General features: G+C 37.5%; 61 protein-coding genes, 4 tRNA genes, 1 pseudogene and 1 riboswitch. Of the genes and pseudogenes, 25 read left to right on the top strand and 41 right to left on the bottom strand.

Annotated features, from left to right (window positions below; genetic code table 11):
* The 10 genes from Q0X59_RS03270 to eno all read right to left on the bottom strand — a co-directional run.
* Window positions 1-596, bottom strand: a 596-nt coding sequence (locus Q0X59_RS03270; RefSeq protein WP_297643153.1) for a type I-E CRISPR-associated protein Cas7/Cse4/CasC, incomplete at its 3' end; no start/stop codon positions are given.
* A 94-nt stretch (window positions 597-690) separates the two neighbouring features.
* A complete protein-coding gene (casB, locus tag Q0X59_RS03265; RefSeq protein ID WP_297643150.1) occupies window positions 691-1,305 on the bottom strand; it encodes a type I-E CRISPR-associated protein Cse2/CasB in 615 nt (204 codons plus the stop codon).
* A 21-nt stretch (window positions 1,306-1,326) separates the two neighbouring features.
* Window positions 1,327-2,997 carry a type I-E CRISPR-associated protein Cse1/CasA gene (gene casA / locus Q0X59_RS03260; protein ID WP_297643148.1) on the bottom strand — a complete coding sequence of 557 codons (1,671 nt, stop codon included), beginning with the start codon at window positions 2,995-2,997 and terminating at the stop codon, window positions 1,327-1,329.
* Window positions 2,994-5,840, bottom strand: coding sequence for a CRISPR-associated helicase Cas3' (gene cas3 / locus Q0X59_RS03255; protein WP_297643145.1), 2,847 nt, complete (start codon window positions 5,838-5,840; stop codon window positions 2,994-2,996). The genes casA and cas3 overlap by 4 nt, the downstream gene beginning before the upstream one ends.
* A gap of 466 nt (window positions 5,841-6,306) precedes the next feature.
* Window positions 6,307-6,390, bottom strand: a tRNA-Leu gene (locus Q0X59_RS03250).
* Window positions 6,391-6,431: 41 nt separating this feature from the next.
* On the bottom strand, window positions 6,432-8,102 hold the full coding sequence (locus Q0X59_RS03245) for a DUF501 domain-containing protein (RefSeq protein ID WP_297643143.1): 1,671 nt from the start codon (window positions 8,100-8,102) through the stop codon (window positions 6,432-6,434).
* 233 nt (window positions 8,103-8,335) lie between these two features.
* Complete coding sequence (locus Q0X59_RS03240; protein WP_103043111.1) at window positions 8,336-8,857, bottom strand: septum formation initiator family protein; 522 nt, start codon at window positions 8,855-8,857, stop codon at window positions 8,336-8,338.
* A gap of 62 nt (window positions 8,858-8,919) precedes the next feature.
* On the bottom strand, window positions 8,920-10,053 hold the full coding sequence (folP, locus tag Q0X59_RS03235; protein WP_297643140.1) for a dihydropteroate synthase: 1,134 nt from the start codon (window positions 10,051-10,053) through the stop codon (window positions 8,920-8,922).
* 14 nt (window positions 10,054-10,067) lie between these two features.
* Window positions 10,068-10,568 (bottom strand): 2-amino-4-hydroxy-6-hydroxymethyldihydropteridine diphosphokinase, encoded by a 501-nt coding sequence (gene folK, locus Q0X59_RS03230; RefSeq protein ID WP_075523400.1) that lies wholly within the window; start codon window positions 10,566-10,568, stop codon window positions 10,068-10,070.
* Window positions 10,569-10,903: 335 nt separating this feature from the next.
* The gene (gene eno / locus Q0X59_RS03225; RefSeq protein ID WP_075523401.1) at window positions 10,904-12,199 is read right to left on the bottom strand and encodes a phosphopyruvate hydratase; all 1,296 of its coding nucleotides are present in this window, start codon (window positions 12,197-12,199) and stop codon (window positions 10,904-10,906) included.
* 432 nt (window positions 12,200-12,631) lie between these two features.
* Window positions 12,632-12,757: riboswitch (TPP riboswitch) on the top strand.
* On the opposite strand from eno, the gene Q0X59_RS03220 reads away from it, so the two are divergent.
* From Q0X59_RS03220 to Q0X59_RS03210, 3 genes are all read left to right on the top strand, one after another.
* Window positions 12,747-13,580, top strand: a complete 834-nt coding sequence (locus tag Q0X59_RS03220; protein ID WP_082266240.1) for an ABC transporter permease — start codon at window positions 12,747-12,749, stop codon at window positions 13,578-13,580. It overlaps the preceding riboswitch by 11 nt.
* 49 nt (window positions 13,581-13,629) lie before the next feature.
* The gene (locus Q0X59_RS03215) at window positions 13,630-14,622 is read left to right on the top strand and encodes an NrtA/SsuA/CpmA family ABC transporter substrate-binding protein (protein WP_297643137.1); all 993 of its coding nucleotides are present in this window, start codon (window positions 13,630-13,632) and stop codon (window positions 14,620-14,622) included.
* Between the two features lie 92 nt (window positions 14,623-14,714).
* Window positions 14,715-15,449, top strand: coding sequence for an ABC transporter ATP-binding protein (locus Q0X59_RS03210; protein WP_075523467.1), 735 nt, complete (start codon window positions 14,715-14,717; stop codon window positions 15,447-15,449).
* 12 nt (window positions 15,450-15,461) lie between these two features.
* On the opposite strand, the gene mfd is transcribed toward Q0X59_RS03210, so the two are convergent.
* From mfd to Q0X59_RS03195, 3 genes are all read right to left on the bottom strand, one after another.
* The gene (gene mfd, locus Q0X59_RS03205; RefSeq protein ID WP_297643135.1) at window positions 15,462-19,118 is read right to left on the bottom strand and encodes a transcription-repair coupling factor; all 3,657 of its coding nucleotides are present in this window, start codon (window positions 19,116-19,118) and stop codon (window positions 15,462-15,464) included.
* Window positions 19,108-19,707 (bottom strand): aminoacyl-tRNA hydrolase, encoded by a 600-nt coding sequence (gene pth / locus Q0X59_RS03200; RefSeq protein ID WP_297643133.1) that lies wholly within the window; start codon window positions 19,705-19,707, stop codon window positions 19,108-19,110. Before pth ends, mfd begins: the two co-directional genes overlap by 11 nt.
* Before the next feature lie 253 nt (window positions 19,708-19,960).
* Window positions 19,961-21,013 carry an ABC transporter substrate-binding protein gene (locus Q0X59_RS03195; protein WP_075523405.1) on the bottom strand — a complete coding sequence of 351 codons (1,053 nt, stop codon included), beginning with the start codon at window positions 21,011-21,013 and terminating at the stop codon, window positions 19,961-19,963.
* A gap of 318 nt (window positions 21,014-21,331) precedes the next feature.
* Here Q0X59_RS03195 and Q0X59_RS03190 point away from each other — a divergent pair, with 318 nt between their 5' ends.
* Entirely contained in the window at window positions 21,332-22,123 is a 792-nt protein-coding gene (locus Q0X59_RS03190; protein WP_075523406.1) for an ABC transporter permease, read from the top strand.
* A gap of 155 nt (window positions 22,124-22,278) precedes the next feature.
* Here the strand turns inward: Q0X59_RS03190 and Q0X59_RS03185 are convergent, their stop codons facing one another.
* The 4 genes from Q0X59_RS03185 to Q0X59_RS03170 all read right to left on the bottom strand — a co-directional run bounded on the left by Q0X59_RS03185 (window position 22,279) and on the right by Q0X59_RS03170 (window position 28,204).
* The gene (locus tag Q0X59_RS03185) at window positions 22,279-25,299 is read right to left on the bottom strand and encodes a UPF0182 family protein (RefSeq protein ID WP_297643161.1); all 3,021 of its coding nucleotides are present in this window, start codon (window positions 25,297-25,299) and stop codon (window positions 22,279-22,281) included.
* A gap of 306 nt (window positions 25,300-25,605) precedes the next feature.
* Window positions 25,606-25,941 carry an AzlD domain-containing protein gene (locus Q0X59_RS03180; RefSeq protein WP_297643130.1) on the bottom strand — a complete coding sequence of 112 codons (336 nt, stop codon included), beginning with the start codon at window positions 25,939-25,941 and terminating at the stop codon, window positions 25,606-25,608.
* Window positions 25,942-25,946: 5 nt separating this feature from the next.
* Window positions 25,947-26,741: an AzlC family ABC transporter permease gene (locus Q0X59_RS03175; RefSeq protein ID WP_297643128.1), complete on the bottom strand. Its 795-nt coding sequence runs from the start codon at window positions 26,739-26,741 to the stop codon at window positions 25,947-25,949.
* 173 nt (window positions 26,742-26,914) lie between these two features.
* Complete coding sequence (locus Q0X59_RS03170) at window positions 26,915-28,204, bottom strand: solute carrier family 23 protein (protein ID WP_075523408.1); 1,290 nt, start codon at window positions 28,202-28,204, stop codon at window positions 26,915-26,917.
* A gap of 592 nt (window positions 28,205-28,796) precedes the next feature.
* On the opposite strand from Q0X59_RS03170, the gene Q0X59_RS03165 reads away from it, so the two are divergent.
* Complete coding sequence (locus Q0X59_RS03165; RefSeq protein WP_075523409.1) at window positions 28,797-29,894, top strand: putative sulfate exporter family transporter; 1,098 nt, start codon at window positions 28,797-28,799, stop codon at window positions 29,892-29,894.
* A gap of 85 nt (window positions 29,895-29,979) precedes the next feature.
* On the opposite strand, the gene Q0X59_RS03160 is transcribed toward Q0X59_RS03165, so the two are convergent.
* The 5 genes from Q0X59_RS03160 to Q0X59_RS03140 form a co-directional block, all read right to left on the bottom strand.
* Window positions 29,980-30,378, bottom strand: coding sequence for a Fur family transcriptional regulator (locus tag Q0X59_RS03160; protein WP_075523410.1), 399 nt, complete (start codon window positions 30,376-30,378; stop codon window positions 29,980-29,982).
* A gap of 182 nt (window positions 30,379-30,560) precedes the next feature.
* Window positions 30,561-31,733 (bottom strand): 5-(carboxyamino)imidazole ribonucleotide synthase, encoded by a 1,173-nt coding sequence (purK, locus tag Q0X59_RS03155; RefSeq protein WP_297643127.1) that lies wholly within the window; start codon window positions 31,731-31,733, stop codon window positions 30,561-30,563.
* Complete coding sequence (gene purE / locus Q0X59_RS03150; RefSeq protein ID WP_075523412.1) at window positions 31,717-32,214, bottom strand: 5-(carboxyamino)imidazole ribonucleotide mutase; 498 nt, start codon at window positions 32,212-32,214, stop codon at window positions 31,717-31,719. Before purE ends, purK begins: the two co-directional genes overlap by 17 nt.
* Window positions 32,215-32,397: 183 nt before the next feature.
* A tRNA-Arg gene (locus Q0X59_RS03145) sits at window positions 32,398-32,470 on the bottom strand.
* Window positions 32,471-32,655: 185 nt separating this feature from the next.
* Complete coding sequence (locus Q0X59_RS03140; protein ID WP_297643126.1) at window positions 32,656-33,852, bottom strand: SLC13 family permease; 1,197 nt, start codon at window positions 33,850-33,852, stop codon at window positions 32,656-32,658.
* A 257-nt stretch (window positions 33,853-34,109) separates the two neighbouring features.
* On the opposite strand from Q0X59_RS03140, the gene Q0X59_RS03135 reads away from it, so the two are divergent.
* On the top strand, window positions 34,110-35,885 hold the full coding sequence (locus tag Q0X59_RS03135) for an acetolactate synthase large subunit (RefSeq protein WP_297643124.1): 1,776 nt from the start codon (window positions 34,110-34,112) through the stop codon (window positions 35,883-35,885).
* A 193-nt stretch (window positions 35,886-36,078) separates the two neighbouring features.
* Here the strand turns inward: Q0X59_RS03135 and Q0X59_RS03130 are convergent, their stop codons facing one another.
* On the bottom strand, window positions 36,079-37,206 hold the full coding sequence (locus Q0X59_RS03130; RefSeq protein WP_075523414.1) for an ROK family protein: 1,128 nt from the start codon (window positions 37,204-37,206) through the stop codon (window positions 36,079-36,081).
* Window positions 37,207-37,674: 468 nt separating this feature from the next.
* Here Q0X59_RS03130 and gnpA point away from each other — a divergent pair, with 468 nt between their 5' ends.
* The 4 genes from gnpA (at window position 37,675) to Q0X59_RS03110 (ending at window position 43,885) form a co-directional block, all read left to right on the top strand.
* The gene (gene gnpA / locus Q0X59_RS03125; RefSeq protein ID WP_075523415.1) at window positions 37,675-39,924 is read left to right on the top strand and encodes a 1,3-beta-galactosyl-N-acetylhexosamine phosphorylase; all 2,250 of its coding nucleotides are present in this window, start codon (window positions 37,675-37,677) and stop codon (window positions 39,922-39,924) included.
* Window positions 39,925-40,021: 97 nt separating this feature from the next.
* On the top strand, window positions 40,022-41,110 hold the full coding sequence (locus Q0X59_RS03120) for an aminoglycoside phosphotransferase family protein (protein ID WP_366517015.1): 1,089 nt from the start codon (window positions 40,022-40,024) through the stop codon (window positions 41,108-41,110).
* 174 nt (window positions 41,111-41,284) lie between these two features.
* A complete protein-coding gene (locus tag Q0X59_RS03115; protein WP_297643118.1) occupies window positions 41,285-42,856 on the top strand; it encodes a galactose-1-phosphate uridylyltransferase in 1,572 nt (523 codons plus the stop codon).
* Window positions 42,857-42,931: 75 nt separating this feature from the next.
* Window positions 42,932-43,885, top strand: coding sequence for an ROK family protein (locus Q0X59_RS03110; protein WP_075523418.1), 954 nt, complete (start codon window positions 42,932-42,934; stop codon window positions 43,883-43,885).
* A gap of 120 nt (window positions 43,886-44,005) precedes the next feature.
* Here the strand turns inward: Q0X59_RS03110 and dnaG are convergent, their stop codons facing one another.
* The 9 genes from dnaG to Q0X59_RS03065 form a co-directional block, all read right to left on the bottom strand.
* Window positions 44,006-46,195, bottom strand: a complete 2,190-nt coding sequence (dnaG, locus tag Q0X59_RS03105) for a DNA primase (protein ID WP_297643115.1) — start codon at window positions 46,193-46,195, stop codon at window positions 44,006-44,008.
* A 43-nt stretch (window positions 46,196-46,238) separates the two neighbouring features.
* Window positions 46,239-47,522, bottom strand: coding sequence for a deoxyguanosinetriphosphate triphosphohydrolase (locus Q0X59_RS03100; protein ID WP_075523420.1), 1,284 nt, complete (start codon window positions 47,520-47,522; stop codon window positions 46,239-46,241).
* A gap of 196 nt (window positions 47,523-47,718) precedes the next feature.
* A complete protein-coding gene (gene alr / locus Q0X59_RS03095; RefSeq protein ID WP_297643112.1) occupies window positions 47,719-49,074 on the bottom strand; it encodes an alanine racemase in 1,356 nt (451 codons plus the stop codon).
* 337 nt (window positions 49,075-49,411) lie between these two features.
* On the bottom strand, window positions 49,412-57,460 hold the full coding sequence (locus Q0X59_RS03090) for a cell wall-binding protein (protein WP_297643110.1): 8,049 nt from the start codon (window positions 57,458-57,460) through the stop codon (window positions 49,412-49,414).
* An 821-nt stretch (window positions 57,461-58,281) separates the two neighbouring features.
* The gene (locus tag Q0X59_RS03085) at window positions 58,282-60,102 is read right to left on the bottom strand and encodes a SpaH/EbpB family LPXTG-anchored major pilin (protein ID WP_297643108.1); all 1,821 of its coding nucleotides are present in this window, start codon (window positions 60,100-60,102) and stop codon (window positions 58,282-58,284) included.
* A gap of 531 nt (window positions 60,103-60,633) precedes the next feature.
* A complete protein-coding gene (locus tag Q0X59_RS03080; protein ID WP_297643107.1) occupies window positions 60,634-62,307 on the bottom strand; it encodes an ABC transporter ATP-binding protein in 1,674 nt (557 codons plus the stop codon).
* Window positions 62,297-63,172, bottom strand: coding sequence for an ABC transporter permease (locus tag Q0X59_RS03075; protein ID WP_297643105.1), 876 nt, complete (start codon window positions 63,170-63,172; stop codon window positions 62,297-62,299). The genes Q0X59_RS03080 and Q0X59_RS03075 overlap by 11 nt, the downstream gene beginning before the upstream one ends.
* A 2-nt stretch (window positions 63,173-63,174) precedes the next feature.
* Window positions 63,175-64,146, bottom strand: coding sequence for an ABC transporter permease (locus Q0X59_RS03070; RefSeq protein ID WP_297643102.1), 972 nt, complete (start codon window positions 64,144-64,146; stop codon window positions 63,175-63,177).
* Window positions 64,147-64,347: 201 nt separating this feature from the next.
* A complete protein-coding gene (locus Q0X59_RS03065) occupies window positions 64,348-66,045 on the bottom strand; it encodes an ABC transporter substrate-binding protein (protein ID WP_297643100.1) in 1,698 nt (565 codons plus the stop codon).
* Between the two features lie 603 nt (window positions 66,046-66,648).
* Here Q0X59_RS03065 and pdxS point away from each other — a divergent pair.
* The 4 genes from pdxS (at window position 66,649) to Q0X59_RS03045 (ending at window position 69,420) form a co-directional block, all read left to right on the top strand.
* Window positions 66,649-67,584 (top strand): pyridoxal 5'-phosphate synthase lyase subunit PdxS, encoded by a 936-nt coding sequence (pdxS, locus tag Q0X59_RS03060; RefSeq protein ID WP_103043136.1) that lies wholly within the window; start codon window positions 66,649-66,651, stop codon window positions 67,582-67,584.
* Window positions 67,581-68,210: a pyridoxal 5'-phosphate synthase glutaminase subunit PdxT gene (pdxT, locus tag Q0X59_RS03055; protein WP_075523427.1), complete on the top strand. Its 630-nt coding sequence runs from the start codon at window positions 67,581-67,583 to the stop codon at window positions 68,208-68,210. The genes pdxS and pdxT overlap by 4 nt, the downstream gene beginning before the upstream one ends.
* 599 nt (window positions 68,211-68,809) lie before the next feature.
* Window positions 68,810-69,139: a type II toxin-antitoxin system RelB/DinJ family antitoxin gene (locus Q0X59_RS03050; protein WP_297643097.1), complete on the top strand. Its 330-nt coding sequence runs from the start codon at window positions 68,810-68,812 to the stop codon at window positions 69,137-69,139.
* A gap of 2 nt (window positions 69,140-69,141) precedes the next feature.
* Entirely contained in the window at window positions 69,142-69,420 is a 279-nt protein-coding gene (locus Q0X59_RS03045; RefSeq protein WP_297643095.1) for a type II toxin-antitoxin system YafQ family toxin, read from the top strand.
* Window positions 69,421-69,429: 9 nt separating this feature from the next.
* Here the strand turns inward: Q0X59_RS03045 and Q0X59_RS03040 are convergent, their stop codons facing one another.
* Together Q0X59_RS03040 and pgi are read right to left on the bottom strand one after the other, a co-directional pair.
* On the bottom strand, window positions 69,430-73,206 hold the full coding sequence (locus Q0X59_RS03040; RefSeq protein ID WP_297643093.1) for a BspA family leucine-rich repeat surface protein: 3,777 nt from the start codon (window positions 73,204-73,206) through the stop codon (window positions 69,430-69,432).
* A gap of 490 nt (window positions 73,207-73,696) precedes the next feature.
* Window positions 73,697-75,391, bottom strand: coding sequence for a glucose-6-phosphate isomerase (pgi, locus tag Q0X59_RS03035; protein WP_297643091.1), 1,695 nt, complete (start codon window positions 75,389-75,391; stop codon window positions 73,697-73,699).
* A 246-nt stretch (window positions 75,392-75,637) separates the two neighbouring features.
* Between pgi and Q0X59_RS03030 the strand changes: the two genes are divergently transcribed.
* The 5 genes from Q0X59_RS03030 (at window position 75,638) to Q0X59_RS03010 (ending at window position 78,973) form a co-directional block, all read left to right on the top strand.
* Window positions 75,638-75,710, top strand: a tRNA-Thr gene (locus tag Q0X59_RS03030).
* A 53-nt stretch (window positions 75,711-75,763) separates the two neighbouring features.
* Window positions 75,764-75,844: transfer RNA gene (locus Q0X59_RS03025), tRNA-Leu, on the top strand.
* Between the two features lie 643 nt (window positions 75,845-76,487).
* The gene (locus Q0X59_RS03020) at window positions 76,488-77,138 is read left to right on the top strand and encodes a phosphoribosyltransferase family protein (RefSeq protein ID WP_297643089.1); all 651 of its coding nucleotides are present in this window, start codon (window positions 76,488-76,490) and stop codon (window positions 77,136-77,138) included.
* A 176-nt stretch (window positions 77,139-77,314) separates the two neighbouring features.
* Window positions 77,315-78,145 (top strand): HAD hydrolase family protein, encoded by an 831-nt coding sequence (locus Q0X59_RS03015; protein WP_297643087.1) that lies wholly within the window; start codon window positions 77,315-77,317, stop codon window positions 78,143-78,145.
* Between the two features lie 399 nt (window positions 78,146-78,544).
* Complete coding sequence (locus tag Q0X59_RS03010) at window positions 78,545-78,973, top strand: metallopeptidase family protein (RefSeq protein WP_297643085.1); 429 nt, start codon at window positions 78,545-78,547, stop codon at window positions 78,971-78,973.
* 10 nt (window positions 78,974-78,983) lie between these two features.
* Here Q0X59_RS03010 and Q0X59_RS03005 read toward each other — a convergent pair whose 3' ends face one another.
* Window positions 78,984-80,804: a DUF5719 family protein gene (locus Q0X59_RS03005; RefSeq protein ID WP_297643083.1), complete on the bottom strand. Its 1,821-nt coding sequence runs from the start codon at window positions 80,802-80,804 to the stop codon at window positions 78,984-78,986.
* A complete protein-coding gene (locus Q0X59_RS03000) occupies window positions 80,791-84,117 on the bottom strand; it encodes a glycosyltransferase family 2 protein (RefSeq protein WP_297643081.1) in 3,327 nt (1,108 codons plus the stop codon). Before Q0X59_RS03000 ends, Q0X59_RS03005 begins: the two co-directional genes overlap by 14 nt.
* Before the next feature lie 461 nt (window positions 84,118-84,578).
* Between Q0X59_RS03000 and Q0X59_RS02995 the strand changes: the two genes are divergently transcribed.
* The 4 genes from Q0X59_RS02995 to Q0X59_RS02980 all read left to right on the top strand — a co-directional run bounded on the left by Q0X59_RS02995 (window position 84,579) and on the right by Q0X59_RS02980 (window position 90,087).
* On the top strand, window positions 84,579-85,895 hold the full coding sequence (locus Q0X59_RS02995; RefSeq protein ID WP_297643159.1) for an LCP family protein: 1,317 nt from the start codon (window positions 84,579-84,581) through the stop codon (window positions 85,893-85,895).
* A 94-nt stretch (window positions 85,896-85,989) separates the two neighbouring features.
* Window positions 85,990-87,405 (top strand): LCP family protein, encoded by a 1,416-nt coding sequence (locus tag Q0X59_RS02990; protein WP_297643079.1) that lies wholly within the window; start codon window positions 85,990-85,992, stop codon window positions 87,403-87,405.
* Between the two features lie 276 nt (window positions 87,406-87,681).
* Window positions 87,682-89,634, top strand: a complete 1,953-nt coding sequence (locus tag Q0X59_RS02985) for an FtsK/SpoIIIE domain-containing protein (RefSeq protein ID WP_082266255.1) — start codon at window positions 87,682-87,684, stop codon at window positions 89,632-89,634.
* Window positions 89,635-89,814: 180 nt separating this feature from the next.
* On the top strand, window positions 89,815-90,087 hold the full coding sequence (locus tag Q0X59_RS02980; protein WP_075523438.1) for a WhiB family transcriptional regulator: 273 nt from the start codon (window positions 89,815-89,817) through the stop codon (window positions 90,085-90,087).
* Between the two features lie 10 nt (window positions 90,088-90,097).
* Here Q0X59_RS02980 and Q0X59_RS02975 read toward each other — a convergent pair whose 3' ends face one another.
* From Q0X59_RS02975 to hflX, 3 genes are all read right to left on the bottom strand, one after another.
* The gene (locus Q0X59_RS02975) at window positions 90,098-91,582 is read right to left on the bottom strand and encodes a PAS domain-containing sensor histidine kinase (protein ID WP_075523439.1); all 1,485 of its coding nucleotides are present in this window, start codon (window positions 91,580-91,582) and stop codon (window positions 90,098-90,100) included.
* A 221-nt stretch (window positions 91,583-91,803) separates the two neighbouring features.
* Window positions 91,804-92,766: an L-lactate dehydrogenase gene (locus Q0X59_RS02970; RefSeq protein WP_075523440.1), complete on the bottom strand. Its 963-nt coding sequence runs from the start codon at window positions 92,764-92,766 to the stop codon at window positions 91,804-91,806.
* A gap of 204 nt (window positions 92,767-92,970) precedes the next feature.
* Window positions 92,971-94,452: a GTPase HflX gene (hflX, locus tag Q0X59_RS02965; RefSeq protein WP_297643075.1), complete on the bottom strand. Its 1,482-nt coding sequence runs from the start codon at window positions 94,450-94,452 to the stop codon at window positions 92,971-92,973.
* A 175-nt stretch (window positions 94,453-94,627) separates the two neighbouring features.
* Here hflX and Q0X59_RS02960 point away from each other — a divergent pair, with 175 nt between their 5' ends.
* Window positions 94,628-95,317, top strand: coding sequence for a methyltransferase (locus Q0X59_RS02960; protein WP_103043147.1), 690 nt, complete (start codon window positions 94,628-94,630; stop codon window positions 95,315-95,317).
* An 88-nt stretch (window positions 95,318-95,405) separates the two neighbouring features.
* Window positions 95,406-99,557 carry an ATP-dependent RNA helicase HrpA gene (hrpA, locus tag Q0X59_RS02955; RefSeq protein ID WP_297643071.1) on the top strand — a complete coding sequence of 1,384 codons (4,152 nt, stop codon included), beginning with the start codon at window positions 95,406-95,408 and terminating at the stop codon, window positions 99,555-99,557.
* A gap of 22 nt (window positions 99,558-99,579) precedes the next feature.
* Here the strand turns inward: hrpA and Q0X59_RS02950 are convergent, their stop codons facing one another.
* Window positions 99,580-100,965, bottom strand: coding sequence for an MFS transporter (locus Q0X59_RS02950; protein ID WP_297643156.1), 1,386 nt, complete (start codon window positions 100,963-100,965; stop codon window positions 99,580-99,582).
* A 279-nt stretch (window positions 100,966-101,244) separates the two neighbouring features.
* Window positions 101,245-105,017, bottom strand: a pseudogene (locus Q0X59_RS02945) (hypothetical protein); the annotation flags it as partial.

Genomic DNA, 105,017 nt, shown 5'->3' with positions numbered 1-105,017 from the left:
AAGTCATCAACAGCAGTATAGTAATCAAATTCAGCACGAACAGCGTGAGTGGAAATTGCGTGAGCAACTTGAGAAGAAGCATCCTCATTAAGCGATGGATCATCTGCAAGCATGCGACCGAATAACGCAATATCAATAGGTGGATTATCTTTCAAGATTTCTTGCAGTTGCTTCTTGTCAGTAACATTATTGATTGCTGCTTGCGCTAGAGAATTTGCTTGAGTCTCTCCTAAGAAGAATAAAGCTTTTGCTGTAGGAACTATTTCATCATTATCTTTTTTAGTTTTAACGCCAGCATTATTTAACGTTTTATTTGCTAAATCTAATGCTTCTTGCTCAGATAATTCTGGTTTTAATGCAACAATTTTATCTGCAACGTACTTAACAATGTTTTTGCTTCGTATTCCAACATTGGAATCTCCGCTGTGCTCTTTGAAATATTCTCGCATTGAGTGCTTCCAGCATTGAGAGCTTACTCTAGCTCTAGTTACACCGCCATATTGAGCAGTTTTTGGACTACCTGCATCATCGCGATTAATATTGCATGGTGGAACAGCTTGGATTGCTTGAATATCTAAGAATAAATGAGCGTTCATTGTTTTGCCTTTCTAAATTTTAGTTAATTGTTTAATAACGTTGTTTTTGAAATATGTAATTTTTAAAATATGTGATATTGCTAAAAAGTTATTGCTACTTGCTTAAGCGATAATATTCTTGCGCCCAGGAAAGTCTTACTTTTTCTGAATCTTCAAACTGAAGCAAATACAAATCTCTCGCAAGTTTAGAATAATCAATTGCTTGCTTATTTTCTTTCGTTCTACTTTTTAGCAATCGAACTAATTGACGAAGATAGTAGTAAAAACTCTCATAATCGCTTGCGGTAATCATAACACTAAAGCGTCTATCCATCGCTCCACGCACACCTTCGTCACTTCTTAGTGCTCTTAAAGCTGTTCCCATATTGTTATAAGATTTTTCATTTTCTGAATCTTCAGATTTATTCAAATCTTTATAACTTGATTTTTCTACACCACCTTGTTCATACAACGCGTATATTTGCAAAGTGTTTATAACAGCTCGCATTTGATAGCTAACTTCACCATATTTATCTATGAAGCTTTCTGGCACATTGTTTAATATCCAGGGCCATATTTCTACAGACTGACTTAATGGCTTACCAATTGTGTGACGCAGTTGAGCAAGCATAGCTCTATATGACGAAGTATCTGCAATTTCTATAAATTGATTGATAATTTTTCTAACAGCATTAGATACTTCAACAGATTTGTTTTGATTTTCAGCCATAATAGCCTCCTTTCTATGTCTTTATTTTTTTGATAATTTTTTTAATCGACTAGTAAAAATGCTGTAAGCTGTAACTATATTTTTTGTAGATTCTTTCTCACTTTGCACAACAGGCCTACCTGTAAAATCACGCAATGTAGCATTTTCCAACATGCCTTTTGCTTCATTTATAAGTATGCTATGCAAAGTATTTCTCCATTGAATACATCGTTCATTCATTGAATCTTTTGGTTTAATATTTGCTAACCACTGCCTAAACGGTTGATCAACTAAGAAATAAACATGACTAATACACTTATCAGCATATTTAGTTGCATCATCTTTATTTCTATTACGTATTTCACATATGTCTAGAAGAAATTGCCTGTAAATAAATCCTATGGCAGATCTTGTATACTCGACTTCATTGTTAATTCTACCCACCCATCCATTGTCAGAATTATCAGTTACTACAACTTCATCAACATGCAGAGTATCGCATATTTCATCTGTAGGAACCCAAGATGTAGCATTACCATCATCTTTCATACTCACAGCCTGTAATGAAATAGAAGAACCTTCAATATCTTTACTAATTTTATTTAACCATTCCATAATTCCAGGTTTGTGATTTTTTAGAATCCCATCATCTGATTCTTGCAATGTAAGTAACCCAAATGATCTCCACATAGATTCTTCTACTTTATGCTTCCTTGGAGTGTATTTGTCCTTGTTTTCCCGTTCCTTGTTGTACTGCCATACTGTCATTGGCTCAATAAAAGCATCTTTATGATTAATATCAGGGAGTTTTACTATAGAAACCGATATTGGATTTTCAATGCTAATATCAGGATTTATATATATTGCTCTACTCCATCTAGTGTAAAGCTGAGAAATATTGTCAATAAATGTTTCATAAAACGAATTTTCAATATTTTCCGCTCCTGAATACTCCCAACATGGCTTTTGTTTTTTCTCAGGAGATTGCATTTCCCCAACAAGCACACAGTTGAGCATAAGAGTCTCAAATAGGTTTTCGCCTTCTATGTAAATGCCACCAAGGTCAAAAAGCCATCCTTTAGAAGCTTTATATTTTTCAGTACCAAACATGGTCTTATCTGCTAATCCAACGTATGACTGTAAGGTAATAATCCATCTTGCTAATTGTGCTTCAGTAAGTGACGATTTGTTGTTATCAACATTATCTTTTGGAGAAAATACAGCTATTTTATTGTTACTTTCAGAAATCAATCGATTTATATTTTTACCAGATATCTCACTAGGAGATTTGCCACCAAGCTTTTTACTATCTATATCTTGTTTAAGTACTTGCAAAAATGGATACTTGTCATCAAAAAGGTAAAAACGATCATGCCATTGTTCTAAATATTTGAAAACTGCGTCTGGAAACTTTTTTGAATTCCAAACTTCGCGCCAAATATTCACTGTTTCTTTATTGAAATAATATTCATCATCTTCACCTGAATCAAATTCACGAGAATTTCCTTGAATATCGTACCTCGAAAAAACAGTATGAAGCACAGCAAGCAAAATGCGAAGCAATGCAAAATCTTGAGTTTTCATATCGCCAGCTAGCGCTTTATATTCTGATGCATGCTTAAACACATCTGTAATTGATACGAGCTTATTGTGTCCTTTTTCGTCTACAATGACGGAAATCCAAGGCTCATCTAATAAATTAAATCTGCTCACCTTCTTAATTCCTTTCTGTCTTCTTCCGAACTCCTAATACATACAATACCACTTTTTTCAGAATAAACAACTCTGTATTTTGATAATTCGCAAATATTATTTTCATCGAATAGAAGCACCAAAGAACCTCGCAACCAAGACTGATCATCCCAGTTTTGGAATTGCTTTTGTTTTCGTATTCTTTCCAATTCTGCAATTGTTTCATCAACACAATCGCTGTTTAATGTAAACATCCACGGCAATCCTACTGTTTCTTGAGCAAGTTTCATTGCAACTTCCGCAATATCAATATTTTGTGAAATATCTTCACAATCATGGAAAGTTCCATAACCAGAACCAACTTTTTTCACAGCAATAACTTCTATAGATTCGCCACTATTACGAACTTGAGCACATGCAAATTCATCAGATTCATTTGTAATTGAATTTGTCAACAAGCCAACAATAGATCTTTCACCAATTTCTGATTCTGGATTTTCAATTCTATATGTTTTTGCAGCACTTTCATTACTATTTCTTACTGAATCATGTTCTCTTTTTGCAACAGCATACACATCTTTCAAATCTTCTTGTAACTCTAAAGGATTATCTCCATAAACTATTTGCACTAATCGAGAAATATCTTGAGACATGTTTATAACATTTGGCAAATAGTATTGAGTTCTCATAAGTAAATATTTGCTGTAAATAGACTCTGAACCTTTATCAAATTCATAACGATCACTGGTTCCCAACACATATAAAATTGGCTCTGTGACAGTTTCTGGGCGTTCTATCGCATGCCTGTGTAATCTACCAGCACGTTGAAGTAATAAATCTATAGGAGCAAGATCAGTAAACAAAATATCAAAATCAATATCAAGCGACTGCTCTAATACTTGCGTACCGATAATTATTGCACGAGCAGGTCTATGAGCATTCTTACCAATCATATTGCAAATTTGCTGTTCTTTTCTAACTCTATCTGTAGCGATAAATTGCGAATGAATAACTATAACTTCGTCATCACTAAACTCATCAACGCACGCATTATAAATTTCCTGAGCTCTTTTAACGGTATTCACTATAATTCCAGCAATACCACCATTATTCAGCAAAGATTTAAGCTCACCAACAAGTGATTCATGCAAGTTATCTTCTGTTATTTTTCTTACAGAAATAGATTTATTATCACTAACTTCATTTTCAATAAATTTTTGTTTTACACAGTTTCTATCACTGTATGTAATTAAAGGATAATTATTTGTTTCAAAATCAACATTAGATTTATCACATTCTCTCCAATTAAACCCAAACAACCCACACATATAAGCTTTTATAAGTTCTTTTCTACGCTTAGCAGGTAAAGTAGCAGAAAGTAACACAACAGGAACACCGTATGCTGCCATCCAAATAAGAGATTCTTCAAGATACTTATTCATATAAGCGTCATAAGCATGCACTTCATCAATAATTACAACTTTTTTACTCAAACCCAAATGACGAAGCATAAGATGTTTTTGCTTTAACGAAGCTAACAAAAATTGATCTACTGTACCAACCACAAAGTCATCCAACATTGCGGTTTTTCGCCCAGTAAACCAATCATTAAGTATTACTCCATTATTATTTACATCATTATTACTAGAACTACCATCACAACCATCATTCATATTTTGCATTCCATGCGGCAAATGCGCATAATCTGCATTCAGTTCAGCTTTACCATGAACTAAACGTAAACCAATTTCGCCCTGGAAATCACTATTCACACTTTTAAGCCAATCCTCAACTCGTCTAAACATTCCGTTAGAAGTGGCTTGAGTAGGAAGACCGAAGAACACTCCGCTTCTTCCAGTTAGATTTGCTAATTGTTCAGCAGCAATTAAAGAAGCTTCTGTTTTACCTGAACCCATTGCAGATTCAAGAATAAAAATTCCAGGCTCTTTAGACTGAGAAATTACATCATGCAACGCTATCTGAATATTATTTGGAAAGAAACCAAAACGATGTTTGTATGTTTGCGAAACATTGCTACAACAATTTAATGATTCCCATACGTCTTTAGAACCATGTTGTAACCACTTTTCCCAACCTTTTCTATATCTTTCTTCCTGATTTTCAATCAAATCTTGCTCTATTGAAATAAGCGGAAAATAGTGTTCATTACTAGCAATCCAATCAGCCATAATTACTAATCCGCACAACAAAACTTGCGCAGGTTCACTTATTTCAGGAAGATCATTTACATTAGAAAAATCATTTCTTTCTAAAGCCCAATCCAAAATATCATTCTGTAACTTTTTCCATAATTTACTATTTTCACTCTCAGTTTCACTTTGATAATAATGGTCAGGATATTTAGACTTATTACTTCTACAAACAGAATCATTACCTAAAGGCTTACCATGATGAGCTCCAACAATTGCACAAATCCCTTCAGGAACTCCAGCATTAGAAAGAATAAATTGACCAGTTATAGTGTGATGACTACTTGAGAAATCTGTTGCCTTAAGAATAAAATCATCGATATTTGTAAAACCTACGTTAGCTAACTTATTTTTTAACTCGATATCTAAATCTTTTGAATTTGAAGGCGATTTACGAAACTGAAAAACGGGAGTAGCCTTACCAATATCATGAACACAGCCTAAAAATTGAGACAATTTTTTTGCATCAACTCGTTTACTTAATGAGGATTCAATCAATCTTCGCTGACCACCACTAAGCCAATGCTCCCACAGCTGACCAATAACATTTCTAGTATCCTCAAGATGTTGAGCAAGAGGAAGCCATTGCATTACACCATTAACTTCTCTCTTTTTACCCCATAATGCAGTATTAACAATGTGATTACAACTCATACCTACCATCCTCTTAATCCACAATGATTATTAAATAATGGCAAATATACTCTCAATAAAAGATTTAAGGAAGATTGTGTTGCATATTTATTTACTAAAACTAGTTGAGCTTCAAATGCACAATGCAATTCGAAGCTCAACCGTAACACCCCGCATATGCGGGAAAAACTATATATCGCAAAACACAGAAGGATCACCCCCGCATATGCGGGAAACTAACTAATCCTACTGACTTCGTTTTAATTACGAAGCCAGCCCTCGCTTGCATTGAAAGCACACCGTGCTTTCAACCCTAAGCAAGCTCGGCGCTTCAAAATGCTTGAGATCATAATCCCTACACTGCAAGCACTTGGGCATGCCACGCGCGCAATAATCACTCAAGCAAACTCTTAAAACATTGCAGTCACATCAATAACCACAAAAACCAAAAAGCGCCACACAGTAAAAACTACGCAGCGCTTAATCGTGCCTCCGGTGGGACTCGAACCCACAAGCCCGAACGGGCGTCAGATTTTAAGTCTGATGCGTATGCCAATTCCGCCACAGAGGCAACAGACATATATTATGCCACAATAACTGCATAAACACAAATCAGCGTGTGGCGAGTAATTTCCTGCCTAAATCTAGAGTTATTCCATCTAATAAACCATGCTCACTTGCAACAAAAGTATCTAGAACTCCGCCATGATCCTCATAAGCAGCTTTAGACACTCTCTCTAAAACTCTGCTCCAAACTACAGCTCCGCCGCCAACAACATCAATTCTCCCAGGATGAATAGTCGCATAAGTACGCCTACGATCCCTAGACATACGCAAAAATCGATCATTAACTGTATAAGCTTGTTCTAATCCAATGCAAGCACCATCTACAGCACTATGATCATAATGTTTTAAGCCCATAGCGAGCGCAGTCATAGTTGTTACAGATCCAGAAACTCCAATGATCGTACGAGCTTTCCCAACTGGAACAACTTTCAAAGCTTCATCAATATGAGCGTCAATATCCGAAATAGCAGAAGAAATCTCATCATCAGTTGGAGGATCAGTATGCAGATGACGTTCAGTCATGCGAACTGATCCAATATTCATTGAATAAGATGCAACTACTTTTCTAGCATCATAAGTTTTACCATCTCCGCCTAAAACTAATTCAGTAGATCCACCACCCAAATCAACAACTAAATATGGTGATGGCAACTCATCTCTTGAAACAACGCTTGTAGCACCTAAGAAACTCAATTCAGCTTCTTGAGTACCGCTAATTACCTCAGGCTTAACTCCAAGCTCGTCTATCATCATTTGCTCAAATACATCGCGATTATTCGCATCACGCGTTGCAGACGTTGCAACAAAACGAATCGCATCTACAGGATTATCTTTTAATACTTGTGCAAACTCTTGTGCTGCAGCTTTAACTCTCTGTAAAGCATCACAAGAAAATTGATGAGTTTCATCAATACCCTCACCTAATCGCACAACTCTCAACATTCTAGGAACAATATCTGTAATACCATGACTGTCTACTCTAGCAATTTTTAAACGTATGGAATTCGTACCACAATCTATAGCAGCTACACATACAGATTTGTTTGAAACTTCGCATTTACTTACTTTATTCACGTCTTTACTCACATCATCACTCACTTTACTAGCATCATAGCTGGCATCATCACTAGCATCATCACTAGCATCATCACTGACATCATCGATCCAAGGAATAGTGCAACGGCAAACAGAAGGATTAAACTCATCTACAATTCTATTAAGAACAATATCTCCAATAGGATTCACACCTTTGCCCATAACAAGCGTTTGAGCAAGTAAAGCATGCAAACACTTGACTCTATCAGGCATACCACCAGCGCTAATATCTAAAATATGCTCTTCGCTATCTTTTAATCTCAATGCTAAAGCATGTCTAAAAGCTTTATAAGATTCAGACGCGTTTTTATATTGTTCAGCAATTTTTACATCGTTTTTCAAAAGAGCATTACATTCACGCATAAACCCTTCAGCTTCAATGCGAGATACAGCTTTTACTGCTTCAGGACTTGTTAAATAGAATGTCGTTGGAAAAGGCGTTCCATCTTCTAAGCACGGACGAGTTATAACAGCTAAAGGACGACCACACACGCAACGAGCACCTACAGCTACCATTCCACGGGGCATACGAGAAAGCTGACGATGAACAATATCTACATCTGCTTTGCGCAAAGGCGTTGCACAAAATCTATTTAACGCATCTTCTACATCAAAAACCATTATCAAAACTCCTATATTTTATATTTTATTCTCTTAAAACATCTTTGTTTTTACACTAAACCAATAAAACCATACTAGTAAAGTAATCAATCACATAAATTAAAACTTATCACATAAATTAAAACTTACATGAACTAAATAAAACTAAATCAAGCGGATCAAGCGGATCAAGTAGATCAAGTTGCGAATCAAGTAGATCAAACTAAATCAAGAAAAATCAAGAAAAAGTTATCTCAATCATTAGTTCTAGTTACAGTACTATCAATAGTTTTATCATAGGATTGTATAGTTAAATTATCTGGTTTATCTGCTTTATGTAACGCATAAGACAAATCACTATACCAAGGAAGTTGAGTATGTAATTTGCTATTGGAATTACTGTCTGCAAATTCATTAAGCACTTTACCTGTTACAGCTTCCGGATGCTCAACTCGAACTGCTTGCTCACCTGGAAACACAAATCCTAATCTGTATCTAGCACGTGTAGCAACATAAGCCTTATCATTCCAGCGATTTATATTGTTAATCAAATTATTTCTATGCGCATCAAGCAAAGTTTTTTCATGCTGTAATGCGTGGAATTCTGCTAAACTTAGAGCATAACTACGAATAGTAGCAATAAGTTCTATAGAACCTAAAATAATCACAGAAAGTAAAGCCGCAAAAACTATAGGACCAGAAAAAAATTTAAGATTTTTCTTACTGCTTTCTTTAGTATCAGCATTCAGCGCCATACGACGTTTTCTCATACTCATACTTCTAACCTACTTGTCATATTCGACGTATTAACACAAAATAAAATCAAATATTAAAACCACTATTTAACCCAATAAGAACGATTTATTATGTCAATCATATCTACTAATTGGCGAGTTTCTGCTACATCATGAACTCGAATCACTCGCCCTCCTCGCATAAACATAGCTGATTGCGCAACTAAAGTAACAGGCAATCTATCTTCTTTATCGAGATTAAATAATTTCTTTCCAAATCCTTTTCGAGAAATCGCAACTAATATTGGCCTGCCGAAACGATGTAATTGATTTATGTTTCGCATCATTGCATAATCTTGTTCACCATCTGCAACTTTTGCGTAGCCAATACCTTGATCGAGTATAATCCTATTTTTATCAATTCCAGCATCTATAAGCATATGCAAATTATCTTTAAAAAATTCGCACATAGAGCTAGTTAAATTATCGTATTCTTTATCTCTGTTGCTATGCATTGTGACTAAACCAACATTAGACTCAGCCATAAGTTTTACTTTTTCAGGAGTATCAAATGCGCGAACATCGTTTACAATATCCACTCCTTCTTTAACAGCTTTCTTCATAACAGGAAGTTTATAAGTATCTACTGCAACAGCTACTTTAGGATAATTATCGTGAATATAGCGTATAGCTGGAATAACGCGCTTAATTTCATCTTCTGGAGATATTTCTAAATATCCACCTGGTTTAGTTGTCTGACCACCAACCTCAATAACATCAGCACCTGCATCAATCATTTCTTCAATATGATCTTTTACTTCTTTTTCGCTTTGATATTTTCCACCATCATAGAAAGAATCAGGAGTAATGTTCAAAATCGCATAAACAATAGGCTTATCGAGAGTATCAAAACAGAATCTTCCAGCACGCCAAATTATAGATTTTTCACGCAAAATTTTATGAATACTTTCAAGCAAATCTGCGTCATTGTTCCATAATTTTTCACATTCGCTTAAAAATGGCTTAAGCGCAATTAAAGGTAACATAAATTGAACACAAGATTCTTTTACATAATAAGAAACATCAAAATGACGCAAAAAATCAACTATTTTTTTAGTGTAATCAACTGGAATATCTTCCCATTGCAATGCTAATTGCTGCGATTGTTCAACTTGATCTAAAAGCACTTGCTCTGCAAAACTTTTAGCTTCAATATTTTGTACTAAAGTAATTTTCATAAATATTCCAGCCTTTAATTAAAAACTTCGCTACTTTTTACAATTTTAATCCAATGAGAATCATTTATATAAGACAATTTTTCTTCTAATAATTCATGATATTCTGGATCATCCTTACTAATTTCTAATAATGGGATTATAACAAACTTGCGATTATCTCTCTCTTTATGCGGAATAGTAAGATTTTCACTTTCAAAAACGCATCTATCGTAATCAATAATATCTAAATCAATAGTTCTAGGACCCCAACGAATAATTCTTTTTCTATGCAAACGTTGCTCTATTTCGTGAATGAAATCTAAAAGCTCATAAGGAGTTAAATCTGTACGGAATTTAAGACCTATATTATAAAAACTATCTTGCTCAATATCTCCAACTGGCTCAGTTTCATATACGGAAGAAACAACAACACCGCTTATATGAGAATCTTCTTTTAACATTGATACAGCTTGTTGCAGATTCTTTAAGCGATCCCCCATGTTACTTCCAGCGCTTACGTATACTAACGAACTCATAAATCCCCCCAAAATAGTGTATCTAATTGTGATTTTAAAAAAGGAACACGTTCGACTCATAACATATTCAATTATTCAATTATCTATTAGCAAATAATTGAATTGTTTTTCAAACATTTCCATGTTTAATTATATACGGCTATTAAATAATACACTTTCATATAATTATTTATATATGTTAAATTGAACACATAAAACTTCGAAAGTTAAATTGAACACATAAAACTTAGCGAATATGCAAAGACGGTCAATTACAAAAGCAATCGACCGTCTTATAAATATTTAATAGCTTTTACTAAATACTTATTAGATTTTAATATGCTTAACTTGCAACACTACTTAACGTATTTCTTGCAAGCTTTGAAAGCATCGTAACCAGCGTACTTAGCAGTAGAGCCAAGCTCTTCCTCAATCTCAAGCAAGCGATTGTACTTAGCAATGCGCTCACCACGAGCAGGAGCACCAGTCTTGATCTGACCAGTGTTCTTAGCAACAGCGAGATCAGAAATTGTAGTGTCTGGTGTTTCTCCAGAGCGATGGGAAACCATAGAAGTGAAACCATTCTTGGTTGCAAGTTCAATTGCATCAAGAGTTTCAGTAACAGAACCAATCTGGTTCAACTTCACGAGCAATGAATTAGCTGCACCAAGCTCAATGCCCTTAGCCAAACGCTTTGGATTAGTGACGAGCAAATCATCACCAACGAATTGCAAACGATCACCAAGACGCTTGGTGATTTCTGCCCAATCATCCCATCCTTCTTCCTGGAATGGATCTTCGATGGAAACAATTGGATACTCGTTAATGAGCTTCTCGTAGTAATCAAGCATATAAGCAGATTCACGATCTTCACCATCAAAACGATACTTTCCGTTTTCTTTGTTGTAGAATTCGGAAGAAGCAACATCAAGAGAAATACCAATCTGCTTTCCTGGCTCATAACCTGCAGCTGCAATTGCATCCATAATATACTTCAATGAATCCTCATTGGACTTCATCTTTGGAGCAAAACCGCCTTCATCGCCAAGGCCAGTAGCTAAGCCTTCCTTCTTCAAAACGTTCTTCAAAGTATGGTAAACTTCAACGCCAGCGCGCAAAGCTTCACTATAAGTATTGAAGCCGTATGGAGAAATCATGTATTCCTGAATATCGGTTGCAAAATCAGCATGAGCACCACCGTTCATGATGTTCATATTTGGTACTGGAAGAATGTGACCATTCGTGCCACCAATATAACGATACAATGGAAGTTCTGCAGATTCAGCAGCTGCATAAAGTGCAGCAAGAGAAACTCCAAGAATAGCATTAGCACCAAGCTTGCCCTTGTTTGGAGTACCATCAAGCTCAATCATTGTTTCATCAAGAGCGCGCTGATCAGTGGCATCCATGCCAATAACCTTTGGCGCGATTACTTCGTTAACAGCCTTAACTGCTTGCAAAGTACCCTTGCCTTGGTAGCGAGACTTGTCGCCATCACGGCGCTCCCAAGCCTCAGCTTCACCAGTTGAAGCACCTGAAGGCACTAAACCGATGCCTTGAGCACCATCTTCAGTTTCCAAATAAACTTGAACAGTAGGATTTCCACGAGAATCCAAAATTTCGCGTGCATATACGCTTTCAATAGCTGCCACAACTACTCCTTATAACTTATGGGTTGTGATGACTCTTCCAAGATTAGTGCGTTTTATGGACGTTATAAGATAGAATCGTACATTTATGCCGTGAACGTTCACATAAATTAAATAACAATCTAAAATAAATCAAAATATCCTTAAAAATTTTAACTAAAGGCATTTTTAAGAGCAACAAATAAACTTTGTAATAGATTTCATAAATCTCAAAAAATTTTAAATAAGAGTCAACAAAAACTTTGACTAAGACATGTAACAAAAAACTTTAACAAAAACTTTAACTAAGACATGCTAATACACATGCTAATACACATGCTAATACACATGCTAATACACATGCTAATACACACGCTAAAACACAAATAAAAACTACACAACTTTTAAAAAATCCTTACATTCTACAACACTTGTCCATACCCATAAGCAATAATTGGCACGGACACGGGGTGCGCAGTATGTCATGCTATAACCAATAATTTATAGCGTATTGCGCTGAGATTATACTCGTCGAACCTGATATAGTTAGCACTATCGAAGGGATTGTCGAATGAATTACCATTCGCATGACGAAGCAAAAAAGATATTGAAGATTGTATGCAATGTGTTGTCTTCATGCAAAATTTGGATTTCTACAATTGTAATTTTGCTTTTGTGGTTTTTCACTACACTTTCTCCAATTGAAAATCGAGCTTTACCTTCCCCTCTTGAGGTAGTGCAAGCATTTATTGACTTAAATAACGAAGGAATACTTATGCCTTCATTGGCAATAAGTATTTTTCGAGTTATTGCAGGACTATTATTAGGTATCGCTTTCGCTGTTCCAGCCGGGCTACTCGCAGGAGGCAGTAAACTTGGCAATACAATAATTGACAAGCCAAGCCATATGCTACGTTCAATACCATTCCCAGCTTTAGCTCCATTATTCATTATTTTTCTAGGAATAGATGAAATGATGAAGATTGCTCTTATCGCCGTTGGAGTTTTTGGACCTATGTATGTAAATATCCGCGATGGAGTTAGAAATATTGATCCAAAATTATTAGAATTAGCTCAAGCTTATAACGTTAAAAAATCAACTATTTTTACAAAGATTTTGCTTCGTGGCACATTACCAAGTTTTATGACTGGTTTACGATTCGCAATATCTGTTGCTTGGGTAGCTTTAGTAACTTGTGAAACAGTTAATTCTTCAATAGGACTTGGATATATTCTTGCTCGCGCTCAACAATTCTTTAGACCGGAACAAACTATGGCATGCATTATTTTATATGCAATTGCAGGTCTTAGCTCAGAATTTACAGCAAACATATTTGAATATGCTCTTATGCCAGAGCGAAGAAAGCGAAAAAGAAAAACTAAAAAAGAAGAAATTAAAAACTAAAAAATAATCACAAAATAACCAAAACAACATAAAACAAAAGGAACTAATTATGTTTAATTTTAATGCGTCAAACATAAGTAAACGCGCTTTAGCTGTAACATGCGCCTTCTGCGCTACGATAGCTCTTGCATCATGTGGTAGCGCTCAACAATCTAAACAATCATCTTCATCAAGCAATGGAACTATGCGTGTAGCATATCTTTCAACAGCTAACTATCTAACAACTTTGAAAAATGATGATTTTGCACAAAAAGAATTTGGCAAATCAACAGTAAAATTTACAGGACCTTACGCTCCACTAGACGCATATGCTGCAGTAAATAGCGGAGCTGCAGACGCTTCTTCAACAGGAACTACTCGCTTTATTGATTGGGCTTCAAAAAATCAACCGTGGGTTGCATTCGCTATTGAATACTACAACGGAGATTCTCAAGGAATAGTAGCAGCTCCTAATAGCGGTATTAAAACACTAAAAGACTTGTATGGAAAGAAAATTGGAATCATAGCTAAAGGTGGAACTGGAGATTACGTAATTCACCGTTCATTTGAAAAAGCTGGACTAGACGTTTCTAAAGTTCAAGAAGTTGAAATGAGTCCTAAAAACTTCCAAGTAGCTTTCACAACTAAAAAGATTGACGCACTAGCAACATTTGACCAGAATTTAGCAGCAGCAATAGCGACTCCAGGATCAAAACGAATTGTTAATGCTAAAGATTATGGAAATCTAAACGTTTCTATACACATGGTTTCTGCATCATTTGCTAAAAAGCATCCAGATTTAGTTAAGAAAATGTATCGCGCATTAGTTAAGGAAGCCCAAAAAGCAAAGAAAGATCCTAGCGTGATCACTAACGCTTATAAAGAATTTGGTGCATCTGAAAGCACGCTTAAAGAAGTCGCAAAGTTCTACGTTCCAGACATTCTTCCAATTGATGCAAAAGGTCGCGAAATGTTGACAAAACAAGCTGAGCAGGAAGTTAGATATGGATTTATTAAATCCGTTCCTGACTTCACTAAATCAACTATTGATTGCACTAAGTGATTAAATACAAACACACTTTACATTTCTAACATAGTGAGATAAACGTGATAACAAAGAATTCGTATGCTGATTTGCAAACTAAATCACAAGATTTGGCAAAATCTTCTATTGAAATTAACGATTCAAATAACTATGAGTGCGTTAATCTTCAGCACATACGCGTTAGTTTTCAGGAAAATAAAGAAATACTGAAAGACATTACGTGCACGATTCAAAGTGGAACGTTTATCTCACTTATAGGTAGATCTGGTTGCGGAAAAACAACACTTCTTAAAGTGATTTCTAACTTAATAAAACCAGATTGCGGAACGATAAAAGTCACGCAACATCAAGCAATAGGATTCCAAGATGCACGACTTATACCATGGTTACCAGTATGGCAAAATGTGATTTTTGGAATGGAAGGTAATAAATCTAATCTTAAAACTATTGCACAAAACGCGCTTAAAGATATGCAACTAAACGATTGTGAATCCAAATGGCCTTCAGAACTTTCAGGAGGACAAGCACAAAGAGTTTCATTAGCGCGAGCTTTAGTTCATAATCCTGAATTATTATTATTAGACGAACCTTTTGGCGCTTTAGACGCTTTAACTAGACTAGACATGCAAGATCTTTTAGATAACTTAAAACAAAAACATGGCTGGACAGTAATAATGGTAACTCACGATATTTCTGAAGCAGTTCGTCTTTCAGACAGAATTCTTATGATGAAAAATGGAGTTATCGCTAAAGAGTGGAATATTGACCGCACTAAACTTGACTCGCAAAAACGTCCAGAAAATCATACGATTATAGAAGACGAACTTAGACTTGCATTGCAATAAATCACACTAAAATTACCAAGCTAAATCTGAAAGCAATTGCTTAGTCCATTCAAGTACTTCAGATTCGCTCATACAAACAGAACCCAATGATGATTCAAATGGAGCAGGAATAATAAGCATATGTGTTAAAGGACGATATTGTATCCCCTTATAAATCCTCTTCAAACGCATTAACAACGATTCTTTAGGGCTTAATCCTATAATTCTCACGAATTTCCCTTGTGCAGCAATTTGAGTAATACCTAATTTACTAGCAGAAAAACGCAATCTAGCAACATCGCACAAAGCTTCAAAAGATTTAGGAGGATTACCGTAGCGGTCAGATAATTCGTCTTTAATTTCTTTCAAATCTTCATCATTGCGAGCATAAGAAAGCTTTCGATACGCTTCTAAACGCAATTTATCACTGTCAATATAAGAAGTTGGTATAGACGCTTCTATTGGCAAATCAATACAAGTAGATACTTCTTGCACACGCTCAGGCTCTTTAAACTTTTCAACAGCCTGAGAAACCATACGAACGTAAAGATCAAATCCAACTCCCTCAATATGTCCACTTTGTGCATCTCCTAATAAATTACCTGTTCCGCGCAATTCTAAATCTTTCATTGCAACATCAAAACCAGAACCAAGAGAAGTATGCTGAGCAATTGTTGCTAATCTATCGTGAGCTTGCTGAGTCATAAGCTTAGAAGGATCATAAAGAAAATAAGCATAAGCGCGCTCGCGTCCTCTACCAACTCTTCCACGCAATTGATGTAATTGACTTAGCCCAAATCTATCTGCATGATCAACAATAAGCGTGTTCGCGTTAGAAATATCAAGACCAGTTTCAATAATCGTAGTGCATACAAGAACGTCAATATCTCTATGCCAAAAATCTCGTATTACTGCATCAAGTTGCTTTTCGCCCATCTTACCGTGAGCAACAGCTACTCTTGCTTCAGGAACAAGCTCATGAATTTTAGATGCAACACTTGAAATATCTTCTACTCGATTATGAACATAAAATACTTGTCCTCCACGCAACAATTCTCTTTTAATACACGCAACAACCTGCTTTTCATCATAAGAACCAACATAAGTTAAAACAGGAAGGCGATCTTCTGGAGGAGTAGCTAAAGTTGACATTTCACGTATGCCAGTTACAGCCATTTCTAAAGTTCTAGGAATAGGTGTTGCAGAAAGACTTAATACGTCAACGTTTGTTCGCAAAGCTTTTAACGTTTCTTTATGCTCAACACCGAAACGTTGCTCTTCATCAATAATCACTAAACCTAAATCTTTAAATTTAATACTAGGATTAAGCAATTTATGCGTTCCAATTACAACATCAACGCTTCCATCAGCTAGACCATCAATAGTTTCTGAAAGCTGCTTAGAAGTTTGGAATCTACTCATAGCAGCAACTTTTATAGGAAAACCTTCGAAACGAGATGTAAAAGTTTCATAATGTTGCTGAACTAAAAGAGTTGTAGGAACAAGAACAACAACTTGTTTAGAATCTTGAACAGCTTTGAAAGCAGCACGCAAAGCAATCTCTGTCTTACCAAATCCAACGTCCCCACAAATCAATCGATCCATAGGAATCGACTTTTCCATATCTGCTTTTACTTCATCAATAGTAGTCAACTGATCTGGAGTTTCTTGATAAGGGAAAGCATCTTCAAGCTCTTTTTGCCAAGGAGTATCTGCACTAAAAGCAAAACCTTTTGAAGAAGCACGCGCAGAATATAATTTGATTAGATTTTCTGCAATATCTCTGACATGACTTTGCGCTTTTGCTTTAGTTTGAGCCCAATCTGAACCTCCAAGCTTATTAAGCTTTGGTATTTCAGCACCAATGTATTTACTCACTAAATCAAGCTGATCAGTTGGTATAAAAAGTTTATCAGCAGGAGAATTTCGTTTACTTGGAGCATATTCAATAACCAAATATTCTCTAGTTGCATGAGAATTACCTGTTGATATTTCTCTCTGTTTCATGCCAATAAAACGACCTATACCATGCTGCTCATGTACAACAAAATCCCCTGGTTTAAGCTCCATTAAATCAATAGATTTTTTACGGCGTTGAGGTGTTTTCAATTGGCTAGAACTAGCACTATGACCTGTTAAATCACGCTCAGTAAAAAGTGCAATTTTCGCAGCAGTATCTACAAAACCATCTGAAATACAAGAAACAATTTTGCTAAAACTTGCAACACCAGTTTCATAAATCGAACGAGATATACGAGATAAAGCACCAGGCGCAGAAGCTGTTACAATAACTTTATAACCTTCGTCAATCAATCCAGATATTCCACTAGAAATCTTAGACGCATCGCCACGAAATTCTTTAGCATTTTCAATTGGCAAATCAATATTATTTGGAATAGTTTTATCAATACCAAATGATGTGAGATTCCAAATATCATGATTTGCATACGACAAAGAATTTATAGAAGAATCAAAATCAAGGAAACTAGCTTGATCAAAGCTAATAGGAGCACCCGATCCGTGACCAGTTGCAGCAACATGCCAACTAGCTGCCAAAAATTCGTTTGCTGTTCTAGATAAATCTTCTGCAGCTCTCCTACATTTTTCTGGATCTGAAATCATAATAATTGAATTCTTAGGAAGCATATTAAACATTGGCTGCATATTCTTCGCAAGAACAGGCATTAAAGATTCCATACCCTCAACAGGTATAGAATTTGCAACAGATTCTAAAATATCTTCTGCATTAGGTATAGAACCTATAAGTTTTTTAGCACGAACACGAACTTCATCATCAAATAACAATTCACTACAAGGCGTAACCCATACGCTGTCTATATTTTCTCCATATGTACGCTGATCTGAAGCGTGAAACTCTTTAATTGTTTCTATTTCATCACCAAAAAATTCGATACGAATAGGGTGACTCATAGTAGGTACGAAAACATCAATAATTCCACCTCTAACAGCAAACTCTCCACGCTCCATAACTAATTCCACGCGAGAATATGCTTGGTTTATAAGACGTCGAATTACATATTCCATAGCAATCTCTTGATTGCGCTTAAAAACCAAAGGCTCAATATCACCTAAACCAGAAACAACAGGCTGAATAAGAGAACGAACAGGGACTACAAGTATTTTTATTGGCCCAAACATCGAATCATTATTATTAGGATGACACAGACGACGAAAAACAGCCATTCGATTTGCAACAGTATCTGCTCTAGGCGAAAGACGTTCGTGAGGTAAAGTTTCCCAAGCTGCTAATTGTTCAATATTGTGAGCATTACCATTATCCCAAGCTCTAAGAGATGTTACAGTATCTTTAGCATCGCGCTCAGAAGGCACGATCATCACAACAGGTTTAATCTTAGATACTTCTATCGCTAAAGCAGGTCTTATGCCTAAAGGAGCGCTAATAGTAAGCGAGTAAATATTAGAATTATTTGAATCTATAACTTTAGATTCATGTGATTTAGATTCACTTTTACTATTTTTAAAGCTTTCAAAATCTAATTTTTTAGATTTTGGAATCTTAAAATCTGAGTCTAAATAATCGTATATATCTCCTGAAGCAAGCAAAGAGAATACTTTATCTTTTTTACATATATCATTCAATACGTAAGGAAGCTGAAATGATTCACTCGACTTAAAATGAGATTTAAGATACTCATCATCAGCGACCATTGAAACGCTCCTGAGTTGCTGCAAGACCGCGGAAAATCACGCTTTCAACAGCATCAGCACCATCTGCAAGAAAATTAGGAAGCTCAGATTTTTGAGCTGCCCCAAATCCGCCCAACACCCAATTAACAGTATTATCATGCGCATGAGCTCCACGTTGAGCGTGACCTACTCCCATTCTAACTCTTGCATAATGAGGAGTTGAAAGAGACCGATCGATTGAGCGAATACCATTATGTCCGCCTGCAGATCCACCCTCTTTTACTTTAATTCTTCCAAAATCTAAATCCATATCGTCATGAATTACAACAATATGATCTGACTCAATTTGATAATACGAACTAATTGAAGATACAGCTGCTCCAGAATCATTCATAAAAGTGAGCGGCTTAGCAAGAAAGAATTTTGCAATCTTACCATCAAGATTCATAACTCCTTTGCCAAGTTTAGCTAAACCTTTATGATCCGAAAATGAAATTGACCAACGCTCAGCTATTACGTCAGCAACCATGAAACCCATATTATGACGAGTTCCTTCATATTTTGCGCCAGGATTTCCAAGTCCTGCAATAAGCCAAAAATCTGATGCCATAATATCCCCGTTTTCATTTCTTCATATTGTTCTATTATTTCTAACTTAAAACAACAATACGCAAAGTCAAAACAATAAAGGGCGAATCAAATACATAACACATTAACGTTATGTTGATACGCCCTCATATACCTTTGCCTATTCTAGCAAGAGATTAGCCAATAGTAAGATAATTTTTAAATTATTTCTAAACTAGTTATCATATAAAATTGATGATTATCTAACTAAGAAACATCACATAACAGACTTTTAACTATTTCAAAAACTCATCTGTAGAAAGTTTTTTAGCATCAGGCAATTGCTTAGTAACTTTACCGTTAGAATCAGTATATGCTCCTTCTTTACTTAAGAAATTAAAGTAATCTTGAGCACCCTTAACATCGCTTGTACCAAAAACAAACTTTCCACTATTAAGATCAGCTTTACTTCCCCAATATTGCCCATCAACAATCATCTTCATACTACGCTTAACAAACTTTGGATCAAGATTTGCATCTTTTGCTTCTTTGACAAGAATATCTGAAGCTTCATCTGGGTGAGCATACGCATACTCATAACCGCGCTTTGCAGCTTTAACAAACGCACGAACAAGCTTAGGGTTATTAGCTACTGTTTTCTTATTAGTTATTATGCCAATCGTATCCGGCTGTCCTGGAACACCATAATCGCCTTCCTTAAAGCAACGAAGTTTAGGTCCAAACATCTCCGACTGAACACCTTCCCAAGTGCCATAAAATCCGCCAAAATCAGCTTTACCAGATTCAAGCGTGCGGAAAGTAGAAGTACCAACTGTCACTTTATCGAATTTGCCTTGACCGCCATCATGTTGAATCATACGGCGAATCACTGCATCACCTTCTGCAGAGCCAAATGTAGCAAAAGTACGTCCATCAAAATCTTTAGGAGAATGAATCTTATTGTTCTTTGCAAGAGAACACCAAATAGCACTTGGCTTTTGTTGAACTTGCATTACTTGCTCAAGATTTGCTCCCTTAGTTGAAAAATCAGCAACATTAGTTAGTGTGCTAAGAGCAAAATCTGCAGCACCGCTATCAACAGCATGCTCAGAACCAGTTTGAGCAACAGCAAGAATATCTACATCTAAACCTGCATCCTTAAACCAGCCTTTATTCTTTGCTACATAAATACCAATATGATTTGTGTCAGGCGCCCAAAAAAGCATAAAAGATACTTTTTGAAGATTCTTATTCTTATTTTGATTAGAAGATGTGCATGCAGCAAATGAATACAAACAACAGATCGAAAGAAAAGCTGCAAACAAGCGTTTAATAGCACGCATATTCATGAGTTCCCTACTTTATTCTCATTTACCGTTTTCTGGGAAAGTGACACAAGATTGGCAGAAAACGGTAATAAGGGCCTCACCCGCGCCGTTCAATGCCCCCGCGTTTATTTATAAATACGCGCAGTTTGCCACACATTGACTCACGAAACATTTAGATTATGCATTATTCAAACGACAAATATAAAATAAATCTGGTTCAACGGTACTAATAGAATGTATTTACTAAACTTGGTTTAATTTAATTTAATGAATACAATTCAAACATGCTTGAACACGCAATTGGGGCAGCAATTGCATTATTGAAAGGAATAGAACTATATGGCGCGCTCGCGTTTAAAGAATATTCTTATAAAATATCTGCCAACTCCAATATCAATAGTTATTGTGCTAGTTTTATGGCAACTAGCTTGCGAATGCAACAAAATATCGGAAAATCTTATTCCAACTCCAACTTCTATTGCTAAAGCAACGATTGAAACATTACCAACATTATTTCCAGCTGTGTTAATAACAGCTCAGGAAACTATTATTGGTTTTTCGCTTGCGATTATAATAGGCATTCTTTTAGGAGTTACTTTCCACGTTTTTAAGCTTGTTAAATCTGCACTATTCCCACTTATTTGTGCAGCTCAAACTATGCCACTTATTTCAATTGCGCCGATTTTTTTGATTTGGTTTGGATTTGAAATGTCAGGGAAGATTGCAATAGTCATGATTTTCAGCGTATTCCCTATTGCAGTACAAACTATTCGCGGACTGGATGCAGTACCAAGTTTTTACACTGATGTTGCGCTAACTTGCGGAGCTAGCCAAACTTGGACTTTATGGCATGTTAAATTACGCGTAGCAGCTAGACAAATTTTTGGCGGAATAAGAATTAGTGCAGCATATGTTTTTTCAACAGCCGCTACAGCTGAATATCTTGGAGCTAGAAACGGTTTAGGAATTTGGCTTCAGTTCGCTTATAACTCTTTTAGAACTCCGCTTATTTTCTCTGCTACAATCGCAATAATTGCTCTCACAGCAATTTTAATGCTAATTATTAGAGTATGCGAAAGGATTCTTTTAGGACCTCAAAGCGATGATGAAGATCCTGATAATCAATTATAAATCGTCTAAAATCTCCTAAAAGATACTAAAAGATACTAAAATAGAATCTTCTAAAAACTACTAGCGTAAAATCACTAACGTAAAATTACTAGCGTAAAAGCCAAAAACTACTAGCGTAAAATCACTGGAAAAATCACAAGCGTAAATCACTAAAATTATTGCTTTATAGATTCATCTAACATAGCTTCGTTAATAGCATCTTTCAACTCTTTTTGAGCTTCTCCATAAGCTTTCCAATCACCTGAATGGAGCGCATCATCAGAATCTTTCAAAGCTTTAGCAGCACGTTTAAGCGCAGCTTTAGATTTGTTGCTCATAGAAGTATTCTTTGACGAACCCTTAGAATCTGCATTCGCAGAAGAATCTTTAGAATCTTTAGAATCCTTAGAATCCTTAGATCCAGAAGGATTATTAGACGCATCTCCTGCTAAAGCTCCAGAATTTCCTCCAAATACTTGATTAAGAGCTTCATCTAAGGTATCTGCAAATCCAACTTGATCGCCAAATGCAACTAAAATCTTTTTAAGCAACGGATAACTTGTAGAACCGCTAGATTGCACATAAACAGGTTCAACGTAAACTAATCCGCCACCAAGTGGTAAAGTAAGCAAATTTCCACGCTTAACTTTAGTAGAACCAGATTCAAGCAAATTCAATTCTTTAGACACATTTGCATTCGCATTAAAATTATTTTGAGCCTGTCCAGGACCTGGAACGTTAGAAACTTTAGGTAGTTCTTGCAAACGAATCTTTCCATAATTCTTAGAAATTTTACCAGGAGTATCCCCTGCATCTGAATCTACTGAAAGGAAACCAGTTAGAATTTCTCGCGTAATCCTACCTGCAGGAATATATGTAGAAACAAGAGAGAATACAGGTTTCTTTGCATCTCCTGTTTGCAAAGTCAAATAATATGGAGGCTGCAAAATATCTTCATTCTGAGCTTGCTGAGATTCAGTAGGATCAACTGGAGTCTGCCAAAAATCTTCCCCAGAGAAGAACTGACTTGCACTATCTACATGATACTTTGCGAGCAAATAACGTTGAACTTTAAACAAGCTTTCTGGATAACGTAAATGCTTCATTAAATCTCCAGAAATCTTTGAAATATCATGATAATGACCAGGGAAAATCGATCTCCAAGCTCTAATAACAGGATCTTTAGTATCCCAAACATACAAATCAACAGAACCATCGTAAGCATCAACTGTAGCTTTTACAGAATTACGAATGTAATTTGCACGCTGATTAGTTAAACCTTTAATCGAATTAGACGTTGTAGTAGTAGAATCTTGAGTTACTTTACCAAAATCAGTCATTTGAGAGTATGGATAAGCATCAGAAGTAGTGTATCCGTCAACAATCCACTTAACTCTTCCATCAACAACAGCAGGATAGACTCTACCATCTAAAGTCAAGTAAGGAGCAACTTTAGATACGCGAGCTTTAGGATTTCGATCATACAAAATTTGAGAATTTTTAGTCACGCGATCTGAAAATAGAATCTGATCTGATTCAAAGCGAATAGCATGGAAAAGTCTAGATAAGAAACTACCTAAACTTGGTCCACCATTGCCTTTAAAAGTAGTTAATGCACCTTTAGAACCTGTTGGATAATCAAATTCCCAAGGAGAAGTACCTTTTGGAGAGCCAACAATCGAATACTCTGGAGCATTTGGAGAGAAATAAATTCTCGGCTCATACTTTTGCAATTTTGTAAGCTTGCCTTGAGTTGGTATTCCATATTCCATGAATTGTGGCTGACCATCTGTTGTCACTTTATTACCATAAGCTGCAACAATTCCATAACCGTGAGTATAAACAGTATGATCATTCACCCAATTTCGATTGTCATTACCGTCTAAATCAAGCTCACGAGCAGCAATAACTGTATCTTGACTCACACCGTCAATATCGTATTTATCTACTGAAAGCGTATCTGCAAAAGTGTAATATTGCTTAGATTGTTGTAATTGACGGAATGTTGGAGAAGTAACTTGAGGATCTAGCAAACGAATTTGCGCAGTGGATTCTGCTTCTTTTGCAAGAGCTCCAGACTTTCCTGTAGAAGTTGCGTTATATGATTCCTTCTTAACATCATTCAAACCATAAGCAAACTTTGTTGCGTCAATATTTCGCTGTATATACTTTGCTTCAAGCTCTTGCGCATTCGGCGCAACTTTAAAACGCTGAGTCAGCATTGGAATAACTAAAGTCAATATAATCGATGAAGCTAAAAGAGAAGCAATTGTTATAGATGGAGTTTTCCAAGCTTTCAAAGCAGCAACAAAACGAGTGCCTAAAGGAACATCGCCGCAAAGAGAATGCGATTTTAATAACCAAGCACATATAACAACGCCAGCAATAAACGTCAATACAGCCATAACAATATCTAGCGGAACTGAAACGTTCATGTCTGTATACAATCCGCCTGTAATTCTAGGACCATCTAAAGTAACTGCTCCAAAAATATCTATTATTTGCGAAACAGTGAAAAAAGTAATAACAAGCATAAACCAAGCAGCTACTTGACGACGAGCATTTTTAGTAATACTGAATATACCTTTACCTTTTATAGGCATAGTTATACGAATTGCACCCATGAATAAGTGAGTTGCTATAGAGAAAATCAAAGCGAATACTAAAAGTAATACGAATGCTTTTATAAACAATCTTAAGCCAGGAAGAACGAACACGTAAAAACCATTATCAATACCAAACTGAGGATCTTTAATTCCAAATTTTTGAGCATGGAACATAAGTAAAATTTGCGCCCAATGAGTGTAAAATTGTGATCCAAAAATCGCTCCAGCTATTAAAGAAACAATTCCAGCAACATGGAATGCAATTTTTGAACTTACACCTTTCTTGATTTCAATAACATTACCTTTAATGCTAATGCGAGTTCCATCTGAACTATCTGGTCGTTTACGAATAGCTAAAGATGCTGAAAGATATCCAAATGCAGCCATTAAAATAGTGTAAAGCGCCCATACTCCCACCTTTGAGGCTAACTGAATCCAAATAACGCTCTCAAATCCAAGTTGAGAATACCACATGCAATCAGTTACAAACTTTGCAAGGCCAAATACTACAGCTATAGCAAAAACTACGATCAATACTGCACAAATAATAATCCAATGCCACTTTTTTGCGGAATTTAGTTTACTTTTCATAGAAAAATCACTCGTACTACTATTATTCTCATCACTACTAATATCTAAAATTTCAGGATCTTGATTATTGTCATCCAACTCGTCATCTTTAGAATAATTATTTTTAGAAGACTCACTACTATTGAAAGACATGAGTTTACTAGCTTTATTGTAAAAACTATTACTATTTTTACTGTTTCCATATTTTTTTATAACAGAAACAAGTACAAATCCTGCTACAATAAGCAAAGCTTTCAAAATTGAGTAAATCATATTTTTAAGAATACTATATAAAGCATCCTTTTATTAAATAATCACAAAAATTGATTACACGAATATGCATTGCACTAAAAACATGTATGTTATAGTTCCAGACGCGATTGAAAGTAGCATATTTTTACGCCAACAATGAAGTAATGCAACTACTATCAGCGAAATTGCTTCTGGAAGACCATGAGAACCACTTAAAATATTAGTAGTTTTAAGCGAATACACTAATAAAAGACCACTCATAGCATACGGAAGAATACTTCCAAGATATCGCACGATTTTAGGAGGTTTTTTAGATTCTGGAAATATCCAAAATGCAGCAAAACGAGTTGATGCTGTTCCAATAATTGCAACAATAATAATTATTATGCTTTGAAAAACGTTCATACTCATAACATTTACGCCTTTTTTGATTCGCAATTTTCACTAGATACAACTGGATCGTCACTATAATTTACGCATAATTTTTCAAAATATTTTCTAAAAATAATAAATACTATCAAAAATGTTACTAGAGAAGGAATCATAAACATTTTCGCGCCAAGAAATGAAAGTGCCACAACAGAAATAACAACACCAAGAATAAGTACAATATGATGTTTACTAGAACGCCACTGCTCAATAAAAATAACTAGGAACAATGCTGTTAAAACAAACTCAATACCTTTCATATTGATTGGCAAAATGCTACCAACAAGCCAGCCTATTATTGCACCAATAATCCAGTAGGAATGATTTAGAATAGAAACAAAGAACATAAACCATTGTCTGTTTACGTTTTTTGCAATTTTAGCAGATGAATTTACAGCAAATGTTTCATCAGTCATATCGAAAATCATAAAGAACTTTTTTATTCCAGCACCTTTATATGGTTTTAGCATTGTTAAGCCGTAGAAAATATGTCTGACATTTACAGCTAATGCTAAAACTAGCGCAGAAAATGGGTCGAAAGAAGAGAAGAATAAGTCAAGAGTAATAAATTCCATTGTGCCGGAATATATTAGTATGCTCATTAAAATTGGATACCATATTGAAAAACCTTTTGCATGCATTAGCATTCCATAAGAAATACCAAGAAACATATATCCAGCACAAATCGGTATAGTGAACGGAAAAGCAGTATCAAATGCTTTAAATATTACTAATTTCCTATTCGAATGCTCTTTAGAAGAAGAATCCTGTTTTTTTGACACAGAATTTAACAACTTCCACTTCCTTATCTTCAATATACGACTCAAAGATTTTTAAGTATACATTATGGTAAGCACGTTATAACAAATTTAGCGCGCTGTAAATTGAGTTAATTCTCAAAATACGAGCGCGCTAAAGAAAATCAGATTAAATTAGATTAAATCAAATTATAAAACTAAGCTACATCTGGATCGTTTTTAGCAATTGTTCCAGTGAGCTTACCAATAACCTTCAATAAGTGGTATACAACCAGCACAACAACAGTTCCGATTGCAATACCATTGAATTGAATTCCAGAAACAGCAAATTGGAAGTTAGCAATACCAATAATCATCACGATTGCAGCAATCATAATATTCACTGGCTTGTCGAAGTTCACTTTGTTTTCAACCCAGATTCTCACACCAATCATGCCAATCATGCCGTAAAGCAAAGTAGTAACACCACCTAAAACACCAGCTGGAATAGAATTGACAACAGCGCCAAACTTAGGGCAAAGGCTTAAGATGAATGCAAATGCTGCTGCACACCAATAAGCTGCAGTGGAATAAACTTTAGTTGCAGCCATAACTCCAATATTTTCACCGTACGTAGTAGTACCACAACCACCGAAGCATCCAGCAATAGCAGTACCCAAACCGTCTGCAAACAATGCAGTGCCAATCTTTGAATCGTAATCGCGACCAGTCATTTGAGCTACAGACTTAACGTGACCAACGTTTTCAGCAATAAGCACAAGTACAACAGGCAAGAACATAAGAAGAACAGAGAAATCAACTTTTGGAGTGTGGAAGTTAGGCAAACCAATCCAAGGAGCTTTCTCAATCTTAGAAAAATCAACTTGTCCGTTGTAGCAAGCATAAGCATAGCCAACAAGAACACCTAAGAGAATATTCAAACGGCCTAGAAGACCACGGAAGATTACTGCAATAAGCATAACAGCAACTAATGTTACTAACGCTGTATCTGGAGCTTTTTGGAAGTTGCTCCACACAGCAGGTCCTAAATTAAAACCGATAATTGCAACTATTGCACCGTTTACAACAGGCGGCATAATAATGTCAATCCACTTTGCTCCAGCAAAATGTACAAGCACACCAATAAGAGCAAGCAGAATACCAGTGCACATAATTCCAAAGCTTGCAACAGCAATGCCTTTATGAGCAGCTGTCACAGCCATAACAGGTGCTATAAGACCAAAAGAGCTTCCCAGATAACTAGGAAGCTTATTTGCGTTAATAAGTAAGAACAGTGCCGTTGAAAGAGCAGTGAACATCAAAGTAGTTGATGGATCAAAGCCAGTAAGAATAGGCACTAAGAATGTTGCACCAAACATTGCAATAACATGCTGAGCACCAATACCAGCAGTACGAGTCCATGTTAAACGCTCATCTGGCTCCACAACTTCGCCCGGTTGTAATTTTTTACCATCGCCGTGAAGCTGCCACGTGAACAACGAATTCATTTCTTCTCCTTGCAAAAACAAGCTATATAAAATGCTTTGTAAACAAGTGTCGCTAAAAAAACAAGCACTCGTCGAGCGCTGGGATGGCAGCTTCTGGGAGGTCTCCATTGCACCACCGACCCATATGCCAGAGGACATTCTAATGTTGTAAAAGCTAAGTGTCGAGTACAAAAAAGAAATTACAAATTTATAACGAAATTTTGTTGGAATTTCAAGCAAAACCGGTGTGTCGAAAAGTATGCAAAAATCACCAACTAATGTTTATAATTACTCACTTATGTTTAAGAGAACTGAATTCAGGAACTAAAGTCAAACAAACTTCGCGAGCGCAAAATACTCAATATCAAATATTCACAGATAGAAGATCCAATAACTCCTGTAAAACGCAACATACTCCACACTCAAACTCACACATCAAACTAACACGCAAAACGAAAAGATAAATAATGATTTATTATGTTCATTTCTGTAATTTTCATGTTCGGCGTGTTGTTAAACTTTTCGCTACAAATATGCAATTAAAAATAGATAATCAAAGTTTTAGTTGTTATTTTGTTATCTTTTGTCCGATTATGAGAGAATAATGAGCTAAATGGTTAATTTCTTTGATACATGGAAAAAGAAAATCTGCACCATCGATATGGCTCTCATTGCTGTATTAACACTTCTAGCTTCCTTTATTGGCAGCTGGCTTAAACACTATCCAGGATTACAATTACTGGGTGCTCTTATTATTGCGTTGCTCGTTGGCATGGCTCTGCAGCTGCCATTGCACGCATACAAAAAGAATAATGATTCAAGACGCGCAGGCGTTAAAAGCGCAGCAGGCTTGATTGCAAACAAACTTCTTCGCCTTGGAATTATTCTCCTAGGCTTTAATCTGAATTTGCATGATCTATTTACGAAAGGCATTAAATGCTTACCGATTGCAGCAATATTAGTTGCAATAATGATTTTCGTAACATACAACATTGCAAAACTTATGAAAGTAAACCCACAACTTGCAATGCTTACAGCAGGCGGCACAAGCATTTGTGGTGCAGCCGCAGTTATGGGACTTTCGGGATCAATGCCAGTTCTTCCAGAAGAGGAAGATGAGAAAGAACAAAACGAAGTTATGGCTGTTGCAACTGTTGCAATTATGGGTACAATTTACGCTCTTGCTGAAATCTTCATTCTTCCTCATTTTGGTATGACTAAGCAGCAGCTTGGCATTGCTTCTGGCGCTTCACTTCACGAAATCGCACATGCTGTTGCAGCTGGCGGAGCATTCGATAGTATCAATACTGCAGCTGGCGGAGCATCCGTTAGTATCAATGCTGCAACAATAATGAAACTCTCGCGAGTTCTTATGCTTGTTCCAGCATCAATTTTCATTGCAATTTGGTGGAATGCTCGTCACAGCAAAGTTGAAAATGGTGGAAAGCATAAAATTAGTTTCCCATGGTTTATGCTTGGTTTCATTGCAGCATCCGTTATTGGAACTTACGTACCTTTCATAGCAGCACATCATTCAACTCTTGTTGAAGCTGGATACATTTTCCTCGGAATGGCTATGGCTGCTCTCGGAATTAACGTAAACTTCAAGGCTATTTTCAAGAAGGGTCGCTGGGCTTTTGCAGCAAGTTTCTTAGCGTCTATCGTATTAGTAATACTCGCTTGCATAGCAGCAAAATGCTTCTTCGCATGACGTAAATATAATTTTTATGTTTAGGGAGTCCTTATAGACTCCCTTTTTTATATTATTTTTTGCCTATGTTTGGCAACTTAAAAAGTCACTTACGACACTCAGAACACAATCCAAAAACTTCGAGAGTGTGATCTATAACAGTGTAACCATACGAATCAGCGATTTTATGAATCCAACCTTCGTCATCCGGAGGCTCTATATCAACAGTTTTACCGCAATGTTCACAAACAAGATGATGATGGTGAGTATTCTCATCACAAATTCTAAATAATTGCTGACCGTTAAATCTAACTGTATCTACTTCCCCACTCTGAGCAAGAGTATTAAGTTGTCTATAAACAGTAGCTAAACCAATAATCTCACCATTATCAGTTAAAAATCTATGTAAATCTTGAGCAGAAACAAAATTACGAGATTGCCGCAAAAACCCCAATAAGGTTTCTTTCTGCTTTGTATGCCTTCTCACTGGCTGAGAACCTACCATATATAGCGTTCCTTTCACAAATACGACAACTCTAAAAAACAATAATACCGCATAATAAACCTCTACATAAGTTAAATAATGTTGATTAAACAAATAAATATTCAACTTTAATTCAGATTTAATTCTGCTTTAATTCAACTTTAATAGAGGAAAATTATGCGGCAGCTGCGCACAATATTAGGTTAGTCTAATTCATCATCCCAACAACCAGTAGAATCTAGCTCTTTAGCAGCCTTAATCGGATCATCGCAAAGAACAGTAATGTGTCCCATCTTACGATTTTTACGAATTTCAGCTTTACCATAATCATGAACATGCCATTGCGGATGTTCTAAAATCATCGAACGAACAGCGCAAACATGCTGACCTAATACATTAACCATTACAGCAGGAGAAAGTAGTTTAGGAGTTTTCAAAGGCCATCCAACAATACCGCGAACATGCGCTTCAAATTGATCCATATCTACAGCTTCAATAGTGTAATGTCCTGAATTATGAGGACGTGGCGCAAGCTCATTAACTACTACGCGATTATCTTTAGTAATAAAAAGCTCTATTCCAAGCGTTCCTGCAAGTTCAAATCCTTTAGCTAATCGTAAAGCTAAATCTTGAGCAGTTTTAAGAACATTTGAATCCACTATTGCTGGAGCAATAGTCATATGAAGAATACTATTATGATGCACGTTTTTTACAAGAGGATAAGTCACAAAATCCTTGCCATTTCCAGAAACAAGAATTGAAGCTTCAAAAGCAAAATCAACAAATCCTTCAAGTATAGATGGAAGGAATTTTTCACCTTTTTCTACACGTTTATGAATATTAGACACATCTTCTTGAGTCTTAAGAACATCTTGCCCATGACCGTCATAGCCGCCACGACGAGTTTTAAGAATCGCAGGCAATCCAATCTCACTAATAGCAGAATCTAAATCATCTAAATTATTGACTTCACACCAAGGAGCAGTTTCAGTCCCGTGATTATTTATAAACTCTTTTTCAAAAACACGATCTTGCGTTATACGCAATAAGTCAGTTCCTTGAGGAACAGCAACCAAATCGCGAACTTTATCAAGAGCATCTGCATTAACGTTCTCAAATTCATATGTAAGAACATCGCAACGCTTCGCAAGTTCACGCAAACCATCTAAATCATCGTAATCTGTTTCAATTTGAAAATCAGCTACTTGGCATACAGGGCAATTTTCAGTTGGATCAAGTACTCCTACACGAAAGCCCATATATCGAGCAGAAAGAGCCATCATACGCCCTAGCTGACCGCCACCAATAATTCCAATAGTTGCTCCTGGCATTAAATGCTCAACAGTACCATTTGTTACTTCAGATAAGGTTGGCATTAGATTCCTCAACTTTCGCTTTTAATTGCGCACGATACTTTTCAAGTTCATTAGCAAGATCATTATCTGTAGTACTCAAAATGCTTACAGCAAGCAAGCCTGCATTAGTTGCTCCAGAATTACCAATTGCAGTGGTTGCAACAGGAATTCCTCCCGGCATTTGCACGATAGAAAGTAAGGAATCCCAACCTGAAAGAGCATGAGATTTAACTGGAACACCTATAACTGGAAGAGTTGTTTGAGCAGCAACCATACCAGGCAAATGCGCTGCTCCTCCAGCTCCAGCAATAATAACGTGTAAACCATTTTTACGAGCGTTATGCGCAAAATCAGCCATCAACTCTGGAGTACGATGAGCAGAAATAACTTGTTTCATATAAGGAACTTTGAATTTGTCGAGAATTTCACAAGCATGACGCATAGTTTCCCAATCACTAGAGGAACCCATTACGACTGCAACAATTGGCTTTGTTTCTTGCACAATAACCTCCCATGACATGCAATGCTAACTTTACGCAAAGCTAAGGAGAATATATTACTTATAAAATAAGTGGGATATATTACTTATAAAACGAATACTCAAATAAAAAATAAAATAAAAAAGCGTATAGCAAGAAAATAGTACGCAAAATGCAAGCAAAAAGCAGGCAAAAAGCAGATTTCGTGCCCCCGACGCGATTCGAACGCGCAACCAACGGATTAGAAGGCCGTTGCTCTATCCATTGAGCTACAGAGGCGCAAAAAGAAAGTATAGCAAATACTCAATATAACACTCGCATTTTTTGAAATAAATTTTGCAAATTTTATAATAAATTTTAAAATCGCTCAAAAACAAGTTAAAAACAGACCAAAAACATACTCAAAATAAACCAAAAATAAAATCAAAAATCAAAGTTAAATCAAAAACGAAACAAAAAACAAACTATTTTTCTATAATCCACGCAAGCGTAACAAGTACAGCAAGGAAAAGCAGATTAACTAAAGTGTACATAAGCAAATAGCGTCCCTTATTATGCGGATACTTATTCGTAATACCTTTATATGAAATCAATGAAGCCATAGATGCAATAAGCGTTCCCATTCCGCCTAAATTAGTTCCAATAATAAGTTGATTCCACTTATCACAGAATCCAGAAAGCAAAATAGTTGTTGGAACATTGCTTATAAATTGGCTTGAAGCAATAGATACTTCCATTGGATGCGTTCCAACCCACATTTGGGCAAGCTCAGTAAATCCTGGGACTCTACGCATATTACCAATAAAAATAAAGAACATAATAAATGTAAGAGGAAGCGCCCAATCAAGCGAACGGAATACATGTCTATCGAAAATAATAAAAGCAATCACGATTATTAGTATCATTGCCCAATCTGGAATCCAGCCAGCAACACCGCACAAGCATATTGCAAATAAAGCACAATAAACTAACACACGCCATTTACTGAATCCTGCTCCATAACCCATAAGACGAATCTCATCTGGTTTAGGTTTACCTTGAGAAGGAGCAAGAACGCCTTGTTCAATATCGTCACTATGCAATCCAGAAAATTCTTTTACGTTCGTAGACTTAAAAAACACAAAAGCAAAAACAATCATCAACAATGCTGAAGTGATTGTATAAGGTGCCATAATGCTAATGAATTCTCCTGCAGACTTCTTAGTTAAAGCAGTCAAATACAGATTATGAGCGTTTCCAATAGGCGTAAACATACTTCCAACATTTGCGCCAATAGTCATAAGAGTAATAACTAAAATAGCATGTTTTTCAGCATTAGCCATAACTAGCACAGAAATAGCAAAAGGCACGAAAGTAACTAACGCAACATCGTTTGTAATAAACATAGATGAAAAGAAAGTAAGCGACATAAGTACTATAACTAATCCGCGCTCAGTTTTCACATGCCTAAGTAAGCGAGATCCTATACTTCTAAAAACGCCGATACGCTGAAATCCGCATACTACCATCATTAAACCAATAAGTTGAGCTATTGTATTCGTATGAATATAGCTGAGATAATGCGAATCCGGAGGTACAAAAAAACAAGAAATTATAGCTAAAACAGCAGCCACGATAAGGATAGTCTCACACTTGACTAGGTTCAGCAACCAACGTCGCATTATTCCTCCGTGACAATTTACACAACTTTTTTAAGTGTATCGTAAACTACACATATTTCTTATTTTTATTTCCGACCAAATCGTTGAAATTGCAACGTATAATAGCCTTAAACACAAGCGTTAATAGTAAAAATAAGACAACGTAAAATCCGACCTTTTTCTAAGACACGCGCAACAATAACATCGCTCGATAATACTGATATAGCTAATATAATGAAGTAGAATTAAGTAGCCCATAAAAAGCGAGAGCAACTGTTATGGAAAATAATCTGAATCAAGAAGCTATTGAATTTAAAAATCAAGAAGCGTCAAAGTGGCAAAATCAGCAGAATAATCAGCCGCAAAATCAGCAGCAAAATCTTGAGCATACTAAGAATACAGCTGATTTGATTGTTGAATGTTTAGTAAACGAAGGCGTTGAAGTTATTTTCGGAATTCCAGGAGAAGAAAATATTCCTCTTCTAGAAGCTATAGAAAGAAATGGGCATATTCGTTTTATAGTAACTAGACACGAACAAGGCGCTGGATTCATGGCAGCAACATACGCACATATCACTGGAAAACCTGGTGTATGTTTAGCAACTCTAGGCCCTGGAGCTTTGAATCTAACTCTTCCTGTTGCACAAGCAAACGCAAGCACTACTCCGCTTGTAGCATTATGCGCTCAAGGAAATGTATCTCGCTTGTATAAAGAATCACATCAAATTATTGACTTAGTTTCATTATTCCAACCTATAACTCAATGGTCTTCTATGATGCTAGCTCCTGCTTCCGCTCCTGAAATGGTAAGAAAAGCATTTTCTATAGCACAACGTAAACGCCCGGGAGCTACTTGCCTTGTTATACCCGAAGATATTAGTGAAATGGATGCGCCAGTAGACGCAAAGCCACTTCCACTACCTCGTCCTTTACATATTCTTCCAGCTCAAGACACTATTAACGAAGCTGCTTCGATTATAAAGCAAGCAAAACGTCCAATCATACTTGCAGGAAACGGCGTTGCAAGATCGCACGCGCAAGAAGAATTACGTAAATTCGCAGAACAACTTAACGTACCTGTAGCAACTACATTTGAAGGCAAAGGCGTATTTCCAGACAATCACCCTAATGCTTTGGGTGTAGTTGGATTCATGCACCGCGATTATGAGAATTTTGCATTTGATACAGCTGACTTAATTATTGCAGTAGGATTCTCAATTCAGCAATTTGATCCGAAGAAAATCAATCCGCATAACGATAAAACTATTATTCACATAAATACTTTTGTGGAAGATACAGATGCTCACTATCCAGCTGCACTGAATATTATGGCGGATATAAGTCAGACTTTGTTAGCACTTACAAATACGTTAAAACAGCAAAATATTAGTTTTGACGTCAGCCACCCTCGCATTCGTCAAATGTTAAGCGATGAGCTTCATTCATTTGAGCATGATGAAAGCATGCCTATGAAACCGCAAAGAATCGTTTACGATACTCGTAGAGCAGTTCCAGAAGGCACAACAGTTCTTGTAGATACTGGTGCTTTAAAAATGTGGATGGCAAGATTGTATCCAACTATGCATCCGAATACTTGCATAATAGATAACAGTCTTTCTACAATGGCTTGGACTCTTCCTGGAGCTGTAGGAGCATCGTTCATACGAAATAGCGAAGGAAAAATGAACACAAAGCCTGTACTAGCAGTTATGGGTGATGGAAGTTTCATGATGAATGTGCAAGAAATTGAAACCGCTGTGCGAGTTGGAGCGCGCATGGTGATTTTAGTTTGGGAAGATAACGCTTATGGCTTAATTAAATGGAAAATGGATTTGCATGCTGGCGAACACGAATACGTTGATTTTAAAAATCCTGATGTAGTAAAGCTTGCACAAAGCTTTTCAGCTAGAGGATCTGTAGTTAAAAACCCTGACGATTTATACAATATGCTAAGCGAAGCTTTAGCACAAAAATCTGGAGTTGACGTAATCGCATGCCCTGTGGATTATCGTGAAAATATGAAGTTGATTGAGAAATTAGGAGATATTGAATAAAGCTAATAAAGCTTATAAAACTTATAAAGCTTTTAAAACTAATAAATTGCAATTCATATCATATTGACTATTAACTAAACGCCGTCTTTATATCTTTAATTGATAAAAGGACGGCGTTTTTAAACACGTACGAACAAACTTAGCAATATGAGATAAGCTTAACAAACGTATGAAAATAAAATATTTATATTTTCTACTTTTTTGCAACAATTCCTTCGCGATGTATCAGAGGAACCATTCTGCGAATTACTTCCACTCCTTGTCCACGCAAAACCAAATCTTCTCCCTGAGAACAACGATAAACAATTGGAGGCTCACAATATCCATTCGAGATATTATTGTGGAATTCTTCTCGTATTCCTTCTAAGAAACAATTGCAAACTATATCTGATGCGCCATAAATAGCAACATCATGTAAGTTAAGTAATCCAACAGGTACAGACATTATTCGACCAAGAGTACGTCCAGCGTCTCTGAGTATATTTTCTCTGTCTAAAGGATTTTTAGCTATACGATTTCTCAAAATTGGCTCAGAAATCATGGACTCTACACACCCTTTGCGTCCACAACCACACATTTCGCCTTCTGGATCAACAATAATATGTCCAATTTCACCAGCAGAAAATGTTGAACCAGTAACAATCTTATCGTTTATGTAAAGGCTTGCGCCCACACCTCCGCCAACAGTTATGAGCATGGAATTTTGCGTAGCTCTTCCAAAGAATCTTTCTGCAACAAGCGAAACACTTGTATCGTGACTGACAATTGTTGGAATACCAGTCGCTTCTTCAATAATCTTCTTAATTGGAAAATCAGTCCAATCAAGACGCACAGATTTTACGACTGTTCCTTCTTCATTTACAATTCCAGCTAAAGCTACGCCAATACCTAAAATGTTTCTTTCAGTAGCAGAAGACAAACTTTTATATAATTCGATTATTTTAGCTACTTTTTCTTCACTGCTGTTTGTGCTAGAAACTTCTATTCTCTTAATAATGCTTCCGCACAAATCCATAATCGCACCTTTAAATGCGTATGAATCAGTTAAATCTAGAGCTATAACTCGCCAATAGGATGTGTCAATAGCCAAAACTTTTGAACGTTTACCGCGTCCTTCACGATCGTCATCCCCGACTTCGCGAAGAATATGATCTCGTATCATTTCACCTGTAACTTCACTTGTTGCCATGCGTGAAAGACCGATTTTATTACCAAGCTCTACTCTAGGCATTTGTTTAGTAGGGAAAAGCAAACTAAAAATTGCTGAAATATTATTAACCCTAATATCTGAAGGTAACTTCTTCATTATCTCATTACTCATCTCATCCTCCACTCAAGAGCATCACACTACCACACTGTAGCAACACGTGATATAACAAAAAATACTTATAAATAATTATACATTTTTCAATCATTTCGTCAATGCTCTTTACTTTTATTATTGTTATTATAACTAGCTATTTTTCGCCAAAACTCAATATGACACTAATTTTACAAATAAAATTAAGATTATTTTTTACGATTTTGAATTACTCATTTTTATGAATATCATCAATACAATAAAAACTATTACACTACCATTACATATAAAATAAATAACAAGATAAATTTTATTTACATGCACAACAATAAAGGCTTTAACACAAATAATTTTATATAAAAATATTATAAAATATTTATGTCAGCAACGTTGACAAAATACTTTATGGATGCTAACATTTACTTTAGCAATCGAGGTAGTTGCGGACTTATTTCAATCTCACAATGGGGAGAGAAAGGATAGATTATTATGGCTTCGACTGGACGTTTTACGTTGCCAAGCGAATCAAACTTCGCAGAAAAAACCAAGCAGCTCGCGGAATTATGGGGCGCAGATGCCATTCGCAATTCAGATGGAACTCAATTAGATAAAGAAGTTCTTAGCTTAGGTAAAAAAATCTACAGCGCTTACTTCCCTACTCGCGCACACAACGAATGGATTACTCTACACATGGATGAAACTCCGCAAGTCTACTTATTAAGTGAAAGGGTACTTGCGGAATCAAATAACACAACCATCCCTCTTATGGAACATTTCTTCAATGAGCAACTAACTCCAAATTATGATGCAAATCCTCATAAATATTGGGAAGTAATTGACCGTACTACAGGAGAAATAGTACCTTGCGAATCTTGGAGAGTAGAAAAATCAACTCATAGCGTAATAGTAGATAACACTATTGCAATGCATGAATACACTGCTTCATTCCTTGCATATATTATTTGGGATCCTGTTGAAATGTATAATCACCTCACAAATAATTGGGGAGATAAAGAGCACGAGATTCCATTTGATATTTATCATGAAAAAACTCGCGATTTCGTTATGCGAACATTTGAGAAATGGCTAGAGGATAATCCTCAAACAGATGTTGTGCGATTCACTACATTCTTCTATCAATTCACTCTGCTTTTCGATGAATCACACAGAGAAAAAGTAGTTGATTGGTTCGGATGCTCTTGCACAGTTTCACCTGAAGCACTTGACGATTTTGAAAAAGAATACGGGTATAGACTTAGACCTGAAGATTTCGTGGATGCAGGATCATACAATTCCGCATGGCGTTGCCCGCGTAAAGCTCAACGTGATTGGATTGACTTCACAACACGATTCGTGCGCAAAAACGTAAAAACAATGGTAGACATGGCTCATGCTCATGGCAAAGAAGCAATGATGTTCCTTGGCGACCAATGGATTGGAACAGAGCCATATAAAGAAGGATTTGACGAACTTGGACTTGACGCTGTAGTTGGATCAATTGGAGATGGAACTACAACTCGCATGATTGCAGACATTCCAGGCGTTAAATACACTGAAGGCAGATTCCTTCCTTACTTCTTCCCAGATACTTTCTATGAAGGAAACGATCCTAGCATTGAAGGTTTAGACAATTGGCGTAAAGCTCGTAGAGCTATTCTTCGCTCCCCGATTTCTCGAATGGGATACGGCGGATACTTATCTTTAGCTGCAAAGTTCCCTAAGTTTGTAGATACTGTTACAAATATTGCAAACGAATTCCGCGATATTCACGATAGAACTCACGGACATGCAGCTGAAGGCGAATTAAATGTTGCTATTCTAAACGCTTGGGGAAGCATGCGTTCTTGGATGGCGTACACTGTTGCACACGCACTTCCAAACAAGCAAACATATTCATACTACGGAATTCTCGAAGCACTTTCAGGAATGAGAGTGAATGTAAAATTCATTAGTTTTGAAGATGTATTAGCTCACGGAATAGATAGTGATATTGACGTAGTTGTTACAGGAGGTCCTGTAAATACTTCATACAGTGGCGGAGAAGTTTGGAAGAATCCTCAACTCGTTGAAACTTTGCGTCAATGGGTTCTAAATGGAGGAGGATTGATTGGCGTTGGCGAACCAAGCTCATATTATCAGCCAAACGATACTCGATTCTTCAAACTAGCTGATGTTTTCGGAGTTGATGAAGAAAGATTCCAGACTCTTTCAATTGACAAGTACTTCCCTGCTTTAGTTAGCAAACACTTCATAACTCAAGATATACCAACAAGTGAAAGCCAAATCGAACAAGCCAATAGCAAACGCGCTATTGCTTTGAGTGGCTGCGGTGGCGGACAACCTGCTTCGTTAAATGATATTGATTTTGGTGAAGTGATTTTAAACACATACCCTATTAACGAAAAGGTTGAGATTTTGCGAGCAGATAATGGAGAAGTCCAGCTTGCAACTAATAACTATGGAAAAGGAAGAGGAGTATATATTTCTGGGCTTCCTTATTCTGCTGTAAATGCTCGTCTTTTGGAACGCATACTCTTCTATGCATGCCATAAAGAAGATTGCTACGCAGCATGGAGTTCAACTAATCCAGAGTGCGAAGTAGCTCACTTCCCAGAAGATAACATGTATTGCGTTATCAACAACACAGATAAACCGCAAGATACTACCGTACAACGAGCTGATGGCACTCTTGATCAATTCCATCTTGATTCAAGCGCCATTAAATGGCAAACATTGTAGATTTTCTCAACGCAACACACTCTACAATGGTTTGTCACTACACATTGAGCTGCTTGCAATGCAGCTTGTAGCTCAATGTGTTATTTAAAAAGGAATTATTATTATGAATAACGAAACACTTAACGAAATCGCACAACAATTTAATGTTGAAGATTCTTTTACAACAATCACACCTTATGGTAGCGGTCACATTAACACAACATATCTAGCAGTCAACAAGCATCGCCGCTATATTTTACAAAAGATGAATACTGATATCTTCCCAGATACAGTCAATCTAATGAGAAATATTGAGCTAGTAACAAATTTCTTGAGATCTAAAAATCAAGAAACTTTGGAAATCATACCTACTCATAATAAGAAAAGCTACTACGAATACGTTGATGGAAATAATAAGCCTGAAATGTATAGAATGTATGCGTTTATTGAAAATACTATTTCTTACGATTTAGTTCCAAATGCGCAAGTATTTAAAGATGCAGGTGCAGCTTTTGGTAGTTTCCAAAATTATCTTGCTGAATTTGACGCTTCGAAATTAGTTGAAACTATTGCTCACTTCCACGATACTCCTCATCGCTTTTGTGACTTCAAAAAAGCTGTGAGCGAAGATCGTTTTGATAGAGCGAAAACTTGCCAAAAAGAAATCGACTTCTATATGTCACACGCTGATTTCTACTCTACTATTACAAGCGGTTTAGAAAGTGGAGAAATTCCTTTAAGAGTTACGCATAACGACACTAAATTGAATAATATTTTAATGGATGCAACTACTCATAAGCCACGTGCGATTATAGATTTAGATACGATTATGCCTGGTAGCATGCTTTATGATTTTGGAGATTCTATTCGCTTTGGCGCTTCAACAGCGTTAGAAGACGAAAAAGATATTGATAAAGTTCATTTTAGCACTGAATTCTTCAAAGCTTATGCTCAAGGATTTATTAGCGAGCAGAAGAACAATATTACGCAAAACGAAACGCAATTATTAGCTATTGCAGGCAATATGCTCACTTTAGAGTGCGGAATGCGATTCTTAACTGATTATTTGCAAGGAGATACATATTTTGCAACTCACTACGAGGATCACAATTTAGTAAGAACTCGTACGCAAATTAAATTAGTTCAAGAAATGGAAGAAAAATCAACTGAAATACGCGAAATAATAGACGATATTATGAATGAATAAATTATTGAATAACAATAATAAATATAAAACTTATTCAAAATCACAAAAAGAAGCGCGTTTTAGAAGATTAAAAGTAATTGGTGCAAATGATTTTGTTGGTTGTATATAAGCTTTTATAAAACGCATGCAACCAACAAAGTCGTTCATAAAGTGATACAAACAAAGAGGCGTATTATGACAGTTGCATTAAATTCTGTGTATGAAAGTATTGATGAGCTTATTGACTTTGCACAAAAATCATTGAATCTTGATCCACTTGATGCAAATATTACGAAGAATCGCATTTTTGCATTATTTAATTTAGATTCTTATAAATCATCTTCTTTAGATAAGCAAAAAAGCATTGAAGAAGACGAAGATTGCAAAGCGAGATCAAAAGAAGACGCAGAATGTGCAGAAGGCGCAAGTAATTCTTCAATTGATGATATTTTAAATCGTTTCTTCCAAGCAGCTTATAATGCGAACCTTCTCGATCCAAGCGAAGAAGATACGTATAGCGATACAATTATGGGATTATTAAGCGCTAACCCTTCTAAAATACAGCAACTTTTTGAGCAAACGCAGAAAAAAGAAGGCTCTAGTGCCGCTCAACAATGGTTTTACAACTATTGCGTAAATAATACTTATGTTAAACAAGCTGCTTTAAAGAAAAATATTCGATTTAACTCACATAATCTCATAATTACTATCAATTTAGCTAAGCCTGAATTTAAGAATATGAGTAAAGCAGCAAGCGGAAATAGCGTATCTGGAGGATATCCTAAATGCACTATTTGCCGAGAAAATGAAGGATTCGCAGGTAGAAATAAACGCACTCTGCGCACGCTATCTCTAAATCTTGGCGGAAAAGAGTGGTTCTGGCAATTCTCCCCTTACGGATACTTCAATCAACATGGAATATGCGTAAATTCACAACATACTCCTATGGTTGTCAATCGCAATACTTTTGTTAATTTGCTTGATTTTGTAGACGAATTTCCACATTACTTCTTAGGATGCAATGCAGCACTTCCTAGAATTGGCGGATCAGTTCTTGCTCATGATCATTACCAAGGAGGTGGAGAGCATATGCCTATGCATCATGCTCCGGCGTTAAAAACTCTCCACCTTGAAAATTATAAAGATACAATACTTGAAGTTTTAGATTGGCCTGGAACTGCTATACGAGTCGTGTCTAAAAATAGAGAAAACATTATTGAAGTATGTGATTATATACGTAAAGCATGGGTAGATTACGATAATCCTAAGTTAAACATTTCTTCAAAAGATGAGAATCAAAATCCTCAATCAGCTTTATCTCCAAGCGTTATTAAAACAGCGCGCGGATACGAGATGAATCTCATATTCAGAAATAACGCTGTAAGCAATGAGTACCCTGATGGGATTTTCCACGCTCATCCTGAATATTATGCTGTAAAACAAGAGCCTATTGGACTAATCGAAGCTCAAGGATTATTTATACTTCCGGGAAGATTAGTGAAACAACTTGATGAAATTGAAAAAGCTTTAGAATACGGCAAAGATGCGAAACTTCCAGAAGACGAGTCTGAGTTTAAACTCGTATGGGATGAATTGCGTGAAACTCTACAAGGAAATACAGATAAGAATGTTATTAAAAATGCTATTCGAGAAGAACTTGCAAGCATATGCGAACGCATTCTAATAAATACAGCTGTGTTCAAAAATAAGCAAGATCTTATTGTTTTCCTTAATTCTTTAGGATTTATGCAAGGAAACGAAAAATAAAATTATGTAAAAATGCATATGAATTAGGTACAAAATGACGTGCTTAAACTATGCAAAATATAGAAAAGAGCTGTTATGAATATGCAAATGCCGAATAGAGATCATAATTTAACGATAGGGATTGATATTGGCGGTACAAAAATTGAAGGCATTGTTATTGATGAGAATAATAACGTGCTTAAAGAATTAAGAATACCCTCTAGAATCGGCGAAAAACAGGTTGTAGACGATATTACGCGTGTAGCTAAAGAGTTATCTGAAACTCCTATACCTGTTGGAATCGGTATTCCAGGGCAAGTTAATTGGAATACTGGATGCGTAAAAAACGTTGTCAATTTAGGTATTACTACTTTAGAATTAGGCTCTGAAGTTTGCGCTAAATATGGCGCTAGCGTTCATGTTGAAAACGATGTAAATGCAGCAGCACTTGGAGCTGCTAGTTTAGTTTACGAGAACAATACTTTCGAGAATATCAATACTGAGAATTGTGATTCAACAGTAGTTATGCTTAATTTTGGCACAGGATTAGCAGCTGGTGTTGTGAAATCCGGAAGAGCTTTACATGGTTTTAGTGGAGCTTACGGCGAAATCGGACATATACCAGTAGACGCAAATATGTTCGATTGCCCTTGCGGACAAAAAGGATGCTTAGAAACAGTTGCTTCCGGAGGTGCAATATCGCGCTTATGGCCTTACGCGAATCCAGCTATGCCAGATTTGATCTCGAAAGCTGAAGATGGGAATCCTCAAGCAAAACGAGTGCTAGATATGGTTGTTCATGCAATGGTTGATGCTGTACAAATCGTTGTACACGCTTACGATCCGCAAATTATTGCTATTGGAGGCGGAGTTGCAAGAACTGGCGAGAAGTTGCTTAAAATTATTTGCGAAGAGCTTAACAATCGCGCTAGTACTTGCCCATTTTTACAAAGCTTGAATGTTACTAAAAGACTTGTGCTTGTGCCATCTAATCAGCCTGTTGGAGCACTAGGAGCTGCTATATCTGCTCGCATAAACAACTTAGCTTAATTGTAATACTTGCACATTTTATAAGATTTTCCTGTTTAACGCAGATTAACTCAAAATCTTAAAGCAAGCGGTTGCAGGCGCAAATAATTAAGACCAACTGATTTTATATTAGTTAGTTAGTTAGTTAGTCAGAGATCTAAGATTTTTGCGCTCAGCTTCCATAGAGCTAATTTCCCCAAGAAGATTTAGTTTCTCCTTGCAATCAGGTAATTTTGACATTCGAATTTTAGCGGCACCAATTCTACGCATATATCCGATGTCTAAAAGTTTAATAAGCAACTCGTTAGCGTATTGCGACTCACTTTCACTTGGCCTTCTCAGAGTATCTGCAGGAGAACCAATGTTTTGAGCATTTTGAGCATTTTGAGCATTTTGACTGTTCGCGATGCTCTGACTTTGTGTTTGATTAGCATAAGCGCTAAATCCAATAGACGCGTTGTAATCTTCTCTTTTAGAAATCGCAAGCGGCAATGGTGTAACAGCAAGCTCTGTAATAACAGGTTCAAGAACAGGTCCGCCAGCTTTCATTAGCTTATGTAGCCAAAGTCCTTGAGTTATATTTGGATCAGGGAATCCATCTGCAGCTATAAAAGCTTGAAAAAGCGTTCTGAAAATTGGAGTAATAAAATTATTTAAAGTCAAACGCGAAAGTAGCGATTCTTGAAAAGCTAAAGGCATTTGAACTAACACAGACATAAATTGCTGCTCACACATGAAAACTGTGTCGTCAATTCGATAATAGCTTTGTGAATGATATGCTTCTCGCATAATATTCAATCGTTCTGCAGGATTCATAAATTTTTGAGAAACAGAATTTACAGCAGATCCTCCAGAAAACGCAGATGCAGACGCAGATGCTGAAGAATATGAAGATTGCGAAGATTGCGACTCGAATCTTGGAGCGTAAGCATCCTCTGTTTTAATATGAAGTCGTCTTCTCGCGGATTCAACTTCACGGCGCATAATAGTCAAATCAATTCCAATAAATCTCGCTGCTTTACGCGTATACATATCTAGCAAGGATCTATCTCTAATTTGCGCAACCAATGGCGAAACAGCCTTTACAGCTCCCATTTGACCAGTTGCAAAAGTTGTGTCAAATTTACGTATAACAGTGTTGATAACGAAATCATAAAGCGGACTAGCGCTAGAAATCAGCGCTCGAACTGCTTCATCACCTCTTTGAATACGCAAATCACAAGGATCTAAATTATTATCTGCAACCGCAACAAAAGTTTGAGTTAAAAACGCTGAATCTAAGCCGAAAGCATGAATTGCAGCTTTCTGACCTGCAGCATCCCCATCAAAAGTAAAAACAATTCGCGAACTTACATTTTGACCTTTAACTTTAAGAGGACCAACAAGCTGAATACCACCTAAAGAATCGTCTGCTATTAAGCGTCTAACCATTTTCGCGTGTTCAACGCCAAAAGCAGTACCGCAAGTTGCCACAGCAGTATCAATTCCAGCTAAATGACAAGCCATAACATCTGTATATCCTTCAACTATCACAACTTGTCGTTTTTCTACAATATTTGGTTTTGCTATATCAATACCATATAAAACTTGATTTTTACGATAAAGCGATGTGTCTGGAGTATTGATATATTTTGCGCTAATAGAATCGTCATCATAAAGTTTTCTAGCGCCAAATCCAAGAGTTCTGCCTGTAGAATCTCGAATTGGCCATGTAAGACGACCTCTAAAATAATCATAAATTCCGCGCTGAGATAATCGAGCTAAACCTGCATCTAATAATTCTTGATGCGTGAAACCACGTGAAGATAAGTATCGAACAAGATTATCCCAACCTTGTAAAGCATATCCGCAACCAAATCTTTCACATTGAGCTTGAGTAAAATTACGACCTGCTAGTAGTTTTCGTGCAGCAGAGGCTTCCGGAATAAGCAGATTTTTAACAAAAAATTCTTGAGCAGCATCATTTGCTTCTAGCAAACGCGCGCGCTTAGTTGAAACATGAGATTTATCTTTATCGTCTTTAGAATTATCATAATGCAATTCTATGTGATATTTATCTGCTAATAATTCAACAGCTTCACGAAAATCAATATTCTCTTTTTGCTCAACATAATCGAATACATCTCCGCCTAAACCACAACCAAAACAATGCCAAACGCCTAAAGAAGGACGAACATTAAAACTTGGAGTTTTTTCGTCATGAAAAGGGCAAAGACCTACAAAAGAACCAATTCCAGCAGTTTTTAACGCAACAGTTGCAGAGATAATGTCATATAAATCTGCTGTTGCTCTAACGCGCTCAACGTCTTTTTGTGAAATGATTCCTGCCATAATATTTACTCTATCTTAAGGCTTATAACTAAACGTATGTCAATTAACATAATGCAGCATGAAGAGTTGTAGCAGATCCGTCTGTAAGACTTGCAACTTGATCTATTGCCACTCTTAAACGCTCATCATCGTTAGTGCACTCGTTCCAATCATCCACAAAAACTGGTTCCATAGCATCGTGAGGACGAGGAGATTTACTCATAAAAACTTCTACTAAATCAGTAATAATTTTCTGCTCACGCCTATAAAACTCGCGCTCACGCGGAGCAATTATAAAATGAACTGCTAAACTTTTTAGCATAACCATTTCATAACTTGTATCTTCTGGAACAACAACATTCGCACGATATCTAATTAACGCACCTTTACCATATTGTTCACGAGTAGCTCGCTCAACAGAAATTGCAAAACGACCTATAAGCATACTTGTTATATTCTTTAACTTAGCTAAAGATCTTCGAGAACCATCAAAATTTTCAGGGAATACATTAAGCTTACGCAAACGTTGAAAAGCGGCTAAAAGCTTATCGCAATCCCATTGTTTTCCATACCACTCGTGAGTTTCTTCAATAACACTATCTGCTAAAGAAGGATCATCTACACTACGAGGATTAAAAGCACCTACAACAATTGCATCTTCAATATCATGCACGCTGTAAGCAATATCGTCTGAAAGATCCATTATTTGACATTCCATTGGACGAGCCTCAAGAGGTGCTCCAATTTTAAGCCATTCAAACACATCAGTATCGTCTGGATAAACACAGAATTTATCATCACGCTCACCTTTATCGTGAGCTTTCGCTTCTTTAAGACTCCAAGGGTACTTCACAGTAGCGTCCAATGCCGCGCGCGTAAGATTAACTCCTGCACTACGACCATCTTCGTTAAAAACTTTAGTTTCTAAACGAGTCAGAAGACGAAGAGTTTGAGCGTTGCCTTCAAAACCACCAATATTTTTTGCGATTCCAGCAAGAACACGCTCGCCGTTATGCCCGAAAGGAGGATGCCCTAAATCATGCGACAAGCACGCGCAATCAACTACATCCGGATCACAACCAAGCATTGCAGCAATCTGCCTACCAATTTGTGCGACTTCTAGTGTGTGAGTTAAACGAGTGCGCGCAAAATCATCTGAACCTGCAACAAGAACTTGACTTTTAGCACCTAAACGTCTAAGAGCTGAGGAATGAATTATTCTAGCACGATCGCGCTCAAATGGAGTACGAACTCGCGTATGATGAGGCTCACTCGCCCATCGCTCAGTATCATGCAAATCATATTCTCCAACAACTTCATTATCTGAAGCAATCACTTCATTGCACATTTAATTCACACTCCATTACAAATCTAATCCACACTACACGGTTCACTGCAGATTTAATCCACACTACACGCTTTATTGCAGATTTAATACATCTTCGCTATTTAAACTTACATAAAACTAAGACTATTGTTGTTTTACTAGGCTGAGATTATATAAGGATGAACTCATATAAGTCTGAGCTTATATAAGGCTTAGCTCATATAAGGCTGCGCTTGTCTAGTTTTTCAATATCGCTTTGAGATAGAACTTCGTAAGCATTTCTATATAATCTTGGCACTCTGCAGCCTATACTAGTCATAATTTCATAACTAATAGTTCCAGCAGATTCAGCCCAATCATCTGCAGTTGGCTCTGCGTATTTTATTCCGCGACCAGGTCCGAAAAGTCTAACAGTATCGCCTTCTTTAACTCCAATATCTTCAGAATATGCTTTCAAATCAATAATAAATTGATCCATGCAAACTCTACCTGAAACGCGAAGAATTTTAGGTCCTGAATTCGTTTCAAAACGTACAGGCGCGCCACTTTTATCAACTTTCTTAGAGCCTTGAGTATCAAATCCCGAAGAAGATCTTAAAATTCCGTCAGCGTATCCTAGAGGAACTATAGCTGTGCTTGTGTCTTCTGGAACTAAATACGTGCGTCCATACGATATTGCATGACCTTTTTTAACTTTTTTAACTGTTCCAAGTTGAGCTTGCAAAGTCATTGCTGGAGTCAAATTATAATCTTGTGGCACTCCCATAGAAGGATCAGGCTCATAACCATATAAACCTATGCCTGGGCGAACTAATTCAAATCTTATTTCAGGACGACTAAGAGTTGCAGCAGTATTTGCTAAATGACGTATTTTAGGCTTCAATCCAGCATTTTCCATTCGATGCGTAAACTCGTGGAATTGCTCTATTTGCTCATCTGTTGCTTTAATAAATTCTTGTACATTTGGACTATCTGCAACTGCAAGATGACTCCACTGCCCTACTACGCTTATAAAACCGCTATTAGCGTAATTTTTAAGCTTATATAATGCAGAATCGAAAAATTCTTGAGTAAAACCGTTTCTACCAAAACCTGTATCTACTTTTACATGCACACGAGCACACTTGCATAAGTTTTTTGCAGCTAATGCAACAGCATCAAGCGAATCAATAGAGCCAACTGAAATATCAATATCGGATTTAATTAGATCTTCAAAAGGCGTTGTTTTAGCACTTGTAAGCCAAGTTAATATGCGACAACGATCAGAATTTATGCCAGCTTTACGAAGTTTCAAAGCTTCAAAAGGTTGAGCCGTTCCAAGCCAAGTAGCTCCACCAGAAAGAGCTGCTAAAGCACTTGGGATAAGCCCATGACCGTAACCGTTGGCTTTAACAACTCCCATAACAGCAGGCGGATTTTGATTAGGTTGTAAATTTTTCGAAACTATAGAAACAAGCGTACGCATATTATCTCTTAGAGCACGCAAATCAACTATTACTTGACCTGGATATGTGCTTAATGCGTTTACATAGTTTTCTCGTAACATTGCTTCTAAAGGAAGATTAGTGCACATAAATCGCGCCTTTACTTTTAATATAAACTCATATTATTTATTTATTTAAATCTTACACTCATATTGCTTATTTACGTAATTAGAAATATGAGGATTGCTTGCAATACGAATATGCTCGAAATGGCTTGACTAGCTTTAACTGGCTCGAGATTGCTTGAGATGTATCGAGATAGCTTAACTAACTCAAACAGGATAGGAATGGCTATGACTGGCTCAAGATGGCTAGAACGAAATAGAGCTATCTCAATCTGGCTCACTCCAAGTGAAACTAATCACAAAGAGTGAACCGATTGAAATAGCTTGAAACTGCTTTTACTGCTTAAGTTTTGAAACTCACTTAATGCATGTAACGCATTCTAGCGAATAGTCCTCCATAGCGTAACGCGTCAGAAGACTCATCGCAATGTTTACTTGCAATAAGATAGTTGCGTCTATTCTTAAGCACTGAGTTTAACCATCCGCGCTTACCGAATGCGCCAGAAGCAATGAAGAGCGCTAGAAGTATGCCGAAAATAATCGTATACGTAATAGCAGCTTGACCGCCTGTAAACGGCATCGCAATAGGAGATACGTTAATACCAGTAATCTTTATGTAGCCGATGATCGCTTTCTTATCATCTTTGCCAGCATCATAGTAATCGCTCTTATTTTCTGACTGATCTTTTGTTTGCGCGTATACTGCGTAAACAGCCGTATTCTTATTTTTTATAAGCAGATTTTGCAATTCGTCAGCATCTACGCTTGCGTTGCCTTTGGCATCTCGCTTCAAAATAGGCGTGCAAGTATCTTCAACAGGCACGCGCTTATCCAATTTTCGCACGCATACTTGAAGATTCTTATCAACTACATCTTTAGAATCAAAATCATCACTAGCGTTTACAAGCAACTCTTTACCACTTACTTTGCCTTGACTATCTGGATTACCCGTGAAAGTGAAGTTAATGTCATTAGCAGTAACCTCGTAAGGCTTATCCATAGTCGAGTTATGAAGCGAACCAATAGATTCAGCTTTAGGCTTTATTACATCAACCGGCACTACGTATACTGGAAGGAGCGTAGGCGCAGAAGCAACATTCTTAAAATGAGTTTGCGCATCATAGCCATACGTGTTCTTTAAGCTTCTCATTGCCCAACCGTTAGAAAGCGACAAAGCATAGACTGGAGCAATAGCTTTCTTAGATGTTCCAGTTACATCATCTTCAGTTTCTATCTTCTTATTTCCACCTAAAACTTTCGTAAGCTTAAAGGAATCAGAATTGACAGTATTGCAATTTGGATTTGCAGTATCGCTACCCTCACACCATTTGTTCACAGTAATATCTTGAGGACTCATATTCGCATAATTGGTAGTACCCAACGAACTGTAATTCATGCCATTAGTGTTAGGAACACCTAATCCACCACCATAGTTTCCATTACCTAATACTAAATCAGGTATATTGATATACTCACCGTTAAACGTGAAGAAGTAGGAACCATCATCATGACCGAATTGATCTACTCTAGTTTCGTTGTCAGGAAGCTGTACTGTAACCTTACTGCTATGCTCGCCATTTTCCTTATCTGTACCACTTACAACACGCAAAGATGGTTGAATCTTCTTAAACTCATCTTCACTCATGCCAGATGGAATATTCGGCTTAAGAGTGAGAGCATTCTGTAATTGACTTAAGTTGATTTGACTGCCCTTCGTACTCGCGTTATAACGGTATACAAGCGATTGATGACCAGGATTGCCAACCAACTCAAATCCCGGGTCACTAGAACGCTCGCCAATATATGGCTTCTTCTTATCCCAAGTAATCGTGTAGTCAGCATCAATATCCTTACCAACACTTCGTAGCGTAGCGAATCGCGTTACAACATTATATCTTGGCTCTGGCGTTACATTTCGCCTACGCCATCCGCGCAAAAGAATAAACGAATCCTGCTCATTGCCTGCGTGGGAGTAATTGTTGCGCTTATCCGCCTGCTCTTGAGGCGCAACATACTCCCCGCGTTTCCAAGCAACTTCTGACTGGTTTGCAGAAAGCGTATCATCATCATCCACGCTTATAAGACTGTCAGCATCTCCAAAACCAAGCCATTTGCCGCCGGAATTGCCATTGCGTAGCACGTAATTTACAGCATGCTTTTCAGAGTCATTCAGCAGCAATGGATGCACTTGTACTACTTTCTTATTGACTACGACTGGGAAGAATACGCAATCTGAAGGCGAACTCCACTCTTTTGGTGCTTTTGTTTCAGGCCTACACACGCTACTACGTTGCGCAACCATTGAGTCAGCAGATAGCACGTTGCGCATATCTTCTTCTTTTAGCGCATTTGACTCATTACCACCTGTTTGAGTGCTATCTACAGAACTACTTGCATGATCTGAATTTATACTTCCGTCTGATTGAGATGAGTTGATGTTATTCGATAACTCATCCAAATTTTCAGATTTAACGCCAGGCATATTAGACCAAGGTCCGTAAGATCCTGCGCGATTCCTTGCACGCACTACGCTTCCAGGAGCTAAGACTTCAGGATTAAATATTATTGCAGAATTATTTTTCCCATAGTCATTAGAATTCAACGTAACGCCTTGAGGCAGCGTATAACCTTCGCAAACTTGCCACTTATCCGTTGACTTCGATCTACATAATGCTAATGCTTCACTCGTGTCAGTATCGCTTTGAGAATTAGCATTATTACTACTCAAGTTATCCTGTGCACGCAAGCTAGACATTAGATTATTGCTAGATTGTAAACTAGCGAGTTTTGCTTTTTGTGCGCGAGTGAAATACACTACGAGTCGAGTCGCATTCCCACCTGCAACAACTGACACAGCATTATAGTAATCCTTCGCAACAGCACCTTCCCAATCATGAAGCCACACTTTAGAGGAAGATAAATTATCATAATGATGACCATCGTATGCGCGCACAATTGGAGCGTCAGCTACAGTCCAATTGAACTTGAATTTGCCTACTACTGCTTCGTTGCTCTTGTTTCCAGAGTCGTCAGTCACTTGAGCAATCATCTTGAAAGTTGGTGAATTTTTAACATCTTGCCCACGCCATTTTTCTATGAACGCACGCAATAGTTCCTTGTTAATATTGCCGTTTGTCACAAACCTTACGCGAGGAGCTTTCTTAGTTTTCGGATCTGTTACTCCTTCTGCTTCAATGTCTATACTCAGAGTATTCTTCAAAGCTTCGCTTACATGCGTATCAGGATTTGCAACATTGAAATCATCATCCATTGCAAGCAAATCTACTACGTTGAATAATCCCGACTGCTTTGTGTAATCAGTCGTGTTCATATCAATAGTCGTAGCAGTTCTGCAAGAATCAGCCTTTTCTTTAGTAGGATTGCACTCGCCAAGAAGCTTCTTACTAGCATCTTTTACTGAAATCCACGGCTTGTTCTTGTCTACTGGCACGAACCACACGTTAATTACATTTGGCGTTTTATTATTATCACCTTCGCCTCTAGCTTCTAATTCTCTCCACGGATTACCGTTGAAAATATAGAGCTGAGTGCGCATTGGCGTTTTTTGACCATTCCTAAGAATTGCAGATCCTAAGTTTGCGCCTGAAGCTTGCTGATTGTAATCTTCTCCACCAGGAATAACGTAACCTTGCGGCTGCAAGAAACTGTTTTTATCAGTAATACCATTAGTATTTATACCGAGTCCACCGCCAAGACTGTCTTGTCTTACTAAGTCAACAACGTTTACCCATTCTCCGCGCGAGCCATTCGTCAATTTACGAGCGTAGCCAATTCCATCACCACGCTGAGGCATACTGTTGTATCCACCCCATAGATTTTCTATAGCTGTTTTATTAGTAGAATCAGCAGCATTAGTGTTCAACGGGTAAAGTGATGGCTGTATTTGGTTTCCAAGCCGTCTAGTTTTCTTTGTGCCTTTAAATAAGCTTAAAGCATCATTTGTATTGAAATCACGACCTTGGTTGATGTTGAATCTGTACACTAAAAATTGTGTACTATTTTCATCACGACCATACCACATGAAACCATCATCACTGTCACGACCCTTTATTTTTCCACTGTATGACCAATCATAATCTCTACGAATATCAACAAATCGCGTGATTTTCTTCTGCTTTGGATCAAGCACAGTTTCCTGCTTTTGATCATCTTTAGTGTCAGAGCCTATGCCAGTTGCTTTTACTACTTTAAAAGTTTTTTCTGAACCAGACTTACCTTGAGCTGTATTTTTAGTGTCAGGAGTTACTGAAAGACAGATTTTATACTGCTTTGTGTCGTTTGTGCAAGAATACTTATCGTTTCCTCCGCCAAGAGTTTTAGTTTCATCTTTCGACCAACCAATTTCGTCTTGTCGGTATTGGAACAAACGCGGATTCTTTTGCTTAATTCTATCTATCAAACCCTGTTTTTCAGAAGGATTCAGCTCATACGGGTTCACTTGAACCATGCCATCGTCTGGCCAATTCATTTCAAGTGGAAGCGGCTGCGAAACAGCGTGGTCACTAGTATTAATAACACCGTCAGATCTTCCTATGCCAACATAAATTCTTGAACCGATTTCTGCTAAGTTTTCTGGAATAGTAATCTCACCAGTTTTTGGATTAAAAGTAATCTCTTTTTCATATGGCATAATTTTTGTGAAAAACGCATTAGGAGAATTTATCTGTGCCCAATCGTGGTGTTCGTCTTGGCGATTAAGGATTATTCCTTGGCAGCCATCAGCGCGAGCATTACATGTATTGTAAATATCTGTTGAAGTTCCATTTTTTTCTTCAAAAGGCTTAGTTTTTCCACGTCCCCAAATTCGCACTACTAGCATTTTCACTGATGTAGCGTTTTTAGAAAGCGTCACTTTACCAACATACTTACCATCATTCTGCTTTTGCCAACGCACATTAGGAACAATAAAATTGCCATCAATAATATTCAACTTCACAGTTTTTTGAACATTATTTCCAGCATCATCCCAAGCGTGGAATGTAAACTCTTTGGACGGAACATCACTAGCAGAAGCCGGAGAACCATTAGGATCATTTGTAGTTACATAACCGGATTGATCTTTAAGAGTATTAGCACACGCCGTGCTACCACATTTTGAATTTTGATCATATTTACTAAAACTGCCGGACCATTTTTTACTAGCTTCCAAAACATCTGTGCTACTAGTATTAGGCACATTTTCCTTCGTACCCATATGCACATGCATATCGTCATGACCTGTTACCAAGAATCTAACACGGCTACCAACAGAGACGTTTAATCCACCTTCAGGAACTGACTGAGGCTCACCGCCATCAACGCTCACTTTCACGTCTATAGTCGGCTTCTCAGCATCAACATGTGTGAACACGAGTGGCAAAACATCCTTAGACTCATCCCAGTATGTAATCTTCGCATACTTAGCTAATACGTATACTGGCTTTACTTCTGGATTCGCGCCAGATTGAAGCATAATGCGATTTTCGTTATTAGTATTAGTTGGAGTTGCGTATTCTTCTTTTACTGGCTTTGAGAAGTCTGCTTTCGCAAGCTGTGCATATCTTGCTTTCTCATCTCCAGTCAATGCTTGATCAACAGATTTACCTTTAGGCGCATCATAAAGTTTCCAAATATAACGCTTCGTATCGTTCAATGGCCTAAATTGACACTCTTGACCGTCTTTATTTTTTGCAGCAGCATCATCTTGCGCAGACTTTTCAGCAGATTTATCTGCAGCTTTATCATCATCGCCATTACAAGGATTTACTACGTTTACTACAGGAACTTTTACAGCAACCTTTGTTTCTGCATCTTGCAAAGTGTCTGACTTTTTATCATTACCTTTTTTATCAGTCCACTCAACGCTATAAATTGCGCGATCTTTAATAGCGTTACTTGCGCCGGATCCACCATCGGAATAACTATCATTGAGCGGATATTCTAAGCCATGAGTATCCCCTGGAGTTTTGCCATCTTTAATAGAACCGTAATAAACAGAGTCCTCTGCATCTGAATAATTATCATAGTTGTCAATATTCTTCTGAGTATGAGCATCAGGAATGTATATGCGCGGATTTAACGCAATAGCAAAATCATAGATTTTAAGTTTACTATCAAGGTATTTCACATAGCTTTCTGCTTTACCTAAACTTGTCTTAGGAGAACGATACTTAGCTTTATCATTCCATTCTTCAGTCTGCAAAGGTCTAAACACGTCCGCTTGACCAATAATATCGTACTTAAAAGGCATACTCGAGCCCATTTGAAGTTTATCGTTCCAATACTTTACTGTCATCTGGTGAGAGCCGAAAGAAGAATCTTGAGTGTTAATATTAGTGTTTGGATCTAACGGGATTCTCCACCAACGGTTTCCTCTCGCATACTTATTATCTGCGGAATTGTATTTTGGAGAAAGTGAAATCTGACCCTTTGCCCACACTTGACCTTTGCACTGAGATTCATCAGCTTTATCGCACACTCTTTGCTGCGAAGGGTAGAAAAGTAAGCTTGTAACGCCAATATTATTAGTATGAGCTAATAATTGACCATTATTGCTTGTTAAAGGTCCTAAATGAGTACCTCGAAGGAACTGGAAATGTGGCACTCGCATATCAACTAGATTTGGTATACCGTACCACTGTTGGTACAAAGTCGTGTACTCGTAATCAGTATGGCCTTTACCACCGCGCCATTGCCAGAGTGAATATGGTTTAGAACGACCATATGGATCAGAACGACCATATCTAGTTGCTGGACCACCCCACTTATCACCATAATAAGTTCCTGCACCATAATACGATGTACTCAAAGCTCCATATTTTCCATTATCTGAAGTCGTATAATGAATATGGTAACTATAAGGTGATGTTTGATTATTTTCAATGTTATTAGTCAACGTAAATATTTTTGATTTTTCTGGACTATCTGGTCCGCGCATTTCAAGATACAAATGATCAATCAAATCAATATACGTTTGGTTGAATCGCTGTCTACCATCCGGAGGAAGACGAGTACCAGTAAGATGTTCCCCATCGCTTGGGAAACCATAGTTAGTGCTGTGATAGCAATCAAAGCCATAACCAGTATGGCACAAGCCAAGGCCTCTATTTTTATTTTCATTCTTGCTTTGAGTTCCGCCATTATAAACAGCTGCATCACTAATAACACCATTATTTTTAAGGCGATACCAAGCTTTATCAAGAGTTTCACCATTACTAAGTGGCTCTCTTTTAACACCTTTATCAACGCAAAAACCGTTAGGATTAACCCAATCTTTTGAGCAAGTGCGCTTAGTTGCATCAAAATGCAAGCGCTCTACATACTGGTCATACTGACCGTTACTTTCATCGAGTCTCTGATCTTTAGGAACAACGAAATATGTTAAAGCATTAGCAGCACCATGAATACGCGCACCCATGTTTACGAGCACATCCCAGATGTATCCTTTGCCATCGCGTTTAGGAGTACGCTTCATAAAAATGTAATCGTGAACATCATCAAGCTGATTAAACGCCAAAGGATCAACACCGTTTCTGCCTGCATCATACGGCAGATTACGAAGACGTTTTTGTAAATACGTTCCGCGCGGATACGGAGTAAAGTTTGGATCATTTTCAGTGTAAATACCTTGAGGACTAGCAAAATTGCTATATGCAGTACTCCAAGGATTTGGTTTGCGCTCCATATCAGCACCATTAGATGCGCGATGCCCCATTTCATCGCCGTCATCAGTAATGCATTCGGAACGTGAGTATTGTCTATAACAACCTGGGCGGAACTCCATTTTGCTATTGCGATTACTATCACGATTACTATTGCTTGCACGATCAGTATTGACAAAAGCACCGTCCGCTCCGCTTTGCGAAGCCATACCTTCAGCAGCGCTCATAATTGCACTATTAACAAGACTTGCTGTGTCATTATTGGTTTTGGCAAACTCCGGATTGGCAAACGGAGAGCTTAAAGGTTGCGTTTGGGCTGCTCTTGTAAAAGGATTATTTGAGTTTGCGCTTAAGTTTGATGCAGCTGATTGTAAGGAACGCAACGCGTTAGATACAGCGTTTGAACTATCGGAGGAATCGGAAGAGCTGGACGAGTTAGAAGAGTCGGAAGAATTAGAAGACGAAGTTGAAGAAGTGGACGAATCAGTAGAATCAGACGAACGAGAAGAATTGGATGAAGAAGACGAGCTAGACGCACTAGTTTTAGAATCGTTTGCTTTAGATACAACAGTTTCACTAGCAATAGCAGCGCTTGGAGCAATGCACATCGGAAGCCACATCGCAACCGAAATCACACAAATAAGAATAGTTTTAGCTATACTTTGGGCACGCGCACTTATAAAGGCGAAAGCATCTCGCGTAATCGTCCTAATGCTGCTCATTACTTCACTTAACTTAAACATTCTCATAATTCTTAAATGCGCTCCAACGCACAACCAACCCATACGCGCAAAGCAACGCGTACTTATTAAAATTCATCAAAGTTTTGCTTAAAGTTTCACTAAAAGAATTGCTAAAAGTTTCGCTGACAAAATTACTGACAGTTTCACTAATAAAAGCTTTGCTAACAGAATCACTAAAAGATTCGTAAAAAACTTATAGTAATACACTTAAAACTACTTATTTAGTGAGCAAACAACGAAAATTATTCACTTTGAGCAAATTTCTTCAGCTTACTAACAGCCAGTAACCTTCAACTAGTAACTAACTAGCAACAGTCATCAGCTAACAACTAAAAACCAGCCAGTAATCAGCGTGCAACAACAATTCTGTTCAGTATGCAAACAGAAAGCAGCCTAATTGCATTATGTAACAAGTAAAACCGTGCTACTCCAAGTAAAACTGTGCTACTCAATAAGCGAAGCGTTTTGCAAAATGGCAAAGCTCCGCCCCAACAAGCAAAACTATGTAATGAAATAGCAAAGCTGTTATACAACGAGCAAAACTTGACTGAAACTAACTAAAAATCAAGCAAAACTGACTACTGCGCAAGCAAATCAGAAAGCAAATCAGAAAGCAAATCATTAAAGCAAATCACAGTTTTGCTATCTTGCTTTCAATAACAGCAACTTAAGTTTATATAAGTGTTATTGCTCACTTCGCTAGTACACAAACTTGACTCGCATTTTAATTCAGAGTCGAATTTCTTTAAAGCCAAGTTTGTGTATTTACGCGAAATCAAGTGTGGTAGTTAAAGATTATTCAACTACCACATTGAATGTAAGCTACTTTAAGCATTCTGCTCTTTGCGGCGCTTCAACACGATGTAGAAGAATGTGCCGCCCAAGCCAACGATGCCGCAAACAGTCAAAATCAACAATCCACGAGCACCAGTCATTGGCAATGCTGCAATGATCTTGTCTAATGCAGTTGCCTGATCGTTGCCAATAGTTTGAGAATTAGCATCAGCAACAGGTTTGTCAGCAGTTACATTGGTCTTAGTTTCTTCCTCAACGTTATAGCAATGAGGAGTTGGATCCTTCTTGAAACCTGCAGGAGCATCAGTTTCGACTAAGCAGTACTTTCTGCTTGTAGTCTTATCGTTGCCAATGAACAAATCAACAGTTGCAGTTCCGTCATCACCGGTTTCAATTGTCAACTGATCGCCAGTAGTACCATTAGTCTTAACTGGAGTAGTTTTATCATTCAAAGATGTTGAATCTTTTATATCAGACAATTCAGTAGATTGGTCTTTCACAGAATAGATAGCGAACTTAGCACCCTTTAATTTCTTATCGGTGTTCTTACCTTCTGCGTCTATTGCAACCTTGGTAATCTTCAAAGTAGCAAAGTGAGAAGATCCGTGAGGATTATTATCGCACTTATGTGGCTCTTGTTCAGTTGGAACACATGGGGTTTTTTCGTCACCATCACCAATCTTGCTGTTGTCAATCCAGCCGGTAATAAAGTTAGTGAAGTTCTTCGTTCCCTTAGTAACCTTAGTGTTTAACGTGACTTTCAACGTGTACGTGTAATTGTCAATGTCATCAATCTTTTTAAGACCATCTGCAGTAAGGTTAAAGGTAACTTTGCCATTATCGTTCTTAGCTTCATAATCTCCTGCTTGAGTATCCTTTTTAGGACTCAACGGTATATCTTTAGAAGTAGGCGTTTGATTTTCAGGAGCCTTCTTTTGAACTTTAACAAGCTTTACGCCAGTTACATCTGAATACGTCAAGCCTGTTGGAAGAGAATCAACGAAACCAATCTTCTGATACTTCTTACCTTCAGAAGGAGCTGACAGAGGAATAGAAATATTCCATGGGATCACAGTGTTGCCCTTTTCGTCAACGTAGTACTTGGTTGGATCCGATGCAGTCTTAGTAGGAGTTTCTCTGTTTACATCGTTCTTCGGGAACACGTGAACGTCATACAGCCATTCCCATGAGCCTTTAGTCTTGTGAGACAATGGAGTAGTTACGAAGAATGGATCAGTCTTAACAGTAACAGTTACAGGCTGCCAATCATGTTTGTTTGCTTCAGTAGCAAAATCCTTTTGAGCGTGTGCTGTGCTAGTTTCTTCAACGTAGTAAAGTGATTCATCAAGATTTTTGAACTCGACTACACCTTTATCATTAGTTTCTTGAGCTTTACCAACTTTAGTCTTAGTGAATTTAGCATGTTCCCCTGTGAAGAAGCTTGATGTGTCGCCCTGAAGGTTCTTAAGATCCTCAATCCTCTTCCAACCTTCTGGCGTAGATAAATCAATCTTCTTATCATCTTCAGTTTTGCCGGCAGTAAGAGTTACTTTGTAAAGCGTAAATTGAACGCCTTTAAGTGGCTTGTTACCCTTTCCGTTCAAAGCATCGGTCATATCAGTTCCGTTAGGCTTAAAAGCAGTTTTAGTTATTGAAGGACCTTCATACTTGTGGATAGTAATAGAAGTAGTTTTCTTTTGGATGTTTGCAGTGTTTGCGCCTGCATCAGCTACAGTGCCTGTACCGTCATTTCCAGCGTATGCAATTGATCCTGCAATGCAGAATGTTCCTAATGTGCAAACTGTAGCTAACACAGCTGCAGCGCGCTTTAACGGGATTGTTGTTAAACGCATGTTCCCTCTCTTTTACGCACAAATTTCATGCGAAATTTGTTATCTTTTAAAATTCAAATAGTCATAATTACAGAGTAACTAGAGTAAGCGCAAACAATGTATAACAAATCGTTTGTGTTTACAGTATGACTACCTGCTATAGGTCAAACGCACACTTTTGACCTTTAACACACTAACTAGCCTACTAAAAAGATGGACAAATTTAAACTAAAAATCATAAACAAATGCTTACCAATACTAACAAATGAATACCCCCCCCCCACAGTTTTATTAGTAATATCAACGTTTTTAAATAATAAAATCGTAAAAAATAATAAAACCAAATAACAAATGGAGTGTCGCATCGCCTTGCTTTTTCATTTAAAGCGTAGCATGAAAAAGCAAATCGATGCGAAAGCGATTGCTCAACTGTGGAAAGCACAGCGCGCTTTCCACGCAATCGCGCACCGGATTACGTTTAACGTAATCCGTACAACACTAAACAACAAAGGTAAGCTTAATGCGAGGAAGCTTGGCTATAACTGTTCAAAGCTAGTATAGCGTTGCAGCTTTTATAAGCGATTTCGTATACGCATGCTTAGGATTGTTCAACACTTCATTGACGCTTCCAGACTCAACTACTTTTCCTTCGTTAAGAACAATAACTCGTGTTGCTAAATATTGAATCATTCCTAAATCGTGGCTCACAAAAATACACGTCATGTTTTTATTCTCGCAGCGAACTTTTGTAAAAACATCTAATATTCGCATTCGTTCTGCAACATCAATAGCGCTCATCGGCTCATCTGCAACTAGAATACGCGGATTAGATATTAGCGCTCTAGCAATAGCAACGCACTGAGCTTGACCGCCTGAAAGCTCGTGCGGATACTTTTTAGCGAAAATTAGCGGATCTAATCCTACTGTTTTTAATGCAAGCTTAACTTTTGAGTGTATTGAAGTTGAATCAATATGTAATTGTTTTTTCCAAATTTCTAACGGTTCTGCAACGCTTTCTTGAACAGTCCACTTAGGATCTAAAGACGCAAAAGGATGTTGAAATACTAGAGATGATTCTTTTCGAAGCTTGGACACACTATTTTTTATGCTTTCGCAATCATACGTAATACTTCCAGATGATGTTTCTTGCAATCCTAGTAATGCTTTAATAAGCGTAGTTTTGCCGCTTCCAGATCCTCCGATAATAGCTAAAGATTCACCAGAGTTAAGCTCTAAATCAACTCCTTTTAAAACTTCACTACAATTTTTACTTTTCCCAAATTTAACATGAATATTTTTTGCACAAATAAGAGAGCATTTAGCAGAATTACTTTCAGCAGGACTACTTTCAGCAGAATTTTTAACAGAGCTACACTCAGTAGCACGAGTATCATTAGCCACTATACTTCCAGCAGCACCACCAACAGCACCATCCCCAACACCACCGCCGACTCCAAAACTGCTTAAACTCAACTTTCTAGCAGCATACACTAATTGCTTAGTAGACTTAACGCTTGGATTTTCAAGCAAATCTTTAACTTTCGCGCTATCAACCACACGAGAAGAATCAAGCACATAGCAACGATTAACAGCATGCGAAAGCACAGAAAAATCATGAGTCACGAAAAGCATAGATGCGCCCATATCGTCCACAAGCGAAGTGAGAATATTCAAAACATCGCGTTGAGTTACGCAATCAAGTGCAGTAGTTGGCTCATCTGCCAAAATTAGACGCGGATAAGTAATTAAAGCTGTTGCAATACCCACTCTCTGCTGCTGTCCACCTGAAAGCTCATACGTGCGTTTAGAAGCTAATTTGCTTGATAATCCAACTTTCTGAAGCATTGAAATAACGCGATCGTGAACATCATGCGAATCCAAATTATAGTGCATTAAAAGAGGTAAAGAAACTTGTTGTTCAACGCTTAGCAAAGGATTAAGTGCGCGATTAGCTTGCTGAAAAACTACTCCAACGTATTTTCCACGCATAAGCGCCAAATCCTCATCTTTAGCACCAACTACTTGCTTAGTTCCAACAATTAAAGAACCTGAAATTTCAGCATTTTTAGGCAATAATCCTGTGATTGCGCGAAGAAGCATAGACTTTCCTGAACCAGTTGATCCAACTAATCCAACGCGCTCGCCATCTTTTACTTCAAGAGTTACATTATCTAATAATCGAACGCCATTTAAATCAACACTAAGATTTTTAATATCAACGCTCATTTTGATCCTTTAAAGATAAATCATCATTATGCAAAGATTTTTGTGATTCAGGAGTCAAAGCCTCGCGCAAAGAATCACCTAAAAGATTTAAAGCAACAACTACTAGAGTAACTATCAATCCAGGCCACAAAACAGCTAGAGGATTCACATGAATAAGAGTTAGAGAAGTTGCAAGAACACGCCCCCAACTTGCAACACCAGATGGAACTCCAACACCAAGATACGTTAATCCACTTTCAGCTAAAATCACAGTTCCTGCAGAAAGAGAGATCTGAACTAAACAAACAGGCATAATATTAGGCAAAACATGACGTAAAATCACACGATTTCTAGAAGAACCTTTAGAAATTGCGAAAGAAACATAATCAGATTGCAAAACAAGTTGCGCACTTGGAAGCACAATACGAGCAAGATTAAAACCATAACCAATACCACATGCAAGTATGATCACAATAACAGTTGTTCCTAACGGCACAGCTAACATAAGCGCGATTAACACAGTTGGTATTGAAATTAGCGCATCAACGATTATTAGTGAAACTCCTTGAATTAAATGCGATTTTGCAATCATTAATAAAAGTAATGAAAATCCAACTAACGTAGAAACACATATTGTGCAAATTACTATTAGAAGTTCAGTTCTAGAGCCTGCCATAAGATGGCTGAGAATATCTGCACCTGCCCCATCCGTGCCTAGCCAATGCGAAAAAGACGGCTTGTTCCATACACTAAATCCGTTTGTTTCTAGTAAAGAATATGGAGTCCAGAATATAGAAATTAGCGCTATTAACACCCATGAGCTTAAAACTATGCAAACAAATTTTCCGCAACTTGAGCGCCAAATCGCATTAAAAAGCTTAAACATTATTATTCGCTCACTTTCTGATTATTAGCAAATCTAGAATCAAGCAAACGATGTGATATATCAATTGCAAACCCAATAATTAAGAAAAATGATGCGAGCATAAACAGTTCACCTTGAACTAAAATCAAATCTCGCAATCCAACATCGCGGACCAAACCCATACCCATCCCCGGTAAAGAGAACAGGTTTTCAATAACCATCACACCCATAACCATATGCGCGAAAGTCAAGCCAATAACAGAAACTAGCTGTGGCATAGCAAGCCTTAAAGCAACTTTCCAAATAACCTGTTTTCTAGTCATTCCACAAGCCATAGCTTGAGATGAAACTTCACTTTGCATAATATCTGCCAATATTGCAGCTGTATATCGCATAAAACTAGATCCAACTATAATTCCAACTGTTAGAGCAGGCAAAATTAAAGAAAGGAAGCAGGAAGGAAAATCTTGCCAACCATCTGTAGGAAAACCTTGAGTAGGCAAAATACCAACGATTCCAATACCCTTACCGAGTAAAAGAATAATTAACATTCCGCCCCATAAAGCAGGTACACAGCCAGCAGTCAATGCAACAAAACGAGCAAAAGATTGAGCTAATCTACCTATCCGCATAACTTGCCAGCAGCCCATCGGTATGCCAATTACAAGCGCAATAATAAGACCTAATAAAATTAAAGGGAAAGTAATTGCTGCTCTAGACGCAATCATACTAGTAACAGATTTACCTGTAAGCATTGATACACCAAAATCACCACGCAAAACACTAGTAAGCCAGCTAATGTATTGAACCCATAACGGCTTATCTAATCCAAGTTCTGCTCGCAATTGTTCAACTTTTCCTGAAGGCGCATTTAAGCCAGCCATAACTTGAGCTACATCGCCTGGCAGCACACGCAATGCAAAAAATATTGCTATAGATAGGAAAAACAGAGCAACTACAAAAAGTAGAATTCGCACAAATATCATACGCAACATGAATATCTCCCTATATCAAGCAAATAAACATCTTGACCATCTTTTTGACCATCTTTACGCTAAACAAATTTGCTAGCGCGCTCAAAATCATGAATGAACGCGCTAACAAACTCGTTATTCGCTACCCACTAGCAGATGCGTTTGCAACAGAAAACACACCAGCAAATTCGCGGAAAATTCGCGGAAAATTCGCCGTCAAACTCAAACAAGACGCAAATTATACAATGGCAAAACCTCTTGATTCATATCAAAAGGCATACCTTCAAGATTCTTCACTTTCGCAGTCGTCACGCGATAATTAAACAGCCAATCTGCAGGAGCATCTTCGCTAACAATACGCGCAGCTTTTGCAAGCAAATTGTACGACTCTTTAGAATCCGTACTAAGCATTGCTTTAGCATACAAATCTTGAACTAGCTTATTATCATAGCCATAGTAGTAAGTAGAATCAGCCCACTGACCAAAATCATGGCTTTCATTATGATCCACCATAGACAAATCGTATTGCTTATTCTTATACACGTCTTGTAACCAAGTAGTAAACTCAACAACATTAACCTTAAGATTTATTCCAACAGGCTTTAATTGCGAGCGCAACTGATCGCCTATTTGCGTTCCATAAATATTCGGATATGTGAGAGTTAGCGAAAGAGGATTTGATTCGTCAAAACCAGCTTCCTTCATTAAAGATTTTGCAAGCTTAACGTCATAAGTATAAAGTTTCGTCAAATCTTCATAACCTGGGTCAAGACGAGGAATAGGACCAGCAAGAGGTAAATCGTCACCTCCACGAGATGCAATAATTTGCTTGTGATCTATTGCATAACGAATTGCGCTCCTCACGCGCTTATCTTTCGTATACTTTCCTTTCATATTCATAGCAAGAACGAACTTATCTGTACCGTCCCCCGAGCGAACGTCATACTTTTTAGAATCATCTTTAAAAGGCTTAGAAAGCTGTGCTGAAATAGGAGCTAAAGCTTGTACAGCACCAGAAGATAGAGCGTCAATTGCAGCATTATCGTCTACAAAATATCTTAAAACTATTTTCTTAGTTTTAGCATGATTTACACCGTTATAACGAGGATTTGCTTCTAAAACTACGCGATCGTTTGGCATAAATTTTTCAACTAAATACGGACCCGATCCAATAGCTTGAGTTTTCGGATCATACTTTGCGAGTTTATCGAAAACTAATCCAGCACGACCACATAAAGCCCATAAAAGCTTTGAATTAGGCTCTTTAAGCTTGATTTCAAACGTGTAATCGTCTTTTGCTTTAGCTTCCGCAACTTTTCCAACCATGTTTGATCCGCGATACTTTTTAGACACAAGCTCATTAAAAGACCACTGCGCATCTTTTGCAGTTAGCTTGTGACCATTAGAAAACATAGCGCCTTTACGAATGTTGAAAGTGTAAGTTAATCCATCTTTACTAACATTCCAACTTTTAGCTAAAGATGCAGAAACTTGATTCTTAGAATTTCTAGCTACTAATCCTTCATAAACATTGCCAATAAGAAGCTGATCTAGAGATGAGCCAGATTGATTTCTAATATCAAGATTTGTAGGAGCTAACTTAAGACCAATCGACACTGTTTTTGTAGAAATTACTCCATTAGCGTTGTTATTACGAGAATTATTGTTAGTTGTGAACGTTGCAAAAATAGAACTCACAATCACAATAGTTACAAGAGCTAATGTGAAAGTCCAGCCTTTTGCTAGTTTACGTTTCGAATGCATCTTTGATGATTTTTCTTTCATTCTCAAAGATTCATCGGTAGTAGAATCGCTGTAGTTTTCCGATTGTAAATCTGATTTAGGCGATTTGAAATCAGAAAATACTTCGGTCGCGTCATTTTCAATGTGCGCGCCTTCTTCGTGCTTTTCGTCACACATACCATAAACCTTTCTAAATGGCATACTTATTTAATTATTTCCAACTATTTTTAGTTATTTTTAGTTATTTCTATCTTTAGTTATTTCTAACTATCTTTAGTTATTTCTAACTATTTTTTAACTATCTTTAGTTATCTCTTCTTACTTTTTAGTTATCTTTTTATTTTTAATTATCTTTTTATTTTTAGTTATCTTAATTTGCTCGCTGCTTAGCAGATACGCAATAAATCACCAATAATCAAAAAGCAAAGCTGAAGCTTTTCGAATTATAAAGCCAAGCCAAAATTGGTATTTTAGCGCATTTGTTTAAGTCAACGGCTTTATTAAATCGTAGACCATTAGCATGTCATGATTGTTATTGGCGAGTCCAAATAGAAATACAGAAGAAATATACATAAACTTAAATCCGCATATTTTTTAACGTAGAAAAATTCGTAGTGTACATAAAGTTGTAGTATTAACAAGGGTATATCCTACGAATGTGCTTAAATGCCAACATAGCGTAAACTTTTAAACGCATTATATGCACGCATATAGCATGCAAGTTTCATGAAGTCAGCGCGTGTAAAAGATTCGTAAAAAGAAAGTCTAAAGCGAGGAATAATGTCTGAAAACTTGAATACTACAGTAACTGTGAACGAATCCTCAGATCCGCAAAATCGCAATTGCGAAGACCGCACTGCGTTGAATCGCCAACTAGCGCAAATGCTTAAAGGCGGCGTGATTATGGACGTAACAACTCCAGAACAAGCAAGAATTGCTGAAGATTCTGGAGCTTGCGCAGTTATGGCGTTAGAGCGTATTCCTGCAGATATTCGAGCAGCAGGCGGAGTTTCACGCATGAGCGATCCTGCTATGATTCGTGGAATTCAAGACGCAGTGTCTATTCCTGTTATGGCAAAATGCAGAATCGGACACTTTGTTGAAGCTCAAGTTCTTGAAGCAATTGAGATTGATTACATTGACGAAAGTGAAGTACTTAGCCCAGCAGACGATGTTTATCATATTAACAAGCGTGATTTTGCAGTACCTTTCGTTTGCGGAGCTAAAGATTTAGGCGAAGCTTTGCGCCGAATTAACGAAGGTGCTTCTATGATTCGCACTAAAGGTGAACCAGGCACAGGAGACGTAATTCAAGCAGTACGACATATGCGTATGATGAATTCAGCTATTCGCAAGCTCACAAGCATGCGTGAAGATGAACTTTTCGAAGAAGCGAAGACTTTGCGCGTTCCATTTGAATTAGTTAAATACGTTGCTCAAAACGGAAAGTTACCTGTAGTAAACTTCGCTGCAGGTGGAGTTGCTACCCCTGCAGATGCTGCTTTGATGATGCAACTTGGAGCTGAAGGAGTGTTCGTTGGATCTGGAATATTTAAGTCCGGAGATCCAGCAAAGCGAGCTGCAGCAATCGTAAAATCCGTTACTAACTACAAAGACGCTAAGATGATTGCGAAACTTTCCGAGAATTTGGGCGAAGCTATGGTCGGTATTAACGAACAGGAAATCAAGATTTTAATGGCTGAAAGAGGCGAATGATTTTGACAAACTCCCCTATTAACACATCTAATAATGCTCGCACTGTAGCAATTTTGGCAGTTCAAGGCGCTTTTCTTGAACACAGATTGATGTTAGAAAAACTGGGAGCGCATGTTATTGAACTTCGTCAAGAACGCGATTTAGAACAAGATTTTGACTCACTTGTTTTACCAGGCGGAGAAAGCACTGTGCAATCAAAGCTTCTTCTAGAACAAAACATGCTTGAACCTTTGAAAAATCGCATTGCTAACGGCATGCCAGTTCTTGGAACTTGTGCAGGACTGATATTGCTTGCTAAAAGCGTACAAGGCGATTCAAAAGGCAATAAAATAACCGGATTCAACACTTTAGACGTTACAGTTAAGCGCAATGCTTATGGACGTCAACTTGGAAGTTTTCATTGCGAATCTGATTTTGGAAGCGATAAAACTTCGATAAACATTGGCAAAGTACCTATGACTTTTATTCGCGCGCCTTATATTGCAGAAGTCGGCGATGACGTTGAGGTTCTTGCAAGTGTTGATAATCATATTGTTGCAGCTCGTCAAGGAAACCAAATCGGAACATCATTCCACCCAGAGCTTGATACAGATACGAGAATTCACCAGATTTTCTTAGATCTGTAAGAGGATTTGTAATCAGACTTGTAAGCGCTTGCGTTGAAAGCACAGTGTGCTTTCAACGCAAGCGAGGTCTGCCTTCTTCTCAATTGACGAAGGTAGGGCAGATTTGTGTGGGAATTCATTGGGAATTCGGTTATGATTACGATGCGCTACGACCTGCCTGAGCACTGCGATATAGCGTGCACTGAAGAGCTTGAAATACGTTATACAACTCCAGGCTCACTAATGCGCTTAGGCAGGTCTTCAGCGCACCATAGCTAACACACTTTTTAACACAGACGTCAAAAAGTCATCAAAATCTATAAGTTTTTGAAATAGAATTCAAAAACTTTCCAAAATCCAGAAGTTTTTAACGTGAGATTCAAAAACTTTGAATTTTATGTAAGTTGCACAACAAACATACACATGCAGCAAATGTAATGCAATCGTAATACAATGTAAAACGTTTATATGATATTGTAAAACAGAATAATACATTGTAGAATGAAATAAAAGTTGATATTTGAATATCAGAGCTAGAAAAGCAAATCAAAATTAACTAGTCAAAAAACTAATGCGCTTATAGAAGCAAAAATTATAAGTATAAAATCAAGGAGCATATTATGGCAATCAGCGCAACTGCGAAAACAGCAAGGAAATCAAACGCTAAAGCGAAAACAGCAAGCATCAACGTGCGCGTCACCAAAGATGTTAAAGCGCAAGCAGAAGAATTATTCGACAGCTTCGGCATAACTCTTAGCGAAGCAATCAACATGTTCTTACACAAATCACTTATGGTAGAAGGACTCCCCTTCGATTTAAAACAGCCAAAATACAATAAAGAAACAATCGCCGCGTTTAAGGAAGCAGAAGATATTCTATCTGGGAAAATTCCAGCAAAACGCTATAACTCAGTATCCGAGATGATGGATGACGTTTTTAAGGAAGACTAATTATGCTTACTTTAACATACACTTCGCAGTTTAAAAAAGACATGAAGCAAATCAGAAAACGCGGATACGACACGCATCTTGTTGATATATTACTTGAGAAGTTGCGCAACGAAGAGATTCTTGACGAAACGTACCAAGATCATCCTCTTAAAGGAAAATATTTAGGATTCCGCGAATGCCATGTAAAATCAGACTGGCTATTGATTTACATAATTAAGGAAAACGAGCTTGTTTTAACAGCTTCTCGCACAGGAACGCACTCTGACTTGTTCAACGAGTAGCGCTCCGATTTAGCGCTGTTTAGTGCGCTTGCCGAAGGTTACCAAAGCAGTGGTGAGCAAAGACTCGACCCATCCATGACGAGCAAACGCACCGGAAACAGCGAATATTGAGAACAGCCCGATAGACAAGAACGTAAACATAACAGCCGACTGACCTCCAGTATGCGGCAAAGGCACCGGCTTAACAAAGGTTTCCAAATAGTATGTCGTAGTAAAGAATATCAAAGGCGACTTTGGATTACTAACAGGCACAGCATCATCACTATCGCCAAGTTCTCTCCATTCACAACCGCTTTTAGCTTGCTTCTTAAACAAGATTTTATAAGCATTGCCCTGTTCGCCAGCATCTCCTTCGATTCCTTCGATTTCTTTGCTTCCTTCATCACCGTCATCTGTTACAGATCGCGATTCTATTGCGGATTGCAATTCCTTTACACGCGATTTCAACTTTGCACTACGCGAATCAGAATCGTGTTCTTCACCTTCTCCAGTACTTTCACTTTCATCAGGATTTTCATCAGGATTTTCACCTTCACCTTCACCACCAGGTTCCTCGCCACCAGTAACTTCGCCCGATTGAGAATCTATAGCACTTCTAAACTTTGAAGCGAAACTATTTTTTACAATTCTGTACGCATAATCCTGCGATTTTTCATCCTGTTTCTTCTCTAAATTACTCGAATTATACAGTGCAGGAACATAGTACGTATAAGTAGTTCCACTCAAATCTCTATTGCAATCACATGTCATATTGTCATTTTTTATATCGCCAGGCTCCATCGGCTTAGCTTTAACAGGAATGTAGTATGTAATCTTTTTAAGATCATCATCGTTTGAAATTGTATCTAAAATCGTAACATTATTAGTTACGACTATATTATTGCTGTGACCCTTCTCATCGATGGAGAATATGTCACCACTAGCAAAATGTTTTGCTATAGGATCATCATCAGGATTATTCTCAAAACCACTAGACTTCAAGTTATTCGCAATCAGTGTGCCTTTAAAACCATCAAACATACTATCAACAGAAAAGTAATGTTTGCTCTCATCATCAGGGTCAGCATTAACCAAAGGTGTACTCGACTTTGTAAAAGTCTTATTGCTGAAATCTAATACAAGACTGTCGCCGCTTCCGGCTCCTGCATTGGAAAACATCAAACTAAGATTCGTAACTTTTGAAATATCCCACTTGCTCAAATCCGCAGAACCAGTAAGAGATTTGCAATCCGCAAACATGCTAGACATGTCCTTAACATTGCTAACATTCCAACCACTCAATGCACTTATATCAGTCAAATTATCAGTACCTTCAGCAAGGCTGTGGCTGAACATTTCACACATATTCGTAACATTGCCAACATTCCAATCTTTTAGACCTGAAAGATTACTTAATCCAATACACCCCTCGAACATGTCATGCATATCAGTAACATTGTCAACCTTCCATTTTGCTAAATCTGAAAGGCTACTTAAGCTCTTACAACCGCTGAACAGACTATTCATATCCGTAACATTGTCAACCTTCCAGTCTTTCAAATCACTAATGTTCGCCAGCAATTCACAACCACTAAACAGGCTAGACATGTTCGTAACATTGCCAACTTTTGTTGCCCAATTACTCAACTTCTCTGCACTAGTAAGCTTTTTACAATCCGCAAACATGCCAGACATGTTCGTAACATTGCCAACATTCCAGTCTTTTAAATCTGAAAGGCTACTTAAGCTCTTACAACCGTTGAACATGTTATGCATATCCGTTACATTGTCAACATTCCAGTCTTTCAAATCACTAATACTATTCAACAATTCACAACCACTGAACATGCCAGACATGTTCGTAACATTGCCAACCTTTGCTGCCCAATTACTCAATGCACTTATATTAGTCAATCCAGTTTTAGTGTCAGAGTCGGAATCAGCGCAACCGTTGAACATACTATTCATATCCGTAACATTGCCAACATTCCAGTTTTCTAGACCAGAAAGACTCGTTAAGCCACTACAACCGTTGAACATGTCATGCATGTCAGTAACATTGTCAACCTTCCAGTTTGCTAGATCTGAAAGGCTACTTAAGCCCTTACAACCTTTAAACATGCCATCCATTTTCGTAACATTGCCAACATTCCAATCTTTTATATATGAAAGACTCGTTAAGCCACTACAACCGTTGAACATATCATGCATATTCTTAACATTGTCAACCTTCCAATCTTTCAAAGGCTCAATGCTACTAATATTGTTGCATCCATAGAACATTCTAAACGTGCTAGTTAATCTGCTTGTGCTGCTCTTACCTTTTGTATTCCAACTAGCTAATCCATTGATATTGTTAAGATTAAAGCAATTTGCAAACATGTCATCCATTGCCGTAACGTTACTGACATTCCAATCTTCTATGCCAACAGTATTTTGAATCTGTGTCTCCGCAAACATTGCCCTCATGCCTGTAACTTTACTTACATCCCACTTTTGAAACGCATTCAAATTTTTACCAATATTCATACAGTATCTGAACATGCTGTTCATTGACTCGACTTTTTTAGTTTTCCAGTTTCCCAAACCAGTAAAATCTTCTAGACTGCCACACCCCTCGAACATGCTATCCATATTCGTAACGTTACTAACATTCCAGTCTTTCAAAGGTTCAAGCGAAGTAATATTCATCAAACCTGCATATCCGGCTAGATTAAAACTATCACGTTTATCTTCGTCCGCAATAACAGCCGAGAACATGCTCTTCATGTTCGTAACCTTACGCACATCCCAATCTTTCAAACCGTCAATATCATTTAAATTCGTGCACCCCTCGAACATGCCCTCCATATTCGTAACCTTACGCACATCCCAATCACTCAAAAAACTAAGATTAGTTAATGAGGAATCCTTAAAAAGATAGGACATGTCTGTAACATAACTTATATCAAACTTTTCGATATTATCAATGTTACTAATATTTTTCCCTGAAAAAAGACCTTCCTTACCTTTTGACAAACTCCCGTACGCATACACGAATGCACCAAAAAAATCAACTGAGCCATTTCCATCATTATTGAGCTTTGAAATTTCTCTTCGAATACTATCAAAATTAGTAGGTAGCCCATCAGCACTAATAGCACACGCGTTTCCAGAACCAGAGTTAGGGCGAAATATAATTGCATTACTGAAAAATCCACTTCCACGATAACCTACACAAGCAGGAAGTGCTTTAACTTTTTCTAGCGTTAATTTCTCAAGAGTATCTGCATCGCGATCTTGACTCTTAGCTTTTTTAGCGTCTTTGCTATCTTTTTTAGAAGCCTTGTCAGCATTTTTGTCAACATTTTTGTCAGATTTACCAGATTTTACAGCATCTTTATTGGCATCTTTGCCAGAACCTTTACCAGCAATTTTCCCGGCATCCTTGCCAGCATTGCTGTTATCTACAGACCCCCCATTAGGATTTTCACTATTCCCCTTACTACTTTTGTTGTCTACTCCTTCACTATCTTTAGCAGCTACCCCATTAGCTGCACTGTTACCTTCTTTTTTATTCCCATCTTTATAATTCTTATCCCCTTTATCCACTTCCTTAACAGTTTCCCCTTTAACTCCCCCTTCACCTGACTTATTCTGACCTCTATTATTCTCAGCAACAGCAGATAATACAGCAGCAAACAATGGATTTTTCGTTACGTTTGCATAAGCAAGCCCCTGCAACACAGTTACGCTTAAAATAATAGAAATTACACACGAAACGGCGCCGATTGCCGAAAGAATACGATGCTTCTTACTCCTCTTCATCAAACTACCTCTCAAATGTAAACAAATCCGCTACCGGCGTATAAACATGGCACAAAACGCATCTGTCAAGAAAGTTCACCGGCGAACACAATCTTTACACACTCTTCTTGTATTATACACTCACAAACATAAATCTGCATAGCGAAATTTATTCATGCAGCAATAAACATAGAAAACCAGACGCAGAAAATTTGAAAAAACATAGCGAATTAAACGTAGAGAACTAAACGAGAAAATTAAACCTAGAGAATTAAACATAACAATCGCATCTCCATTGATGCGTTTGTTACAAAAATAGAATAAAAAACATAGAAATAGAATAAAAAATATACAAAACTGGGGCTGAAATCCAATATAGACTTTCGAATTTCACCGTTAAACTTGTGAATTTAAGCTTGTAAACTCAATATATTCGATTCCACAAACTAATCAAACAAGCTAAGAAATCTAAAAATCTACGCGAATTTCAACCCCAGTCTAGTAAACTCACTTACTTGCGATGAGCGCGATAGAAGCGAATCAAGCTCTGAGTAGAAGCATCCTGAGCTGCCAAAGCATCATCATCCTTAGAAATTGCAGGAGTAATTTGCTTTGCAAGCTGCTTGCCAAGCTCAACACCCCACTGATCATAGGAATCCAAGCCCCACACAGTGCCTTCAACGAAAGTGATGTGCTCGTAGAGAGCAATAAGTTCACCTAAGCTGAATGGAGTCAAAGCCTCACCGAAGATAGAAGTTGTTGGACGATTGCCGCTAAATACGCGAGCTGGAACAATCTCTTCTGGAGTTCCTTCAGCGCGAACTTCATCTGCAGTCTTACCGAAAGCAAGAGCCTTAGTCTGTGCAAGATAGTTGCCCAAGAATAGCTCATGTACGTCTTGATCGCCATCTTTAGTAGGATTTGGCGTATTCACGAAAGCAATGAAATCAGCTGGAATAAGTTGAGTACCCTGGTGAATCAACTGGTAGAAAGCGTGCTGACCGTTAGTTCCTGGCTCACCCCAGAAGATTTCACCTGTTTCACTTGTTACAGGAGTTCCATCCCAACGAACCGACTTACCATTAGATTCCATTGTGAGCTGCTGCAAATAAGCAGGGAAACGATGCAAATACTGATCGTATGGAAGTACAGCGTGAGAAGCAACCTTATAGAAGTTGCGATACCACACGTTGAGCATACCAAGAAGAACCACAACATTCTTCTCAAATGGAGTTTGCGCAAAGTAAGTGTCGATTGCATGGAAGCCATGCAAGAATTCTTCGAAACGCTCAGGTCCTAGAACAACAGCCAAAGAAGTACCGACAGCGGAATCCACAGAGTAACGACCGCCAACCCAGCTCCAGAAACCGAAAGCGTTGGTTGGGTTAATTCCGAACTCTTCAACCTTCTCTAAGTTTGTGGAAACAGCTACGAAGTGCTTAGCAACAGCATCAGCCTTTTGAGCGTCACTTCCATCAATAGCACCAGACTCTTGAAGCTTGTTAAGCAACCATGTACGAGCAGTGCGAGCGTTAGTCAAAGTTTCCAAAGTAGTGAAAGTCTTAGAAACAATAATGAAAAGCGTAGTTTCTGGATCCAAATCCTTAGTCTTTTCTGCCATATCGTTTGGATCAATGTTAGAAACATAGCGAGCGCTAATACCAGCATCTGCATATGGCTTCAAAGCTTCGTAAACCATCACTGGACCTAAATCAGATCCACCGATACCAATGTTTACAACAGTCTTAATGTTCTTACCGGTAACACCTTTCCAAGCACCGGAACGAACTTCATTAGCAAAATCGTAAATACGTCCTAATACTTCACGTACATCGGCAACAGTATCTTGACCGTCTACAATGAACTTACCTGAATCCTCAGCAGGACGGCGCAAAGCAGTGTGTAATACAGCGCGATCTTCAGTATTGTTAATATGCACACCTGTATACATAGCCTTTGTGCGCTCATCAAGCTTTACAGCTTTTGCAAGATCAGCAAAAAGCTTAAGAGTTTCAGGCTTGATTAAATTCTTAGAAAGATCGAAGTGAAGATCTCCAGCTTCGAAGCTCAACTTATCCACGCGATTTGCATCCTCTGCAAACCACTTCTTCAGGCAGACGCCTTCAGACTGCAACTCGTCGTAATGCTTCTTTAATGCAGCCCATTCAGGGGTTTTTACGGCGTCAACTGGCGGATTGATGGCCATTTTAAGGTCCTTTCATATTTGATGAAGTGACGTGATGTTCGGTTTTATTCAACAGTTGAATAAGACGACTTCGCGCATTTCGCACATAACTCGACCGCATACATCACTATCTTCCACCTCACAAGATACTCACAAAAGCGGACAGAGTTACACAAAATTCACACGCCACGCCAAGTAGACAAACTTTAAAAAATACAGTAAACTGTTTGATTCGTGCGCGAGTCGCGAATGCTTCTCGGGCAACTTGCCACTTTAGCTCAGTCGGTAGAGCGTCTCCCTCGTAATGAGAAGGTCGACAGTTCGATTCTGTCAAGTGGCTCTCAAATCCACTCGAGCATGTAAACAATTATTACATTCCTTGATTGGATTTATGCGCGAGTGGCGAAATGGTAGACGCGCAGGATTTAGGTTCCTGTGTCTTATGACATGTGGGTTCAAGTCCCATCCCGCGCACTTTTTGATTTCAAAAATTGAACTCAAACTTTTTGAATTTATTTAACGCTAAAAACTTTCTTACTTCGCAAAAACTTTCTTCTTTCGAAAGAGTTCTTACTTCGTCAAAACTTATTCAACTTCGTAAAAACTTATTCAACGCTGAAAAACTTCTAACCACAATCAAAACTTCTAACCACAATCAAAGAATTTTCTTGATGTAAAATTAAATTGCAAATAATCTAAAAACATGGTTGGAGGACGCATCTTAAATTCAAGTGCACAAGAATTGGGGGCTTGTGCACAACACTCTCATACTCGCACACACGAACGCACACACGAACGCGAACATTCCCTCACGCATGAGCACTCTCACATTTGCACACGCTACAGTGCAAACTCTCACACAAGCACAACAACAAGTATAAACGCGCACGCAAGCGCAAACGCGCACGAAAAACACACTCCCTCACACTCTAAAAAACACCTAATTTGCACAAGTTTCAACGAGTATTCGCTATGCAATCGCACACATCAATGGTTTTGCGCAAACTGGTATTCTTTCTGGAAAGCTATAGAAACTTTGCTTTTCCCACGAGGTTGTGCAGGATGCAATAAGCCAGATGAAATTTTATGCAAAAATTGTTTAAATTTAATGAATCACGTGTACTCAAAAGATTTACCTGGAAGTGAATATAAAAAGTTATACGCTTGCAGTTTATACGAAGGACCAATTCGCACAGCCATACTTTCATGGAAAGATCACAACGATATTGAATGTGATACTCCATTTTCTAAAGTAATATCTTCTTTAACTTATACAGTGATTGCAAATCACAAACAGAAAGAAAACACTAAATACACAACTATAAGTGGAAATATTTCGCATTGTATTGATAGAAAATCAAATAAAACACTTCAAAATAACGACTCAGAAATCATTATCATTCCAATGCCATCTTCTAAAAAATCATTACACAATCGCGGAAGAAAACACATAATACCACTAGCAAAAGCAATAGAATCAACTCTTAACTGTCACAAAATAAAATCAAGAGTATGCTGTGCAATACGCATGAATAAAAACGTTAGTAATAAATCTGTTCAAACATCTGGAATTAAAGGACGGCTGGCGCGTAGTGCCAACGCTTTTATAGTTACAAAAAACTTAGTTGAAAATAGAAAAGTAATAATAGTTGACGATATAGTTACTACAGGATCTACTATGAGCAATTGCACAAATGCTTTAAAAAAATCAGGAGCAACAGTTATAGCAGGATTTGCATTGGCAATTACTACTTCAAAAATCCATTAGATTTTATAAGCTTCACTCTAATCATATCTAAACTGTGTTTGCAAAACGCATATAAGCTCATTTAATATTTTTCGCAATTCAAGCTTTTAAAATATAAATTTTTGTGTCATCATTTTCAAGATTAAAATTATATGCAATACTGAAATAGTTGCGTTATATCTAAAAGGGGGCATGCTGTGTTAGAAGCTATAGTGCATGATTGCAATGAATATCTTCTTGCTGAGCGCATCGCTCAATCATCGCTTATCGCTTTCGATTTAGATAATACTTTAGCGTGCTCAAGGCAACCAATGCTCCCCGATATGGCATCTATATTAAGCGATTTAATATGCGAAAAGCCAATAGCGATTATTACTGGCGGATGCATGAACTTAGTGAAAACTCAAATTTTAGACGTTCTTAATCCGTATACGAAATTGGAAAATTTACATATTATGCCAACGAATGGCACTAGATACTATCGCATTGAAGGCAATGGAGAATTGCATTGTGTTTATGCTCACAATATTCCAGATGAAGACATCGATAAAATCATTAAAGTTATACGCGTTTGCGCTAAAAATCTAGGATTGTTAAAAGAACCTAGGGATTTAGATTTATGGGGCGAACAAATCGAAAATCGTGGAAGTCAAGTCACATTTTCAGCACTAGGACAAAATGCTCCAGCTTTTCGTAAAAAAGCTTGGGATCCTAACGGTGTTTTGAAAGCTAAATTAGCTAATGCTATTCGCGAAAACTTACCTGATTTTGCTGTTCGTCAAGGAGGAGATACAAGCGTAGATGTTTATTGCAAAGGCGATGATAAAGCTCACGCATTGACTACTCTTTCCAATATTTGTGGCATAGATGTGGAAGATACTGTATTTATTGGGGATCGGATGAGCGAAGGCGGAAACGACTACCCTACTGCTTTTACTGGCACTCTTGCAGTTGAAGTACAAAATCCTAAAGATACAGTTGAATTATGCAAGCGCGTATTGCGTGAGATCAGATTCGCCAATAATTAAACTTGTAAAAATCGTATAGGATTTTTACTAAGTAAGTTAAGTATAGATTGTGTACTAGTGAGGTGTGGGAAATTTATTTACCAGACCCGTTTTGCTATTAGTTAGGCAGAGATTTAAGATTTTTCGCCCTGAATGAGATGAACCTCAGCATCTTTGATGGTGATTCATCGAATGAAGAAGAAAAATCGAAAAATCTCGGTGATTAGCCGAAGATTAAAAGACTAAACATGCCAAGAGCTATCGGAGTTTCTCTTAGAGCAATGTAAAAATCTTGCGATGAGAGAAACTCCGAGAGCTCAGCAACAACAAGTAGGAGAATTTTGTAAGTAAATCTATAGCTTATTAAAAAAGTCGCGCATTTTGAAAACTTTGCCTATAGCATAATTTACATTGGAAAATATGACAACTTTAATATGGGATCAACGCCGTTATAGAAACCGTCATGGACGCGGTATGCGCGCTCCTATGTTTGGCACTAGACTACCACGATATCGTACAGCGAGCGCAATGTTTGACTCTATGGTTGCTTCTCAAATACGTAGACTTAATTCAGCTTGGAGCGAGCTGACGCGCAACATTCAATTTGCTGTAGAAGACGTTCCACCTTCTCAACCACTTATTTGGGAAAGCAATAGGAGGATTTTATCTCAATGTTTTCCAGCAAGCCGCGGAATGCAAGCGCGAATTGTGTTATATCGACTTCCATTATGCAATCACGTAACAAGCAGAGCGGAACTAAATTATGCCATACGAGATGAAATAGTTCAACGCTTAGCTGAATTATACGGTAGAAGACCTGAAGAAATAGATCCAGATTGGGGAATGTAGTAAAAGAAGATTACTTAACAACTCCTTGAGTTCGTGTAACTTTTACAGAAACTTGTTGAGGCTCTAAAGACTGTGATTTAATCCACGCAACAGACGCAAGATGAGCATCGTCTACTTCTTTCTTATGAAGACGAGCAGCAAAAGCAACATTCGATTTAGAATTGATTTCAAACATAACAGCATTTTCATCAATGTCGTTTGCTTTCAATTCCAATGAACTATTAGCGCGAATATTTATAGTTTTATCTTTAAGAAAATCACCTTTATAATCAAAAGCTTTTAATTTCACAGATGCATTGTCTAAGCCAGAAGATGCTAAATACAGTGATGTTTCTTCAGGATTAACAGGAGTAACTATTGCTCTATATCCTTCGCCATTAACACGAGTAGCAAACGCTACATCTTCTTGACCGCCATCTGATTTACGATTTAATTCAACCATGGAAGCAATAGGATTATTTGAATCAAGTTTTAACGCGCTAACTTTATCTGGAACTTTTCCAAGATCTATTACCTTCAATTCTTGAGATTGTAAAGGCACATTTTTAATAGATTTTGAACCTTCATCGTCCATCCAAGATATGTTTACATTACTTGATTTTCTAGACCAAATATATAACTTTGCGTTATCTGACTGACTAACTCCAGGGATAATAGAAGATTTGCAATCAGATTCTAATGGTTGAATAATATCTACACCTTTAACTACTAAACCTTGCATTCTCCTATATTGCATAAACGAAGCAACTGGAGCTTGCTCACTCAAGACTTGCAAATATAAGCCTTTACTTAAACTCGCAGCAGCTGCAATATCAAACGTTGATTCACTATTAGCATCAACAGTAAAAGTACTTCCAGTAGATAACCCTAAAACGCTACTTCCATGTTCAACTGACCACATTCTGATTTGTACAATAGTAGGCTTAGCAGAGCTGTTTACTGAAACTAAACGAATTGAAGTACCAGAATCAACTTCAGGAACTAAAAATGTTTGGCTCCTAGATGGAATCACACACGATGATGCAGAAAGCCCACGCAAATCTCCATCACTTGCCCAAGAAGCAGACGAAGCAGAAAGTCCAGTTCCAGAATCTGATGCGGATAATTTTCCTTCTAAAACTTGAGAATCTTTATCAATTTTTTTATTCGCATAAAACACAACGCGAGCGCTATTATCAACACTAGAATCACTATTGTTGCTGTTTTCGGCATCAGAATCATCATTTAACTCTTCACTAGAGCTAGAAGAAGAATCATCAGAATCATCACTATTAACACTAGAATCATCGCTATTAGAATTACTTTTATTATTTGCGACTTTTATGCTATTAACAGAATGTAATTTACTAGCAAATTCTCCATTATCTCTAGCATTTCGAACAGTAGCATTGTGCATGTTTCCAAAAACACCGTATCTTGCATAAGAAGAAATATTTCCATCGGATTCGCGATACTGACTATCACCATAATCAGATGATTCAGATATTGCTAATCTGGAAGGGCAAACCATTTTTAAATTCGTAGCGGTGACGCGCTGAGTTATTGAAGATGAAGGAGATAAAGCATCATCAACGAATTGAGTATAAAATGACTTGGTTGCGAAAATAACAGATATAGCTATAAAAATAATTGCACTTAAAGAAGCTAATAAAGTCACGAAAACATTATGCATATGACGTTTTCTTTGCTCTACTGTTTGTGCAATGTCAGCACTATGCTGACCAATATTTTGATGCGTTTCACTATTAGAATCCACAGCAGAATCCACAGCAGAATCCACAGCAGAATCCACAGCAGAATCAGTATTGCTATCACTATTACGCCAACTCATCAATACTCTCCTCTCTATTATCATCATTACGTTCTAAAACGTTATATTTGCCAAACCGAGGAACAGCAACTAAGCAATATAACAACAAAACTATTGCGCATACTAAAATCCATGAAACTCTCCACGCTAAAGGTCTCATTCGATAATAGAACGAAGATTTAGAAGTAACAGTAGCAGGATTATCAAAGCGACAATATGTGCCTTGCTTAGAAGTGACAACAAGCTGTGCAGATTCAGAAGCATTAACATTAGAAATAAGACGTTCAGTTGCAGCTTTATCTGCAAAAGTTTCACCATATATCAAAGAATTATATGGTGACTTTTTCGCTTTATATGAATCATTTACTATATAAATTCCGCCAAATCCAAATTGTTCTAGAGTTTCAATAGCTCCAGGATCAGCGTGAGAAATAAGCTTTGCAACAGCAGAAGAAAGTGCAACATCATTCCTAGACATTCCATAAAGCACATTACGCACACGTAAAGCTGGAGATTCATCAATAGCATCTCCTCTAGATGTACGCATAATAGCAATCTCAATATCTTTATCGCTAATAGCTCGAACAGCTAAAACTCTACGACTACTATCTTTATTTAAATAATCAGTCACTACCATTGGCAATCCATCACCACTGGCGGAAACTGAACTCAAAGGACCACTTAGAATAGCGAAAATTGCTAGAAGTATAGCCATAGCGAAAATTCCACAAGATAAAATCCCTCTAGCACAATAAGCAACTCTACTCAAAACTAAAGCAGCAGATTTACGCATAGCAGCACGCTTATCTACCCTAGTTTTATAAACTTCATTTCTATATTTTACTTTCAACGGCTCAAAACGACTTACAGCATGACCTGCAACCATGCATATGCATGCAAGCACACCACTAGCAGAAAGAACTACTCCAGGAAGAGCACTTCCTGCAACAGGACCTAATGCATCAGAACTAACAACAACTCTTACAGAAATAAGCGAAAGAGCCATTCCAGATATAATAACTCCCCACATAACGCGAGATTGACGCAAAGAAAATGGTAAAGCAAGCGAAATAATAGCCATAACAACTGCAATTATTGCAAATACAATCATCAAAATACCGCGAAGTGAAAGTAATTGATTATTAGAAGAAACATAACCAACATTCATATTAAAAGTTCGCAATAATATTTCAATATACCCATCACAACGAGGCGAACCTTGTATATTGCTATGCGCTAAAGCCATAGAACCAAATATTTGACGCCACATTCCAGCATTGAAATACCTAACTACGCTACCTAAAGTTGGCAAACACACTAGAATCGAAGGTATCGGCATAAGAACAAGCATTGCTCTATGTGAACGAACCATTACGATAGCAATCACGAAAATAACTAATAAAGCAAGTAATAATTGTGGCTCAGCTGCAACAGCAGGCATAAAACATAAAGCAGCACACGCTGCAGATTGCGTAGAAGGAACAGGCTTAACAGGATCTTCTGTAACATACATTCCAACTGCTCTGAAAGAGAACGCTAATGCTGCAGGCAAAAACACCATTACAACAAGCATAGGAATATCACCACGAGCAAATAATCCGAATGCCATTGCAAGCACTGACCAGCAAATTCCAGAACATACACGTATAGAATCAGATCTTGTAAATACTCCAGCAAAAGCCCAGAAGCTTAAAAGCATTAAAGGAGCTGACAAGAAGAACAAGAAAGTGACTGCTAAAGCAGGATTTCCGCCAAAAATAGCAGATGCAATCGACCACATTAACAATAATGGAGCAGGCGGCAAAGCAGGGCCAAAACCATTATCTGGAATCCAAGACCCTATTGCAGCATTCCATAATTGACCAATGCTTGATCCAGTAGGAACCCACTGTTGAGCGTAAATCGTTGAGCCTTCAAGAATCTCTCGCCATGAACTACCATAGAACACGAATGTTGCGCACAAGGCAACCATTGCAGCTACTAACGCAGCGCTCCAACGCAATAATATTCTTCTATGAAGATGCTTCCTAGCAAGCGGTCCTAGCAAAATCCCATGCTTTTGAGATTTATAAGCAGCACAACGATCTTTCCACTTAGCAATCTGTTTACGGTTTGCAACAAGAGTGTTCAAATTTTTTATAGATACTCTAGTAGCTCTTACAACACGAAGTCTAGCAAAAATAGCTTTAGGTAATTGTAGTATTGCAGACCACGGAAGCCATAAGTGCACTAAAGCAGTATAAGGTTGTTTAACAAATAGAGATTGCAACGCCATAACAAGCGAAACTGGAATACTTATAAGCCAAATAATAGGCCATAAAACAAGACGAATATCCGTATAAAAATATCTTTGCAAAGCTTTAAGAGATAAAGCTATGCTGTGAACCATACCCGATTTTTCTTCCGCTAGAGCATCACCGGAACGAGTACGTATACCCTCAAATCGCGCTCGCCTATGAGCAATACGAGCAGAAGGAACTACAACAACTCTGCCACCATTCAAACATACTCTACGACAAAAATCGCGAGATTCTCCAAAAGTTGTCATCCAAGGTTGAACTCCATGCATGGATTGCCATGTTCCTAAAGGAATAAGAGCGCCTGCAAAAGAAACACTGAACACATCTTTGCGATTATCGTATTGTTCTTGATCTAACTCTCCTTCAACAGTTAAAGAATGCAAACGATGATGCCAAGAATACATTCCAACATTGTGTAAGATTTTTCCTTCCCAATCGACTTGTTTTGCTCCTAAAACAGATGCCGTTGGAGTGTTACGCCATGTTTCTCTCAAAGATTCTAAACAACTAGAATCAGCTGGGCGAGAATCGTCATGTAAAAGCCACATTGCTTTTATTCCATTACACGGCATAAGTTGATGTAAAGCTTTATCAATAGCATTACCAAAAGAATGTGCTGAAACTACAGGAAGTATGATTACATTGATTTTTTTATAATTATCTTCGCTTAAACGCTTATATATATAAGAATCATTGGAATCAGCAGAATCGATTAAATTATTAGAATTTCTAGAAGATGCAAAATTTTTCTCAATAACATCGTCTAGCGCACTAGTAACGCAATTAACGTTTATATACGAACGTTTAATATCTTTAACACGGCGAGCACAATCAACAATCACAATTGTGCCAGGAAGTATACTTTGATCGGCAACAGCTTTAAGCGTTTCCTTGTAAAATCGTGTATCTCTTTCAATACACATCATTGCCATAATAGATGAGTCTACATCTCTTGGCCTAGCATTCTTAAGATTTGCAAAGGCATGAAGAACTTCATGTTGAAACTTATCTACATCAGCAATTATTGAATCCATAGTTACAGTGTACGCAAGGGGTAGGTAACTACAAATAAAACGCTCATAAAACGCTCATAAAACGCTCATAAAATCTTATTAAATATCAATAGAACACTCAATAAAACACTTAATAAACACTTAATAAATAATCGTAAATCTAAAATAATCTAAATAAAATCACAAAATGTTACATAAAAATCAACATAAACACTATAATTTAGTAAATAATCTCAATAGATTGCATTATAGTTATGTACATTGTATCTAATTGTTATTGAGCATTAAATACTATGTATAACGATACGCAAAATATACTTTAGACCATGTTTTCTTAAGATATGGTTTTTTGAAAGAAGGTATACATGGTGACTTCACGCCACCCTCAAAACTATGAGAGGAACGAGAGCATTTCAAGATTCCGTTCTCCAAGACATAGTCTTGATTTTAATGTCAACAATCGCTTACGAAAAATAATATGCATGAGCATTGTTGCAATATTGACCTTCTTCTCAACAATTGCAACCGCAGTATGGTCAGACTTTAGCACGACTATAAGCAATAGATCTATAAAAGTAATTCATAATCCTGGAAGCAAAAAAGCTGAAGAACCTGTTGATCCTAATGCTGGAAAACCTATAAACTTCCTTCTTCTTGGACAAGACACTCGCGAAGGCAAAAATAATAATTTTGCACATGATGGCGAAGAAAACCACCAATCAGATACTGCAATGGTTGTACAAATTAGCGCAGATCGTTCTTATGTTAATTTAGTTTCTATTCCAAGAGATTCTATAGTAAACGCGCCTGGATGCAACACTTCCAGAGGATACGTTCCAGCTCGAAGAAACGTAATGTTTAATTCCATATTCGCTGCTGGATATTCTCGCGGAAGAGATTTAGCATCAGCTGCAAGCTGCTCTCTAAAAGCCGTCAATACTCTTACTGGACTTAACATTGATAACTTTATTGTGGCTGATTTCAACGGTTTGAGCGAAATGATTAACGCAATTGGTGGCGTTACACTATGTATTCCTGCTAATACGCATGACCGTTACACTGGAATCACTTTAAAGCGCGGATTGAGACATCTCGATGGCGTTACAGCAACTCAATACGCTAGAATGCGACACGATACTGCAAGCGATGGCTCTGATATTATGCGCACAACGCGTCAGCAATACTTAGTAAAACAATTAGTACATCAAGCTTTATCTAAGAATTTATTTACTCAATCAGGGCAACTATATCAACTCGCTAAATCTGCTTTAAATTCTTTGAATATCAGTTCAGGACTTGCAAATCCTGCTACCTTAGTTGGAATAGCAGTAAGCTTAAGACACTTGGATACTTCAAAGATATACGCTAGAACAATACCGATTACAACTGATCCTACAAATCCTAATCGCGTTGTATGGGATTACTCTGCAGAAAACATATGGCAAGCAATGCGCGAAAATAAGCCTATTATAGAAAATGCAAATTCTTCTGCATCGCCTAAGCGCAAAGGAAAGTCACAAAAACGTAAAAACGTTAATAGCAACAATTCTTCTAACGAAAAGTCATCTTCTAGCGAAAATGCAAAAGATGAAAGCAACTCTTCGCAAGAATCTCAATATGGAAAAATAGATCCTAATACAGGCTTAGCAAAAGATAGATTAGGAAGACTAGTAGATCCTAATACAGGCGGAATTGTAAATCCAAAAGATGGAACTATACGAGATCCTTCCACTGGATACTATATGGGTATTGCAGATAAATATTTGAACAATACTATATGCGCTGTGCCAAAATCATAAGTTTGACATTTATAGAGTAACGTTCTAGTAAAAGTAGATGCATATAATTCTAGAAGTTAGCATAGCTTTTTTATAAGAATTAAAGGGGCATATAATGAGTGACAAAAGTTCAGATGACGCTTATAAAAGTGAGCAGAATCCGAGTTTTCCACCATCGTATAAGCCTAGCTCTAAAAGACATACTTCTAAATCAGGCTATGATAACGGCTATGATAACACTGTGCTGCCGCAATTTTCTCCACAAAATGTTAAGCAAAGATCTTCTAAAAGACATAATGCAAACAGCATAAAAGCAAGCGCATACCAAAATTCAAATGAACTAAATGCTAATATTCCGCCTAGCTTTGCTCCAAACTCTGCTAAACGTAAAACATCTTCGTCTAGTAATGTGATAAGTACATCAAATTACGAAAACGCTTCGAGTAATAGCGCTTATGCTAGCACGCAAAATTCAAGCACAAATAATGCAAATAGTGCAAATATTTCAAGAAATAATTCAGATTCATATATTTACGAAAATAGTACTAACAATAACAGCAATAATAGCAATCACAAAAAACGTAAAAAACATTATGTGCTTATAACAATATCTTTATTACTCTCAATACTGCTTATTGTTGCAGCTATATTAGGCTTTAACGCATACCATTTCGTTGAATCCAACATGAAAAAAACTGCATGGACTACGAATACTCCAGACACTCAAGAAAAAACATGGCTTATATTAGGTTCTGACCAGCGCGAAGGAGCAGAAGCTAAAGAGATTACTGGATTTAGAATGGACACTATTCTAGTTTTAACAAAGCCTGTGAACGGACACAGCTCACTCATATCAATACCAAGAGATTCGTTAGTTTCTATAAATAATAGAAGAATGAAAATAAACTCTGTTGCACAAATATTTGGCAAACCTGCACTAACAAAAGTAGTAGAAAGTATTACAGGTCATCATATTGATCATGTTGCAGAAATTAGATTTGAAGGATTAACTAGAGTAGTTGATTCAATGGACGGCGTTGAGCTTTGTTACAATCGCACTGTTAAAGATAGATTTAGCGGACTCGATTGGAAAGCTGGATGCCATCATTCAAATGGAGCTACAGCATTAGCTTTTGCGAGAATGCGACATGGCGATCCAGAGTCTGATTTTGGACGCGCAAAAAGACAACGAATGGTAATTTCTGCAATAATAAAGAAAGCTTCATCAAAAGACACTCTAACTAACTTTGATAAAGTTAAAAAACTTTCTCAAGCAGGACTTAATTCTATAATATTTGACGAAAATTCAACTCCAATGTCTTTAATAGATATGGCGCTCGCGTTTAAAGATGCAACAGGAGCTGACGGAATATCTGGAACCGTTTACTGGACGAATCCAAATTATATTATTCGAGGAATCGGATCGTCTGTATTGTTAGACGATTCGAAGAATATTGAATTATTTAATCAACTATCTGCAGGAACTCATGCTCCAGGAAGCGTTGGTACGCTTGCAGAAATGACACATTAAATAGTCAACTTGTTGTGCTCAAACGCGCTAAGAAGAAAATTGTGTGTTAGTAAATAATTACTAACACATGTGTAGCCACTAAACAAATGTATAGTTACTGAATAGAACTATGTGTTATAGACAAAAATGTAGTTCAATGAACAAAATATAGGTTATGCTAACTTCTGACCACATAAACATATTTTTCTTGCTTTTAAGAGAGCTCAACGCAATCATAGTTTTATGAAAACTAGCACACAACGAGCACTTATAAAAATGCAAATAATAGCGAGCATTATGCCAATTATTGCAAATATAACTATAGTTGTTATATCTTTCATACAACACCAATGGATGATGATTGCTATGATAATACCAAGCACAATGATGTATCTCGCTAACATTATTCCGCAGCTAATACAACAACATGCATCAATTGATAAAAATATTACATTTATTGATTCACTCAAAAATAAAAGCGAACGCGAAGAAAGTGATTCTAACGGCAGTAAATCCTGTGTAAGCTATTGCAAAATAAGCAATTTGAAAGCAAATAATACTAATTATGCTAATAGTTTTGCAAGCTCAAAAAGCTCTGAATTAGTCACAAAATCCAATGAATCTGTACAATACAACAGCGCTAACAGCAGCAGTGCTAACAACGACAAACTCGAAAATAATCCTGACAATATAAATCCAATAATTTTAGAAAAAATATTATTAAATAATAAAAGCAATGCTACAAGTAATTTTCATAACAAAAATATTGCTTTAATCATGCCTCCTTGGAGAGAAATAGTAAGACAATGGCTTCTTTCACTTAATTCCACAAACACTAAATATCAGAGCAGATACAACACACCACAAGCGCAAACACAAGCTAAATCTATGCAAAGGCAACTTATAGCTACAATCGGAGTCAAAAATTGCGGATACATGAATATTGATTTAGTTAAAAATGGACCGCACGCTTTAGTTGCAGGCACAACAGGATCTGGAAAATCAATTTTACTAACAACATGGTGTTTATCTCTCGCTTTCAAATATCCGCCAAGCGTATTGAGATTCGTGTTTATGGATTTTAAAGGAGGAGCAACTTTCGATTCCTTAGCGAATCTTCCACATAGCATTGGAAATGTTGGAGATTTGAATCTTAAACATGCAACTAGAGCATTGCAAGGATTAGAACAAGAGTTAGATAGACGAGAAAGACTAGTAGCTCAACAAGGATGCAACAATATTACTCAAGTAAAACCTTATGAACCTTCTATAGTTATTGTTATAGACGAATTTCACGCATTAAAAGATCAACTTCCGCACTATATGAACAGGCTCATACGAATTGCTTCAGTTGGAAGATCTTTAGGAATGCATATTATTGCTTGCACGCAAAATCCTTTAGGACAAGTTAATGCAGATATGAAAGCAAATATGTCTATTAACTTATGCTTACGAGTAAGAGATGCCTTACAATCTCACGAATTATTAGGATCTTCGTGTGCAGCATACATAAATCCACAATATCCTGGTGGAGCATATTGCAATATTGGAGAAGGGATAATAGCAATGAGATGCGCTCCAATAGCAAATATTGAAACTTTTATAAAAGGAATCTTACTCGCAGGAAAATTTTATAATTTCGCTCAAGCAAAACAATTATTTAGCGCACCTTTACAATCATTCGTTACTGAAAAACAATTAGAAAAATACAGTGTACAAAACGAAATTTCTACATTAAATGGAAATTCTATAAGAATAGGATTATTGGATGATGGCATAAAATTATACTCAGCTCTTTTACCGTTAAACATTGGAAACATAGCGATTATCGGATCACACGGTCGCGGAAAAACTAATGTGCTTAAACTTATTGCTAAATTATTAAATAAACCTATGCAAGATGGATATTATGAGAAAAATACAGCTTCTACTATTATTGTTGATAATGCTGATTGCCTCATAGAACCATTAAGCAATAATCCAAATGCATTAAAATTCCAAAAAGAATTAACTTCTTCAAACACAGTTATTTTTAGCGTTAAAACAGTTAGAGGATTGCGATTACCTGATCAAGCTCCAGTTCGCATAATATTTCCAACTGGAGATTCAGGAACAGATACAATGCTTGGAATACCTACAAAAATACAACAATCTTTATGCGCTGACGACTATAATACTTCAGGGCGCGCTATTCTAATCTATTCTGGAAACGCTTATTTAATTCAATTAGCTTATTGTGAAAATACTTAAATAGCTATTCGCGTGAATTTAATTTTCTACAACTTAAGCTTACAATCACGAAATAAAACACCTCACAAATAAATTCATATTTAACTAAAGTTTGCAAAACTCTTGAAAAAAATGATTATTCATGATTTCCTTACATACGGGGGATTTTTTACTCTTTTAGATAGCGAGGTTTACTCACACATGAGCAATTTGTTTAATTGGCGTACAAAAGCAGCCTGCAGAGATAAAGACCCAGAGCTGTTTTTCCCAGTTGGTAACACAGGGCTTTCATACCAGCAAATTGAGGAAGCAAAGTCCGTATGCCGCTCATGCAAAGTATCTGACTCATGCTTAAGATGCGCGTTAGAAACAAACCAAGATTATGGAATTTGGGGCGGATTGAGCGAAGAAGAACGCAGATCGCTCAAAAGACGCGCAATGCGAGCGCGCAGACATCACGAATCAGACTTATAAAGCTTAAAGGTTACATAACCCCTGGAACGCGAAGTTTAATATCTAGCACTACTCGAGTGCCACCTTCATGACGTTGCTCCCAGCGAACCGTTCCTCCAAAATCATTTGTAACAAAAGTATTTATAAGCTGAGTGCCTAATCCAGATCCTGAAGAACGCGCCATGCCGTGAGAAGACTCGCTATCGATTCCATCTCCATCGTCTTCAACCATAATATTCAGGTTATCTCCTCCGCGACCAACTGAAATCTTAATATGACCTGATTCTTTATCTTCAAAACCATGTTCAACAGCGTTAGTAACTAATTCAGTAAGAACCAAAGATAAAGGCGTTGCATCTTGAGCTGCTAACATTCCGAATTTACCAACGAAGTCAATGCTAATCTTTTGATTTTGGGAAGCTAATTCTATAGACATTTTAAGCAAACTAGAAATAACTTTATCAAAATCAACAACTTCGTCTGCAGTTTGACTCAAACCTTCATGCACAAGAGCAATAGTTTGAACTCTTCTTTGTGCTTCTTCCAACTCTTTACGAACTTCAGAAGACTTAGTTTTACGCGCTTGCAAACGCAAAAGCGCTGAAACAGCTTGAAGATTATTTTTCACACGATGATGAATTTCTGAAATAGTAGCATTCTTTGTTTGCAATTCTTGTTCGCGGCGAAGAACCTCTGTAACATCGCGGCATAATATTACAGCACCAGTTCTTTCACTAGGACCATAAAGAGGCAAAGAGCGCATAGACACAATAGAATGATTTGCTTCAAGCTCACAATCAATATCTGCTTTACCGCTTAAAACAAGCGGTAAGCTTTCTGGAACAGCATCGTTTACATGTAAAAGCCTAGTACCAAATTCGCTTAAATATTCGCCAGTCATAGTATTTAAGCCACCAAGACGGCGGAAGCAACTAATAGCATTAGGAGAAGCATATCGAACAATTCCATTTGCTTCTAAGACAATAAATCCGTCAGCAACTCTAGCATTATGACGCTGATTCAACACAGAATCATGATATGGAAATTGACTACGTGGAATCATGTCGAAAAGCGTTTTGCCAGCGTTAATACTTTCTGTTTCATATCTGCCGTTAGATTCGCGAGTTGCTAAGTTAGTTTCTCGCAAAACAAGACCTAAAGTTTTACCATTATGACGAATAGGAGCATAAACATTACATACAGTTGCTCTTCCAACAGAGCGAAGAACAGAAGAATGGAAACTTGTTTCTGACTTCATAGCCTCAGAAAGCTCATCGTGCATAGATATGTCTAACTTTTCACCAAGTAAATCTTCAGTTCTAAGAGTGATTGCTGTAGAAGGACGGCACTGTTCAGCAACAACATAATCACCATCTCCGTTTTGAATGACTAATAGAAGATCTGCAAAACTTAAGTCAGCTATAACTTGCCAATCTGCAACTAAATGATGAAGCCATTCGCGATCACTATCGTCAAAATCTGGACGTGTAGCAAGAATATGAGAAAAATCAGCCATATGACAATCATATATCTAAGACACAAGAAATAACGACGCGGTATGTTGTTTACAAACACAGTATGTTGTTTACAATCTCTGCATACGGTATTTTGTTTACGATCGCTGTATGCTGTTTACAAATAAAACCGCTCCCCCACGTATTGTGAAGAAGCGGTTTAATTGCTTCAATATGAAATTATTCTTCTAATGAAGCTTCTAATGACGCTAGACTACAAAGTTTAGAAACCAAACTTTGCAGCAGTTTCTCGCAAAGTTTCAGCGGAACGCTTCAAAGCTGCTAACTCGCGATCAGAAACTGGAGTATTAAGACGAGAATTCACGCCATTACGATTCAACAAAGTTGGAACAGACATGCAAACGTCTGAAATTCCATGGAAATCGTCAAGTAACGAAGAAACTGGCAAAATACGATTAGTATCTCTAAGTACAGCTTCAACAATATCTACGCCAGACATAGCAATAGCATAGTTCGTTGCGCCCTTACCATTGATAATCTTGTAAGCAGCATTAACGACTTCTTGATGAATCTCTTCACGCTTTTGAGCATCCAATGGCTCATGACCAGGAAGAGCATTCCAATCACACATTGGAACACCACCGATAGTTGCAGAAGCCCAAAGTGGAACTTCTGAATCGCCATGCTCGCCGGCAATATAAGCGTGAACATTCTTAACATTAACACCTGTATGCTGAGCAATAAGGAAGCGAAGACGAGCAGAATCAAGATTTGTACCAGAACCGAACATTTGATTTGCAGGAAGTCCAGAAAGCTTCATGCAAACATGAGTCACAACGTCAACAGGATTAGTGATTAACATGTAGATAGCATTAGGAGCAACTTTTACAACATTAGGAATTATAGACTTCATAATGTTAATGGTTGCACCTGCAAGATCCAAGCGAGTCTGACCAGGCTTCTGACGAGCACCAGCGGTAATAACCACCATGTCTGCATCACGGCAAATTTCAACATCGTCCGAACCGGCAATAGATACTGCAGGATAGAAGCTAGAACCGTGTTGCATATCTAACACTTCAGCCTCTACACGTTCTTTAGCAATATCTTCAAGCACAATTTCACGGGCAACACCACGCTGAGCGGCAGCGAAGGCGAGCGTAGAACCGACTGCACCAGCACCAATAATCGCCAGCTTTGTTGGCTTAACCTGCGAATTTACCATGCGAAACAACCTCTTTTCAACAACCTATTACAACTTTCATAATGTATTTGAAACATGCTAATAATGCATGAAACACAATATTTTTATGAAGTGTAGCTCTTTTATAAGAGCCTGTGGGTATGAACACTTTTACTCTAATCGCACCACCGGAATTTGTAAAAACAAATCAAGCTCTTAATTTAATAAACTAAACTATTAAAACTTTCACAAAGATACTTTCATAAGTTTTGCAGCTAAAGAATCATTAACATACGCAACTAGAGAAACTCCGTCATCTTCATAATCAACTTTTTCTACTACACCATTTTCACGAACTTGAGAAAGCAAAGCACACTCTGTGTAAGGCAACTTAACATTAACTTGCACTTTTGGCGAAGGCAATAGATACTCAATTCTTTGACGAAGTCGAAGAATATTATCTCCAGAAACAGCAGAAACAATAAGAGAATCCGGATATAATTTTTCTAAACGCTCTCTCTTAGCTTCACTCATACAATCAGACTTATTAAATACAAGCAATTGCGTAATATCTTCTACTCCATCAATTGAACTTAAAACTTCGTTCACTGCTTCAATTTGAGATACTGGGTCAGGATGAGAACCATCAACAACGTGTAAAATCACATCAGCTTGACTCACCTCTTCTAGCGTAGATTTGAATGCTTCTACTAGCTGAGTAGGAAGTCTACGAACAAATCCTACAGTATCTACGAGAGTATAACTACGACCGTCTTTACTACGATTGCGGCGAACAGCAGTATCCAACGTAGCAAATAAAGCGTTTTCAACTAGTTCTTCTGAACCAGTAATTTTGTTAATAATGGAAGATTTTCCAGCGTTAGTGTATCCAACAACAGCAACAGTCGGTATATTTTGACGTCTACGAGATCCACGTTTAACATCTCGAGCTGGAGCCATATGTTCAATATCTTTTCGCAATTTAGAAATACGATTCCTAATAGCACGCCGATCCATTTCAATTTTTGTTTCACCAGGACCTCTTGAACCGATTCCAGCATCTCCTGCAGCTCTACCTCCAGCCTGCCTAGAAAGAGCAGCGCCCCAACCTCTAAGTCTAGGAAGCATATATTGCAATTGTGCTAGTTCAACTTGAGCTTTACCTTCACGACTCGTAGCATGCTGAGCAAAAATATCTAAAATCACAGCAGTTCTGTCAACAACTTTAACTTTAGTAGCATCTTCTAAAGCTCTGCGCTGACTTGGTGGCAAATCATCATCAACTATGATTGTATCCGCATCATTTAGCGAAACTACTTGCGCAAGCTCTCTAGCTTTTCCAGAACCAACATAAGTAGCAGCATCAGGCTTATATCTTTGCTGCAATAAACCATCACAAACAACTGCACCAGCTGTTTGAGCTAAAGCTGCAAGTTCTCTTAATGACTCTTCCGCTTGAGAAAGAGTGCTATTTGCACTTGACCAAACGCCTACTAGCACAACACGCTCAAGACGAAGTTTTCTATATTCAACTTCAGTAACATCTTGCAACTCACCGAGTCCTGCAACTCGTTTTAACGCATTATGTGATTCACGATTCTGCCAAGCTTCATCATGTTTCTCTTTAGAAGAAGACGAATCAAGTAGGACTTCTGAATGCTCTGAAAGAAACGCATTTGAATTACTAAAACTAGAATTACTCTCGCTATTAGCATTAAAATCTACCATTTGTCCCCTACTCTAGTTTGACGTAACTAGCATTTTACAACGTTTGTTTTATTATTGTGATTTGAGAAGACATAATAAAACTTGAATATAATAAAGCAAAATAAACAACAAGAAAAACAGAATAAAACGGAAATAAAACAGAAAAAAAGTGTAAAACGGATTGCAACTAACAACAATGATTAAGAACCAAAATAAAAACCAAAATCAGAACAATAATCAAAACAACACTAAAACAGTTAATAGCAAAAGTGGAGAGCAATATTTTTATGCATCTCCATCATCAAAAGACGAACGCCATACGTTGCATGTGAATTTGCGCGGTCATGACGTAAACGTGCAAGTTTCTAATGGCGTTTTTAGCTCATCTAGATTAGATTTAGGCACATCGGTATTGCTCAAGCACGCGCCTAAACCTCCAGAAAATGGCGTATTCCTTGATATTGGATGCGGATGGGGTCCTATTGCTCTTTCACTCGGATTAGAATCTGAAAACGCTGAAATTTTTGCAATTGACGTAAACGAGCGCGCTATTGAACTTAGTGAAGTAAACGCAAAAAACGCTGGGCTTAAAAATATTCACACTGAGATTGCACAAAATGCGCTTGAAAATGAAAAATTGGAGCATATAGACCTAATATGGTCTAATCCGCCTATTCGCGTTGGAAAAGAAGTACTACATGAAATACTTCTTACTTGGATTCCTCGTCTAAATGTAAAAGGAAAAGCTTATCTAGTTGTTCAAAAAAATCTTGGAGCAGATTCTCTTATACCATGGCTAGCTAAAAATCTTGGAGATAATTTTAACGTTATGAAATTCGCAAGCTCAAAAGGTTACAGAGTAATAGAAATAGTTAGAAACAATTAGAAACAATAAAAAAAAAACAATAAAAACAGTTAAACATTAAAACAATTAAAATTAAATATAGTAAAAACACGTAAAGAAACTATTTATTATGAAATTTGAGTATCCACCTGAACTACCTATTTGTGCAGCGCACGATGAAATAATAGAAGCAATTAAGTCTTCTCAAGTTGTGATTATTTCTGGTCAAACAGGCTCTGGTAAGACTACTCAAATCCCAAAAATGGCGCTAGAACTCGGAAGAGGCGGAAGAGGTAAGCAAATCGTACACACTCAACCTCGCAGATTAGCTGCTCGCACAGTAGCAGAACGAATTGCTAGCGAAATGGGAGTAAAACTAGGAGAAGAAATCGGATATCAAGTACGATTTACGGATGAAAGCTCCACAAAAACAAAACTTAGAATAGTTACAGATGGTATTTTACTTGCACAAATCCAACGCGATCCACTTTTAAATCGTTACGATACGATTATTATTGACGAAGCACACGAGAGAAGTCTTAACATCGACTTTTTGCTCGGATACTTAACAACTTTATTGCCAAAGCGCAAAGATTTGAAACTTATTATTACATCTGCAACTATTGATTCAAAAAAATTCTGTGATCATTTCGAACAAGCTTTACACATTAAAGTGCCTATTATTGAAGTTTCAGGACGGACGTATCCCGTACGAGTACTATACGAACCGCTTGGTTCCGCTCCTTCACTTATGCAACATGTTCCAGGATTTGCAGATATTTCAATGAGCGAAGAAACTATTGAAGAAAGCAAGTCTAACGAAAAAAATAGCGAAGAATCTTCCGATGAATATTCTTCCGATGAAGATATTGCTTCTGCTGTAACTAGAGCATGTGCACAGCTTGTTATTCATTCTAGTCATGATTTTGGCGCACGCGACATTATGGTATTCGCTTCAGGAGAGCGAGATATTCGCGAATTTGAATCAAGTTTACGCTCATATTTTGGCGAGCGCGCAAATGACATGCATCGCACAGATGCGATTGAAATAGTCCCACTTTTCGCACGTCTTTCTTCAAAAGATCAGCATAGAGTTTTTGAATCACACACGCATCAGCGCATTATAATAGCAACAAACGTTGCAGAAACTTCTCTTACTGTTCCAGGAATTAGATATGTTGTAGACACAGGTTTAGCTAGGATTTCTAGATATTCTAAATCTGCAAAAGTGCAAAGACTTCCTATAGAACCTATTTCTCAAGCGAGCGCAGATCAGCGTTCTGGACGCTGCGGTCGTATTGCAGATGGTATTGCGATTCGATTATACTCGCGCGAAGATTATGAATCGCGCCCACGTTTTACAGATCCTGAAATTTTGCGCACTTCTCTTGGAGCTGTAGTTTTGCACATGCTTTCTGTAGGAGTTGCTAAAACTGGAGAAGATATTACTAATTTTGGATTTATTGATCCTCCAGATATAAAAGCTGTAAGCGATGGACTTAATGAGCTTAGCGAACTTGGAGCTATTAGCAGAAAATCAGGGTTAATTACACTTACTCATACCGGACGGGAGCTTTCAAAACTTCCTATTGATATTCGTCTTGGACGAATGATTATTGAAGCTGCGCGAATGAATACTCCAAATACTCTTGCAGCAATTCTTGTAATAGTAGCATTCTTAAGCTTGCAAGATCCTAGAGAAAGACCTGTTGAGCAACATGAAGAAGCAGATAGGATTCATAATCGTTATGCTGATGAAAGCAGCGACTTTTTAACTGCTCTAAATATTTGGGATCATATTTTCCAAGCAGACGGGAATATGAGCAACAACGCTCTTCGTAAACTATGCAAATCGGAATTTTTCCACTTTTTACGCCTAAAACAGTGGAAAGATTTAGTTAATCAATTGCAAGACTTATGTAAAGAATTGAATTATAAAGTTGGAGAAGCGCTGCCATTAAAAAGGCCATCACTTGAGATCAGACAACTTCCTAACAATCAACAATCTGCTCATAGTTTGTGCTGTTCATGGGATTATCAGGGAATACACACTTCAATGCTTTCAGGCTTGCTTTCAATGATAGGAATGCAAGTTATTCGAGAACCTAAAGCTTCCGACTTTGCTAATTTACATGGAGCTGCAAAAATTCGCGCTATTAAACGTGCACAAAAAATGGCTAAGAACGACTATCAAGGAGCTAGAGGTACACGATTTGCAATCTTCCCATCTTCTTGTGTTTGTAAGCTTTCACCTTCGTGGATTATTTGCACAGAACTTGTAGAAACGTCAAGACTTTGGGCTAGATATTGTGCGCAAATTGATCCTGCATGGGCTGAATCTCTTGCAAAAAATCTTACTCGAGTCACGTATTCAGATGCTCACTGGAGCGCGTCTAAAGGTGCTGCAATAGCAAAATCAAAAGTGCTTTTATACGGATTACCTATTGTACAAAATCGCACTGTTCAATGGTCTAAAATCAACCCTTATGAATCTAGGATGCTTTTAATTCGTTGCGCTCTAGTTGAAGGCGATGTGCAACAGCGTTTCCAATACGATACTTTTATTTCTGCAAATCGCTCTATGCTTGAAGACGCAGAAAATCAATCTAATCGCACTAGGCAAATAAGCGAAACAGTAAATGATGAGGATTTATTTGCTTTTTATGACAATAACTTGCCTCAAGATGTAACTAATATTGCAGATTTAGCAAAATGGTGGAAAAATGCTCATGCAAAAAATCCGCATAAGCTAGATTTTAATCCTGAAGAAGTTGAGAGGTTACAAAGCGCGCAAAGCACTGATTTAGCAGATTATCCAGACCATTGGAATACTATTTGCACAGACGGGAAACCTATACGATTACGTTTAAGTTATATTTACGATCCGAATAGTCCTTTTGATGGAGTTACTATTCATATTCCTGTTCACGTGTTAAGTAGACTAACACCTGAAGAATTTACATGGAACGTTCCAGGACTATTAGATGACTTAATTCTTGGAATGATTAAATCTTTACCTAAAAGTTTACGCGTTCAATTCGTGCCTGCTCCAGATAGTGCTAAGAAGATTCGCGAGTGGATTGACGATCATTACGATACTCTCCCCGGTATTTCTGAAGATTGTAAAGATTCCTTTGAATGGCAAGATTTTCGCGAAATATTTACTAAAGCTGCTATACAAGTAATCGGAGCGCAAATTCATCCTGAAGTTTTTGACGATGAACAAATGAATCGCCTTACTCCTTATGTTCGAATGACTTTTAGCGTAGAGAAAACAAATATAAAAACACACTCTCAAGGATTCATTAGAAAACAGAAGAACAGCGCAAACAGTAACACAAATAGCGTATATAAGAACACCGAAAACAGTAATGCAAACAATAACACAAACAATAGAACAACAATCACTGTACTAGGAAACGATAAATCTCTTGTTGCTTTACAAAAGCGATTCTCAAAACTCGCACAAGAATCTGCTTTAGAAGCAATAAATCGTAAAGCTACTAAAGCTAAAAAAGCTGGGAAAATAATAGAACAAGCTGATTTATTACATAAAGCAGGAGCTACAAATATTTCTAGATCTCAAATGGTATGGCAAGGCGCTCTTAACATGCTACATTTAGATTGCAATCGCATTACATCCAGATGGCTAGGCACAGAGGCTTTAGTGCTCGCTGCAGCACCCTATAAAACATCAAAATCTTTAGCTGAAGATTTACAAATGGCAGCAGTTAAACGCTTAATAAAGCATCCTGAGCAAATTTTAGATGACGATTCATTAAAAGAATCTGTAGCTAACGTATCTCAAATTTATGAAGATACTGTATACGCAATAGCTCATGATGTGATTAAAATACTAAAACGCCAAGCGCAATTAAGCAAAGTAGTTTCAGGTAAAGCAGATTTGCCTATGCTATCTGTATTACAATCAATTCGAGAGCACACTTCAAAACTTATTTACGAAGGATTTATTTCAAACACTCCAGCAGAATATCTTCCTAGAATCGAACGATATTTGCATGCAGATGAGATTCGACTATCTAAAGCTAAAATAGATAAAAATCGCGATGTTCGATGGGCATGGGAAGCTGAAGAAGCTAATAAAATAGTTCAGAAAGCTCAAGAAAAAGCTAAATCTACGCCTTTGGGACCAACGCATGAAGAAGAACAAGAAAAAGCTGAGAAATTAAAGTGGATGCGTGAAGAATTCTACGTTTCACTATGGGCTCAAGAACTAACAACAGCATATCCTATAAGTATTCAACGTATGCGAAAAATATGATATTTCGTAAAAATCCTATAAATTACGCTTTAACGCTTTTCGAACTTCTTTTAGTTTTTCGCGAATACACGTAATTTCTAATAACAAACACAAATAATCCTAGTAAAGAAACAACAGAGCCAATAAGTAAAACATTTGAGAACCCTGCAGCTGAACCTTTTAATCCGATTAACGAGAACCCTTCTAAAGATCGATTGTTAATCAAACCGTAGAAAATTACTATTCCAATAGATGTAGTGACGCTCATAGCAAGATCGTTCATACCACAACCACGTCCAGTTTCTTCAACAGGCAAAGAATCCAATATTATTGACACAAGCGGAGAATACATAAGACCACAACCTGCATAATATACACATGCGCCAAAAGTCAACGCAAAAAATCCGCTCATAACGAAGAATCCAGATATTGCCCACCCAATAGCCATCAATACAGATGCGAGAATAACAGCATTTTTACGACCTACTCTCGCAATAATCTTTCCGGAACTCGTTCCAGCAAGAGCAGCAACAACAAAAGCACAAACCACATAATGAGCAACATCAAATGTAGTGAGTTTATATAATTCTCCGCCTAGACGATTGAAAATTGGAGTAAAACAATAATTTGTGAAATAAAGGAACATAAGCACAAGCATTGCAGAAAGCCAACGCTTATTTTTGAAGAATGAAGGAGTTACAAAAGGATTTTTAGCTTTATTGATATAAATACCGAAAATTATAAACAATACAATTGAAATAACAAGCATCCACCATACGTGGTATGAGAAGAAAACAGTAAGAATAGCAACAGCAGCACCGAAAATCACGAAACCTATTCGATCTATTTTTCTGCCATTACCGTTATTTTGCGGCAAATATCTTCTTAGCGCAGGAAGGAAGAATATAGTTATTGCTGGAATAAGGAAGAAATATCGCCAAGATATTGAACTCAATAATCCAGCTGTAAAAATACCGATTGCCGCTGAAATTTGATATCCTGCTGTAAATAATCCGAAGAAAATAACTTTAAGATCTTTACGTAAATATTTCGACACAATTACTAGATACGCAGAACCAGCTACTTGTTCTCCAGCAGATTGAATCATACGCGCTAAAATAACGCTCCACAAATGAGGAGTAAAGAAGAAATTCGCTAAGAAACCGAATACTGAACCAATAAATAAAGTAGACAGTCCAACTGTAACAAGTTTTCTTAAAGATACGAAATCACCTAAAGAGCCGTAAATAAAACAAGCAATACCTAGTACTATTCCAGGTAAACCTGTGATCAAAGACGCTTGCTCCGGACTTGAAACATCAGTACCAACTTGCTTAAACAACAAATTAAAACCTTGTAAGCACAGCGTCCCAAAAACATAAGATATTAAAAGTAAAATAAGAGCACGAATTGCTATTTTATTAACCATTTCAGGATTATCGTAAGCATCTTTAGTAACAGATGCAGATGCAGATACATCACAAGCATCACTGACTGGGATATTAGCAGAATCACAAGCATCAACAGCATTACTGGAGTTAGAATTTACTCGCGATTTTGCACTTTCACAGATAAATTTATCTTTAGACATAACTCTCCCAAAAAACTTTTGCAACTCGTGACTACGCTTTACACTTAAGTGACTTAAATCACTTAAGTCACTTAAGTTTCTTCAAACCTTTAGCAATATCACTTATTAGTTAAGCAGTTACTTAAGATCTTTACGGCGATGGCGAGATATATTCACAGCAAACCCTAATGCAACTAATATTGAAGACAAACTTGCAATATTCAAAACACTATACACGTCACTACCTGTACTTGCCAACTGATCTTTAGACTCTACTTCTTGCTGCTTTTGCTGCTTTTGCTGCTTTTGCTGCTTAACAGAAGTTTCAACTACAGTTGTTTGAGTATTCGTATCAGGTATATACGTTTGTTCACTTGAATTTACTATATCAATATACACAGTAATATTAGCTTTTCGACCGTATTGATCAATAGTAGTAAACGTTACTTCTACTTTCGGCGTTCCATCAACAATCTTAGGAGTGCCGGAAATAGTGCAAGTAGTTCCATTGCATGAAGGAATAAGACCGTTAGAACCGCTTCCATTAGGATTAAGCTTGTTAATAACAAAATCATTGCGATCTACTCTAACAATCGTATTGCCACTCGAATTCTCAGTTAAGTTTGCAAGCGTAAACGTTGCAGGAACGCCCGAAACCGCAGAACTTCTAAACTCAAACATCATAGGCTTCATCTCCTCGAAGTTTGCAGTAATAGTGGTTTCGTACGTTGACTGTGACTCTGGTAGCGAAATCTCTGGATTTACTCCAGCATTACGCAAAAGCTGCTTCAAAGCTTCTAAACTAGACTTCTTGGAGCTGCGAATCTCCATTGCAATTTCTGGCTTATTTGCATCATTTGCAAGTTCAGCAAGCACTTCTCGCTGTTCATCACTGACATCACTCTTATTTGTTTCCTCATAATTAGCAAATGTCAAGTCTATTCCAGCTTCTCGCATCAAGTTCTTTAAAGCTTCGATTGAAGAACGCTTTGAATTGAAAATTTGCTTAGCAAGCCATGGCTTTCCAGCTTCTTGAGCAATTTTTACAAGATTTTGAGCAATTTTTCTAAGATTCTCTTTTTGAGGATTCTTTTCAAGAATGCTATCAACATCAATCTTCGCTTCTCGCATCAAGTTCTTCAAAGCTTCGATTGAAGAATTATGAGAATCACGAATCAATTTAGCTACGTAAGATTTGCCATTCGATTCAGCAATCTTAGCTAATTCTTCGCGCTTAGCATTGTAGACATTGTAAGCTTCTTGCTCCGAGTGATTCTTTTGCGCTTCATTCAGCAGATTTTGCAAAGCAGCAAGCGTAGAGTTGCCTGAATTACGAATAATATTTGCTACATATGGCATACCATCCATAATTGCCATTCGCACCAAAGCTTCACGTTCTTCTTCTGTAGCCTTACGTTGATCTGCTGGAACTGCTGGAGTCTCAGTCGTGATAGAAGTCCAATTCTTGAACACGTAACCATTATCTGCAAGCACATCTGGAATTGGCATTTGGAAACCATTCGCGTTATTTCGCACCCAATATACTGAAACTGGCTTGTTTCCAGCATTTTCAAGAGGCGATTTTTGCAAACTTCCGCCATTACCAGCTACGTACGTCACCTTCGTATAGTTCTTTTCTATGAACTTAGCTGCAGCAGTGCCTTTAGCTGGCAAATCATTATTTGCAATAACTTTTGGCAAAACGTACACGCGCACAGGCAACTTAGTTGTAACAGTTTTTTGCTTTCCTGTAGTCTTATCAATTTCATCAGTAGGCTTAGTTACATTCACCATAATTGTTGAAATTCCAGGCTTTGAAACATCAACCGTAGAGCTATCATCTATAGATACACTCACTTTAGGGTCAGTGTTATGTACGAGCTTATTAACGTTTGTAATACTCTCACCCACGCCAATAACTGTTTCTGGAATCTTCACATCATCAACGCCATTTTGCTCAGCAACGAAGATGCGCGGCTTACTAATATCCCAATTGTCATGTAAGAGTATGTTCGACTTATCGCCTCTTGCATTATACATTTGCCACTTTGTAAAACCGGAAAGTTTTGCAGCAGTGTCGCTTGCAACCTTTTGAGCAAACTTAATATTATCTTCTTTATCTTTTCCGTGACGAATATACAGCAATTTTGGCTTATACGAACCGTCAGCCCACGTTCTACCAAATCCTGGAAGGAATATAGTTGCAACGTAACCGTCTGGAATCTCTTCTTGTGTAGAAGCGTCAATTACGTTTTTAACAAGCTTATAATGCGGTACAATATTAGTGTTCCTAGCAAACTTCCTACTAGCAATTTCAGCACTAGAATATAGCTTAACTTTCTGTGGATTAGGCACAGTAGTAGTGCTTGGTGTCATAGCAGCAAATAGTGTCATAACAGGAACTGACGTAGCAGTATTTGTTACAAATGTAGTATCTTCCTGAATCTCCCAGCCTTGGAACTCGTAATGGTAGCCTTTTGCATCGTAATCCTTGCCAATAACCTGCGGCGCGCGAACGCCACTAGCAGAATCCTTATACGCGTAGTACAACGTGCGCGAACCTTCAGCAAATTCACCCTTGCCATTTGGTGACTCAGTATCACTCTTAGCGTTTATAAATTTGACTTCAACATACTTAGTTTTATCAAAAACTAGTTTGCGTTCAGCATTAGCACCAGTTTGGTCAGTACCCTGCGTATTCTCCTTCGGCAAGCTGTCTGGATACATCAACTTATAAAGCACCTTTAAGCGTCCTACAAGTTTATAAGTCTTGTAATCTGCTGCATCATTATACTTGATTGTCACTTTCAAAGGAACAGTGTACAAAGCAGGCTTCTTAAGCATTTTCTGCTTGAACTTATTTTTCTCAGCTTCAGTTGGCAAATCGTATTCGACTTTTATGTCTTCTACTCCATCTTTCAAAGCAGCTTCTTCTTTGAGTTCAGGCATATTAGTTATAAAATCGGTTAGCTTTGGAAGAGAGTCAGCATCATCTTGCACAGCAACCAAGTAATCAGTCTGCACTGCTGGCTCTGTCCAATCCTTTTGATCTGCCACGAACTCTTGGAATGATTCGTTGACTTTCCAGCCGTCTTTCCACTCACCAGTCACGTCAGCAACATCTTTAACTTCAGCAAGTTTCTTACCGTCATTAAGCATGCTGCTTCGTTTCCAGGTGCCAGTAGCATTGGTTAGGTTTTCTTTAAGTCTCACCAAAGCATTAGTAGAGTCGCTAGAGCTGTAAGGAATGTTCGAAATATCAGTGCCCTTCTTTACGTAGAACACTTTAGGACCGCTTGTGCCGTCCTTCCACAATCGCCCTGGAGCAGGCTTAAAGATTGCAACTACAGCATCCTTAGGAACTTCACCACCGTCAGACGAACTGGAGAAGTAGTCGATTCGCTTGTAAACAGCGGTGTAAGTTTTGCCGGAATTATCGTCAACCTTAACATCTTTATAACGACCTTCAGAATCGATATCGTACTTCTGTTCTGGCTTCGGATTCTCAGTAGTCGGCTGTACAACCTTAGTTGCCCAACCCTTGAACACATAGTGGTAATTATTTTCACTGTGATCCTTACCGAAAGCTTGCGGAACGCGGATTCTAACCTGCTTACCTTTATAAACATAAGCAGTAAGCGTAGTTGTTACGTCAGTAGAAGGAGTAGTGCCAGTCGTATCGTGACCAATAATAGTGCCTTCATCGTTCTTGCCGGTAAAGGTAATCGGTGCGTACTCTTGTTCATACTTGCTGCCGTAGTCGCTAGTCTTAAACTTCTCCCAATCGCTTTTGTACACCAAATCTGGCAGCACGCGGTACAGCACTTCAGCGTCAGCAGTGTTGCCCTCAAGCTTCACTTGCACTTTAATCTTGTGCAAGCCTGGAGTGCTGTCGAATGTTGCGCCATCAG

Source organism: uncultured Gardnerella sp., assembly GCF_947280595.1.
In the GTDB taxonomy this organism is placed as follows: Bacteria; Actinomycetota; Actinomycetes; order Actinomycetales; family Bifidobacteriaceae; genus Bifidobacterium; species Bifidobacterium vaginale_A.
The sequence above is the reverse complement of the archived record's forward strand: the minus strand, read 5'-3'. Positions and strand labels throughout refer to the sequence as shown.

What these genes read in the sequence shown, in the direction of transcription:
- casB (WP_297643150.1), bottom strand. Translation starts at nt 1,305, where the DNA reads ATGGCTGAAAATCAAAACAAATCTGTTGAAGTATCTAATGCTGTTAGA.
- cas3 (WP_297643145.1), bottom strand. Translation starts at nt 5,840, where the DNA reads ATGAGTTGTAATCACATTGTTAATACTGCATTATGGGGTAAAAAGAGA.
- Q0X59_RS03245 (WP_297643143.1), bottom strand. Translation starts at nt 8,102, where the DNA reads ATGGTTTTTGATGTAGAAGATGCGTTAAATAGATTTTGTGCAACGCCT.
- Q0X59_RS03240 (WP_103043111.1), bottom strand. Translation starts at nt 8,857, where the DNA reads ATGAGTATGAGAAAACGTCGTATGGCGCTGAATGCTGATACTAAAGAA.
- folP (WP_297643140.1), bottom strand. Translation starts at nt 10,053, where the DNA reads ATGAAAATTACTTTAGTACAAAATATTGAAGCTAAAAGTTTTGCAGAG.
- folK (WP_075523400.1), bottom strand. Translation starts at nt 10,568, where the DNA reads ATGAGTTCGTTAGTATACGTAAGCGCTGGAAGTAACATGGGGGATCGC.
- Q0X59_RS03220 (WP_082266240.1), top strand. Translation starts at nt 12,747, where the DNA reads ATGAATTACCATTCGCATGACGAAGCAAAAAAGATATTGAAGATTGTA.
- Q0X59_RS03215 (WP_297643137.1), top strand. Translation starts at nt 13,630, where the DNA reads ATGTTTAATTTTAATGCGTCAAACATAAGTAAACGCGCTTTAGCTGTA.
- mfd (WP_297643135.1), bottom strand. Translation starts at nt 19,118, where the DNA reads ATGGTCGCTGATGATGAGTATCTTAAATCTCATTTTAAGTCGAGTGAA.
- pth (WP_297643133.1), bottom strand. Translation starts at nt 19,707, where the DNA reads ATGGCATCAGATTTTTGGCTTATTGCAGGACTTGGAAATCCTGGCGCA.
- Q0X59_RS03195 (WP_075523405.1), bottom strand. Translation starts at nt 21,013, where the DNA reads ATGAATATGCGTGCTATTAAACGCTTGTTTGCAGCTTTTCTTTCGATC.
- Q0X59_RS03190 (WP_075523406.1), top strand. Translation starts at nt 21,332, where the DNA reads ATGGCGCGCTCGCGTTTAAAGAATATTCTTATAAAATATCTGCCAACT.
- Q0X59_RS03185 (WP_297643161.1), bottom strand. Translation starts at nt 25,299, where the DNA reads ATGAAAAGTAAACTAAATTCCGCAAAAAAGTGGCATTGGATTATTATT.
- Q0X59_RS03180 (WP_297643130.1), bottom strand. Translation starts at nt 25,941, where the DNA reads ATGAGTATGAACGTTTTTCAAAGCATAATAATTATTATTGTTGCAATT.
- Q0X59_RS03170 (WP_075523408.1), bottom strand. Translation starts at nt 28,204, where the DNA reads ATGAATTCGTTGTTCACGTGGCAGCTTCACGGCGATGGTAAAAAATTA.
- Q0X59_RS03165 (WP_075523409.1), top strand. Translation starts at nt 28,797, where the DNA reads ATGGTTAATTTCTTTGATACATGGAAAAAGAAAATCTGCACCATCGAT.
- Q0X59_RS03160 (WP_075523410.1), bottom strand. Translation starts at nt 30,378, where the DNA reads ATGGTAGGTTCTCAGCCAGTGAGAAGGCATACAAAGCAGAAAGAAACC.
- purK (WP_297643127.1), bottom strand. Translation starts at nt 31,733, where the DNA reads ATGCCAACCTTATCTGAAGTAACAAATGGTACTGTTGAGCATTTAATG.
- Q0X59_RS03140 (WP_297643126.1), bottom strand. Translation starts at nt 33,852, where the DNA reads ATGCGACGTTGGTTGCTGAACCTAGTCAAGTGTGAGACTATCCTTATC.
- Q0X59_RS03135 (WP_297643124.1), top strand. Translation starts at nt 34,110, where the DNA reads ATGGAAAATAATCTGAATCAAGAAGCTATTGAATTTAAAAATCAAGAA.
- Q0X59_RS03130 (WP_075523414.1), bottom strand. Translation starts at nt 37,206, where the DNA reads ATGAGTAATGAGATAATGAAGAAGTTACCTTCAGATATTAGGGTTAAT.
- gnpA (WP_075523415.1), top strand. Translation starts at nt 37,675, where the DNA reads ATGGCTTCGACTGGACGTTTTACGTTGCCAAGCGAATCAAACTTCGCA.
- Q0X59_RS03115 (WP_297643118.1), top strand. Translation starts at nt 41,285, where the DNA reads ATGACAGTTGCATTAAATTCTGTGTATGAAAGTATTGATGAGCTTATT.
- Q0X59_RS03110 (WP_075523418.1), top strand. Translation starts at nt 42,932, where the DNA reads ATGAATATGCAAATGCCGAATAGAGATCATAATTTAACGATAGGGATT.
- dnaG (WP_297643115.1), bottom strand. Translation starts at nt 46,195, where the DNA reads ATGGCAGGAATCATTTCACAAAAAGACGTTGAGCGCGTTAGAGCAACA.
- Q0X59_RS03100 (WP_075523420.1), bottom strand. Translation starts at nt 47,522, where the DNA reads ATGTGCAATGAAGTGATTGCTTCAGATAATGAAGTTGTTGGAGAATAT.
- alr (WP_297643112.1), bottom strand. Translation starts at nt 49,074, where the DNA reads ATGTGCACTAATCTTCCTTTAGAAGCAATGTTACGAGAAAACTATGTA.
- Q0X59_RS03090 (WP_297643110.1), bottom strand. Translation starts at nt 57,460, where the DNA reads ATGAGAATGTTTAAGTTAAGTGAAGTAATGAGCAGCATTAGGACGATT.
- Q0X59_RS03085 (WP_297643108.1), bottom strand. Translation starts at nt 60,102, where the DNA reads ATGCGTTTAACAACAATCCCGTTAAAGCGCGCTGCAGCTGTGTTAGCT.
- Q0X59_RS03080 (WP_297643107.1), bottom strand. Translation starts at nt 62,307, where the DNA reads ATGAGCGTTGATATTAAAAATCTTAGTGTTGATTTAAATGGCGTTCGA.
- Q0X59_RS03075 (WP_297643105.1), bottom strand. Translation starts at nt 63,172, where the DNA reads ATGTTTAAGCTTTTTAATGCGATTTGGCGCTCAAGTTGCGGAAAATTT.
- Q0X59_RS03070 (WP_297643102.1), bottom strand. Translation starts at nt 64,146, where the DNA reads ATGTTGCGTATGATATTTGTGCGAATTCTACTTTTTGTAGTTGCTCTG.
- Q0X59_RS03065 (WP_297643100.1), bottom strand. Translation starts at nt 66,045, where the DNA reads ATGTGTGACGAAAAGCACGAAGAAGGCGCGCACATTGAAAATGACGCG.
- pdxS (WP_103043136.1), top strand. Translation starts at nt 66,649, where the DNA reads ATGTCTGAAAACTTGAATACTACAGTAACTGTGAACGAATCCTCAGAT.
- pdxT (WP_075523427.1), top strand. Translation starts at nt 67,581, where the DNA reads ATGATTTTGACAAACTCCCCTATTAACACATCTAATAATGCTCGCACT.
- Q0X59_RS03050 (WP_297643097.1), top strand. Translation starts at nt 68,810, where the DNA reads ATGGCAATCAGCGCAACTGCGAAAACAGCAAGGAAATCAAACGCTAAA.
- Q0X59_RS03045 (WP_297643095.1), top strand. Translation starts at nt 69,142, where the DNA reads ATGCTTACTTTAACATACACTTCGCAGTTTAAAAAAGACATGAAGCAA.
- Q0X59_RS03040 (WP_297643093.1), bottom strand. Translation starts at nt 73,206, where the DNA reads ATGAAGAGGAGTAAGAAGCATCGTATTCTTTCGGCAATCGGCGCCGTT.
- pgi (WP_297643091.1), bottom strand. Translation starts at nt 75,391, where the DNA reads ATGGCCATCAATCCGCCAGTTGACGCCGTAAAAACCCCTGAATGGGCT.
- Q0X59_RS03010 (WP_297643085.1), top strand. Translation starts at nt 78,545, where the DNA reads ATGACAACTTTAATATGGGATCAACGCCGTTATAGAAACCGTCATGGA.
- Q0X59_RS03005 (WP_297643083.1), bottom strand. Translation starts at nt 80,804, where the DNA reads ATGAGTTGGCGTAATAGTGATAGCAATACTGATTCTGCTGTGGATTCT.
- Q0X59_RS03000 (WP_297643081.1), bottom strand. Translation starts at nt 84,117, where the DNA reads ATGGATTCAATAATTGCTGATGTAGATAAGTTTCAACATGAAGTTCTT.
- Q0X59_RS02995 (WP_297643159.1), top strand. Translation starts at nt 84,579, where the DNA reads ATGAGCATTGTTGCAATATTGACCTTCTTCTCAACAATTGCAACCGCA.
- Q0X59_RS02990 (WP_297643079.1), top strand. Translation starts at nt 85,990, where the DNA reads ATGAGTGACAAAAGTTCAGATGACGCTTATAAAAGTGAGCAGAATCCG.
- Q0X59_RS02985 (WP_082266255.1), top strand. Translation starts at nt 87,682, where the DNA reads ATGCCAATTATTGCAAATATAACTATAGTTGTTATATCTTTCATACAA.
- Q0X59_RS02980 (WP_075523438.1), top strand. Translation starts at nt 89,815, where the DNA reads ATGAGCAATTTGTTTAATTGGCGTACAAAAGCAGCCTGCAGAGATAAA.
- Q0X59_RS02975 (WP_075523439.1), bottom strand. Translation starts at nt 91,582, where the DNA reads ATGGCTGATTTTTCTCATATTCTTGCTACACGTCCAGATTTTGACGAT.
- Q0X59_RS02970 (WP_075523440.1), bottom strand. Translation starts at nt 92,766, where the DNA reads ATGGTAAATTCGCAGGTTAAGCCAACAAAGCTGGCGATTATTGGTGCT.
- hflX (WP_297643075.1), bottom strand. Translation starts at nt 94,452, where the DNA reads ATGGTAGATTTTAATGCTAATAGCGAGAGTAATTCTAGTTTTAGTAAT.
- Q0X59_RS02960 (WP_103043147.1), top strand. Translation starts at nt 94,628, where the DNA reads ATGATTAAGAACCAAAATAAAAACCAAAATCAGAACAATAATCAAAAC.
- hrpA (WP_297643071.1), top strand. Translation starts at nt 95,406, where the DNA reads ATGAAATTTGAGTATCCACCTGAACTACCTATTTGTGCAGCGCACGAT.
- Q0X59_RS02950 (WP_297643156.1), bottom strand. Translation starts at nt 100,965, where the DNA reads ATGGTTAATAAAATAGCAATTCGTGCTCTTATTTTACTTTTAATATCT.